This is a genomic window from Tropicibacter oceani (assembly GCF_029958925.1).
Classification (GTDB): Bacteria; Pseudomonadota; Alphaproteobacteria; order Rhodobacterales; family Rhodobacteraceae; genus Pacificoceanicola; species Pacificoceanicola oceani.
Genome location: NZ_CP124616.1, coordinates 3322978 through 3432072, shown reverse-complemented (window position 1 = coordinate 3432072; position 109095 = coordinate 3322978). Strand labels below are relative to the sequence as shown.

The window sequence follows — 109095 nt, the reverse complement described above, 5'->3', positions numbered from 1 at the left end:
CTTTTCGGACGGCGGGCGGACCCGGTCGGTGGGCAGGGCCAGGGCCTCGCCCTTGGTCGGCGTCACAAGGTGCGGCGTGACGATGATGACCAGTTCGGATTGTTCGCGCGTGTATTCCGCGCTGCGGAAGAGGGCTCCGAGAACCGGAATGTCACCCAGCCACGGCACCTGACCGTTCAGATCCTTGAAGTCGTCTTCGAGAAGGCCGGCGATGGCAAAGCTTTCGCCGTCGCGCATTTCCACGGTTGTTTGTGCCTCGCGCCGGCGGAAGGCCGGGGCGCTGATGGTTTCGAATTCAAAGGCGTTGTCGAAATCCAGTGCCGAAACCGCGGTTTCCAGTTCCAGGTTGATCAGATCGCCATCCACCACGCGGGGGATGAAGTTCAGCTCGACGCCGAAGGGTTTGTATTCGATCGAAATCATGCCGCCCTGCTGGGCGACCGGGATCGGGAATTCGCCGCCGGCGAGGAATTTGGCCTCTTGCCCGGAAATGGCCACCAGGTTGGGTTCGGCCAGCGTGCGGACAACGCCTTTTTGTTCAAGGGCTTCCAGCAGGATGCCCACCTCGAGCCCGCCCGCGTTGAAGCCGAACAAAACCGCGCCTTCCGAGGCGTTGGAGCCCGACTGCGGGTTCAGCTTGCCGACGATGGTGTCCACATCCGCCAGCGGCGCCGCGTTCCCGGTGCCGATCTCAAGCCCCAGGTCGCCGCCCAGAACCGACCCGCCGGTGCCGATCGAGGCGCGCAGGGTCTTGGCGACCGAGCGGCTCATTTCGGCAAAGCGGACTTTCAGCATGACCTGTTGGATGCCGCCCACGCTCATCAGGTTGGACACGCGTTCGGGGGCATAGCGTTCGGCCAGGTCCAGCGCGCGCTGCATTTTCAGGGTCGAGGACACCGTGCCGGACAGGACGATCCCGTCATTGGCGGTGCGCACCTCGATTTCCTCGTCGGGAAGGATCTGGCGCAGACGTTCCTTGAATTCCGTCACATCGGCCGCCACGCGCACATCAACGTTGGTGATCAGCTTGCCGGCGGCATCCAGGATCGTCAGCGTCGTGGTGCCGGGCGCCTTGCCCAGCACATAGATCGTGCGATCCGAAAGCGATGAGATATCCGCGATTGCCGGGTTGGCAATCGAAAGTTCCGCGAAGGGCGCGTCACTTTCCACCACAACCGCCCGGTTCATCGGGACGTTCAGAACCGACTCCGTTCCCGTGCGGACCACGCGAAGCTGTTCGGCCTGAAGGCTGGTCGCCATGGGGGCAACAGCCAGGGTCAGCCCCATCAGGGCCGCCTTGAGAAACCTGTCATATTTCATGTGACCTGCCTTTCGATCACGCCTCAAAATGCAGGTCTGTTTGCCTGCTTGTTTGGGGCAGGATGCGTCAGATTGCGTTTATTTGCAAGAATCAATGACTTCGGCCCTCCAATTTATGTGGACAAAGGGCAACATGGGGATTTTTGTACCCAGCGCCCGAACAGACCAAAAGGGCGCCCGATGCGGGGCGCCCTGCAAGTTTTCGTTTCAGGACCGTCAGTTGCAGGGGATCGGAATTTCGATCCGCTCGGTGCCCTTGTTGGTCCGGATGGTGCAGACCTCAAGCGACTTTTCCGCACGCTGCTCCTGTTTCTGGATGCCCAGCAGGGACCGCTGGTCGACTTCGATGGCCTCGGCGACGGTTTCGTCGTTCTGCGACATCAGCGACAGCGACAGGCGTCCAGTGGACTGGGCCTGGGCCAGGGCGGCAACCTGCTGCGGGCTGGCGGACACGGTCACGGTGCGGGCGATGGCGGCATCGGTGCTGTCGGAATGGGCCGACTGGTCGATGGCGATCAGGCTGATGCCGGTCTGGATCAGCTTGGTCACGTCGCCGACCGGCAGGTTGGGATCGTTGCCCGGAATGCGGCCAGTCCAATAGATGTCGACACGGTCGCCAGGGCGCAGAAAGCCGGACACGCCCGAAGCCACGTCAACCTTGATCGCAAAGGCGCGCTGGCCTTTTTCAAGCCGCGAGGTCAGGCCGGCATCGCCGCCGGGTTCCGAAACCTTGACGGCCACCAGGGCCTCGTGTTTTTCCATGGCGCGCACGGCGACGCGCAGCTCGCCGGTTTCGTCAAAGAACGGGTTGGCCTCGTCAAAGTGGCCCTCGGGCAGGATCTGCTTGGGCCAGGGGGCCAGGGCCACGTCCTCTTTGGTGATCTGCTCACCATAGGCCAGGGCGCGTGTCGCAACATAGATTTCCTGGGTCGGAACCGCTGCCACGACTTTGGCGCGTTCCTCCTCGAGGGCATTTTCATATGCGCCGATATAGTTCTGCGCCATGTAGACGGCAAAGCCGGCCATGCCGAGCCCCGCAATCAACACCAATCCGAATACAAGTCGCATCTGTTACCTCATGGGTTCGTGTGACCCCCGGTCCAACGGGGTTGTTCACGCACCGATATTACTGGGGAATGTGGCCAAAACAGGCCCGCCAGGGGGCCCTTGTGTGAAACATGCACAAGGCCGGCTGACAAAAGAAAAAAGGCTGCACCAGGATGGCTCAGCCTTTCTCGCGTAGGGAGACTGTGGTGCGATCAGAAGTCGTTCTCGGCAGCGATCGCGCCGCCTGCGGACGACATCAGCGCATTCGAGTTGTCCTCGATCACGAAGAAGGAGATTGCGGACATCCCCACCACGGCAGCGGTGATGACAACCCAATCAACGGTCACGGCCCCGGACGTATCGTCGCGAAAAGCCTTCAGGAAGTTCAGCATCTCAAACCCTTTCTGTTCAATTTTGGGTGATGCCCCGAGCCGGAAATCACCGGCTCGGGCGTCCTTGTCTCAGGCGAGAAAGACTTAGAAGTCGTTTTCGGCCGCCACTGCACCACCGGCTGCGGTGATCAGGGTCGAAGCGTTGGTCTCGATGGTCGAGTAGGCTGCGATGGCCAGGCCAACGACGGCTGCGGTCAGAACGACCCAGTCAACGGTCACGGCGCCAGCTTCGTCTTTGCGGAAGGTGTTGAGGAATTTCATCATTGGTTTTCTCCAGGTTGCCCGCTTGGGGCTCAGAATTTCGTTGGGTGCCGACGCGCGGCTCAGGCCTGCGCGCCGGTCTTCAAGCGGTCCTCAGACCGCGAACGACTTAGAAGTCGTTTTCTGCCGCGACTGCGCCACCGGCTGCGGTGATCAGGGTCGAAGCGTTGGTCTCGATGGTCGAGTAGGCTGCGATGGCCAGGCCAACGACGGCTGCGGTCAGAACGACCCAGTCAACGGTCACGGCGCCAGCTTCGTCTTTGCGGAAGGTGTTGAGGAATTTCATCATGGTCTCTCTCCGTAGGTATCTTGTTGCTCACTAGGACCGCTTCGGTGCGTTGTGGGCCTCTCTCACTTGCCCCGTCCCGCTGCGGTATGTGCATAATTAGCCTTCGGTTTGGGGCGAGAGTGTGACCGGATTGGAGTGTTTTTGTAGCCGCGCAAAAAAGATCGGTGATTTTGGTTAGTGACCTGTAATCAAACGAAAAAATTTTCATTAGAATGGGAAAAGCCCTGACTTCCTATCCTTTGGTGTAGGTAAAAGGCACCAGTCGGTTCACGCTTGCGCAACGGTAATGGCCATAAAGCTGCCTTTGTGCGATAAATGGAAAAAACAAAGCCATAAAAAGTAAACGAGCAGAGACCATGGGCCCCAGACTCCTTATCGCATTTTTGTGCGCCTTGCCGCTGGCTGTGCCGGTTCATGCCGAATCCAGCTTTCCCAGTTTCAGCGCGAAACGGGTCAAACCGCCCGCGCCGGGCGCGACCAAGCGGATCACCGTGCAGATCGCGCCGCGGGCCGAACCCGCGGTGCCGGTGCGGCCGACGAAACCTGCGCCGGCGCCGGAACCGGCCAGCGTGGCCGCCGCCGCGCCGCGCGCGCCTTCGGGCAGTGGCGGCAGCTATGCCTGGTTCTGGAACGCGGTTTCGCCCGACCTGTCGGCCAGCGGGCCGGGGCGGCTTGACCCGGCGCTGGCCAGCCTGTCCAAGGGGCCGCAGGGCCAATCGGTGCGTGCGCCGCGTCTTCAGGCCCTGCAGGAAATCGCCGCCAGCCATGGCACCGACATTCTGCGCGCCACCATCGGCACCCGGGTTTCGCCGGCGCTGGCGCTGGCGGTGATCTCGGTGGAATCGGCCGGGCGTGCGGATGCGCAAAGCCATGCGGGCGCCCAGGGGCTGATGCAACTGATGCCGGCCACCGCCGAACGCTTTGGCGTCAGCGACAGTTTCGATGCGGCGCAGAATATCAAGGGCGGCGTGGCCTTTCTGGATTTCCTGATGGAAAAGTTCGACGGCGACCCGATCCTGGTGCTGGCGGGCTATAACGCCGGGGAAAACTCGATCGCCAGCAACAACGGTGTGCCGCCCTACAGCGAAACCCGCGACTATGTGCCCAAGGTGCTGGCCGCCTTCCAGACCGCGCGCGGGCTGTGCATCACGCCGCCGCAGCTGGTGTCGGATGGCTGCGTCTTTCAGATCATGACAGCCAGCAACTAGGCCCGCAGCACGGCGCCGGGGTTCATGATGCCCCTTGGGTCCAGCGCGGATTTGATCGCGCGCATGGCCGCCAGCTTGGCCGGATCGCCGTATTTTTCCAGGTCCGCCACCTTGTGACGGCCGATGCCGTGTTCGGCACTGACCGAACCGTCCATGGCATGGGTCAGGTCATGCACCAGCGCCGTGACCTCGGCGCTGCGCGCCTTCAGGCTGTCCTTGCTGACGCCTTCGGGCGCAAAGACGTTGAAGTGCAGGTTGCCGTCGCCGAGGTGGCCAAAGCAGTTGATCCGCCAGTCACCGATCCCGGCCAGCGCCTGCGTGGCCTTTGTGATGAAGGCCGGGATGGCACCCAGGGGCAGGGAAATGTCGTGGCTGGCGATAGATCCGATGCGTTTGTTCGCCTCGGGGATGTGTTCGCGCAGGGTCCAGAAGTCCCGGGCCTGCTGCAAGGAATGGGCGACCAGACCATCATGTACCAAACCGGCCTCGTGCGCTTCGGCGAACAGGCGTTCCAGCGCGTCCTGCGGGTTTTGGCCCTGGGACAGGCCCAGTTCGATCAGGACACACCATTCGGGCGCGATTGGCCAGGGTTGGCGGATTTCGGGCAGGGTGGCGCGCAGAAAGTCGAAGCCCGTGCGGTGCAGCAGTTCAAAGGCGCTGATGCCGTCGCCGATCTGACCCTTGGCCAGGGTCAGAAGCGACAAGGCGGCCTGCGGGTCGGTCACGGTCAAAAGCGCGGTGCCGGTGGCGGCGGGGCGGGGAAAGAGTTTGAGGCTGGCGGCGGTGATCACCCCCAGCGTGCCCTCGGCGCCGATCAGAAGGTGGCGCAGGTCGTACCCGGTGTTGTCCTTGCGCAGCCGTTTCAGCCCGTTCCAGACCTGCCCGTCCGGCAGCACCGCCTCGAGCCCCAGCACCAGGTCTCGGGCATTGCCATAGCGCAGGGTGTTCACGCCGCCGGCATTGGTGGACAGCAATCCGCCGATCCGGGCCGATCCTTCGGAGGCCAGGGACAGCGGGAACAGCCGGTTCACCTGTTCCGCGGCGCTTTGGACATCGGCAAGGATGCAGCCGGCCTCGGCCACCAGGGCGTATTCTTCGGGAAAGGCGGCGCGCATGGCATTCATCCGCTCGAGCGAGAGCAGCAGGGGCGCGGGGCCTTCGCGCGGGATCTGGCCGCCGACAAGGCCGGTGCCCCCGCCGATCGGCGTCAGGCCGACACGGGCATCGTTGCAGGCCCGGACGATGGCGGCCACCTCTTGCACCGAGCGGGGCAGGGCGACGTGGGTCGCGCTGCTGGACCAGCGGCCGCGCGGGTCCTCGAGATGGCGCGCTTCGGCCGGGCGCAGGGTGTCCGGGGGCAGGGCGGCGCCAAGGGTCTGGGCAAAGCTGTCGTCAGCGGGGCAAAGCGGCATGGCGGGTCTCCTTGCCCGAAGGGATAGAGGAATTGCGGCGCAGGCCCAAGACCCTGTCTTTGACCGTCGAGGTCAGCGGCTTTGGCACCCGCAGGCCGGGGCTCTGCCCCGGACCCCGGGATATTTGGAGCAATTGGAAGGGCTCAGCGCGGGTCGCGCAGCCAGTTCGGGCGCAGCACCGTGATGGTGGGACGGTTGGGCAGGCTACGTAGCGAGACTTCGAGATACGGAGTGTCGACGTAGTCGATGGCAAAGCTGCCGCTCATCCCGTCGAGGAAGGCGCCAAGCGCGCCATCCGAGAACCAGTGCATCGGAATCACGACCGAGGATTTCAGACGTTCGACTACGCGCATCACCGTGGGCAGCGGCAGGGTATAGCCGCCATCGACCGGCACCATCAGCACGTCTATGCGCCCGAGGGCAGCGTATTGTTCCGGTGTCGGTTCGTGGTGCAGATGGCCAAGGTGGCCGATGCACAGGCCTTCGACCTCGAAGATGAAGATCGAGTTGCCCTTGTCCTCGCGCCCGCCGAATTGCGAGCGGATGTCCGTAGACACGTTGCGCACCAGCATTTCGCCAAGGTCGAGGTGATGGGTGATGCCCGTGCCGTGGGTTTCGCCCCAGCCTTGCAGCACATGCGGAATGGCCGGGTCGGGGGCGGGGGTCCAATGGGTGTCGTGGGCGTGGTTCATGGTGACGACGTCGGGGATCATTCGGGTGTTGCCGATGAACCCGGTGAAATCGGTCACCACGTTCAACCCGCCCGGGGTCTGGATCAGGAACGAGGCATGGGCCAGGTATTGCAGGCGCACGGTGTATTGCGGCACCGGATCGGTCCAGGCGGCCTTGTGCAGGTAGGTCAGGCCGGGGGCGGCGTCGGCGATGGCGATGCAGTGGCTGGGGCGGCGCTGGTCCTGGGCCTGCGCCGGAAGGGTGAAGGCAAGGCCAAGCAGGCCGGACATCAGCAAAGCAATCAAACGACGCATGGACTACTCCCCCTGTGAATACAAGTCAGGATAGCGCGTTGGCGGATTTCGCCAAGTGCTGGGGGATCAATTCCCGGTCGCCTGGGGTTGGGCGCCGCGCAGGTGCTGTCGGTTGCGCCCGCCATGGCGCCCGATTGGGCAGGCTGTGGGCGTTACAGCCCGACCGTGGTCTTGCCGCGCCGATCGCCGCGCAGGGCGGCATAAAGCACATGGGTGCGCCAGCGGCCGTTGATCTGAAGATAGCTTTGCGCGACGCCTTCGTATTTGAAACCCGACCGTTCCAGCAGCCCGCGCGACGGCTGGTTTTCCGGCAGGCAGGCGGCCTCGATCCGGCTCAGGTCCATCTTTTCAAAGGCATGGTGCACCACGGCCAGGATCGCCTCGGACATGTAGCCGCGGCGGGCATAGCGTTCGCCCACCCAATATCCCAAGGTGCCCGATTGCGCCGGCCCGCGCCGGATGTTGTCCAGCGTGATGGCGCCCAGCAAGGCTTCGTCATCGCGGCGGACCAGGAACAGCGGCAGGGCGCTGGCGCCGTTGATCGACCGCGAGGCCCAATAGACGCGGTTGGTGAAAGCGCGGCGCGACAGGTGGTCGTCGGCCCAGGTCGGCTCCCACGGGGTCAGGAAATCGCGGCTTTCGCGGCGCAGGTTGGCCCAGGGGGTGAAATCGGAATGCACAGGGGGGCGGAGCGTCAGACGCTCGGTTTCAAGTTTCAACTTGCGCCTGGCCCTTAGCATCATGCGGTGCGTCTCGCTTGCAGGTCCTCCAGCGAGGGCGCGCCCGCCACCGGGCCATATAGTGCCATCGCGGCGGGGGCCTGCACGGCCTGCAGTTCGGCAAAGCGGCGCACGTCCTTCAGGGTCACCGCGTCGATCTTGGCGACGGTTTCCTCGATCGGGGGGACCTTGCCCCAGATCTGGATCATCCGGGCCATGCGTTCGGCGCGGCTGGAGGGGCTTTCGAGCCCCATGAGCAGCCCGGCCTTCATCTGCGCGCGGGCGCGGTCGACCTCGACCTGGGTCATGTCGTCGGCGGCGCGCTTGATTTCGTCGATGGTGATGGTGGCCAGTTCGCCGACTTCCTCGCCCGAGGTGCCGGCGTAGATGGTGGTCATGCCGGTGTCGGCATAGGCGCCGCTTTGGGCAAAGATGGTGTAGCACAACCCGCGTTTTTCGCGGATTTCCTGGAACAGGCGGGACGACATGCCGCCGCCCAGGGCCAGGGAATAGATCTGCGCGGTGTAAAAGGCCGGATCGCGATAGCCCGGACCTTCGAAGGCCAGCGCCCAATGCGCCTGTTCCAGATCCTTCTGGTGGCGGCTTTCGCCGCCGGAAAAGGTGCCGGGTTCGGCGGTACCGGCGGTGCGCGGCACCATGTCGCCGAACAGGGTTTCGGCCTGGGCGACCAGCAGGTCGTGATCGACCGCGCCGGCGGCCGAGAGGATCAGCTGATCGGGGCCATAGTGTTCATCGACAAAGCGCGACAGGTCATCGCGCTGAAAGGCGTTCACGCGCTCTTGTTCGCCAAGGATGGTGCGGCCCAGCGCCTGGCCCGGATAGGCCTTTTCCTGCAACCAGTCAAAGATCACGTCGTCGGGCGTGTCGTGGGCCTGGCCGATTTCCTGAAGGATCACGTGACGTTCGGTCTCGATTTCCTTGGGGTCAAAGACCGGGTTGCGCAGGATGTCGGCAATCACGTCCAGCGACAGTTCGGTATCGGCGCCCAGAACGCGGGCGTAATAGGCCGTCACCTCGCGCGAGGTATAGGCGTTGATATAGCCGCCGACATCCTCGATTTCCTCGGCGATCTGCAGGGCGCTGCGCCGCTTGGTGCCCTTGAACGCCATGTGTTCCAGGAAATGCGCGATGCCGTTCTGTTCGGGGCGTTCGTGGCGCCCGCCTGCGGTGACCCAGATGCCAAGGGCGGCGGATTGCAGCCCCGGCATGTTTTCTGTGACGATGCGAAAGCCGTTGGGCAGCGTGGCGGTCTGGACGGTCACTTGGCGATACGCTCCGATATCAGGGTTTCGAGCGCGGTCAGGTCATTGGCGACCCGTGTCACGCGTTCGGGACGCTCATACAGGTCTGCCATGCGGGATGGAAGGGGCGGGCGGATGCCGCTGGCCTTTTCCACCGCGTCGGGAAATTTCGCCGGATGGGCGGTGGCCAGGGTGATCATCGGGGTGGCCGGATCGCGCATCGCCTCGCCGACGCGCACGCCGATGGCGGAATGCGGGCACAGCAATTCGCCCATGGTCTTTTGCGCCAGGGCGATGGTCTGCAGGGTTTCGTCCTCGGACACGCGGCCAGAATCGAAATGCTCGCGCAGCGCCTCTAGCGCGCCCTGGCTGACGTGGAACCCGCCATCCTTGAGTTCAGCCATCAGCTGCGCCACGGCATTGCCGTCGCGGCCATAGGCATCGAACAGCGCGCGTTCAAAGTTCGAGGACACCTGGATATCCATCGACGGGCTGATCGACGGATGCACCTTGGAGGTCTGGTAACCCCCCGTCGCAAGGCAGCGGTGCAGGATGTCGTTCTGGTTGGTCGCCACGATCAACCGGTCGATGGGCAGGCCCATGCGCTTGGCGATGTAGCCTGCGAAGATGTCGCCAAAGTTGCCGGTGGGCACCGTGAAGCTGACCTTGCGATCCGGCGCGCCCAGCGACACGGCGGACGAGAAATAGTAAACCACCTGCGCCAGAACCCGCGCCCAGTTGATGCTGTTGACCCCGGCAAGCCGCACCTTGTCGCGGAATTCAAAGTGGTTGAACATGTCTTTCAGGCGGGCCTGACAGTCGTCGAAATGGCCGTTCATCGCCAGTGCGTGCACGTTGCTTTCGCTGGGCGTGGTCATCTGGCGACGCTGCACTTCGGACACCCGGCCATGCGGGTACAGGATAAAGACATCGACCGCATCAAGGCCCTTGAACGCCTCGATCGCCGCTGACCCGGTATCGCCCGAGGTCGCGCCGACAATGGTCACACGTTCGCCGCGCCGTTCCAAAGCCTCTTGGAACAGCTGACCGATCAGCTGCATGGCGAAATCCTTGAAGGCCAGCGTGGGGCCGTGGAACAGTTCGAGCAGGAAATGACCGGGGGCCAGTTGCACCAGCGGCGCGCGCGCGCCATGACCAAAGCCCGCATAGGCCTTGGCGATCAGGTCAGCGAAGACCTCGTCGGTGAAGCCATCGCCGACAAAGGGGCGCATGACACGAAAGGCGACCTCTTCGTAGGATAGCCCGTGCAGGGCGCGAATATCGGCTTCGCTCATCTGCGGGATGGTTTCGGGCACATAAAGGCCGCCATCGCGGGCAAGGCCGGACAGCATCGCCTCTTCGAAACTCAGGGAGGGGCTTTGGCCACGGGTCGAAATGTAACGCATGCGGTCAGTCTTCCTTGCTGCGGCGCCAGATCAGCGCGCCGGTCATGAGCAGCCATACCACGGCAAGCGAATACCAGGTGATGGCGTATTGCAGGTGATCGTTCGGAATGCCGGCGGAGTCCACCGGCAAAACGGTCAGCCCGGGGTCGGGCGGGGTGATGTCGCGGGCGATGACCAGCAGCGGTTCGGTGTCCAGCACCTCGGCCATGCGGGCGATGTCGCGGGCGAACCAGGTGTTCTTGGCCTCGTCATTGTCCGGGGTCGACGCATTGCGATCATCGGGCCAGTGCAGGTTGCCCAGCACCGTGACGGGATCGGGGCGCGGCGGGGCGGATTTGTCGGCGACCGGGACAAAGCCGCGATCCAGCAGCACGCGGCGCCCATCCGCCGTGGTCATCGCAGAGATCACCCGCCAGCCGGCACCGACCACCTTGGCCGAGACCAGGACGAACAGGGCCTTGTCCTCGATGGTGCCGGTCAGGGTGACGGGCATGTATTTCTGGTCCGAGGGGGAAATCATCCGGGGCAGGGGCGCGGGGGTTCCGGCGATCCTGTCGTCGATTTCGGCCAGGATGCCGCGTTTCCAGTCAAGGCGCTGCATCTGCCAGGTTCCCAGCGCCACGAGGATCGCGGCGCCGATCAGGCCAAAAAGCAATGGGGCGAGTATGCGTTTCACGTCGGCTCCGAAAAGGAAAAGGCGCCCCCGAAGGCGCGCCTTTGCTTTTTTCATTCTGTTGCGCCGGGTTCAACCTCTGAAAGCGGGTGCGGGGTGAAACCCCGCCCTGCGTTCGGTTGCCCGAGGCGGCTCAGCCGCCCCAGATGTAGACTGCGGCGAAGAGGAACAGCCACACGACGTCGACGAAGTGCCAGTACCAGGCCGCTGCTTCAAAGCCGATGTGCTGCTTGGGCGTGAAGTGGCCCGCGTAGACGCGCATCAGGCAGATGAACAGGAAGATGGTCCCGACCACGACGTGGAAACCGTGGAAGCCGGTCGCCATGAAGAAGTTGGCGCCGTAGATGTTGCCCGAGAAGCCAAAGGCCGCGTGGGTGTATTCGTAGACCTGGAACACGGTGAAGATGGCGCCCAGACCGATCGCAAGGATCAGGCCCCATTTCATGTCTTCGCGGTTGTTTTCATGCACCAGGGCGTGGTGCGCCCAGGTTGCCGCGGCGCCCGAGCACAGCAGGATCAGCGTGTTGATCAGCGGCAGGTGGAAGGGATCAAAGGTTTCGATCCCGGCCGGCGGCCAGACACCGTCGATCTTGGGCGACAGGCCATCGGGGTGCATCGGGTACATGGCGTGTTTGAAGAACGACCAGAACCAGGCAAAGAAGAACATCACCTCGGACATGATGAACAGGATGAACCCGTAGCGCAGACCGATCTGCACCACCGGGGTGTGATCACCGGCCTTGTTTTCGGCGACGGTCTCGGACCACCAGCCAAACATGACGTAAAGCACGCCAACGAAGCCAATGAGGAGCATCCACGGACCGTGATCGTGGAAGAACCGCACCGCGCCGAAAAGCATGATGAACCCGGCCACCGACCCGGCCAGAGGCCAGATAGAGGGGTTCAGGATGTGATAGTCGTGGTTTTTTTCATGCGCCATCTTCAGTCCTCGTTAGGCGTTAATTCACAGGCGCTTGCGCGCCCGGATCGGTTGCAAGAGCGGCCTGCACGTTTTCGGGCAGGTCGATCTCGTAGAAGGTGTATGACAGTGTGATATGCTTTGCGAACTTTGCGTCCGGATCATCGACGATTTCGGGATCGACAAAGAAGCTGACCGGCATTTCCACACGCTCACCGGGCATCAGCACCTGCTCGGTAAAGCAGAAGCATTCGATCTTGTAAAAGAAGTTGCCGGCATCGAAGGGGGCCACGTTATAGGTGGCCTGCCCGGCGATGGGGCGATCAGTGGGGTTGTACGCCTCGTAAAAGGCCAGGCCCTCTTCGCCGATGCGCAGTTCCATTTCCTGCTGCATGGGCTTGAATTCCCAGGCCAGCGATTTTTCCTTGGACGCGTCGAAGCGCACCTTGATTGTCCTGTCCAGGATGGTGTCGCTGGCGGCGGTTGCCACGCTGGTCGAGCCGCCATAGCCGGTGACCGCACAGAACCAGCTGTACAGCGGGACAGAGGCCCAGCCCATGGCGCCCATGAAGGTCACCACGCCGACCAGTTGCAGGACAGTCTTGTTTTTTGCGTCAATTGCCATTTTGCACCTCGGATGGTTGCATTTGGTAATCGCCCCTCGTGACCTTGACCATTGTCATGCCGAAAAAGATCGCCACCAGCGCCGCAAGGGCCAGGCCAACCCCAAGATTGCGGCTGTAACGGCGTCCGTGCAGTTCGTGTTCCTTGCGCAGGCTCATGCAAAGATCCCCATGCGGTCAAGCCCGGCCTCGACCAGGATCGCCCCGAAATGGGCGAACAGATACAGCAGGGAAAGTTTGAAGAACTTCTTTTCAGCGCGGAAATTGTCGGCTTCGCTGGCGTCTTCGTCGCGGCGCCAGATGTCATAGGCGCCTTTCAGGAACAGTGCGTTCAGCACCAGCGCCACGGCCAGATAGACCGGACCGCCGACCTGGGTAAAGCCAAGCGCAATGGCAAAGGCGGCCAGAAGCACGGTGTAGACAAGGATATGGGTGCGGGTCGCGCGGCGTCCGTGGGTCACGGTCAGCATCGGCACGGTGGCATTGTCGTAGTCCATGCGCACGAACAGGGCCAGGGCCCAGAAATGCGGCGGGGTCCACAGGAAGGTCAGGCAGAACATCAGGACCGAGGCGGTGCTGATGTCCCCGGTCGCGGCGGCCCAGCCGATCATCGGGGGAAAGGCCCCGGCGGCGCCGCCAATCACGATGTTCTGCGGCGTCAGCCGCTTGAGCCACATGGTGTAGATCACCACGTAGAAAAAGATGGTAAAGGCCAGCAGCCCGCCGGCCAGCCAGTTGGTGGCAAGGCCAAGAAAGACGCAGGCAAAGACCGACAGCGTCAGGCCGATGGCAAAGGCTTCGTCCCGGGTGACCTTGCCGGCGGGGATCGGGCGTTTCTGGGTACGCTTCATCACGGCGTCGATGTCCGAATCGTACCACATGTTCAGCGCGCCCGAGGCCCCGCCGCCAAGCGCGATGAACAGGATCGCAACAAAGCCGATAAAGGGATGCACGGGAACGGGAGCGGCCAGCAGGCCGACGAAAGCCGTGAACACCACAAGCGTCATCACGCGCGGCTTGAGCAGGGCGAAATAATCGCCGAACTGCGCCTCGCTTTCGATGGGGCGGCTGTCAAAGCTTGCGTCGCTCATGGTCATCCCTTGGGTTGGACTGGTGTTTCAGGTGGGGCAGGCGCGCCGTGGCGGCGCGCCCGAAGGTCAGGCAGACGGTGGCGCGTTGCCGCGCCGGGCCGGTCAGTTGGTCAGGACTTCGCGCACGTCGGTGTATTCACCGGCATCCAGCGAACGGGCCAGCCAAGCCTCGTAGGCCTCTTCGCTGACGACCTTGACGGTGATCGGCATATAGGCGTGGTCCTTGCCGCACAGTTCCGAGCACTGGCCAAAGTAGACGCCTTCACGCTCGGGCTTGAACCACAGTTCCGCCAGACGGCCGGGAACCGCGTCCTGCTTGACGCCAAAGGCCGGGATCGTCCACGAGTGGATGACGTCGCCGCCGGTGATCTGCATGACGATGGTCTTGCCGACGGGCACCACGACCGAGGTGTTGGTGGCCAGCAGGAAATCTTCGCTGGAATAGCCCGAACGCTCGAGGCGGGCGTTCATGGCATCGCTGCGCACGAAATCCTTGGCGCCGGCGGCATAGTCTTCGTCGGACATGGTGGCCGGGTGGCCGATCATGAAGCTGTCAAAGGCCAGGTCGGTGCCGACATATTCGTAACCCCAGTACCACTGGTAGCCAGTGACCTTGATGGTGATGTCGCCTTCGGGAATTTCCTGCTGCTTGAACAGCACCGGCAGCGAAAACGCCCCGATGAAGACCAGCGTCACGATCGGACCGATGGTCCAGGCGATTTCCAGCGGCGAGTTGTGGGTGAAGGTGCCGGGGGTCTTGTTGGCGCGTTCGTTGTACTTGATGTACACGATGGCCAGCAGCGCCACGACCAGCAGGCTGATGATCGTGATGATGACCAGCAGCAGGCCGTCAAGCCACTGCAGATCGCGGGCCAGTTCGGTGGCGGCGGGCTGAAAGCCCAGTTTGCCGTCCACGGGACGGCCGACCACTTCGAGATCTTGCGCCAGGGCCGGCGCGGCGAAGAAGGCTGTGGCAAGGCCGGTCAGCATCGATTTGAATTGCATGTGTCACCCTGATCGGTTGTGCGTCTGTTCAGTTCATTCTGGCAGCGAGGAAGGGGTACACCAAGCCGATTGACTCGGAATCCGCTCCTCCCATTGCGTATCTGACGTTTAAAACCATATTCTGGCTCACCATTAAAGACATAGTCTTGCGGCAAAGCGCCGCTTTTCTTGATCTGGATCAAATCGAGGACACCATGGCCGACGCCCCCTTTCGCCCTTTCGACACCCATCTGGACCGCGATCAGGCGGCGTCAATCCTGCGCGACGCGCTTTCGGGCGCGGAGGACGGAGAGCTTTTCCTCGAACGTCGCCGCTCGGAATCGCTGGTTCTGGACGATGGCCGGATCAAGACCGCCAGCTATGACGCCTCCGAGGGATTCGGCCTGCGCGCGGTCAAGGGCGAGGTCGCAGGCTATGCCCATGCCACCGAGATCAGCGAAAGCGCGTTGAAGCGCGCCAGCGAAACCGCGCGGCTTGCCATTGGCGATGGCGGCGGCGTCATGGCCCCGCCGCCCGCGGGCACCAACCGTACCTTGTATACGGACGCCGACCCGATCGCGGGGGCCGATTTCCCGGTCAAGGTCGAAACCCTGCGCGAGATCGACGCCTTTGCCCGCGATCTTGATTCCCGCGTGGTGCAGGTGACGGCCACCATCGCCGCCTCGCTTCAGGAAATCGCCATTCTGCGCCCCGAGGGCGGGTTGGTCACCGATATCCGCCCGATGACCCGCGTCAACGTCAGCGTGATCGTTGAACAGAACGGCCGCCGCGAATCCGGCACCGCCGGGGGCGGTGGCCGCGTGTCGCTGGACGGGCTGCTTGCGCCGCAGGACTGGCAGTCAAAGGCGCGCGAGGCGCTGCGCATCGCGCTGGTCAACCTTGATGCCGAACCGGCGCCCGCGGGCGTCATGGACATCGTGCTTGGCCCTGGCTGGCCCGGCATCCTGCTGCACGAGGCCATCGGCCACGGGCTTGAGGGCGATTTCAACCGCAAGGGATCAAGCGCCTTTGCCGGGCTGATGGGTCAGCAGATCGCCGCCAAGGGCGTGACCGTGCTGGATGATGGCACCATCCCCGACCGTCGCGGCAGCATCACCATCGACGACGAAGGCACGCCTTCGGGCAAGAATGTGCTGATCGAGGATGGCAAGCTGGTCGGCTTCATGCAGGATCGTCAGAACGCACGGCTGATGGGCGTGGCCCCCACCGGCAACGGGCGGCGCGAAAGCTATGCCCACATCCCGATGCCGCGCATGACCAACACATATATGTTGGGCGGCGAGGCCGATCCGGCGGATATCGTCGGCGATCTCAAGGATGGCATCTGGGCGGTCGGCTTTGGCGGCGGGCAGGTCGACATCACCAACGGCAAGTTCGTCTTTTCCTGCACCGAGGCGTACCGCGTCAAGAACGGCAAGGTCGGCGCCCCGGTCAAGGGCGCGACCCTGATTGGCGATGGCGCCGATGCGCTGAAACGGATCAAGGCGCTTGGCAACGACATGGCGCTTGACCCGGGCATGGGCAATTGCGGCAAGCAGGGGCAGTGGGTGCCGGTCGGTGTTGGCCAGCCGACGGTGATGATCGGCGGGCTGACGGTTGGCGGCTCGGGCGGCTGAGGCCTGACCTTTCCTTGCCGGATCGAACGACAGCGCCCCGGGGGTGACCCGGGGCCACATCCCTTGGGCCGGGCGATTCCGGGCGGCAACGCCGGTATTCCCGCGACGCAACCCTGCCGCAAAGATAAATTCGACGTTTCTTCAACCGCTTGACTGCTTTTATGCAAATTGTCCCGCTGCGGTTTACCTCTGGTTAACCCTCCTCGCGCTAAGCATGTAATCAGCAAGAAGACGGAGCCGGGATGTTCGAAGACAGCTACTCTTCCACTCACCCCCCACTCCCACCCACCACGGAAGATGATCGGGTGTCGTGGCTCCGTCTCTTGCGCTCACGCCGGGTTGGCGTGGCCACCTTCTGGAGATTGATGGGCGAACACGGAACGGCGCAGGCCGCGTTGCAAGCCTTGCCCGAGGTCGCCCGTGCCGCTGGTGTCGCGAAATACGACATCTGTCCCGAAGGCGTCGTGCTGGCCGAAATGAAGGCCGCCCGCCTGAAGGGCGCGCGCATGATCTGCCTTGGTGATCCCAACTATCCCCCTGACCTGGCCCAGCTGTCGGATGCTCCGCCGATCCTTTGGGTCATCGGCAATCCGCAGGTTCTGACGCGGCCCATGGTGGCCCTCGTCGGCGCGCGCAATGCCTCGTCTTTGGGGCTGCGCATGGCGCGCACCCTGGCCGAAGGACTGGCCGAGGCAGGCTATGTCGTGTCGTCCGGGCTGGCGCGCGGGATCGACACGGCCTCGCATCTGGCAGCGCTCAAGGGGGGCACCGTCGCCACCATGGCGGGCGGGGTCGATGTGCTTTACCCGTCGGAAAACACCCGCCTTGGCGAACAGATCGTCGAAGAGGGCGGCGCGCGGATTTCCGAACAACCCATGGGTCTGCAACCCGTCGCGCGGCATTTCCCGACCCGCAACCGCATCGTTTCAGGCCTGTCGCGCGCCGTCGTTGTGGTCGAGGCGGCGGCAAAATCCGGATCGCTGATCACCGCGCGCAATGCGCTGGACCAGGGGCGCGACGTCCTGGCGGTGCCCGGTCATCCGCTGGACGCGCGGGCAGGGGGCTGCAACATCCTGATCCGCGATGGCGCGCGCCTTGTGCGCCATGTCGAGGACGTGATCGAAGCCTTGCCGGCCATCGACGCCCCGCAGCAGCGCCAACTGGACCTGCCGATGCCGCACCGTGTGGCGGGGCCCGCCCCGCGCAAGGCGCCGCCCGAGATCCCCGCGCCGCCGGCCGAACGCCGCACCTTGCAGGACAATGCGCAATTGCACAGCCAGATCCTGGCGCGGCTGGGACCCAGCCCGCTGGCCGAAGACCAGCTGATCCGCGACCTCGGCGCGCCCTCCGGCGCCGTGTCTCCGGCGTTGACCGACCTGGAAATCGAGGGCCGGATCCAACGCCAGCCGGGGGGGCTTTTGGCGCTGATCCTGCCACGGTGATCGCGCCGGACATGGCCCCCGTGGTGGGCGCCGAAACCCGCCCGAACCGGGCCTTCGCGCGCAGTGCGGCAAGGGCCTGATTGACATTTCCCCCTTGCGCCCCACATCCCTGATCGCCATACGCGAGACGAAAATCGCCCCGAATTTCTCGTAAGAGGTTTGTCAAAAAATGCCCGTCGTTGTCGTCGAATCCCCTGCTAAAGCCAAGACAATCAACAAGTATCTTGGCCCCGACTACACGGTTCTGGCCTCGTATGGGCATGTGCGGGACCTGCCGCCAAAGGACGGATCGGTCGACACCGAGCACGACTTCGAGATGAAATGGGAGGTCGGAAACGACTCGCGCAAACATGTCGCGGCCATCGCCGAGGCGCTCAAGAATGACGACACCCTGATCCTGGCAACCGACCCCGATCGCGAAGGCGAAGCGATCTCCTGGCACCTCAAGGAGGCGCTGACGAAACGCCGCTCGATCAAGAAGACGACCCATGTCAGCCGCGTCACCTTCAACGCCATCACCAAGAAGGCGGTGACCGAGGCGATGCAGAACCCGCGCGACATCGACGTGCCGCTGGTCGATGCCTATCTGGCCCGCCGCGCGCTGGATTATCTGGTCGGCTTCAACCTGTCGCCGGTGCTGTGGCGCAAGCTGCCCGGCGCGCGCAGCGCGGGGCGGGTGCAATCGGTCTGCTTGCGCCTGATCGTCGAGCGCGAGATGGAGATCGAAGCCTTCAAGCCGCGCGAATACTGGCAGGTCAAGGCGCAGTTCACCACGCCGCGCGGCCCGACCTATGAGGCCCGTTTGACAACCCTTGCCGGCAAAAAGCTGGACAAGTTCGATCTGGCCAATGCGACCGACGCGGAAATGGCCGTCAGCGCCGTCGAAAAGCGCCCCCTCACGGTCACCAGCGTCGAAGCCAAGCCCGCCAGCCGCAACCCCAGCGCGCCGTTCATGACCTCGACCCTGCAACAGGAAGCCAGCCGCAAATTCGGCATGGGCGCGCGGCAGTGCATGAACGCGGCGCAGCGCCTGTATGAGGCCGGGCACATCACCTATATGCGGACCGACGGCATCGACATGGCGCCCGAGGCGGTTCAGGCCGCGCGCGATGCGATCAAGGACCGCTATGGCGCGGACTATGTCCCCTCCAGCCCGCGCATCTACAAGAACAAGGCCAAGAACGCGCAAGAAGCGCACGAATGTATCCGCCCGACGGATATGACCAAAGACGCCAGCATGCTGAAGCTGAGCGAGGACGACCAGCGCAAGCTGTACGACCTGATCTGGAAACGCACCCTGGCCGCCCAGATGGAAGGCGCCCGGCTGGAACGCACCACCGTCGAGATCGGCAGCGAGGACGGCCAGGTTGGCCTGCGCGCCACCGGTCAGGTCGTGACCTTTGACGGCTTTCTCAAGGTCTACGAAGAGGGCCGCGATGAGCCGGTCGAGGATGGCGACGAAAATCGCCTGCCGCAGATCATGCAGGGCGAGCCGGCGAAATTCTCTGCGGGCGCGATGCAGCAAGCCTATGACAAGGCTGGCGAAAAGGCGGATTCGGTGGTTGACACCGATGCCCCCGGCAAGATGCAGAAAACCAGCGCCGCGGTGCTGGCGGCCAATGGCGCGGTGCTGGCGCTGCAAAGCCACACCCAGCCGCCGCCGCGCTATACCGAGGCGACGCTGGTCAAGAAGATGGAAGAACTGGGCATCGGTCGGCCATCGACCTATGCCAGCGTGATCACCACGATCCAGGACCGCGAATATGTCCGCAAGGAACAGAACCGCCTGTTCCCCGAGGACAAGGGCCGCATCGTCACGATCTTCCTGCTGAACTTCTTCAAACGCTACGTCGAATATGATTTCACCGCCGCGCTCGAGGATGAGCTGGACCAGGTGTCGGCCGGGGCCGAGGATTACAAGGAACTGCTGGCCAAGTTCTGGCGCGATTTCAGCGCGGCGATTGCCGAAACCTCGGACCTGCGGATCGCGCAGGTTCTGGATGTGCTGGACGACGCGCTGGCGCCCCAGCTGTACCCCCCGCGCGAGGATGGCACCGACCCGCGCGTCTGCCCCAAGTGCGGGCTGGGCCAATTGCACCTGAAAACCTCGCGCGATGGCGGCTTTGTCGGCTGTGGCAACTATCCCGAATGCACCTATACCCGCCCGATCACCGGCGAGGGCGCAGATGGCGAAGAACGCCTGCTGGGCACCGATGACGGCGACGAGATCTGGCTCAAGACCGGGCGTTATGGTCCCTATCTGCAACGCGGAGAGACCGAGCCGGGATCGAAGAAAAAGCCCAAGCGCGCCAACCTTCCCAAGGACCGCTACAAGAAACCCCTGCCGGGCTGGGCACCCGACGACATGACGCTGGAAAAGGCGGTCACGCTGCTGACCTTGCCGCGCACCGTGGGCACCCATCCCGACGGCGGCGACATCAAGGCGGCGCTTGGCCCCTTCGGTCCCTACATCATGCACCAGCGCCCGGACGAGGAAAAACCCGTCTATGTGAACCTCAAGGAACTGATCGAGGTTTTCGAGATCGGAATGAACCACTCGGTCGAGCTTTTGGCCGAAAAGCGCGCCAACCCCGGTCGCGGCCGCGGCGCGGCGGCCAAGGCACTGCGCGACCTTGGCGAACACCCGCAAGACGGCGGTCCGATCCAGATCATGGAGGGCAAATACGGCCCCTACGTGAAATGGCAAAAGGTCAACGCGACCCTTCCCAAAGGGGTCGAACCGGCGGATGTCACCATCGACGCCGCGGTCAAGCTGATCGAGGAAAAGGCCGGCAAGAGCGGGAAAAAGAAGGCGGCGCCCAAGAAATCCGCTGCCAAGAAACCTGCCGCCAAAAAGCCCGCCGCCAAGCCCAAGGCCAAGAAGTGAGCCAGGCAAAGGGGGCGTCTCGGCGCCCTTTTGCCGAAGGTCACATCCTGTAAACTGGATGTGACTTCTCATTTCCACTGAATCGTGATCCTGTCGCCCGCGAAACGGCGACAGGAGACAGATCCATGACCCATACAGTTCTATCGCGGCGCGGCCTTCTTGTGGGCGTCGGCGCCACCTTGATGACCCCGGCCATCGCCCGCGCAAGCGAAGATTTCAGCCGCCGCAACGTGTCCAGCTTTCTGGCGCAGGACTGGCGTGACCACTTCGAGACGCTGGGCGTCGGGGCGATCGTCTGCGACACCGGATCGCGCGCCTTGCACTATTGGTCCGCCGATGGCAGCGATTACCGCGTCTACCCGACCTCTGTGCCCAAAACCGATGAGCTGACCCGCCGCGGATATACCCAGATCGTGCGCAAGCAGGTCGGCCCGACCTGGACCCCCACCGCCAGCCAGATGGAGCGGTTCCCCGACTGGCACCCGGTCGAAGGCGGCGCGCCCGACAACCCGCTGGGCACGCACGCCATGTACCTGGACTGGCCCGCCTACCTGATCCACGGCACCCATGACACGCGCAAGATCGGGCGGCCGTCGTCCGATGGCTGCATCGGCCTGTACAACGAAAAGATCGCGGAACTGTACGGCATCGCCGAAATTGGCACCCAGGTGCGCATGATCTGATGTTAGCGCGCGCAGGGCAGGGGCGTCATTGACTCTTTGCTGCCCTGCGGCGACAACTCCCCCGAGCACAGAATTCAGGGGAGTTCATCCATGAAAAAGGTATACGGCTCGGCGGCAGAGGCCCTTGATGGTCTTCTGCACGACGGGATGTTGATCGCCAGCGGGGGCTTTGGCCTTTGCGGGATTCCGGAACTGCTGATCGACGCGCTGGTCGCCAGCGGCGTCAAGGATCTGACCGTCGCGTCCAACAATGCGGGCGTTGACGGCTTTGGTCTGGGCAAGCTGCTGGAAACCAAGCAGATCAAGAAGATGATGTCCTCTTACGTCGGTGAAAACGCGGAATTCATGCGTCAGTACCTGAGCGGTGAACTGGAGCTGGAATTCAACCCCCAGGGCACCCTGGCCGAGCGTATGCGCGCCGGCGGCGCGGGCATTCCGGGCTTTTACACCAAGACCGGCGTCGGCACCGTGATCGCCGAGGGCAAGGAAGTGAAATCCTGGAACGGCCAGGATTACATCCTCGAAGAAGGCATCTTTGCCGACCTCGCCATCGTCAAGGCCTGGAAGGCCGACACGACCGGCAACGCGATCTTCCGCAAGACCGCGCGCAACTTCAACCCGCCCGCCGCCATGTGCGGCAAGGTCTGCGTGATGGAGGTCGAAGAGATCGTCGAACCCGGCACGCTGGACCCCGATCACATCCACCTGCCGGGCATCTACGTGCACCGCATCGTGCAGGGACAGCACGAAAAACGCATCGAACAGCGCACCGTGCGCAAGCGTGAGGAGGCCTGAGCCATGGCGTGGGACAGAAACCAGATGGCGGCACGCGCCGCCCAGGAACTCGAAGACGGCATGTACGTCAACCTCGGCATCGGCATCCCGACGCTGGTGGCCAACTATGTCGGCGACAAGGACATCACCCTGCAGTCCGAAAACGGCATGCTGGGCATGGGCCCGTTCCCCTTTGAGGGCGACGAAGACCCCGACCTGATCAACGCCGGCAAGCAGACCATCACGGAACTGCGCCGCACCTCGTACTTCGACAGCGCGACCAGCTTTGGCATGATCCGCGGCGGCAAGATCGCAGCGGCGATCCTGGGCGCCATGGAAGTGGCGGAAAACGGTGACCTGGCAAACTGGATGATTCCCGGCAAGCTGGTCAAAGGCATGGGCGGCGCGATGGACCTGGTCGCGGGCGTCGGCCGCGTGGTCGTGGTCATGGACCACACCAACAAGCACGGCGACAGCAAGGTGCTCAAGGAATGCACCCTGCCGCTGACCGGCAAGGGCGTGGTCGACCGCATCATCACCAACCTGGGTGTGCTCGACGTGGTCGAAGGCGGGCTGAAAATCGTCGAATGCGCCGATGGCGTCACCGAAGAGGAACTGCGCGCCGCCACCGAGGCGACCATCGTCTAAGCGCAGACCAACACGACAACAAAGGCTGCGTCGGTTCCGCTGGCGCAGCCTTTTTCTTTGCCGCGCCGCTGTTTCCTCTTGCTCCAAATATCCCCGCCGGAGGCATCCGCCCAAGCCGCCCCCACATCGGCACAAGGGCCGCACCAACCGTTCGGCCAGCGCCCGCCCGAGCCCAAGCGCTGAGCGCGCAGGGCGAGACAAAAAGCGTGCGCAGCACCCATTCAGGTAACGGCCGGCAGGTAACGGCCGGAATGCGGATCAGGCAATAAAAAAGGCGGGTTCCGAAGAACCCGCCCGAGGATATTGCGCCCAAAATGGGAGGAGAAGGCGCAAATTCCTGTCTGTCCCCGAAGGGCCAGTATTACTTGGCAGCTGCGGTCGCTTTCTTGGCGGTCGCGGTCAGCTCGTCGGTGGCTTTCTTGACGGCTGCGGTCGCGTCCTCGGACAGGTCCTTGCCTGCGGCCATCATCAGCTCGACGGTGTCCATCTGGACCTTTTTCGCGATCTCGGCGAAGGCAGCCATGTTCTCGGCAGCAACTTCGGCCTGGGCCGATGCGAAATCGGTCATTGCCTTGGCGTAGTCAGCCGGCTCGGCTTTGGCTTTGGACATGTCTGCCAGCTTGGACAGGGTGTCTTTGGTCCACTTGGCGGAAATCTCGGTCGACTTCTCGGCCGCTTCCAGAGCAACGGTCGACAGCTTTTCGTTCATGGTGGCGGTGGTCTTGAACGCGCCTTCCATGGCTTTGGTGTCGACGGGGAATGCGCCCATCATGTCTTTCATCATGCCGGTGAAATCTTGTGCTTTAGCCATTTTCTCAATCCTTGTTCTACTGCGTGGGCCCACCCCACTTACTAGCAGTTGAGAAGAATATGCATGCTGCGGCGCAGAAATTCAAGAGTTTTTGCTGCGCCGCAGCATAATTGTGCTAAGTCACTGATTTTGCTTGCTGGCCTTGATCGCCACATAGGTGCCCGGGGCGGGGCAAAGGCTCTTATAAGGCGAATCACCGGGTTGACGCGCGGGCACTTTCTTGCCCGAACGCTTCTTCAGCCAAGCCTCCCACAGGGGCCACCAGGACCCTTCGTGCTTGTCAGCCGAGGCTTTCCAGTCGTCGAAGGCCAAGCTCAGGTCATCGTTGGTGTAATGGCCGTATTTGACCTTGGTCGGCGGGTTGACGATGCCGGCGATATGGCCGCTTTCACCCAGCACGAACTGCTTGGATTTCGAACCCATCATCTGCACCCCGCGATAGACGTCGCGGGCGGCGGCGATGTGATCGGTTTCGGTGGCGATGGACATCAGCGGCACATCGACATCCTTGACCGACAGGGTTTCACCGAATAGTTCGAACCGGCCTTCGGCGAATTCGTTGCGCTGGCACAATCCGCGCAGGTACTGCTTGAACATCTTGCCGGGCAGGTTGGCGCCGTCACCGTTCCAATACAGCAGATCAAAGGCCGGGGGCGTTTCGCCCATCATGTAATGGCGGATCGCCGGACCATAGATCAGATCGTTCGAGCGCAGAAAGGAAAAGGTCCGCGCCATGATGAAGGACGGCAGGATACCCTCCTGGTCGATCTCCTGTTCGATGCCTTCGGCGAAATCGTCCTGCAGGAAGGGGGTGAATTCGCCCTGGTCGGAAAAATCCATCAGCGCGGTAAAGAAGGTCGCCGATTTGACCGACTTGTCGCCGCGTTTCTTCAGCAAGGACAGCGTCAGGCTGAGCGTCGTGCCGGCGATGCAGTAGCCAACGGCGTTGATCTTGTCGACGCCGCAGATTTCCTTGACGATGTTCATCGCCGTCAGATAGCCCTCATCGATATATTCCTCGAGACCGATGTCGCGATAGGTGGGATCGGGGTTGATCCAGCTGACCACGAACAGGGTATAGCCCTGATCGACGACCCAGCGGATCAGGCTGTTTTGCGGTTTCAGGTCCAGGATGTAGAACTTGTTGATCCAGGGCGGGAACAGGACAACCGGGGTTTCATGCACCTGCTCGGTGGTCGGGCTGTACTGGATCAGCTCCATCATGCGGTTGCGATAGACGACTTCGCCCTTGGCGGTGGCGATGTTCTCGCCCACGGAAAAGGCGCTTTCGTCGGCCAGACGCACGATCAACTCGCCGTTGTTTGCCTCAAGATCGCTGACCAGGTTTTCCAGGCCCCGCACCAGGCTTTCGCCCTCGGTCTCGACCGCCTTGAGAAGGGCGTCGGGATTGGTCGCCAGAAAGTTCGTGGGTGCGAACATGTCGGTGATCTGCTGGGCGAAATAGCGCAGACGCGCCTTTTCCTTGCCGTCCAGTTCTTCCAGCTTGTCGATGCCGTCGCGGATGGCGCTGGCATTGATCAGGTATTGTTGCTTGACGAAGTTGAAATAGGGGTGCGTGTCCCAAAGCGGGTTGGCAAAGCGGCGGTCCTTGGGGCCGGGGTCGTCGGGGGCCTTCAACTCGCCGCTGGCCAGCGCCTTTTGCGCGTCGACGAAATGGGTCAGCGTCTTGCCCCAGTATTGCACCTGCTGTTCCAGAACCTTGGCGGGATTGGACAACCATTCCTGCCAATAGGCCTGGGCGGCCTTGGAATACAGCTCCGACTCCGGACCGTTCAGGGCCTGCGGTGTCGATTTCTTGTGGGTGATTGCGTTGACAAGGCGCTGCTGAAGCTCCTCGACACGGGCCAGATTGGCCTCCAGCCGCTCACGATTTTCGGATGCGGCATCTGTGTTCGTTGCCATGTTAACGATTCCCCCCTATGTTCGCATACGCAGAATAGCGTCGCCTTTGACGGGAGGCAAAGCGACGAAATGGCTCGACCCAACTTGGGGTTGCAGTCGACCTTTGATTTGGAGCAGCAGCAATGCGCTATATGGCCACTTACGACATGATGGAAACCTTCCGGAACACCCAGCAATGGTTGGGTGCGACGGCAAGAACGATGGCCTCATACCCGGCTTTTTCGGTTGTGCCGAACCCGGCGCTGGAATGGATGGCCGCCTGGGGCGAGGTGACCGAGCGCACCTTTGAACGCATGGTCGTCAAGCCCGACTGGGGGATTCGCACCTTTACCTGCGAAGACGGCAAGGACCATCTGGTCAATATCGAAACCGTGGTGGAAAAGCCCTTTGGCGATCTGATCCACTTCAATGTGTCCGGCCGCGAAGAGCAGCCGCGCAAGATCCTGTTGGTTGCACCGATGTCGGGGCATTATGCCACGCTGCTGCGCTCGACAGTGAAATCATTGATCGTGAACTGTGAAGTTTACGTGACGGATTGGCACAATGCGCGTGACATTCCGGTTTCGGCCGGCAAGTTCGATATCGAGGACTACACGCTGTACCTGATGGATTTCATGCGCCACATGGGGCCGGAAACCAACGTGGTCGCCGTGTGTCAGCCCGCGCCGCTGACCCTGGCCGCGACCGCCTACCTGGCCGAGCTGGACCCCGATGCGCAGCCGCGCACCCTGACGCTGATCGGCGGGCCGATCGACCCGGATGCGGTGCCGACCGATGTCACCGACTTTGGCGCGCGCGTCACCATGGGCCAGCTCGAAGAGACGATGATCCAGCGTGTGGGTTTCAAATACCCGGGCGTGGGGCGGATGGTCTATCCGGGCCTGTTGCAGCTGACCTCGTTCATCAGCATGAACTCGGATCGCCACTCCAAGGCGTTCAACGACCAGATCATGCGGGTCTGCCGCGGCGAGGCGTCGGATCACGACGCGCACAACCGGTTCTACGACGAATATCTTGCGGTCATGGACATGCCGGCGGAATTCTACCTGTCTACGGTCGAGCGGATCTTCAAGAACTGCGAAATCGCCAAGAACGAATTCGTGGTTGGTGGTCACAAGGTGGACATGGGCAAGATCACCCGTGTTGCCGTCAAGACCGTCGAAGGCGACAAGGACGATATCACGGCACCGGGCCAGTGCATTGCCGCGCTGAACCTGTGCACCGGTCTGCCGGATGACAAGAAAGCTTCGCACGTGGAGCCGGGTGCCGGTCACTACGGGATTTTTGCGGGCAAGAGCTGGCGCAACAATATCCGGCCGCTGGTTCTGGAATTCATTGACGCCAACGCGTCGGAACCCAAGGACAAGCCCAAGAAAAAGGCGGCCAACGTCAACGCCGCCTGATCTTTTTCAAAATGTGCGCCTAGCGGCGCGCAGACCTGTCAACGCCCGCCTTATGGCGGGCGTTTCCGTTGGTGCCATGCGGTGAAGGCGCGTTTGAGATTGAGAGGCTGTGTGGGGGGAGAGGGCCGATTTGGGGGCCAGCCCCCAAACCCCCGGGATATTTCAGGCAATTGGAAGAGGGGGGAGGCTGGTGGTTCAGAGGCCTTGGTAGGTGCACAGGGTGTGGACCTCCATCCCCATGTCTTTCAGCCGTTTGTGGCCGCCCAGGTCGGGCAGGTCGACGATGAAGGCGCAGCCGATGATTTCGCCGCCCAGCCGTTCGACCAGCTTGATCCCGGCCTCGGCGGTGCCGCCGGTGGCCAGAAGATCATCGACCAGCAGGATCTTTTCGCCCGGCTGGATGGCGTCGTCGTGAATTTCGACGACCGCCTCGCCGTATTCGAGTTTGTATTCCTCGGAGATCACCGCACCGGGCAGTTTGCCTTTCTTGCGGATCGGCACGAAGCCGGCAGAGAGCTGGTGCGCGATGGCGCCGCCAAGGATGAAGCCGCGCGCCTCGAGGCCCACGACCTTGTCGAAGCGGACCCCGGCGTAGGGGTGCAGCAACTGGTCGATGGCCATGCGAAAGCCGCGCGGGTCGGCGAACAGCGTGGTGACATCGCGGAACAGGATGCCTTCGTGCGGGAAATCGACGATGGTGCGGATATAGTCCTGGACCTGTTTCATGAGGTTTTCCTTAGGGTTGCGGTGAGCAGGCCCATGGTGATCAGCGTCGCGCCGCCGGCGCGGGTGATCCACGGGATGACGCCCGGCCTGGTGATGGTGCGCCGCAGGCGGTCGGCGGCAAGCGCATAGGCCAGCGCGTTCAGCGCGGCAAGGGTGACGAAGGTGCCGACGAGGATGGCGAACTGCGGCAGCAGCGGGGCGGCTGGCGTGATGAACTGCGGCACGAAGGCAATGAAGAAGGCGATGCTTTTTGGGTTCAGCGCGGTCACGGCGGCGTTGTGCCAGAACACGCCGCGCGCCGAGATGTCGGTTGCGGGCAAGGTCAGGCCATCGGCGGGGGCCGAGCGGATCAGTTTGACCCCCAGGTAGATCAGGTAGCCCGCGCCAAGCCATTTCAGCACGGTGAACAGCGTCGCCGAGGCGGCGACCAGCGCGCCGAGGCCCGCAAGCGACAGCGACATGGCGACGAAATCCCCGGTGGCGACCCCGGCGGCCGAGGCGACGGCCACGCCGCGCCCCTTGGACAGAGCATAGGACAGCACCAGCAGCACTGTCGGCCCGGGGATCAGCAGCAGCGCGGTCGAGGCGGCGACGAAGGTCAGCCAAAGCTCAAGGGCCATGGGGTTACTCCTTTGGCGGGTAGTGGCGGCGCAGGGCGATGATGTCCTGCGGGCCCAGGGTCTTGGCGTCGTTGCTGTCCTGCGAGAACACCGAAAGACCTTCGTAATGCGGGTTGCGGATGTCGGTCAACAGGCCCAGCGACTGGGTCAGTTCCTCGATCAGGGCGGATTCGTACTGGCGGATGCTGAGCCTTGTGCCAAAGACGATGCGCGAGCGCTTGATCGCGCCGGTTCGGGAATTGGCCCAGACCAGAACGCGGGCGCCCTGGACGGTGGCGCCGTCGATGCCGTCGATCCCGGTGCCGCTGATCGGGGCGCTGCCGTCGGTGTCGATGAAATAGATCTCGATATCGGCGGGGTCTTCGGGCGGCACGATGCGGAACTGCACCCCGGCGCCCGATTGGTTGAGGTATTGCACCGCGCGCACAAGCGCGGCCCTGGCGCGGGCCTGTTTGCCGCCCAGAAAGGCGCGGTCGCTGCGGGTGATGGAAACGCGCAGCGGGCGGTCGATCACCCAGCGCCGCATGGGTTTGGCGCAATCCGCGCCCGGCGGCGCGGCGCAGGCGACAAGGCGATAGAAATCCCTGTCGCTCAGCGGGCCCGTCGTTTCAACGAAATCCACCTCCTGCGCCGCAAGGGACGCAGGGACCAGCAGCAGCCCTGTCACCGATTTCCATCGCATCGCAGCACCCCCGCAGGGCGGGGTTTTTACCCCGCGGCCCCCAGAACGCGGCCCGCCACGGCATCGAGTTTCGCGACCAGGGCGGCGTCGCGTTTTTCGGGCGCTGTCATGATGGCGTAGTCCAGCGCGCGGTCGCAGCCATGCGGGCAGGGCGCGCGATCCGGCCCAAGCAGCGCAGGCAGGCGGCGGATCATCTGGCGGCCCTTTTCGGCGTTGCCCATCAGCACCTTGATGATCTCGTTCACGTCGACTTCACCGTGGTGGGGGTGCCAGCTGTCGTAGTCGGTGACCATGGCGATCGAGGCGTAGCAAAGCTCGGCCTCGCGGGCGAGCTTGGCCTCGGGCATGTTGGTCATGCCGATCACGTCCGCGCCCCAGTGTTCGCGGTACATCTTCGATTCCGCCAGGGTCGAGAATTGCGGCCCCTCCATCGCCAGGTAGGTGCCGCCCTTGTGGATCGTCACGCCCGCGTCCTTGGCCGCTGAAAAACACGCCTGCCCAAGGCGGGGGCAGGTGGGATGCGCGACCGAAACATGCGCCACGCAGCCCGATCCAAAGAACGATTTCTCGCGCGCAAAGGTGCGGTCAATGAACTGATCCACAACGACAAAATCACCGGGGGCCATTTCCTCGCGGAAAGAGCCGCAGGCCGAAACGCTGATCACGTCAGTCACGCCCAGGCGTTTGAGCGCGTCGATGTTGGCGCGGTAAGGGACATCGGTCGGCGAATGCACGTGGCCGCGCCCGTGCCGGGGCAGAAAGGCCATCTTCACCCCCTCGAGCGCGCCGGTCAGGATCTGGTCGGACGGCGCCCCCCAGGGCGAGGCGACATCGACCCATTGCGCGCCCTCCAGCCCGTCGATTTCGTAGATGCCTGATCCGCCAATCACACCGATCATGGTTTGGGTCATTTTGGGGCGCTCCATTGCTGTTTGGTGCATCTTGCATGGCGGGCCGGTCAAAGAAAAGTCGCGCCCGGTTCCGGCGGGCAAGGGAATGGTAAGATTTCCGTGCATCCGGCATGAAACCCGCTATAAACCGGGCAAAAGGCCAGTGATGGCCGCGCGTCTCTGGCCTTCTACGCTGCATTGCAGTATGGGCGCTAACGCGAATGAAAAGGACCGCCCCAATGAAAAAAGCCATTCTGGCGAGTTTCGCCAATCGTCTTGCTTTGTCTGACCTGTCACTGATGCCCGATGAAAAGCTGACGCCGGCACGTCTGCGGATCGAGCTGCTGGCCGGGTTGACCGTGGCCTTGGCGCTGGTGCCCGAAGCGGTGGCCTTTGCCTTTGTCGCCGGGGTGCATCCGCTTGTGGGGCTTTACGCGGCCTTCATGGTGGGCCTGATCACGGCGCTGTTTGGCGGGCGTCCGGGGATGATCTCCGGCGCAACCGGGGCGCTGGCGGTGGTCATGGTGGCCCTGGTGGCGCAGCACGGGGTTGAATACCTGTTCGCCACGGTGGTCCTGATGGGAATTCTTCAGGTTTTTGCAGGGGTTATGCAGTGGGGCAAGTTCATCCGTCTGGTGCCGCATCCGGTGATGCTGGGCTTTGTGAACGGGTTGGCCATCGTGATTTTCCTGGCGCAGATGTCGCAATTCAAAGTGCCGGGGTCGATCGTGAACACCGGCCATGGCATGGGCGGGGGCGAATGGCTGACCGGCCTGCCGCTGTACATGATGCTGGGGCTGACCGCGCTGACCATGGCGATCATCTGGGGCATGCCCAAGGTCAGCCGTCTGGTGCCCGCGCCCTTGGCCGGGATCGGGATCGTGGCGGCCATCGTGATCGGCTTTGGCCTGGATGTGCCGCGGGTGGGCGACATGGCGTCGATCAAGGGGGGGCTGCCGCCGTTCCATATTCCGGCCGTGCCGCTGACCTGGGAAACCCTTGAAATCATTCTGCCTTATGCGGTCATCCTGGCCGCGATCGGGTTGATCGAAAGCCTGCTGACCCTGAACCTTGTGGGCGAGATGACCGGCAAGCGTGGCGGCGCGTCGCAGGAATGCATCGCGCAGGGCGCGTCGAACGTCGTGACCGGGTTCTTTGGCGGCATGGGCGGTTGCGCGATGATCGGCCAGTCGATGATCAACGTGAAGTCGGGCGCGCGCACGCGGATCTCGGGGATTGCGGCGGCGCTGTTCCTGCTGATCTTCATCCTCTTTGCCTCGCCCTTGATCGAGCTGATCCCGCTGGCGGCGCTGGTGGGGGTGATGTTCATGGTGGTGATCGGGACCTTTGCCTGGAACTCGTTGAAAATTCTGGCAAAAGTCCCCGTTATGGATGCCTTTGTGATCATCCTCGTGACCGTGGTCACGGTGATGGAGGATTTGGCCGTCGCCGTGGTTGTGGGCGTCATCGTCAGCGCGCTGGCCTATGCCTGGAACAACGCGCGCCGCATCCATGCCAAGACCTATACAACCCCCGAGGGGGCCAAGGTCTATCAGGTGCAGGGGCCATTGTTCTTTGGCTCGTCCGACGGATTTATCGAGCTGTTTCAGGTGGATACCGACCCGGCGCTGGTGATCGTCGATTTCGACGACAGCCGGGTGGTCGACCAGTCCGCGCTGCAGGCGATCGAGGCGGTCGCGGGCAAATACGAAGCGGCGGGCAAGTCGATCCAGCTGCGCCACCTGTCGCGCGATTGCCATAAACTGCTGACCAAGGCGGGCCACCTGATGGTCGACAGCGACGACGACCCCGATTACCAGATCGCGGTGGATTACGGGGTGCGCACGGGCATCCTTGGCGGTCACTGAATGGGCTACGGGGCGCTTCGGTAAACGAAGCGCCCTTTTTCTTTACCGCCGCCGGACGGAGCGCGTGGCGCCGCAGTCAGTACGATTCGGAGCCTGTTTGGTACAGATTGCAAAAGACAGGGGCCTGAGTACCGGCCCCCGTCTATGACCAAACGTCAAAAGCGGTTAGTCCGGCGGGTTTTTCCCGAAATCGGCGTCGAATTGCGCCAGCGCGGCGATGTCCTCGGCCACCAACAGAGGCTGCGCTGCCGCGATTTTTTCCCGACTCCAATCCCACCAAGCGATCCGGTTCAGCGTCTCGATCTGGTCGGCTGAATAGCGCATCCGGATGATCTGCGCCGGATTGCCCAGGATCACCGCGTAGTCGGGCACAGACCCGCGCACCACCGCGCCCGCGCCGACGATGACCCCGTTGCCGATCCGGGCACCCGGCAGGACCAGCGCGCCATAGCCCAGCCAGACATCATGGCCGATTTGCGTGTCACGGGTGTCAGGCTGGTAGCCCGGCAGGCTGTCTGGGTCAAAGACGGCAAAGGGAAAGGTGCTGGCCCCGCGCGTGTCGTGATTGGCCGAGGACGTCAGGAACCGCACGCCATGGGCGATCTGGCAAAACCGGCCGATGGTCAGGGTTTCCTGGCTGAAGGGAAAGAGATAGGGCGCGAGACGGCCGGCCCAGTCGTCGGGCGGATCGAAATCGCTGGCATAGGTGTAATCGCCGACCTGAAAGCGCGGGTGGTCGATCACGGTGTTCAGAAAGACGGTGCCGGAATGGGCGGAGCCATCGGGCAGGGTGATAGGATGCGTGCGATGCGCAGGGGGAAAGGTGACGGGCATGGGGACCTCGTTTTGAAAACCGGTTGAAAGTCAGGGTTTCAAAGGGGCTGGTCCATCACGTCCTCCATCGGTTGTGGGGGCAGGATAGCACGAAACGCGACAGGGGCACAGGGGTGGCGGGCCGCTCTGTTTCGGCTGTGCCGAAAGGCGCCCGCCCGCCGCCCCGTTTCCCGGTGCCAGGACGGGCAAGGGGTTGGACAGGGCGGGTTTGGGGGGGCGCCTGGAATGACGCCGTGTGGGCCGGAACGCGCGCAGCCTTATTCGCCCGGGCGTTTGAGCTCGAACACCTCGCGGACCACGCTGTAATCGCGATAGCCCATGCGCGCGAGCGGGTTGAATTTCAGCACGTCAAACTGGCCATCGGTCATGCAATCGTCGCGCATGTGGATGCCTGTGACCTCGCCAAAGACGGCAAAGTTCGCCTCTCCGGGCAATTGCACGATCTGGGTCAGCTTGCATTCGAGGTTGGCGGGGGCGGCGGCGACGCGGGCGCAGGGGATGGTTTCACACTCGGCCTTGTCCAGCCCGGCCAGCTCGAATTCGTCCACGTCGCGCGCCCAGGGTCCCGAGGTGGCGTTCATCGCATCGCGCAGGGCGTATTCGACGACGTTCACGCAGAACACACCGGTTTCGCGGATATTGCCGACGCTGTCCTTGGTGCCGTCGCGGTCAGGTTTGGCGCTGGTCGAGGAAAACATCACCTGCGGCGGGAAATAGGCGACCGCGTTGAAAAAGGAATAGGGCGCAAGGTTGTCGCGCCCATCCGCCCCGCGCGACGAGATCCAGCCGATGGGCCGGGGGGTCACGATGGCGTTGAAAGGGTTGTGGGGCAGGCCGTGACCTTGCTCGGGGCGATAGAACATTCTGCATTCTCCTGTTTGCGCTGGATTTTCCCACGTGATAGGCCGGAATGCACCGAAATGCACGAGGGCCGTTGTGTTCACCCTTGCACAGGAACTGCCGCAGGATTGGTGGGAGGTCGAGGCCCTCTACGATAGCTGCTTTGCCCCGGGGCGGACTTTGCTGAGTTCGTACCGGCTTCGTGATGATGTGCCGCCGGTGCCCGAGCTTTGCGTGCTGGCGCGCGACGAAAGCGGCATGATTGGCGGCGCGATCCGCTATTGGCCGGTCATGGTGGGCGATTGGCCTGCGCTGCTGCTGGGGCCTGTGGCGGTTCACCCGACGGCACAGGGCGAAGGGCTGGGCGGCGCGCTTGTGCGCGAAACCCTGGCGCGGGCGGGCGAACTGGGCCATGACCGCGTGCTTTTGGTGGGCGATGCGCCCTATTACAAGCGGTTCGGGTTCGAACACCTGGAAGGGGTCGAGATGCCCCCGCCGACCAATCCGGACCGGGTTCTGGGCTATGCCTTGACCCCCGGCGCCTGGAATGGGGTGCAGGGCGAGGTCACGCGGATGCCGCAAAAGGGTTGAAAAATCGCCAAGTCTACCCAGTTTCTAGGAGTGGGGCGTGACGAGGGAACAACCATGAGTGATTTTGAACTGGTGGAAGCGGCCATTGATCTGGACCGCGAAATCGACAATCTGGCCACGCGCTATCGCGCTGCCGGCAATTTCGGTGTGCAGGTTCTGAACGTGTTGAACTGGCCCGCCGAAGGCCTGTTGGAGAGGCTTCCCGAAAACGCCCGCAGCAAGCTGGAGACCGCCACGGTACGCGGGCTGGAGGCGGCGATGAGCGCGGCGTCAGGGTCGCGCAGCCTGGTCAAGGATCAAAAGCCCTGGGTCAACACCGCGACCACGACCGCCGTCGGGATCGTCGGTGGCATGGGCGGGCTGGCCACGGCGCTGGCCGAATTGCCGGTGACGGTGACCATGCTGATGCGGTCGGTTCAGGCGGTGGCCGCCGAGCACGGGTTCAACCCCGATGACGAGCAGACCCGCAAGGACGCGCTGCTGGTCTTTGCCGCGGCAGGGCCTTTGAAAGACGCGGGCGGCAAGCCGGATCTGAACTTTCTGTCGTCGCGGGTGACGCTGACGGGCGTGAACGTCTATATCGGGATCGGGTTGATCGCGCCGCGCCTGGCCATGGTGCTGGGCCGCAAGCTGGCGGCGCAGACGATTCCGGTGATCGGGGCGGCCACGGCGGCGGTGACGAATTATTCGTACTCGGGCTATTATCACGAGATGGGGCAGGTGGTCTTTGGCCTGCGCGCGCTTGAGGAAAAGACCGGCACCCCGTTTGCAGAGCTGGTCGAGCTGCTGTCGGCGCGGCTTGACGGTTGAATCGAGTTCTTCCCGAATTTTTCGAAAACTGTACACCCTTTGTTAGGGATGCGGCGCTAGGGTCATGGATGAAGGGGCAAGTGATCGCCCCCTGATCGGCCCCGCGCTGAAACCTGCCCGTGATGCGCGCCTTGTCAAACTTGGCGCATCTGACGTGGAATGCAAACGAGGGTCGAAAAACCGCGCAGAAAGCGCGGGATAGGTGCCGCGGGCCAGAATGGCCAGAGCACAAACAGACGTCGCAGTCTTTGCGCCCGGTCGCCGGAAAAACTCCGCGGTCGGGCGTTTTTCATGCGGCGGTCTGATCGGCGGGGCGGGTGCAGGCCGCGAATGTGGGTTCAGGACACGGCACGCGCAGCGGGTGCAGGTTTCAAGGGCTGGACCGAACGCGGGATGCGGCGCCGACGGCAGGACCCGGCGGACTGGGCGCGCGCCGAAGCGCGCAGCGCGGCCCTGTCACGGCAGGGTTTCTGCCTCAGGACAGGGCCCAGCCTTCCTGGCTCAGGTGGTCCTTGACCGCTTGGCGCACGCTTTGATCGCCGCGCGCGCGGGCCGCGTCGATCACCGCGCGCACCGCCGACAGATCGGTGCGCATCAACAGGCTTTTGACCGGACCGATCGAGGCAGGGCGCATCGACAGCGTCGTGATCCCGATGGCCGCAAGGCACAGCGCCTCGATCGGGCGGCCTGCGTCCTCTCCGCAAAAGCTGAGCTTGGTCGTGGTCTTTTCGCAGCGCTGCACGATGTCCTGAAGGAAGGTCAGGAAGGACACGTTCAGGGTATCGTAGCGGCGGCGCACGCGCTCGTTCTCGCGGTCGGCGGCAAAGAAGAACTGCTTGAGATCATTGCCGCCGATCGACAGGAATTCGACCTCTTCGAAAAACGTCTGAGAGGCGTAGGCAAGGCTGGGGGTTTCCAGCATCGCCCCGATTTCGACGCTTTGCGGGGTGGCATGACCCAGCTTGAGTTCGCGGGCCAGCGCCTTGTCCATTTCGGCGCGCGCATCGCGGAATTCACTGTATTGCGCGATAAAGGGGAACATCACGGTCAGGGGGCGGCCCTTGGCGGCGCGGATCAGCGCCTGCAACTGCATCCGCAGCACGCCCGGTTTGTCCAGCCCGACACGAATCGCCCGCCAGCCAAGCGCCGGGTTGGGTTCATCCTGCGGCTTCATGTAGGGCAGCACCTTGTCCGAGCCGATGTCCAGCGTGCGAAACACCACGCGTTTGCCCTGGGCGGCGTCGATGACCCGCGAATAGATCGAGACCAGTTCGTTGCGGCGCGGCATCTGGTTGCGGATCAGGAACTGCAATTCGGTGCGGAACAGCCCGACGCCCTCGGCGCCAGAACTGTCAAGCGAGGGCAGGTCAGCCATCAGACCGGCGTTCATCTGCAAGGAAATCCGCACCCCATCGGCGGACACGCAATCAACGTCGCGGATCGAGGCATAGCGTTCCTGCGCCTTGGCCTGCATGGCGATCTTGTCGACAAAGGCGGCCACGACGGTGTCGTCGGGGCGCAGATGCGCGATGCCCTGGTCGCCATCGACCATGATGTGATCGCCGTTCAGCGCCTCGTTGGTGATGCGCGCGGCGTGAATCACCAGCGGAATCGCCAGCGCCCGCGCGACAATCGCCGCATGGCTGCCGACCGAACCCTCTTCGAGCACGACGCCCTTGAGCTTGCGGCCATATTCCAGCAATTCGCCGGGGCCGATGTTGCGCGCGATCAGGATTGGGTCTTCGGGCATGGCGCTGCCGGTTTCGCGGCCCTGTCCGGTCAGGATGCGCAGCAGGCGGTTGGACAGGTCGTCCAGATCGTGCAGGCGTTCGCGCAGGTAGGCATCGGACACCTGGTTCATCCGGGCGCGGGCCTGCGATTGTTCCTTTTCCACCGCCGCTTCGGCCGACAGGCCGCGGGCGATGTCGGTTTCCATCCGGCGCAGCCAGCCCTTGGAGTTGGCGAACATCCGATAGGCTTCGAGAACCTGCATCTGGTCCTTGTCGCCATCGCCATCCGCCCCTTCGAGCATCTGGTCGACGCTGACGCGCAATTCGTCCACGGCGGCGTTCAGGCGCACCAGTTCCTTTTCGGGGTCGTCGGCCACAAGGTTGGTGACCACCACGCGCGGCTCGTGCAGCCAGACGTGGCCCATGGCGGTGCCTTCCTGGCCGACCGCGCCGCGGAACATCGCCGGCTGGGTGTGGCGCGCCGACAGCGCCGCGCCTTCGCCGACAAAGGCGCCCAGTTCGGTCATTTCCGCCAGCACCATGGCGACCACTTCAAGCGCATAGACTTCGTCGGCGGTGAATTCGCGTTTCTGTTTCGATTGCACCACAAGCACGCCCAGCTTTTCGCCAAGCCGCTGGATCGGGACGCCAAGGAAGCTGGAGTAAATCTCTTCTCCGGTTTCGGGCATGTAGCGGAACCCGGGGGCCGAGGGCGCATCGGCGGTGTTCACGATCTTGCCGGTACGCGCCGTACGGCCGACCAGGCCTTCGCCCAGTTTCATCCGGGTCTGGTGCACGGCCTCGGGCTTGAGACCCTGCGAGGCGCAGAGTTCCAGCGTTTCGGGGTCGCGGAACAGGTAGATCGAGCACACTTCGGTGCCCATCGAGTCGGCGGTCAGATGGGTGATCTTGTCCAGACGGGCCTGGCCCGCGGCCTCTTCGGCCATGGTATCCCTGAGCCGTCCAAGAAGTTTGCGGCTTTCGCTTTCAAGACCGTCGGGCATCTGAAATCCTGTGTCGTCCTTGCTGGCTGGTATAGGCGAGCGGGCCACGGAAAGGGAGGGGTATTCCACAACTCTTCCGCGATTTGATGTCTCACCGTGCGCTTTGCCTGATTTGTCGGCGGTGGCGCGGCGGGCGGCGCATGGGCGCCTGGCCTGACCTGGCCCGAAACGGAAACGAGCGGCCATAGGGCCGCTCGCTTTGGGTATCGGTGCCGGGCGGCTTTGTGTCAGGCCGCCTTGTCGAGGTCAAAGGCGTCGTGCAGGGCCTGCACTGCCAGTTCCATGTACTTGCGGTCGATCAGCACGGAAATCTTGATTTCCGAGGTGGTGATGACCTTGATGTTGATGCCTTCCTTGGCCAGCACCTGGAACATCTTGGCGGCGACGCCGGTATGGCTGCGCATGCCGATGCCGACGACGGAAATCTTGCACACGCCTTCGTCGGCGATGATTTCCTGAAAGTCGATGCTGCCGTTCTTCTGGGCGTCTTTCATGGCCTTTTCAGCGCGCGCCACCTGGTTGGTGGGGCAGGAAAAGGTCATGTCGGTGTGACCTTCTTCGCTGATGTTCTGAACGATCATGTCCACGTTCACGCCGGCCTCGGCCAGGGGCGTGAAAATCGCCGAGGCGATACCGGGACGGTCGGCGACGGACACGAGGGTCATCTTTGCCTCGTCGCGGGAATGGGCCACACCGGCCACCACGTTGCTTTCCATGATTTCCTCCTCGTCGCAGACCAATGTGCCTGCTTCGTCCGATTGTTCTTCAAAGCTGCTGAGAACCCGCAGCCGGACCTTGTAGCGCATGGCCAGCTCGACCGAGCGGGTCTGCAGGACCTTGGCGCCGAGGCTGGCCAGTTCCAGCATTTCCTCAAAGGCGATCTTGTCCAGCTTGCGGGCCTTGTCGCAGATGCGCGGGTCGGTGGTATAGACGCCATCGACGTCCGTGTAGATGTCGCATCGCTCGGCGCCAAAGGCGGCGGCAAAGGCCACGGCGGTGGTGTCGCTGCCCCCCCGGCCCAGCGTGGTGATGCGGCCCTCGGGGGAAATGCCCTGGAAACCGGCGACCACGGCGACCTTCATGCCTTCGCCGAACTTGGCGCTGATGTTGTCGGTCGGGATTTCCTCGATCCGGGCGTTGGCATGCGCGTTGGTCGTCTTGACCGGCACCTGCCAGCCCTGCCAGCTGCGCGCCGGAACGTCCATTTCCTGCAAGGTCAGCGCCATCAGGCCGGCGGTGACGTTCTCGCCCGAGCTGACGACGGCGTCGTATTCGCGCGCATCGAACAGCGGCGAGGTTTCCTCGACAAAGCCGACCAGCTTGTTGGTTTCGCCCGACATGGCCGAGACGATGACGATCACGTCATAGCCTTTGGCGACCTCGACGCCGACGCGCTTGGCGGCGCGGCGGATGCGATCCAGCGTGGCGACAGAGGTGCCGCCGAATTTCATCACAAGAACGGGCATGACAGTTCCCCGGTTTAAGTTTCGCGCGGTTTAGGCGGCAGAAACGAAAAGGGCAAGATGTCAATGCTGACGCAGGGCCGCGGGGGGCGAATGCGTTGGGGTCAGTTGCTTTTTCGCGTCGGTGTGAAGGGCAGCGGGGCGACCGGGATGCCGTCGTCGATCAGGGCCTTGGCCTCGTCGCTGCGCGCTTCGCCCCAGATCGGGCGTTCCGGGGCCTCGCCCAGGTGCATGGCGCGCGCTTCCTTGGCGAAACTGCCGCCGACATAGCTGGCGTTGGCTTCGACATGCGCCCTGAGCTGCGCCAGCGCCTGTTCCGCGACGCTTTGGGGCTGCGACAGGCTGGGCCTGGGGGCCGGTGTTTCGCTGTCGGAATGATTGACGCGCGGCGCCATCAACGCCTTGACCACCTGGGATGATCCGCAGATGGCGCAGGCCACATGGCCCGCGGCCTGCAATTTGTCAAAGGCGCCGGCAGATTGGAACCAGCTGTCGAACTGGTGCCCGTCATCGCATCGAAGACTGTACTGGATCATGTCCGTATCCGATCTGAATACTCTGAAGATAGCCTTAACCGCGCCGGGTTCAAGGTTGCGCAGACGCGGGCAACCGGTCCAGCAGCCGCGCGCACAGCCCGTCAAGGTCGATGTCCTGCGCCAGCGCCGCCTGCGCGGCCTTGCCGGCTCTTTGCTGGTCTTCGGGACTGGTCAGGGCGATCAGCGCATCGGCCAGCGACGCCGCATCATTGATCTGCACGGATGCCTGCGCCTGCGCCAGCCGCTCGAACCCCGCCTTGTGGTTGACCACATCCGGCCCGTGCAGCAGCGCGGCGCCAAAGGCGGCGGGCTCATAAGGAGTATGCCCGCCCCGGTCGCTGAGCGTGCCGGCGACCAGAACGCGCCCCGCCAGCGCATACCACAGTGCCATTTCGCCCATGGTATCGACCAGGTAGACCTGTGCGGTGCCCGGCGCCTGACCCTTGCTGCGCCGCGCGCAGGTCAGTCCGCGTGCGGCGATCAGCGATTCGAGCGCGTCGCCCCGGCGCGGATGGCGCGGGGCCAGGATCAGCCGCAGGTCCGGGGCATGGCGCAGCGCCAGAGCATGGGCGTCCAGCGCGATCTCGTCCTCGCCCGCGTGGGTCGAGGCGGCCAGCCAGGTGCGGGCGCGGGGAAAGGCGGCCAGCAAGGCGGCATCGGGCGTCTGGCCCTGCGGCGCAAGATACAGCGCCTTGAGATCGACAACCGGCCCGCGCGCCTCCTGTGGCAGGCCCAGCTGCGTCAGACGGTCAAGGCTGCCCTGATCCTGGGCAATGGCCAGGGTCACATGCTCCAGCATGGCGCGCGACAGCCCGGGCAGGCGGCCCAGGCCACGGGCGGTGCCCTGGCTCATCCTTGCGCCCAGCAGAATCACCGGACCTGGGCACAGGCGAAAACGATGCGGCCACAGCTCAGATTCGAGCGAGACATGCGCCACCACCTGCCAGTCGCGCAGCACCCGGGCCGTCACCCGCGCCAGGTCCAGCGGGGCAAGCCGGGCGCTGACCCCGGGCAGGGCCCAGTCCGTGACCATCTGCACCGCCGTCGGGGTGTTTGCCGTGATCAGCCATTTCAGATCGGGGCGCGCGGCGACAAGATGGTCGAGCACCGTGCGAACCGAGGCCAGCTCGCCGTTTGATGCGCCATGCAGCCAGACGTGCTGGCCGGGCGCGGGGGCCATGCCATGCCCCAGACGGGCGCGGCGCAACGCCTTGCCGGGCTGGCGCAGAAGCACGGCCAGAGAGAAAAGGCTTAGCAATATCCGGTAGATCAACACTGCCAAGGGCTCCTTGGAGGACTTCACCAGCGGCATAGGCCCTGCGCGGGGGGCTTGGCAAGCCGCCAGGGGGCGCATTGGGCGAGGCATTGATCAGGTTGGGAAGCTGGAATCTTGGGGATCGAATATCACTATAGCGATAATATTACATTAGGATTGGCAATTTATGGGGCCTCGCTTTCACTAAAACAACAATTTTCCGATTTTCAGGCTGGTGCACTGCAGGCGCCGCCCTTTCCTGACCTGCCAAGCATCAGCCCAACTGAGATGACCGGGATCGCCCCGCCAGGTTTGCAAGTGATGTCGCAGGGTTGCAGCGCAAACTTGATGTAACGCTTCAAAAGCGCCGCCGCAGCGTCAAACCGCGCTGTCACCTGAAATTTTCCGGGATTGGGAAATGGTGCTGCTGGAGAGAATTGAACTCTCGACCTCTCCCTTACCAAGGGAGTGCTCTACCTCTGAGCTACAGCAGCGCCGTCCGTCGAAACGTGCCGGGTGATTAGCCGCAAAACTTTTCGGGTGCAAGCGTAAACTGGACCCTTTTTTGCACGTAGGTTACAGAGACCTCATGCAACGCAAAGCAACACCCCCGAAAACGCCCGAAAAGACACGGGACGCGCGCCTGAAAGCGGCGCTGAAGGCGAATCTTGGACGGCGCAAGGCGCAGGCCAAGGCGCGTCAGGGGCAGGATGCGCGCGACACAGAACAAAACAGCGGTAACAAGGACTGACAGGCATGGATTCGATTTTGGTGACGGGTGGTGGCCCGCTGAACGGGGAAATCCCCATCGCGGGCGCAAAGAACGCCTGTCTGACCTTGATGCCGGCGACCCTGCTGTCGGACGAGCCGCTGACGCTGACCAATGCGCCGCGCTTGTCGGACATCAAGACGATGACGGCCCTGCTGCAATCGCTGGGGGCCGAGGTGCAGGGGTTGCAGGGCGGGCAGGTGCTGGCCATGAGCAGCCACGACCTGAACAACCTGCACGCCGATTATGACATCGTGCGCAAGATGCGCGCCTCGATCCTTGTGCTGGGGCCGATGCTGGCGCGGGCGGGGCAGGCGGTTGTATCGCTGCCCGGCGGCTGTGCCATCGGCGCGCGGCCGGTCGACCTGCACCTCAAGGCGTTCGAGGCGATGGGCGCGGATCTGGAGCTGCGCGATGGCTATGTGCATGCCAAGGCCCCGTCTGGCGGGCTCAAGGGCGCGGTCGTGGAATTCCCGTTCGTCTCGGTCGGGGCGACGGAAAACGCGCTGATGGCCGCGACCCTGGCCAAGGGCACCACGGTTCTGAAAAACGCCGCGCGCGAGCCCGAGATCGTCGATCTGGCGCATTGCCTGCAGGCAATGGGCGCGCAGATCGAGGGCGAGGGCACCAGCACCATCACCATTCAGGGCGTCGATCGTCTGGGCGGCGCGACGCACCGCGTGGTGACTGACCGGATCGAACTGGGCACCTATATGCTGGCCCCGGCGATCTGCGGCGGCGAGGTGACCTGCCTTGGCGGCAAGATGAACCTGGTCGAATCCTTCTGCGAACGGCTGGATGCGGCCGGTGTGTCGGTCGAGGAAACCGAAAAGGGGCTGAAAGTGTCGCGCAAGGGCGACCGCGTGCGGGCCGTCGATGTGACGACCGAGCCTTATCCCGGCTTTCCGACCGATCTGCAGGCGCAGATGATGGCGCTGCTGTGCACCGCCGAGGGCACCAGCCAGCTGGAAGAGAAGATTTTCGAGAATCGGTTCATGCATGCGCCGGAACTGATCCGCATGGGGGCCAAGATCGACGTGCATGGCGGTACGGCCAAGGTCACGGGTGTCGATCAGCTCAAGGGCGCGCCGGTCATGGCGACGGACCTGCGGGCCTCGGTTTCGCTGATCCTTGCGGGGCTGGCGGCGCGCGGGGAAACGGTGGTCAGCCGGGTCTATCACCTTGATCGCGGCTATGAGCATGTGGTGCGCAAGCTGTCCGCCGTGGGCGGCAAGATCGAGCGGGTCAAAGTCGAATGAGCGAGGATGCACGATTTGAGGACGGGGGCGAACGCCCCCTGAACCTTGGGGCCTTTGACGCTCAGGATCTGGCCGTGCTGTCGGCGCTGGTGCAGGACGCGGTGTTTCCGGCGACGGAAATCAAGTGGCAACCGGGCCTGCGCCGGTTGGGGCTGTTGCTGAACCGGCTGCGCTGGGAAGACGTCGAGGCGGCGCAAAAGCGCGGCCGCCCGGTTGAACGGGTGCAGTCGCTGTTGGTGATCGACAACGTCCTGGGGGTTGCCAGCCAGGGCATCGCGCGCGGCGACGCGGATGTGGTCCTGTCGGTGCTGTCCGTGACGTTCGAGGTGGGTGAGGCGCCCGGGGGCCACGTGGTTCTGACCCTTGCGGGGGACGGCGCGCTGCGGGCCGAGGTCGAGGCGCTGGAAGTGTCGTTGCGCGATGTGACCCGGCCCTATGTTGCGCCCTCTGGCAAACTGCCGGAGCACGGGGAGTAAAAATCCAGTTCGGGATTTTGGCCCCCGGTTTGGGGGTCAAAGGTCGATTTCGATCACGCCGCCGGGCTGTGCCGCGCGGCTTTGGCACAGGATCACGCGGCTTTGTCTTTGCGCCTTGGACATGACAAAGTCGCGGTGCTCGACCTCGCCCGAGATCAGCCCGCATTGGCAGACGCCGCAAATCCCGTCGCTGCATTTCACATCCACGTGCACGCCCGCGCGGGCAAGGGCGTCTGTCCCGGTTTCTTCTTTTGAAACAGGGATTTCGCGCCCGTCCTTCAGGCGAAGGGTGAACGGATGGTTAACGTATTCCGGCAGCTCTGGCACCGAGAAGAATTCGAAATGCCGGGCCTCGTCGGGGAAACCCGCAGCCTCGGCCGCATCGAGAACCGCGTTCATGTAAACCTCGGGGCCGCAGGTATAGACATGCGCGCCGGGGCGATAGCGCAGGGTTTGCGCCAGATCGCAGCGCGTGCCTTCGTCCGAGATATGCAGGCTCACCTTGTCGGCCCATGGAAAGCTGAACAATTCGTTGAGGAAACCGGCAGAGGCTTTTGATTTCACGGAATAATGCAGGCTGAAGGGCTGCCCGAGTGCGTGCAGGCGATGGGCCATGGCGATCATTGGCGTCACACCGATCCCGCCCGCCATCAGATAGCTGTGCACCGCGTCCTCGACCAAGGGGAAATGGTTGATCGGCTTCGAGATGAAGACCTTGCGCCCCTCGCTGAAAATCCGGTGCAGCAGTTTCGATCCGCCGCGCCCCGCGTCTTCGCGCAGGACGGCGATCTGGTAGGTGGTGCGGTTGGCCGGGTCGCCGGACATGGAATACTGGCGCAGGTACTCCGGGGCCACGACGATGTCGATATGGGCGCCTGCGGTCCATTCCGGCAGCGGGCTGCCGTCAAGGCTGCTGAATTCGTATTTGGTCAGGCCGGGGGCCATGTCCTCGGCCATGGTGATCTGCACCCGCAGGACCGGGCTTTGCTCGGCGGCGTTGTAGCGGTGCAGGACCGAAGCGTCGCCCGCATCGCGGCGGCGCTGGTATTCCTGCGCGGTGACCATGGCCTGATAGGCCTCGATCCCGGCCTCGCGGTCCATGGCAAAGGGATAGGGCCAGGGGTGCGGGGCAAGGGGCGCGGGGTAGACGGCAAGGGTCTGGTCCTCGTATTTGAGGTCCAGGTCCTTTTGCAGGCCGCGTTCGTTCAACGGTTTGTCGGTGGGGCGGTAGGCCCCGTCCGGTTGCAGCTCCAGATCCCACCACCATTTCTTGACCGGGTTCAGGCTGCCCCGGTTGGCGGCATCGTCCAGTTTCGCCAGCAGGGGGGCCGCGCCGGGCATGTTCATGGCGGCCCAGCGAAAGGGCGCCTCGGCGAACAGCCCTTCGAGGTTCCACGGGCAGGTTTTCATGCAGCGCCCGCACATGGCACCGCCGGTCGTGGTGATGCGGTAGGTGGCGCATTTCTGGCTGTCGGATTTCCAGATTTCATAGCCGTTGAACATCAGTTTCGGCCCGGCGGTGATCGCCCCCGAGGGGCATTCGCGGGCGCATTTGTTGCAGCTTTCACAGAATTTCTGCAGGCCAAAGTCGATCGGCCTGTCGTGGGCCAGCGGCATGTCGGTGGTGACAACGCCGGATTTCAGGCGCGGCCCGAGGAAGGGGTTGAGGATCACTTCGCCGATGCGGCTGACTTCGCCAAGGCCGGACAGCAGCAACAGCGGCGGTTGCAGCACCTCGCCGTCCATCACCGAGTGCGCCTTGGCGCTATAGCCTAGGCGGCGGATCTGCGCGGCGATCACCCCGCCCAGCAGGGAAAACCGCAGGTAGGCGCGCATGGATTGCGCGACGCTGATCCAGTCGTCGCCGCTTGCACCCTCCATCGTCTCGAACCCCTGGTCGACGATCATGCTGATGGCGTTGGTGTGGGTCGGGTGGATCGGCTCGCCCGCCGCATCGTGGCTGTACCATGCCCAGTCGGGGCAGCGCGATATCCCCACGGCGTCGATGCCCAGAAAGTAGCTGGCGGCCTTGATCGCCTCGGCATCTGAGTGCGGGTCCGTTGGCCGGGGCTGCGCTGCGGGCGCGCCGTCCTGAAGCAGCACAAAGGCCCCCAGCAGGCGGCGCTGCGCGCCCGAGGGCGCGGCCTTGCGAACGTAATACCCGCCTGTCGCCGCCTGTTGCAGGGGCTTGCCCATGTCGCCGAACTGGGCGCGGGCGAACATGTCGGCGCGTTTGGGCACGCGGGCGACGTTGGGCTCATCTATATAGGTGGTGGGGCTGTCCACGCGTTTCAGGGTTTCGAACGGGTGGGGACTGGCGGCAAAGTCGCGTTTGGCAAAGGGGTCCTGGGTGCGCGCGGATTTGGCCGAGCGGGTGCCAAGCTGCCAGTGCAGGCCGGACAGTTCGCTGGCGGGTTGCTGGTCTTGCGGGGCAAGCGGGGTGTCGGGCGCGATCTCCAGCGTGGTCGATACCGCCGCCAGCCCATAGCGCCGCCCCAGCCAGGGCGCAGAGCCGTCGGGAAAGGCGATCCCCGAGGCGACGGCCAGCCGCGTCAGGTCAAGGTCCGAGGTGGTGCCGGTGTGCGCCTTGGCGTCCCGGCCCAGAAGGCGGATGTAATTGGCGATGACGGTGGCGGTTTCCGAGGCGCGCAGGCAGGCGCGTTCGGCCTGTGCGCCCTTGATCCAGTCAAACCCCGGTTCACCTTCGCGCGGATCGCGCGGGTATTCATAGGCAAAGACCAGCACATGGGTATGGCCGTCGATCGAGGCGGGCGGGGCCTGCATCGATTCCTTGAGGTCGGCCATGATCATGTCGATCCCGGCGGCCAGCGTCTTGGTCTGGCGGGTCTTCAGCGCCTCGGCCAGCGCCGCTATGCCGGGGTTGATCACTGGTGATTGCAGGCGGGCCGGGGCGGGCAGTCGGGCGCAGCCGACCATCGAGGCGTCGGAGAAATAGCCGAAGGCCTTGAGGTGGTTGGCGCGCTCTTGCGGATCATCGGGAATGGCGGATTGCGCCCGGTTCACCAGCCCGTCGCGGATCGCGTCCATCATGGCCTGATGATCGGCCATGGCGTTGACCAGGCTTTCAGGCGCGGCGCGCTGGAAATCCAGCGGTTGCCATGCGGGCAGGGCGGCAAGGTCGGGCATCGGGCCAGGCTGCAACCGCTCCAACGGGTAGGGGCCAAGGTGAACGGGCCGTTTCCGGTCCGAAAAGATACGCAATGCCATGGGGGTCCTCCTGCGCGGCAGACTACCGCGCTGGCGGCGGGGGGCAAGCGGCGTTTGCCCTTGGGGCGGCAAAGGGTTATGGGCAGTCGCGCAAGACAAGGGACCGCCATGACCGACACCCCCCATTTGATTCTGGGCTCTGGCAGCCCCCGCCGCCGCGAGCTGCTGGCGCAGCTGGGGCTGGCGCCGCATGACATCCGCCATCCGGACATCGACGAAGACCCCAAGGCAGGAGAGTTGCCGCGCCCCTATTGCGTGCGGCTGGCGCGCGAAAAGGCGCAGGCGATCCCCGCAACGGCGGATGAAATCGTGCTGTCCGCCGACACCACCGTGGCGCTGGGGCGCCGCATTCTGGGCAAGCCGCGCGATGCGGGCGAGGCGGCGGAATTCCTGACCAAGCTGTCGGGGCGGCGGCACCGGGTGATTACCGCCGTGGCCGTGCGCCGGGGTGACAGGCTGTGGGAACGCGACGTGGTCACGCAGGTCAAGATGAAGAATATCTCGAACGAGGAACTGAACGCCTATCTTGCCAGCGGGGATTGGCAGGGCAAGGCGGGCGGTTATGGTATTCAGGGCATGGCGGGGGCGTTCATCCCGTGGATCAACGGCTCGTTCACCGCTGTTGTGGGCCTGCCGCTGGCCGAAACCGCCAATCTGCTGATCGCCGCGGGCTATCCGGTGTATAAGGAAAAGACATGAAGGGTTTGACTGTAGCGCTGGATCATCTTGGCCCCCGCGAGGCGGCGGCGCTGATCCGCGATGGCAAGCTGGACGATCTGCTGATCGACAGCGATGCACCGCGCCCCGGCACGATCTATCGCGCCATCGCCGAACGCCCGGTCAAGGGGCAGGGCGGGATGTTCCTGCGCACCCCCGATGGCACGGCCTTTCTGCGTCAGGTCAAGGGGCTGAAACCGGGGCAGGCCATGCTGGTGCAGGTCACCAGCTTTGCCGAGGAAGGCAAGGCGATCCCGGTCACCTCCAGCCTGCTGTTCAAGTCGCGCTATGCCATCGTGACCGCCGGCAAGCCGGGCATCAATGTGTCGCGCCAGATCAAGGACGACGATCTGCGCGACGCCGCGCTTGAGGCCGCGCACGAGGCGCTGGCCGATGCGCCGCTGCCCGAAGAGGCGGGGCTGATCCTGCGGTCGTCCTGCGCGGCGGCCGGGCAGGGCGAGATCGCCGAGGACGTGGCCACCATGGCGCGTCTGGCCGCGCATGTGCTGGGCGACGAAGGCTTTGACGCCGAAGTGCTGGTCGAAGGCGACGGCCCGCACGCGCTGGCCTGGCGCGAATGGAGCGAAGAGGCGCAGATCGACGCCGAGGCGGGCAGTTTCGAACGGCAAGGCGTGGACGAGATGATCGACGACTTGCGCCGCCCGCGCGTCGCCCTGCCGGGCGGCTATACGATGATCATCGAGCCGACCAGCGCGCTGGTGGCGGTCGATGTGAACACCGGCGGCGATACTTCGCCTGCCGCGGGGCTCAAGGCCAATCTGGCGGCGATGCGCGATCTGCCGCGCCAGTTGCGCCTGCGCGGGCTTGGCGGCCAGATCATCGTCGATCCGGCGCCATGCCCCAAGAAGGACCGCAAACAGCTGGAGGGGATGCTGCGCGCCGGGCTGAAACGCGAGGCGACCGAGTCGGTTCTGGCTGGTTGGACCACGCTGGGCCTGATGGAAATTCAGCGCAAACGTGACCGCCAGCCGCTGAAGGAGCTGCTGAAATGAGCTGTCCGATCTGCTCAAAGGACACCGATCCGAAATACCGCCCCTTTTGTTCGAAACGCTGCGCCGATGTGGATCTGGCGAAATGGCTGGGGGGCACCTATGCGATCCCCTCGAACGACCCCGAGGATATGGAAAAGGCCGCCGAAGAGACCCTTCGCGCATTGGACGATCAACAACGAAAGCCGCACTGATGTTTTCTGACGACCTGTTGGCGCAGATCCGCGCCCGTTTTGCCCATGTCGAAACCTGCCCGTTCACCGGGCCGCGCATCTTTTTCGAGAACGCGGGCGGGGCTTTGACGTTGAATTCGGTGGTGGACACCACGACACGCTTTGCCGGTATTCCTGACAACCAGGGGCGCGACAACCCGGCCTCGCAGGCGCTGGTCAAGGTGATCAACCAGGCGCGCGAGGATGTGAAGGTTTTGTTCAACGCGCCCGGCGGCGCGGTGCTGTGGGGCGAAAGCGGCACGGAACTGCTGTTCCGGCTGGTGCAGGATGCCTGCCTTGGCGCTGAAAAGGGCGGGGTTGTGGTCAGCTCGACGGTCGAGCATCCGGCCTCGCGCAGTGCCTGCGCGCGCTGGGCGGCGATGACGAAACGCCCGCATGTTCTGGTGCCGCATGATGACGAGGCCGGGACAGTAAGCCCGCAGGCCTATGCCGAGGTGGTCACGCCTGACACGCGGGTGGCGACGATCCTGCACACCTCGCCTGTCACCGGCATGGGCAATGACGTGGCGGGAATCGCGCGGGCGATCCGCGCGGTGTCGCCCGACTGTTACATCATCGTCGACGGCATCCAGCACGCCTGCCACGGGCGCATTGATCTGAGCGACGCGGTGATCGACGGCTATGTCGTCTCGCCCTACAAGGTGTTTTCGCGCCATGGCTATGGTGTGGCCTGGGCCTCGGACCGGTTGACCATGCTGGCGCATGACGCGCTGGTCGGCGGGCCGGACGGCAATTGGGAACTTGGCACGCGCGACACCGGGGCCTATGCCACCATGTCCGACGTGGTGGGCTATTTCGACTGGCTGGGCGCGCAGGTGTCGGACGCCACCGACCGCCGCGCACGGATCGAGGCGGCAGGCGCGGCGATCCATGCTCACGAGGCGGCCCTGACCAAGGCCATGCTGACCGGGATCGGCAACCTGACCGGGCTGGCGGAACTGCCGGGGGTTCGCATCGTCGCCGGGGCGGACAATTCGGCGCGCGAAGGGCTGGTCAGTTTCTGGATCGACGGGCGCCCGTCGGGCGAGGTGGTCGCGGCGCTGAACGCGGCGGGCATCCGCACGCATATGCGCAAGGCCGATCACTATTCGGGCAATATCCTTGCTCCGCTTGGGCAGCCCGATTGCATCCGCGTGTCGCTGGCGCATTACAACTCGCTGGACGAGGTGCGCGCGTTTCTGGCGGCGGCCAAGGAGATCGCGGCGCAGGCGGGGTAGGCCCTGTCTGGCATCGGCGCGCGGGGCCTCTGGACAGTGCCCGCGCGCCGTGGCTTCATGCCCGAATGAGCGACACCCCAATGCAAACCCCTGATTTCCCCCGCATCGACCCTGTCGGGCTGGACGGGCTTTTGGTGCGTTTTGGCGAGGTTCTGGACGAGCCTGCCAATCGCGCGGCACTGGCCTTCAAGGCGGCGCTGGAGGGGGACAGCCCCGAAGGGGTCGAGGAATGCGCGACCTCGCTGGTGTCGTGTTTCTTGCGGTTCGATCCGCTGGCCGTCGCGCCCGAGGCCCTGTCGCAGCGGCTGAGCGCGCTGCTGGCAACGCGCGACTGGTATCAGGCCGCCCTGCCCGAGGGGCGTAGGTTTCTATCGATTCCAACGGTTTACGGCACCGATCTGGCGCCGCAACTGGACGAGGCCGCGCAGCTGGCCGGGATGAGCGTCGAAGCCGCGATTGCGTCTATGTCCCAAGCGCGAGTCAGGGTCACGGCCATTGGCTTTGCCCCCGGCCAGCCTTATCTGGGCACCTTGCCCGAGGCCTGGAACATCCCGCGCCAGACGGCCCTGACGCCGCAGGTGCCGGTTGGGGCGCTGGTGGTGGCGATCCGGCAACTGGTGCTGTTTTCGGTCACCACGCCGACCGGCTGGCGGCATGTGGGGCAGACCGCCGTACGCCTGTTCCAGCCAGACAGCGACACGCCCTTTTTGTTGCGCCCCGGGGACGAGGTGCAGTTTCCCGCCGTCTCGCGCGAGGTGTTCGAGACGCTGCGCGGCGACCCCATGGGCGGGCTGACGCAAAGGCCGCTGCCATGACCCGCGCCGTGATCGTGCAGCAGATCGGGCCGGGGGTGACGGTGCAGGACATGGGCCGCCCCGGATACCTGTCGCAGGGGCTGTCGCGGGGCGGGGCGGCGGACCGGCTGGCGCTAGCCGAAGGCGCGGCGCTGCTGCGCCAACCCATTGGCGCGGCTTTGGAAATGGCCGGAATGGGCGGGCGGTTCACGGTGACGGCCCCGACCCGGATCGCCCTGACCGGTGCCCCGATGAAGGCAACGCTGGACGGTGCGCCGCTGGCCTGGCAGGCCTCGCACCTGGTCCCGCCCGGCGCGGTGCTGGAGATTGGCGGAGCCAAGGCCGGGGTCTATGGCTATCTGAGTTTCGGTGGCGGGCTGGTCCTTCCGCATATCCTGGGCGCGCAAAGCGCCCATCTGGCGGCGGGGCTGGGCGCGCCGGTGACGGTGGGCCAAAGCCTGCCGCTGGGGGACGAGACCGGTGACGCGACCGGCCTGATCCTGACCCCCGAGCCGCGCTGGAGCGGCGGCGAGTTGCGCATCCTGCCCAGCCTGCAAACCGGGCTATACCCTGTCGAGGACCGGGACCGCTTTGCCGCGACGCGGTTCACCCGCGATGCGCGCGGCAACCGGATGGGTGTGCGCCTGGCGCCCGAGGGCGAAGGCTTTGGCCTGCAGGCGGGGCAGACCATACTGTCCGAGGTGATCACCCCCGGCGATATCCAGATCCCCGGCGATGGCGCGCCCTATGTGCTGTTGTCGGAATGTCAGACCACGGGGGGCTATCCGCGCATCGGCACGGTCATTCCCGCCGATCTGCCGCGCATCGCGCAGGCGCCCGCCGGGTCGGACATCCACTTCCGCTTTGTCACCCGCGACGAGGCGCTGACCGCGCAGGCGGCTTTTGTCAAGCATCTCAAGGCCTTGCCGGGGTTGGCGGCACCGATGTACCGCGACCCGGCGCAGATCGCGGACCTGTTGTCCTATACCCTGATCAGCGGGGCCATCACCGGAAAGGAAGAGCCATGAGCACGGTCACATCCGTCGATCTGAACGCCGATATGGGCGAAAGCTTTGGCCCTTGGGTCATGGGGCAGGACGCGGCGCTGCTGGAGGTGGTGAGTTCGGCCAATATCGCCTGCGGCTTTCACGCGGGCGATCCGGACGTGATGGCGCAGACCATGGCCACCGCCCATGCGCGCGGCGTCGGGATCGGGGCGCATCCGGGCTTTGCCGATCTGCAGGGGTTCGGGCGGCGCAGGATGCATCTGCCCGAGGCGTCCTTGCGCAACATGGTGCAATACCAGCTGGGGGCTGCGCTGGCCATGGCGCGGGCGCAGGGCGCACAGGTGCGGCACCTGAAACTGCACGGCGCGCTGGCCAATATGGCGGCCGAAGATGAGGGCATGGCGCGCGCCTGTTACGGCGCCGCATTGGAAATCGCGCCCGAGATCATCGTCATGGTTCTGGCCGCCACCGCGCAGCAGCGCGCGGTCGAAGGGTTGGATTGCCTATGGGCCGGAGAGATATTTGCCGACCGGGCCTATAACGCCGATGCGACGCTGGTTGATCGCAGCCTGCCCGGTGCGGTGATCCATGATGCGGGCTATGCCGCTGAAAGGATTGTGAAAATGGTGCAGGCCGGGGCGATCCTGCCGGAATCCGGCGCGCCGATCCCGGCGGCGGTCGACACCATCTGCCTGCACGGCGACGGGGCCACGGCCCTGCAGATCGCAAGGGCCGTGCGCGGCGGGCTGGAGACGGCAGGCATCGCGGTGCGCGCCTTTGAAGGGCGGCGCGGGGCGCTGGCCTAGGGGGCGCAGCCGCCAAGGCGCGCCGCGATGTCCTGCAACAGCGCCGGGTAAAGCCCGGAGCCCAACGGCAAGGTCGATCCCATCGGGTCCAGTTCGACCATCGGCAGATCGGGCGCGACGGCCTGAACCAGTTTCAGGTTGGCACCCGGTTCGGTCAGGATGCAGGCGGGCCGTTGTTCGGCAAGGTGATCGCGCAGGGCATCCAGCTGGGCCGGACCGGCGGCGGCGGCCTCGCTGTCGGAAATCGCGCCGATGACGGTCAGGCCAAAGGCCTGTTCGTAGTACTGAAAGGCATCGTGAAACACGGCGAAGCGGGCGTTTTCAAGGGCGCGCAGGCTTTGCCGGGCCTCGGCCTCGGCCGCGTCGACGCGGGCCTGGGCGGCTGCGGCGTTTTGCTGGTAGGTCAGGGCATTGTCCGGGTCCTGCGACGCCAACGCCTGGGAAATCGTGGTCAGCCAAAGCCGGGCATTGACCGGCGTCAGCCAAAGGTGCGGGTCGGTGCCGCCGTGCGCGTGGTCATGGCCTTCGTGGGGGTCCGCCTCGGCATGGTCTTCGTGTTCTTCGTGTTTTTCATGGTCATCGTGCGCTTCGTGGTCATCGTGATCCGCGTGGTCGTCATGCCCGTCGGCCTGTTCGGACTGACCGATCTCGTCCAGGTCGCGATAGGGCAGGGTCAGCGTTCCCGGGGCCTCGGCCAGCACCAGTTGCGCGGCCTGTGGGGCCAGGTTGGCCATGCTTTCGCCAAGCGCGGGCGTCAGCGCCGGGCCGATCCAGACCATCAGCTCCGCCTCGGCCAGCGCGCGCGCCTGGCTGGGTTTGAGCGCGAAATGATGCGCCGATGTGCCGGGCGGCAGCAACAGCTCTGGCGCGCCGACACCCTCCATCACCATGGAAACAAGGCTGTGCACGGGCGCGATGTCGGTGACGACGCGGGGCACCTCGGCGTGGGCGGGCAGGGCGAAGAACAGGCAGGCAGCGGCAAGGCGAAGGGTCATGGAGGGCACCGGTGTGTTACAGAGAGGTGTGTTATGATATAACGTTGCGCCCGGCTTTTAGCGCGTTATGATGTAACAGTTCAAGACCCCCCAGAAGGCAAAGGAATCCGTGATGGAGGCAAAAGGCTTTGTTCGGCACGACCACGACAGCTGCATCGCCGCAAGCCTGCAGGCGGTCGAGGCGGATTGCGCGGCGCGCGGGCTGCAACTGACCCCGGTGCGGCGCAAGGCGCTTGAGGTGCTATTGGCGCAGCACCGCGCCCTTGGGGCCTATGACGTGCTGGAACACCTGCGCGATGCGGGCCTTGGATCGCAGCCGCCGGTGGCCTACCGGGCGCTGGAATTCCTGGTCAGCCATGGCTTTGCGCATCGGATCGAACAGTTGAACGCCTTTATCGCCTGTGCCCATCCCGGCCAGCGTCATGCCCCCAGCTTCCTGATTTGCCGGGTCTGCTCGGCCGTCGCCGAAGCGCCGGGCCGGGCGGTGTCGGAGGCGCTGCGCGAGGCGGCGGCGCAGGTTGGCTTTGTCACCGAACGCATGGTCATCGAGGCCGAGGGCCTGTGCCCGCGCTGCGCGGGCAAGGCGCAATGACCGCCCTGATCGAAACCCGCGACCTGACCCTGCACATGGGCGGGCAAGAGGTGCTGCGGGACGTGAATTTCGCCCTGAACCCGCGCGAGATCGTGACGGTCGTCGGGCCGAACGGGTCGGGCAAATCGACCTTTCTGCGCAGCCTGATCGGCGCGGTGCGCCCGCATTCGGGCAAGGTGACGCGCAAGCCTGGGCTGCGTCTGGGCTATGTGCCGCAAAAGCTGGCGCTGGACCCCAGCCTGCCGATGACGGTGGCGCGATTCCTCAGCCTGCCGGACCGCATCCCGGCGCATATGTGCGCCGCCGCCCTGGCCGAAGCCGGGGCCGAAGGCTATGCGGATCGCCAGATTGCCGATCTGTCGGGCGGGCAGTTGCAGCGGGTGCTGCTGGCGCGGGCGCTGTTGAACCTGCCCGAGGTGCTGCTGCTGGACGAGCCGACGCAGGGGCTGGATCAGCCGGGGCAGGCGGCGTTCTATCGCCAGATCGAAGAGGTCCGCGACCGGCTGGGCTGTGCCGTGCTGCTGGTCAGCCACGAATTGCACGTGGTGATGAGCGCAAGCGACAGGGTGATCTGCCTGAATGGTCATGTCTGCTGCGAAGGCCACCCCGAGGTGGTCGCGCAGGCCGAAGAATACCGGGCGCTGTTCGGCACGGGCACGGGGGGCGCGCTGGCGCTGTACCGGCACGAACACACCCACAGCCACGATCACGATCACGCGCACGAGGGCTGCGATCATGCTTGACGATTTCCTGGTGCGCGCGGTTCTGGGCGCGGTGGGTGTGGGGCTGGCGGCGGCGCCCCTGGGCAGTTTCGTGGTCTGGCGGCGGATGGCCTATTTCGGCGATGCCACGGCCCATGCTGGCATTCTGGGCGTCGCGCTTGCGCTGGCCTTTTCGGTGCCGGTCATGGCCGGAACGCTGGTGGTGGCGCTGGCCATGGCGCTGATGGTCGCCCGGCTGACCGGGCGCGGCTATGGCAGCGACATGCTGCTGGGGGTTGCCTCGCATGCGGCGCTGGCCTTTGGGCTGGTGGCGGCCAGCCTTGTGGCGGGCGCGCGACTGGACCTGAGCGCCTTTTTGTTCGGCGACATCCTGAGCATCGGCAAAAGCGACCTGGCGGTGATCTGGGGCGGCGGGGCGTTGGTCTGGGCCTTGCTGGCCTGGCGCTGGCAGAGGCTGTTGACCGCCACCGTGTCACCGGACCTGGCCTGGGCGTCGGGGATCGACCCCGAGCGTGAACAGCGCATCCTGATCCTGGCGCTGGCCGTGGTGGTGGCGGTGGCGATCAAGGTCGTCGGCGCGCTGCTGATCGGCGCGCTGCTGATCATTCCGGCGGCCGCCGCCCGCGCGCTGGCCCGAACCCCGGAACAGATGGCGCTGGGCGCCGGCGCGGTCGGCGTTGCCGCGGCGCTTGGCGGGTTGTGGGGGGCCTGGGAATTCGACACCCCCGCCGGCCCCAGCATCGTCTGCGCCGCGGCCGGGATCTTTGCGCTCAGCCTGCTGGCGCGGCGGCCCCGCTAGCGCGCCCTCAGGTGCGGGCCTTTTCAAAGGCCTCCCAGGCGGCGGCAAAGCTGTCAAAGTCAAAGCCGGGCTTGCGCGCAGCGGACAGGACGATGTCCTCGGTGCGGCGCATGGTGTTGATGGCCGCCTGAAGGTTGTCGACATACTCGGCCGGGATGACCAGCGCGCCGTGGCGGTCGGCATGGACCAGATCACCGTCGCGGATGGTCAGCCCGAAGACCGTGACATCGCTGGCGACCTCGGTGACGTGGACAAAGCCGTGGCTGGGGCCGATCGACCCGGCGATGACGGGAAAGCCATCGGGCAGATCGCCAAGATCGCGCATCACGCCATTGGTCAGCGCGCCCGACAGGCCAAAGCCCTTGTGAACGGTGGTGTTGATTTCCCCCCAATAGGCGCCGATGGCCTTGTCGCCGTCGATATCCTCGACCACGGCGATGGCGGGGCGGGGGCCGCTGGCCATGTGGCGGTAATAGTCCATGCGGCGGGCGCGGATCACCTCGGGGGCTTCGCTGGGCGGGACGATGGCGGAAATCCGGGCAGTGCGCGCATAGCCGACGATGGCGCCTTCGTCCGGGGCGCTGCAAAGCACGGTGCCGCGGGTAAAGCGGTCAAAGCCGCGCTTGCCCTCGATCACCTCGATGGCGTTGCAGACGGTGGGGGTATCGACGCTGCGCAACAGGGTCAGCAGGGCGTCATTCATGGTCGGTCTCCTTGAGCCAGGCGCGCAGCGCGGCGGTTGTTTGTGCGGGTTGTTCCAGCGTCGGCAGGTGGCCCGCGCCATCGATCACCGTCAGGGTGGATTGCGGCATCAGCGCGTGCATCAGGGCATGCCGCGCGACCGGGCAGAGCGCATCCTCGCGCCCGCAGAGCACCAGCGCGGGGCCGGTGAAGGCGCGCAGGGTGGCGGTCTGGTCGGGGCGGTCGCGCAGGGCGATGGACTGGTTCTCGAACACCTTGGGCCCCAGGCAAACAGCCATATCCATGCACAGATCCAGGATCGCCTGACGGTTGGGACCCTGGGCGAGGTAGTTGGGCTTCATCTCGTCGCGCATCACCTCGGCAAGCTTGCCGGCGCGCACCTTTTCGATCTGCGGGCCGCGCCGGGCCTTGATCTCATCACGCTCGGCCAGCGGGTTGGTGTCCAGCAGGGCAAGGCCCGCAACCCGCCCAGGTGCCTGGCGCAGCATCTCCATCGCCACGATGCCGCCCATCGACAGCCCCGCCAGCGCGAACCGTTCCGGCGCAAATGCCAGAAGATGTTCGGCCATGGCCTGAACCGAGGTCTCATCAAAGCCAAAGCTGTACACCGTGCCGGGCAAGGCGGCGACCTGCGGCCCGAAAAGCCGCGCGTCGCACATCATGCCGGGCAGATAGATCAGCGGTGTCACGCCAGTTTCGCCCCCGTCGCCAGCGCGCCCAGCTTGGCATAGGCGATTTCGGGATCGACCGCGCCAAAGCCTGCAAAGGTGCCAAAGCCGCAATCGCTGCCCGCGATCACCCGGTCACTGCCGACGATGTCGACAAAGCGGGCGATGCGCTGGGCCACCAGATCAGGGTGTTCGACAAAGTTGGTGGTGGTGTCGACGACGCCGGGCACCAGCACCTTGTGATCGGGGATGTCGGATTTGCGGTCGCGGAACACGGTCCATTCATGGCCATGGCGCGGGTTCGAGGTTTCGAACAGGACATAGCGCGCCTTGGCGGACATCAGCGTGTCGAACATCTTGGCCATCGGGATGTCGCAGACATGCGGGCCCTCGTAGTTGCCCCAGCAGATGTGGATGCGCACCTTGTCTTCGGGAATGTCGCGCAGGGCGTGGTTCAGGGCCTCGACATGGGCGCCGGCGACCTTGACGAATTCGGCGTCGGACAGGTCGTTGAACAGCATGTGCCGCGACAGCGCCAGATCGGGGCAGTCCAGTTGCAGATCCAGCCCCGAGGCGACGATGGTTTCGTATTCCTGCTTCATCGCGTCGGCCAGCGCCGCCAGGTAGGCATCGCGCGTCTTGTAGAAATCATTCTGCAGGAACAACGAGATGACCCCGGGCGATGCGGCGTTCATGAAGCCGCGCGCGACCCCGTGTTCGGCCATGGCGGCGCGCAGGTTGTCGATGTCTTTCTGCAGCTCACCCTGGCCCTTGGAGCGCACTTCGCCGACGCACATGGGGCGGGCGTATTGCGGGGTGCCGCCTTCGTCGGCCAGCCGTTTGAGGAAGGTCGGAAAGCGTTGCAGATCGGCGGGCGCATTGCGCGGGCTGTCGCCGTCAAAGCCGGTGTAGCGGTCCTTGACGTAGGTGGCATAGCTGATCTTGGAGGTTTCGCCATCGCTGACGATGTCGATGCCGGCGTCCTTCTGGCGGCGCACGGTTTCGCTGACCGCATCGGTCATGCAGGCGTCAAAGGCCTGCGCGTCATAGGGCGTGCCGCGTTCGCGGGCAAAGATGAAATCGACCACAGCCTGCGTGCGCGGCAGCGATCCGACATGGGTTGTCTTTACGGTCATGGTTCGGTCTCCCGTCCCGGTCTTGCGCCGGGACCTCTGCGAATGAGGCCCCGGCACGGGGCCGGGGCGCGGGGTGTCAGCCTTTCCAGGTCAGTCCGGCGGGGTCACCGGTGGCGACCACGTGATACAGCGCCGCCTCGCCGGTCATCGAGGGCACGGCGCTGTGGGCCAGGTTTTCCGGAACGCTCATGGTGTCACCGGGGGCCAGCACCGCCGCGCCGCCATCCCAGGTGACGCGCCAGTGCCCCTTGACCGGCATCAGCACCGAGGGAACGGTGTGGCTGTGCCGGCTGTCGCTGGCCGAGGCGCGGGTGATGAAATCGACCTCAAAGCCCGGTTTGTCGCGCAGCAGCCCGGTTTCGCCGATGACCTTGCAGGGCTTGCGGTCGGCCAGTGCGACCATGTCCCAGTAGCGGGCCACGTGGTTCGGCAGCACCTGCGCCGTGGTCGGTTCGGGGCGCTTGGCCAGTTCTTCGGCGCTCATCAGCGGCATCGGCTTGACGCCTTCGGGCAGGCGCTGCTGTTTCTTGCTGTCGTACAGCTTGCCGTCCTCGCCCAGCACCAGGCCGTGGTCGGCGGCATCTTCGATCACCTGTGGCGCCCACATGACGCCGCCGCCGGCGTCATCGCCGCCCAGGATCGCCATGATCATCCCGTAATCGGTGCCGATGTTTTCAAAGCCGCGAAAGATGCCGGTGGGGATGTTGAAGATGTCGCCCTGTTCCAGCACCACTTCGCCCGCATTCCCCCAGCGCCCCCAGAAAAAGCGCCAGCGCCCGGACAGGACGAAAAACGCCTCGGCGGTGCGGTGGTCGTGCAGCGAGTTGCGGCATTTCGGCGGTTGCCCCGCCGCCCCGATGTTGAAGCCATGCGGGATCGAGATGTGCACGTGCTGGTCTGGGCTTTCCGACACGCCGCCGCCGATGATGGTAAAGTTTTCCTTCTGGTCGCTGCCCGGCGTGTGGGCGTCGATGAAGGCGGTCTTGCAAGGCTGCAAATCGCCGTACCGGACGATGCGGCTTTCCATTTCCTGGGGGGTCATAGCGTACCTGTGTGCAAAAGGATCTGTTTCCAGATCGTGGTTTCGTCAAAAAGCGTCCATTCGCGGCGCAGGCGGGTGGGGGCGGCGCCAAGGCTTCCGAATTCGGCATGGGTGATGCCCATGACGTGCACCTGCGCGCCGGTGGGCGGGCCAAAGGCGCCCCAGCCGTCGTGTTTGCCGGTCAGGCTCCAGCGCAGGGCGGCGCGCGGCGGCATGGCGGGATCGTCGCGGCCGATCTGGTGGTGGATTTCAAAGCGGGCCGAGGGGAAGGCCGCGCGCAGCCCCATCCAGAGCCGGTCGGCGGGCGCCCAGCCATGGGCGGTGACATGGCCGGGATATTCCAGCTGCGCCGCGCGGTCATAGCTTTGCGGTATGGCGGCCATATCGGCCCCCATGATCCGGGTCAGGATATCGGCCAGCTCGGCGCCCCAGGGGTTGTCATTGCCGCGGCCCTTGTAGGGACCCTCGGGATCGTTGCCCGGGGCGCAGGGTTTGACGCAGGCCTCGGGGCCGCCTTCGCGGGCGATCAGATCGCGGGCATAGGCATCGGGCAGCCAGCCCATCTGCCGCACGATGGCGCCCTGATCGCGGATCAGCCATTCGTCGTCGATCTGGTTGTTCCTGGCGTGGCAGTCGGCGAGAATGCGGTATTGCAGGCGTTTGCCGGTCGCCTTGCCATAGACCCCGTCGCCGGCATGGGTCGCGGTCGAGATGATCCGGTGCGAGGACAGCATGCCGTCTTCGGGCGTGCCCGACCAGATCACGTCTTCGCCCAGCAGCTCTCGGTCGGGGAATTCGGCCAGGGTGGCCATGGTCGCTGCAATCACCCCCTGGTTGCCGATCACCACCGACGCGGGCGAGCGCACGACGATATCGGGCGCGTAATAGCGGTGCAGCGTGGCGATGCCGCGGTCTTCCCAGATCTCTTTGGTTATGCCGATGATATAGTCGGGAAAATCGGCGAATTTGGCGTCAAAGCCTTTCATCAGGTCCATCCTTCGGGAATGCGGGCCGAGCCGCGCAAGATCAGCTCTCCCTCGATTTCGATACGGGCGGGGCGGGATTCCCCGGTTTCGATCTGGTCCAGCAGGATCGACACCGTGGCATCGACCATGCGGTTGACCGGCTGGCGCAGGGTCGTCAGGTCGTAGGCGCCCCAGCAGGCCATGGGCACATCGTCATAGCCCACGACCGAGATGTCCTGCCCGGGCTCCAGCCGCATGGCGCGCAGGGTGTCGATCACCGCAAAGGCCATGTGGTCGTTGCCGACAAAGATCGCGTCGGGCCGGGCGCTGCCGCTGCACAGCAGGCGGGTGGATTGCGCGGCGACCTTGCGGTTGTACATGCCATCCACCAGGGCAAAGGGGCGCTGGCCGGCCTCGTCCATGGCGGACAGGAACCCCGCCTGCCGGTCGCGCCCGGTCGAGCTGCCTTGCCAGCCGGCGACATGGGCGATGCGCCGATGACCGCCCGCCAGAAGGAACTGCGCGACCCGCCGCCCCCCCGCATGATTGGCCGAGGTCACATTGGACAGCCCCGGGCCATCCTGGCCGCGGTTGAACAGCACCACCGGGATACCGGCCTGCCGCGCCCTGCGGGCCAGGTCCGAGCTCATCGAGACCGAGGCGGCGATGATCCCGTCGACCTGGTAATCCATCAGGTCCTGCATCACGCCGTCGATGCCATCGGTCGAATTGGGCGCGGTAAAGATCAGGATGTGATAGCCGCGCGCCTGCAGTGCGTTCGACAGCAGTTCCAGCGCGACGGGATAGAACTGGTTTTCCAGGTAGGCCACCACCAGCCCGATGATCCGGCTTTTGCCCGACACCATGGCCCGGGCCAGGACATTGGGCCGATAGCCCAGCTTGTCCGCCGCCTCGCGCACCTTCTGCACGGTCTTCTTCGAGGCCGAGGCCCCGGGGGTGAACACCCGGCTGACCGCCGATTGCGATACCCCCGCAAGGCGGGCCACTTCGGCTGATGTGACCTTGACCTGTGCCATCAGTCCGCCGTCCAGCCTCCGTCGACCATTAGCGCCGTGCCGGTCACCAGATCCGAGGCCGGCGAGGCCAGGTAAAGCGCCGCGCCCATGATGTCGGTCACCTGGCCGGCGCGGCCCAGCTTGATCTTTTCCTCGATCCAGGCGCGTTTGGCCGGATCGTCAAAGGTGGCCTGGGTCAGGTCGGTCAGGATGAAGGTCGGGCAGATGGTGTTGACGCGGATCTTCCGCGGGCCCCATTCCAGCGCCATCGCCTTGGTCATGCCTTCGATCGCGTGCTTTGAGGCGCAATAGACCGCGCGATCGGGCCCGCCCACGTGCCCCATCTGCGACGAGATGTTGATCAGGCTGCCGGTTTTGCCGGCCTGCAGCAGACCGGCGGCGACGGCGCGGGTCAGGAAATAGGCGGCGCGCAGGTTGATGTTCATCACCGCGTCGAAATCGTCGGGCACAGTGTCGATGGCCGGGGCATGGCGCGCCAGTCCGGCCGCGTTCAGCAGGATGTCAAAGGGACCATGGGCGGCAACGGCGGCCTGGGTTGCGGCAATGTCGGTGATGTCCAGCGGCAGCGCATGGGCGGTCCAGCCGCGCGCGGCCATCTGCGCTGTGATCTCCTGCAGCCGGTCGGCGCGGCGGGCGATCAGGGTCACGTCGGCCCCGGCCTCGGCCAGCGCGGTGGCGCAGCCAAGGCCGATCCCGGAGGAGGCGCCCGCGATCACGGCGCGCTGGCCATCCAGTCGGAAGGAAGGGGTTTGGGGCAAGGTCATTCGGCGTCTCCTGCGGAAAAGGGAACATGGCCCGGCACGCGGGCCTTGTTGAACTCTCGCATCCGGGCCAGCACATCAACGCCAAGTTGTTGATAAAGGTCCAGCAGATCGACCAGAACCCAGTTTTCCCGGATTTTCCCGGCCTCGATGCGCCAGAAATCCAGGCTGCGCAGGGTGATCTGCTGGCCGGTGGGCGGCAGGCCCAGCCAGCCGCCGCCGCTGAGCGTCTGGCGCATGTTCGGCCAGCCGGTCACGGCGGCATAGGCGTTGTCGCCAAAGAAGTGAAAGCGCAGGCCCTCGGGGTGCTGGCCACGGTCCGGCATGGCCGACAGAAAGGGGATCTGGTGCCAGTTGCGAAAGCCCGCGATGCCGCGCGCGGTGCCGATCCCGGCCGGGCCGTACCAGGTCATCGTGTCATGCCAGAACCGGGGCAGTTCCATCACCTCGGGGCCGCCCTGTGCGGGGTGGCGGATCATGTGGTCAAGCATGTCGATGACCAGCTGGCAGCTTTGCGCGCTGAGCTGCGGGTCGCGCGGCGCGCGGTGCAGCCCATCGCCCGAGGCCGGGCCAGGCACGCAGAGCTCGCGCCCCAGGGCGGGGGCCATGGGCCAGGCCCCGGCCTGCATCATCAGTTCGGGCAGGTCCCAGATCGCCTGCATCTCGACGATCTTGCCGTCTTGAAAGCGGTAGAATTCGTGAAAGCGCATATGCGCCAGGTGCCCGGTGGGCGGAATGTCCAGGAAGGGCGCGACAAAGGTGCCGACGTAGTGCCCGGCGCAGCCGACCCAGTGCTGGCCTTCGGCATCGCTGCCTTCGATCACGATCCAGTCGCGGCGCTCGGCGTCGGGCAGGGCGGTGCGCAGCGGGGTCAGGGCGCGCGTCAGCAGCGCCTCGGGGCCGGTCAGATCGCCGATGGGGTGGCACAGGTGCAGCGCGGCGTCCGGCGCCATGACGCCGTGCAGCGCAGCCGCCAGCGCGGGCGTGTCCCAGTCATATTGGGCGGCCCGCAACAGCCCGAGCGCCGCCTTGTTGTGCGCGCCGGTGTCGGTCATTCGGCGGCCTTGCCGTAGGGGACGTTCTTGCCGCCAAAGCGGCGCACGCGGATGTTGCATTGCTCGGCATGGCCGACAAAACCTTCGAGCATGCACAGGCGCGATCCGTATTCCCCGACCCTGGCGGCGGCCTCGTCGGTGGTGATCCTTTGATAGCTGTGGGTTTTCAGGAACTTGCCCACCCAGAGCCCGCCGGTATAGCGGCCCGCCTTGCGGGTCGGCAGGGTGTGGTTGGTGCCGATGACCTTGTCGCCGTTGGCGACATTGGTGCGCGGCCCAAGGAACAGCGCGCCATAGCTGTGCATGTTTTCCAGATACCAGTCGTCGCGGTCGGTCATCACCTGCACGTGTTCATAGGCCATGTCATTGGCCACCTGCAGCATTTCGTCGTGACTGTCGCACAGCACCACGTCGCCATAGTCGCGCCAGGACACGCTGGCGGTTTCCGCCGTGGGCAGGATCGTCAGCAGGCGGTCGATCTCGGCCAGGGTTGCCTCGGCCAGCTTGCGGCTGGTGGTGATCAGGCAGGCGGGCGAGTTGTAGCCGTGTTCGGCCTGGCCCAGAAGGTCGGTGGCGCAAAGCTCGGCGTCGACCGTGTCATCGGCGATCACCATGGTTTCGGTGGGGCCTGCAAACAGATCAATCCCGACGCGGCCATAAAGCTGTCGCTTGGCCTCGGCGACAAAGGCATTGCCGGGGCCGACCAGCATGTGGACCGGGTCCAGGGTCTGGGTGCCGATGGCCATGGCGCCCACGGCCTGGATGCCGCCAAGGCACAGGATTTCATGTGCGCCGCCCAGATGCATGGCGGCGACGATGGCCGGGTGCGGCGCGCCGTTGACCGGCGGCGCACTGGCGACAATGCGTGGCACCCCGGCGACGGCGGCAGTCAGCACCGACATATGGGCGCTGGCGACCATCGGGAATTTGCCGCCCGGAACATAACAGCCGACCGACTGCACCGGGATATTGCGGTGGCCCAGGATCACGCCGGGCAGGGTTTCCACTTCGATATCGGTCATCGAGGCGCGCTGGGCCTGGGCAAAGTTGCGGATCTGGTCCTGGGCAAAGCGGATATCCTGCATGTCGCGGGCGCTGACCTTTTGCATCGCCGCCTCGATTTCCGACGCGGTCAGGCGAAAGGCCTGCGGCGTGTAGCCGTCGAATTTTTCGGACAGATCGCGCAACGCCGCGTCGCCGCGCGCCTCGATATCGGCCAGCGTGGTTTCCACCACGGCGCGGACCTTGGCATCATCCTCGGCGCGTTCGGTTTCGGGTTTGCCCTGTTTGAGGTGCTGGATCGCCATTCTCGTCTCTCCCGCCCCGGGGGTGACCCGGGGCCTCTGCCGTTGAGGTCCCGGGTCAGGCCCGGGACGCGTTGTCCTGTGGTTCGGGGCGGGGCGGCACGCGGTCGCCCCGGTCGTAGGCCTCCCAGCCTTCGCCGTTGAACACGTCGACGCCCAGCTGGGCCAGCACATGCGGGAAATCGACCATCACCCAGTTGTCGGTGATCTTGCCGTCCTCGACCTTCCAGAAATCCATATAGCGGATCTGGATGCGCTTGCCGGTGGCGGGCACCCCCATGAAGGTGCCGGAATGCGTGGCCTCTTGCCGGCCAAAGGCGGCGGCCCATTCGCCCATGAACAGGCGCGCTTCGTCGACGCAGACCTTGTCGGAAAAGGCCGCCTGAAAGGGGCGTTGCCAGTTGTCCTGGAATTCCTTGAGCCCGGTCTTGGTGCCGCACCCGGTGTTGCCCATCCAGCGAAAGCCATCGGCAAAGAAGGCGCCGATATCGTCGATGCGGTGGTCGTTCAGCCCATCGACCATGCCTTCGATTACGGCACGGGTGTCTTCGGTTTTGGACATGTCCGTATCGCGGCTGAGCGCGGCCTGCTGTGGTCGTGATCCCTTCATCCCTTGACGGCTCCGGCGGTGAGGCCAGAGACGATCTGGCGTTGGAAGAACATGACAAGGATGAACAGCGGCGCGGTGGCCGAAACCACGGCGGCGACGGCGAACATCACGTTGCCTTCGGTATAGGTGGTGCCCAGAAAGGCGGCGATTTCCGGTACCATGGTGCGGTTGCTTTCGCTCAGCAGCATCGAGGTGACGGCAAAGTCGTTGTAGGCCAGCAGAAAGCTGAACAGCCCGGTGGTGATCACGCCCGGCCACATGACCGGCACGATCACGGTGCGAAAGGCCTGGAACTGGGTGCAGCCGTCGACCTTGGCGCTTTCGTCCAGTTCCTTGGGGATGTTCTGGAAAAAGCTGTGCAGCATCCACAGGGTAAAGGGCTGGTTGATCGCCACCAGGACGATGATCGTGGTCGGCAGGATGCCCCAGAGGTTCCATTCGAAGAAGGGCAGCAGGTAGCCCGCGACCAGCGTGATCGGCGGCATGGCGCGAAAGATCAGCGCCGTGATCAGCAGCCAGAAGGTATAGCGGTAGGACGAGCGCGACAGCGCATAGCCCCCCAGCGTTCCGATGGTCAGCGAGGTGCAGACCACGAAGAAACACACGATGAAGGTGTTGATCGCCGGGCGCCAGAAATCCTCCTGCACCCAGGCGCCGTGATACCCGGCGCCGGTCAGCGGGCTGCCGGTGGCCGCCTTGGTGTTCTTGCCGGTCAGGGCATTGGTCCAGTCGGCGATGGAAAAGAAATCAAGCTCAACCTTGAACGATCCCCACAGGGTCCACAGGAACGGAAAGGCGGCCAGGATCAGCCATAGGATGACAAACCCGTAGGTGGCCAGCTTCAGGCCAAGCGGCATGCGTTGTGCTTTCGAGGCCATCAGTGCTTGCTCCGGAAATCGCGCCATGTGCGCACAAGGACGGGCGACAGCAGGATCGCCACGCCGACGATGGTGATGACCGAGGTCGCCGCCGCCGCCGACAGCTGGCGGGTTTCGCCGCCCATGTCGTTGAAGATGATCCACGACAGCGATGTCGCATGCGCCGAGGCGTTGAAGCCGACGATCGGTTCGAAGACGCGGAAATTGTCCATCAGCTGGATCAGCGCGACAAAGGTCACCAGCGGCATCAGGTGCGGGATCACCACAAAGCGGACCTGGTGCCAGCGCGTCGCGCCGTCGATCTGCGCCGCTTCGATCTGGTCGCGGGGCAGGGTCTGAAGCCCGGCGTAAAAGACGACAAAGGCAAAGGGCGCCGAGTGCCATACGCCATAGACGATCAGCATCGCCCAGGTCAGCCCGGTCGAGGCCTTGAGCGACAGCCCGGGGTCACTGGCCAGCCACTGGATGGCCGAGCCCAGAACGCCGCGGCTGTCGATCATCCAGAACAGGATCAGCGACCCCACCAGCGGCGTCACGATCATCGGCAGCAGCGAAAAGAAGATCACCAGCCCCTTGATCCGGGCCTGCAGCGTGTTGACCGCCAGTGCGATCATCAGCCCCAGCACGATCAGCAGCGGGGTGACGGTAAAGGTATAAGTCAGGGTAAAGGCCATCGCCCGGTAAAACGGCAGGTTGCTCAGGCCGGACAGGAAATCGCCGAACCCCTCGGCGGATTGCCAGGCGGCGCGCACTTCGTTCACCGCCAGGTGGCCGCGATCCAGGTAGATATCCAGCCCGACGAACCGCCCCAGCGGCGCGGCATCGCGCAGCGCCTGGGTGGCCTGCTGGTCGATGGCGGTTTCCTGGGTGCAGCCGAAGGGGCCGCAGTTTTCCACCACGCTCAGCACCGCCTCGTGCGGGGCGAACATCGACTGCATCACCACCGACACGATGGGGGCCGCGATGAACAGCAGCATGGCCAGTCCCGTGGGCAGGAAGAACCAGAAGAAGGTGCGGTGTTTCATGGCACTCGCCGATCGGATCAGTCAGGGGCACAGGATGCGGAGGGGCGCGAACCCCTCCGCGCGTGGTTTACTGCAAGAAGCCGTTTTCCTTGGCAGCGGCGGTATAGGCCGCCTCGACATCGGCCAGCGCCTGTTCGGCGCTTTCCTTGCCCTGCATGAAGTCCGACAGTTCGTTGCCCAGGGCCGTGTGCATCAGGCCCATGTAGGGCAGCATCGGATAGGGCACGGTGCCGGAATTGGCGGCGGCAAAGACGCCGACGGCGGCTTCGGTCGGCTCGTAGCCGGGGATCAGCCAGACCGCCTGCTTGGCGACCTCGGCGTCGGACAGGATCTCGGGGCGGATGCCGTTCATCATGGCGACAAAGGTGGCCTCGGCCTCTTCGTCGCTGATGTTCTTGGCCACGGTCCAGCCATCCCACCACAGGGTCGAGGCCGGGACAGAGCCGCCGCCGACGGTCATCGGACCCGCGATGGCAAAGCCGTCGATGACCTCTTGCGGGACGCCTTCGGCCTCGGTCATGGTGGCGGCGCGGCTGCCCCACATGTTCATCAAGGCCACGTTGCCGGCGCGGAACTCGGCGTTGGTGGCGTTGCTGTCATGGGTCAGGAAGTCGGGGTTCATGTATTCCGACAGCGCCTTCATCGTTTCCAGCGCCTTGATGCCGGCTTCGGAATTGACGCTGGGCTGGGCGGTGCCGGCAACAAAGAAGTCGCCGTCATAGCCGATGAACATGTTCACGAATTCCTCGGCCAGGTTCCAACCCGAGGCAAAGGCGCCACCAACCGGGTTTTCCATGATGCCCTTTTCGCGGATCATCTGGGCAGCGGCCAACAGCTCTTCGTAGGTCTTGGGCGGCTCGACGCCAATCTGTTCCAGTACGTCCGAGCGGTAGACCAGGTGCTGCGCGTTGGCCATGAAGGCCACGGCCATCACCTTGCCGTCGATGGTGATCAGCTGGGTCTTGGCCAGGTCCTGGCCGTGCTTGGCCACCAGGTCATCGAGCGGGCGAATGACGTCTTCGTTGATCAGCGCCACGATGGACGAGTTGGCAATGATCGCCGAGGTGTATTCGGCCGGGTTGCCCTGCATGCCGGGCAGGTTGATCTTTTGGTGATCGGCGGTGAGGTTCGTCGTGACCTCGGCGCCGGTGCAGGCCTGCGCGCCCGCGCCCACGGTCTGGATCGCGGGGAATTCATTGCCGACGATGCTGACGCGGGCGCTGATTTCACAGGCCATAGCGGTCGAGGTGGTCAGGATGGCCATTGCGCCGGCCGTGGCGAGACTTTTGAGAAACATGTTATCCTCCCTGTTTCCTGTGTCGGGATGCGCCTTGCAATCGCGCATCCGGGTGTCATGGCCGGCGTTTTTGCCGGTCCGTGTTGGGGCGGGTCATCCGCCCAGTCGCGCCCCGGTTCCGGCGTCGAACAGATGGCAGTGTTCACGCGGAACGCGGATGGAAATCGGATCACCGATTTCGGCACGAAAGCTTTTGTCGGTCTTGGCGCTGACCAGCACACCGCCGATGCGCAGGCTGACCATGGTGGCATCGCCCAGCAGCTCCAGCGTGTAGATCGGCGCGGCGATTTCACCGCCCTCGGGGGTGACCTCGGCATCCTCGGCGCGAAAGCCCAGGGTGATCGGGCCGTCGGGCGCGTCCAGCCCGGTGATCCGGGTCGCCGGCGCGGTAAAGGTGCCGCCCGCCATGGTGCCCTGGATCAGGTTCATCGCCGGGCTGCCGACGAAGCTGGCGACAAAGGTATTGGCGGGGCGGTCGTAGATTTCCGTCGGGCTGCCGACCTGCTGGACGATGCCCTTTTCCATGACGACGACACGGTCGGCCAGGGTCATCGCCTCGATCTGGTCATGGGTGACATAGATCGTGGTGATCGCCAGTTCATGGCTCAGGTTCTTGATCTGCGCCCGGGTCGACACGCGCAGCTTGGCGTCCAGGTTCGACAGCGGTTCATCCATCAAGAAGACGTTGGGCTGGCGCACGATGGCGCGGGCCAGGGCAACGCGCTGGCGCTGGCCGCCGGACAGTTCGGCCGGCTTGCGGTGCAGGAAATCGTCCAGCTCTACCATTGCGCTGGCGCGGCGGACCTTTTCGTCATGTTCGGCCTGCGGCGTGCCGCGCACCCGCAGCGGAAAGCGGATGTTTTCGTAGACGTTCATGTTGGGGTAGAGGGCATAGCTCTGGAACACCATGGCGACATCGCGGTCCTTGGGTTCCAGGTCGTTGACCACCTTGCCGTCGACCAGGATTTCGCCGCCGGTCGGATCCTCGAGCCCGGCGATCATCCGCATGGTCGTGGTCTTGCCGCAGCCCGACGGCCCCAGAAGCACAAGGAACTCGCGGTCCGCGATCGTCAGGTTGAAGTCCTTGACCCCAACGAATGAGCCCCAGCGCTTGGACAGATTGCGCAGCTGAATTTCGGCCAAGGTCCCCTCCTCAGATTCGTATTTTGCATACGCTTGCATAACGCTAGACGCGGCCTGCATCTTTTGGCAAGCTAATTTTGCAAACGTATGCAAGGTGGCGCGACAGAGGGATTCTCGTGACGGATTTTCAGCAGGAAAAACAGGTGGTCAGGGATTTCCACCGGGATCTTGACGGGGCAGGGGGCGCGGCGCTTTGGATGCCGCACCTGACCGAAGGGCACCGCTGGCGCGGCTACCACCCCTTTGGCGAGATTGCCGGCGCGCGGGCGCTGGCGACGCGATTCTGGGGGCCGCTGAAATCCGCGCTGACCCGGATGCAGCGGCGCGAGGATGTGTTTTTTGCCGGGCGCAACCAGATGGACGGTTTTGCCAGCGTCTGGGTGGTGTCGATGGGGCATCTGATGGGCCTGTTCGACGCGCCCTGGCTGGGCATTCGGCCAACCGGCAAGATGACCTTTCTGCGCTATTGCAGCTTTTACCGGGTCGAGGCGGGCAAGATCGCCGAAACCGCGTTGTTCTTTGACATTCCGCACCTGATGGCGCAGGCCGGGCAGGCGCCCTTTGGTCCGCAGACCGCGGCGCATCTGGTGCAGCCGGGACCGCGGACCCATGACGGCCTGCTGCAGGGCGCCCAGCCCGCCGCGCAGGGCGAGGCGACGCTGGCGCTGATCAACAAGATGATTTCCGACCTGGGGCAATGGCAATCGGGCCTGCCGCTTGAGGAAGAGCTGGCCCTGACCTGGCATGACGACATGATCTGGTGGGGCCCCGAAGGCATCGGCGCGACCTATACGATCGCACGCTATGCCCGTCAGCACGCCGGCCCGTTCCGCGCCGGTTTTACCGACCGCACCGGCACCGGCCACGTGGCGCGGCTGGCCGAGGGCGACTATGGCGGCTTTTTCGGCTGGCCCAATTTTACCGCCCGGCCGACGGGCGGCTTCATGGGGATGCCGGCCACGGGCAAGCCGGGGGAATTCCGGGTGATCGACATCTACCGCCGGGATGGGGACAAGCTGGCGGAAAACTGGGTCTTCATCGACCTTTTGCATTTCTGGAAATCCCAAGGTGTGGATATCCTTGGCCGGGCAACCGGGATCGAAGGGGCCGCACAATGAAGATCGCCCGCATCACCAGCCACGTGTTGCAATATGACATGCCCGAGGAACTGGGCTATTCGCAGCAATGCTAGGGTAAATGCGCCGCCCGTCTGGCCGGGATCGAAGCCGACGAGGGCGTGACCGGCTGGGGTGGATGTTTTTGGCGCTGCCCATATCGCAGCGGCGAGCAAAGGCGTCGTCGAGTGGGCCATCAAGACGATGGTCCTGGGGGTGGACCCACTTGACCGCGATGCGATCTGGCACAAGGTCTACGACCTGATGTGCGAGCGACCGGGGCCGTCAGCGTGCGACGCCGCGACCGGCAATCATGCCCATGTCGGCGCACAGGCGCAGCACCATATGATAGTTGCGACGGACCTGAAGCTCGTCCGGCTCAACGCTGTTGGCCCAAGGCAGAACGACGGTGCGGTCGATGGGACCAAGCGGTGTGAGGTCGGACAGATCGCCTAACATGCCGTCGAGTGTTTCGAGCTGGATCATCACCAGAGAACCACGCATCCAGGGAAGTGTCGGGATCGAGAGCAGCCGGTCGAACACGGTCTTCGCTGCGTCGCAGGTGCCCGCGATGACGACCTGCGGTCCGGCCGAAGCGCCGTTCAGGCGCAGCCCAAAGGGCGTATCGGAGCCGGGAAGGACCAGGGTTTCGACAAACGCATTGTCTGACTGCTGCGGGTTTTGCGATTGCGACATTGTTCTGGGCTCTCCTGTGTGCGGGGCGTGGATGGATACGATTGGCCAACAGGGATTAGGAAGAGTTCTTTGGTAAGTAAAATTCGAAATAATCAGGCGTGTGATGAGTTTTTGGAATGGATTGCGCATAGGGACATGCGCATAGCGAAAACGGCGCGCGTTGGGCCGCGCCAGGTCTGAAAAGGGCGCAGCAAGGCCAATGCGCTGCGCGCAACCAGCTTTTGTGTTCGCTAATTTAAGAATGAAATGGTGGGCGACCCTGGAATCGAACCAGGCGTGAGTCGCCTCGAGGGAGTTACAGTCCCCTGCCACACCTTGCGGCCTGTCGCCCACCGGGCACCGGGCGAACCCGGTGTGAGGGGGGATTACCGATCCCCAAAAGCGGCGTCAACAGGAAATTCCCTTGCCCTGACAGGATGACCCGTGCAGACAGGCCCGAAAGGGCAAAAGGCGCGTGATATGGTAAAGAAACCAAAGTGGGTCGTGGCAAAGGAACAGGCGAAAAAGGCCAGCGCGGCGGAAACCGTCTGGTTGTTCGGCCTGCATGCGGTGCGTGATGCCCTGCTCAACCCCCGGCGGGAAAAGCTGCGCCTGATTCTGACGCCCAACGCCGCGGCCAAGCTGGAAGACGCGGTGGCCGAAGCGGGAATCGAGCCGGAAATCCAGGACCCGCGCCGCTTTGATGCGCCTCTCGATCCGCAATCCGTGCATCAGGGGGCCGCGCTGGAGGTCAAGCCGCTGGATTGGGGCAGCCTCGAGGATGTGGCGCTGGGCGAAGGGCCCGCACGGATGATTCTGCTGGACCGGGTCAGTGATCCGCACAATGTGGGCGCGATCCTGCGCTCGGCCGAAGTGCTGGGGGCGCGGGCGGTGGTCGGCATGCGCCATCACGCCGCACCGGAAACCGGGGCACTGGCCAAGACCGCCAGCGGCGCGCTGGAACGCCAGCCCTATGTGCGCGTGCGCAACCTGGCCGACGCGATCGTCGAATTGCAGGCCATGGGCTATATCGTCCTGGGTCTGGACGGCGAGGCCGAGGAAACCATCGAAGAGGCCGTGGACGGGCTGCGCGACCGCGCCATCGCGCTGGTTCTGGGCGCCGAAGGCCCGGGGCTGCGCGCCAAGACAAAGGAAACGGTCGACAAGCTGGTGCGCATCGATGCCGAGGGGGCCTTTGGCTCGCTCAACGTGTCGAACGCGGCGGCGGTGGCGCTGTACGCGGTGCGCGGCTGACGATCGCCGGCGGCATCGCCTTGAAAAACCGGCGCTTTGGGCCCATCTAGGGCGCATGCCCCAGACAAAGATCGCCACCTGCTGTTACTGCGGAACCCGCGCCGCGCTTGTCCTCAAAGGCCGCGACCGGCATGAACTGGCCTGTTCAAGCTGCGGCGCCCCCTTGCACAACATGAAGATGCTGCGGACCGAGGCAGTGGACGCGCAGGCGCACCGCGCCCCGCAACCGGGCCGCAAAGGCAAGACGCGGCATATCGGGGCAACGGCCACTGGCCCGCGCGACCAAAGGCAGGCGCCCGCCGCAAAGCGAAAGAAGAAACCGCGCAAGAGCCTGGCGCGCAGCTTTTTCGAAGAAGCCTTTGACCTGATCGAGGATATTTTCGACTGACCGCCTGCCAGCGGCTTTTGCGCCGAAAAATCCACTCACCGTCGATCCGTGATCGCGCGGCACGGCCGATCCGGCCGGGCGCATCGGCTCTGGTCTTTGTGGCCCCTCTGGCGTATCTGACAAGGCAACGGATACGGAGGCCCCATGGTCGATTACGAGACCCCCGGCGCGGTGGAACGGAACCTGCGCGACGCGATTTCCCCGGTAGAGGAAATCATCGAGGATGCCCGCAACGGACGCATGTTCATCCTGGTCGATCACGAAGACCGCGAAAACGAAGGTGATCTGGTGATCCCGGCGCAATGGGCCACGCCCGATGCGATCAACTTCATGGCGCTGTATGGGCGCGGGTTGATCTGCCTTGCGATGACCAGCCAGCGCATCGACGCCCTGGGCCTGCAACTGATGTCGACGAACAATTCGTCACGTCACGAGACCGCGTTTACCACCTCGATCGAGGCCCGCGAAGGCGTGAGCACCGGCATCTCGGCCGCTGATCGCGCCCTGACGATTTCCGTCGCGGTCGATTCCTCGAAAGGGGCGCAGGACATCGCGACCCCGGGCCATGTCTTTCCGCTGCGCGCGCGCGATGGCGGCGTGCTGGTGCGTGCGGGCCATACCGAGGCGGCCGTGGACGTCTCGCGCCTGGCCGGGCTGAACCCCGCCGGCGTGATCTGCGAGATCATGAACGATGACGGGTCGATGGCGCGTCTGCCGGAACTGATCGCCTTTGCCCAAAAGCACGGGCTGAAGATCGGCACGATCAGCGACCTGATTTCCTACCGGCGCCGACACGACAACCTGGTCCGCGTCTGCAAGGAAGAGGAAATCACCAGCGAATTCGGCGGCTCCTGGACCATGCGGGTCTATACCGACACCACCCACGGCGACGAACATATCGTGCTGACCAAGGGCGATATCACCACGCCTGAACCGGTTCTGGTGCGGATGCATGCGATGGACCCGATGCTGGACATCATCGGCACCGGGCCCAAGGGGCGCGCCGATGAATTCGCCCATGCCATGCAGGCCGTCGCCGCCGAAGGGCGCGGCGTTGTCGTGCTGCTGCGCGACACCTCGAACAAGATCGACGCCTCGGACGACGTATCGCCCAAGACGCTGCGGCAATACGGGCTGGGGGCGCAGATCCTGTCGTCTCTGGGCTTGTCCAAGCTGGAGCTTCTGACCAATTCCCCGACCCCCAAGGTCGTGGGGCTGGATGCCTATGGCCTTGAAATCGTTGGAACTCGTAAAATCTCGGAGCTGGGTTGATGGCATCGAACGAAACGCATTACACGCTGGCGCGGCCCACGTTCGACAAGCCGGTCAAGATCCTGATCGTCGTCGCGCCCTACTACAAGGACATTGCCGACCAGCTGGTCGCCGGCGCGATTGCCGAGATCGAAGCGGCGGGCGGTTTCCACGAAACCGTCGAGGTGCCGGGCGCGCTGGAGGTGCCGACGGCGATTGGAATCGCTGAACGGATGAGCAACTTTGACGGCTATGTTGCGCTGGGTTGTGTGATCCGGGGCGAGACGACGCATTACGACACGGTCTGCAATGATTCGTCGCGTGGTTTGACGCTGCTGGGCCTGCAGGGGCTGTGCATCGGCAACGGCATCTTGACCGTTGAAAACATTGAACAAGCCGCGGCGCGCGCCGAGGCGAAAGGCCAAAACAAAGGCGGCGGGGCGGCGGCGGCGGCCTTGCATCTGATCGCGCTTGCCCGTAGGTGGGGCGCTTCGCGCAAGGGGGTCGGATTCGTCCCTGCGCGCGACGAATTCCAGATCGCAGGCGACGCCAAGGGACCCAACCGCGCATGACCGCACTTTCCGGCAATCAAAAACGCAAGATGAAAAGCGCCAGCAGGCTCTATGCCGTGCAGGCGTTGTTCCAGATGGAGCAGTCCAGCCAGCCGCTGGACAAGGTCCGTCAAGAGTTCCTGGAGTTCCGTTTCGGCGAAGAGCAGATCGAGGGAGAAGAGCTGATCGACGGCGATATCCCCTTGTTTTCCAAGCTGTTGGAGCAAGCGGTCAGCTATCAGGCCAAGATCGACCAGATGACCGACCGCGCGCTGGTGGCGAAATGGCCGATCGCCCGGATCGACCCGACCCTGCGCGCGCTGTTCCGCGCGGCGGGGGCCGAACTGGTCGCGATGGAGACGCCGCCCAAGGTGGTGATCGTGGAATATCTGGACGTTGCGGCGGCGTTTTTTCCGGACGGGAAAGAGGCGAAATTCGTCAACGCGGTGCTGGACCACATGGCCCGCGAGGCCAAGCCCGAAGCCTTTTGATTTAAGGCCCCGCACGGTGGGGTTAATGCGCCGCGCAAACCCCGTTGCGCCAGAAGTTTGGTACAAAACCAGCCGGGTTTGGTAGGGATTGCACCGGTCCGCCCGGGGCGGTTTGGCGCCCGGGATCAAGGCTTTGGTACGGTTTTCCCCAAGTTTGGTACAGATTGCAAACCCGCAGCGGGGTTTTCGTACGACACGTGGATGACCTTGCGGCAGATTTCGTTAATGGCGGCCCGGAGCGGGGCCGGAACAGGGCCGGGCTGAAGCCCGGCCTACGGCGTCAGTCGGTGTCGGCCTGATCCCTGCGCATCGCGTCGAGACTGCGGCGGATTTCTTCGGTTTTTGGATGGCCCTCGGGCAACCTGGCCTCGCAGATCCGCAATGCCCTTTCCGCCAGTGGGATGGCCTGATCGAAACGGGACGTTTCGGCATAAAACACTGCGAAGTTGTTCAGGCGGTTTGCATAGGTCGGATGATCCTCGCCGAGGGCGGCCTTGTCGATCTCGATGGCGCGGCGGTACAGTGGTTCGGCCTCGTCAGTGCGACCCAGGGCTTGAAGCAGACCCGCGAGGTTGTTCAGGCGGGTCGCATAGTCTGGATGATCCTCGCCCAAAGTGGCCTTGTCGATCTCGATGGCGCGGCGATACAGGAGTTCGGCCTCGTCGAAGCGGCCCAGCGAAGCGGATAGGTTCGCGAGGTTGTTCAGGCCGCTCGCATAGGTCGGATTATCCTCGCCCAAGGTGGCTTTGGTGATCTCGATGGCGCGGCGGTACAGCGGTTCGGCTTCGTCGAAGCGGCCCATGGTGCTGAGAAGTTCCGCGAGGTTGTTCAAACGTATGGCATAACTTGGGTGATCCTCGCCGTGGGTTGCTTTGCCGATCTCGATGGCTTGGCGATATAGTGCTGCCGCCTCTTCGTAGAGGGCCAGTTTTCCAAGAATTGCTGCCAAGTTCGCCAAACCATTTACGTATGCTGGCGAACTATTGTCCAAATAGTTGGCACTCTTTTCTAGCGCAACTCTGTAGATGCCCGCAGCTTGCTCAAGATTCCCTTCCTTTTCCGCGAGGCCCGCTAGTGTATTTAGGGCGAAAATCGATTCTGGGCTGTTACGCTCCTCAAAAGACTGCAGCAATGACAGTACCAATTCGATCTCGCGCCTTGCTGCCTTCAAATCGCCAACATCGATCAATTCCTGCGCCCCAGCAGCAATGGCCATTGCCCTTTGACGGAGTTCGCTATCCATTCTCTTTCCCACCGTTCTGAGGCTCTTTTAACAAGGTGGAACGGAAATCCGTTTGACGGCCGCCCCCAAGGTACAAAATTTGAAGTCTAAGAAAGTCGACTTCTATTGCGTATGCCCGAATCACACCTTCATGTTTTGCTTCCAAGTCTTGGCGCAGTTGTTCTTTGTCCCTTTCATGTTGTTCGATTAAAGCTCTCACTAACTCGGTATGTTGTTCGGCTGGGACACCCTGAATATGGATATCGCCCCCCGCCTGCTGGACGTTCGAGGACCCGTCGGCGGTGTTGCCAGTCTTGTTGAAAGGCATCAGCCGGATTGCTCCACATCTTCGCTGTTTTCGGCGTGGTTGTAGGTCTGGCCCTTGCCGCCGGATTGGCGGACCCGTTTGCTGCCGGTGGCGATGTTGGTGGTGTCGGATTTGCGGCTGCGCAGGGCCTTCCATCCGAAATAGGCGCTGAGGATGGCAACGGGCAGGCCAAGGATCGTGACCCAGAGTGCGGTGTCTTCCAACATGCTGTTTCATCCTTTGCCTGTCTGACGCCAGTTAACAGCAGCTTTGCGCCTGCGGCAAGGTGAGGGGTTGAAAGTGGGCGTGGGGGATATATCCTGTTCATGGAATGCAAGGAGTCGCATCATGCCCAAGCTTATCCGTCTTTATATCCTTCAGGTGATCGCGGGGTTCGGCCTGTCGGCGGTCTTTGTGGGGCTGCTGCTGAAATTCAACGTCGCCAACCTGTGGCATCTGGTGACCCATAGCGATGGCGGCTTGGTGGCCGTGATCATGCTTTGGGTGTTCAACGGGATCGTGTTCGCCGGCGTTCAGTTCGGGATTTCCATCATGCGGATGGCCGAGGATGACAGCACCGGCGGCGGCAAGCGTCAGCCGTTGATCACCGGCGAAAAGGCCAGGGTGACAGTTGCGGCCGAGGCGCCGAAAGACGTGCTGGGGGTTCGCAGCCAGCTGTGATCGCAGAGTGAAACGGTCTTGCGGGGCGCTCCGTTTGGGGCGCCTTTTTTGTTGCGGTGGGGCTGGTGCTGCGTTTGCCGCTTGGAGGCGTTCGGATTTGCCGGGGAGTGGCCGTCACGGTCGCTTTGCGACCATGACCTTGCCACCGTCATAGTTTGCCTTTGAAAACATGGGATGGACCGCAAATCTTTGGGGAGTGGCTGTCACGGTCGCGTTGCGACCATGACCTTGCCACCGTCATAGTTTGCCTTCGCAAACTATGACGGGAACCGCCGCAGACGTGTGGATAGTGCATTCCCGAGGACCTGTATATACAGGTGGGCGCCAGGTAACGAAGCCACGGCTACGACAGAGCCAGCTCCCTCGGATTTGCTTAAGGCCACCGGAATGTATCCGTTCACGGAAAGGGCAGAACCCGCCAAGCCCTGAGGTAAGGCGGCGGGGGCGGTCTGACAAGGGGTCAGCTGTCGTCTTTTGTGACAAAGCCGTAGCGTTCGAGTTCCTCGGGGATCAGGACATAGATTTCATCGGCGGGCGTGGCCAATGCGTGGCGCATGACGCGTGTGTCGATGCCCATCTCGTCGAGGTATTCCATGACCTCGGCCTGACCGCGCTGGATGTCCGACACGGCCATGAAGGCGGGCAGCAGGGTGTTTTCGCCAAAGCTGTGCTGGTGCACGCCGATGCTGGCGGCGGGGGCGATGGTGCGGGTCGGGCCTCCGGCCAGCAGGTAGGGGCAGGCGGAATAGCAGTATTCGCCGGGCAGGACCTGGGTGGCGATGTCCGAGGCGCGCAGGTGGCGACCGATTTCGAGCGCGTCGCGGACCGAGCCGCCGGGGCTTTGCAGGATCAGGGTTTCGATCGCCGGGTCGGCGTTGGACAGTTGCGTGATGATGCGCGGGGCGTCGTCGGGGGCGATGGCCCCTTCGAGCCGCCATGCTCCGCCCTCTTGCGTCAGGGTCAGGCGGTCGGGCAGTTGGCCGGGGTCGCGGGCGGGGCGCACGGCGGGGCGGTCGCGGTCGGGCGCAAAGCGGCGGGTCTGATCACCCGGGCGGATCGGTTCGGACAGGCGCGGGGCATCGGGCGACAGGCGCGGCAGGGAAAAGGCCCCGGCCTGCATGTCCGACAGCACGAGGAACGCGCCGATCCCGAGTTGAAAGATCAGCACGGCTGACAGGGTGCGGGCGACGGTGCTGGCCTTCATGCGCTTTTGCCTTTCAGCTCGGCCACGGTGGTGTCGGGATTGGGGGTGGTTTCGGGTCTTGCGGGGGCTTCGGGTTTCGGGTCGGTCAGCTGCAGGGTGGATTCCACGTCGCGGATGGCGCTGACCGCGGCGCGCAATTCGGCCAGGGTCAGGGTGTCCTCGATCGAGGCACCATCGCGGCCCTGCCGGATCGCGCCGTGGGTGATGGCAAGGATAAAGACCAGAACGCCGGGCAGCAGGTCGATGGCAATGGCCCCGGCCCAGGATGGCACGAAGTTGCGGGCATAAAGAATCACGGCATCGGCCGAGGAAATCGGCGTATAGGTCACGTCGCCGGGGGGCTGCAGCGCGCCCACGGCCTGCGCGGCCTTTTCCAGCGTGGCGGCGCGGGCGGCCAGCACGTCAAGGACCGAGGTGATGGTGGCGGATTGGTCGGCCCGGGTTTCTTCGGTCCGCCCGTCCAGTTCGGGCAGCACGACCGAGGCCGACAGATCCTGCGCCGCGCGTTCCACCAGTTGCGCGACCGATAGTTGCCGCAGCTGGGTGATCAGGCCCTGAAGGCGCACGGCGGCCTCGGAAAACTCGACCGAGCGGGCCTCGACGGGCCCCGGTTCGACCGTCAGGGCGCGCATCCGCGACAGGATGGTATTGCCCTCGGAAAAGGCGTTTTCGACCAGCGGAGTCTGGGCGGTGATCTGGGTTTCCAGCGCGGCCAGTTCGGCGCTTTTCTGGCGCAACACGCGGAACACCGCGCCGCGCCCGGCAAGCCCCGAAAGCGAGCCTGCGGCCTCTTGTTCGGACAGGTCCTCAAAGCTTTGGCGGGTGCGGGCCACGTCGCGTTGCAGGGCCTGCCCCGACAGGGCGATTTCATGCGCGCGTTCCAGTGCTGACTGGTAGTCCTGCACGGTTTCGGCAAGGTGCTGTTCGACGGCGGCCGATCCGGCCAGCGCGGCGGCGTTCAGCCAGGACGACATGGCGACTATTGCCAAGGAACCCAGACCCATGGCCCCCAGCAGCCCGACCCGGGCGCGGGCGGTGCGCACCGCCGGGAACAGCCGCATCATGTAGGACCAGAAGACGAAGATCCCCACCGACACGGCGACGGAATAGGCGATGGCGGCAAAGACCGACATGGCGCCGTTTTCATCCAGCAGAGAGGACACCCCGAGATAGGTATAGATGCCCGAGGCCACGGCCAGCACCCCCAGCGCGGTGCCGGAAAAGGTTTCCAGCCAGGTCAGGTGGGTTTCAAGTTCACGCGCATGGCGCACCCCGCGCGCCTCGGCGCGGGTCAGGTTGTGGTCGTCCGCCATGGGGCCCCTCGTGTTGATACCCCGTGCAAGGTAGCCACAAATCAGCGGTTTAGAAGGCCGGGAATGCCGGGGCTTGCATCTGTTCACGGAATGTTCATAAATTTGGGCATGGTTTCGCCCGTTCTGACCCCCACGCCCGATCTCATGCCCGGCCAGCTTTTGGCGCGGGGCGTCTGCCGTCACATGGCCAGCCTTGGCTTTGCGGTGATCGAGGAATTCGTGCCCGACCGCGGGCTGCGGGTGGACGTTATGGCGCTGGGCCCAAAGGGCGAATTATGGGTGATCGAGTGCAAGAGCAGCCGCGCCGATTACATGAGCGACGCCAAATGGCAGGGCTACCTGGGCTATTGCGACCGGTTTTTTTGGGCGGTGGATCAGGCGTTTGACGTGGACCTGTTGCCCGAAGGAACCGGGCTGATCATCGCCGACGGTTATGACGCCGAGGTGCTGCGCATGGGACCAGAGGACAAGCTGGCCGGCGCACGGCGCACCAAGCTGACCCGCAAGTTCGCCATGCACGCCGCACGGCGCCTGCACGGGTTGCGCGACCCGGATGCGGGCGGCTGGGGATAGGGCCTTTGAGAGACTGTGTGCGGTTCTTGATGGACCGCTTTCGCGCGGCGCTGGCGGCCGAAGCATAGCCAAGCCGTCCCAGGTTAGTTTTCTTCTTGTTTCGCTTCGAATTTCTCCCAAATATGCATGCGACCCTTCTGGCGCGCATCAGCTAGAAATAGCTTTTTTCGGGCATCGAGTGTTTCCATGCTTTTGTATTTTCCCCCCGAGAACTTGGGCCAATCTATTGCCAAACCCTGCTTTACCATTTCAGCAGAAAGATCCCGACCGTCCGGCAGGTAGCAGTGTGCTACTGTTCGACCATATTCATCTTCGTCGGTTATTTCTGCGTGGATGACATGACCTTTGCACAATTTTTGCAAAGCCCACTTGGATTTCTTGCCGTAGGGGTGGTTCAACTCGGGGGCATCAATTCCGAACAAGCGAATCTGAGTTTTCTTGATCGTTATTGTGTCGCCATCGGTAACATAGGCGGCGCCAGTCAAGACGCGCTTTTGTTCGAGATGTTCAGAGGTCTTTTCGTCAAAATGAGGAGGGCGGATTTTTCCCGTTTTTATTGGTGTTTTCCGGTTCGGGTATAGCTCCGGCGGAGGAGTGTCCCGAAAAGTTTCGTCTCCTTTGTCAGAATGTCCGTATTTATAGGTGAACACGGCTCTGTTGCACAAATCGCGTGTGGGATTCATCTCGTGAATCCAGCGTGGTAGCTGGGATGCATGAGCAGACCCATACCCCCGACCTACAAGACCAGAAACTGGCCAGCCTACAATGAAGCGCTCAAGCGCCGGGGCTCGCTGACGATCTGGTTCGACCCTGAGATGATCTGGGATGCCGTGCCGACAGGCAGGCGTGGCCGCCAGCAGAGCTATAGCGACGCCGCCATACAGACGTGCCTCTCGATGAAAGTGCTGTTCGGCATGGCGCTCCGGCAGACGACCGGGTTCGTCGAGAGCCTGCTGCAGCTGGTCGGTCTGAACTGGACGGTGCCCGACTTCAGCACGCTATCTCGCCGCCAGAAGACCTTGGCCGTCAACATCCCATACCGCGGCTCCAAGGGGCCGTTGCACCTGTTGATAGACAGCACCGGGATCAAGGTCGAGGGCGAAGGCGAGTGGCACGCCCGCAAGCATGGCGGCCCTAAACGCCGCGTCTGGCGCAAGATCCACTTGGGGATTGATGAGGAAACGCTGGAGGTTCGGGCCGTCGAAATCACCGGGAGCCACATCGGTGATGCGCCGATCCTACCCGACCTTCTCGACCAAATCCCGCAGGACCAGGAAATCGGTAGCGTCACGGCTGATGGCGCCTACGACACGCGCAAATGCCACGATGCGATTGCAGATCGCGGCGCCCATGCCGTCATCCCGCCCCGCAAAAACGCGAAGCCCTGGAAGACGATCACCGCCGGAGCCGTGGCGCGAAACGAGGCCTTGCGCGCGGCGAAATACCTGGGCCGCGCACTCTGGCGACGATGGAGCGGATACCACCGCCGAAGCCGCGTCGAGACAAAAATGCATTGTATGAAGTTGCTGGGCCAGCGGCTCATGGCGCGGGACTTCGACCGCCAGGTCGCGGAACTCCAGGTCCGCATTGCCGTCCTGAACGGCTACACCGCGCTCGGCATGCCCGTCACGGAAGTCGTAGGATAAGTCCGCCCGGGGAAAGGGGAAACTCGGCGTTCAGCCGATTTGTGCAACAGAGCCCGTTCACGGCAGAAGTTCATGATCCAGCCGTTCCGCGCTTGTCCACCCGGTTGCTTTTGGCGGCCTTTTTTCGCGCTCGGTTCGCGGAGCCAACTTGACCAGAACCCGCCACCGTCAAAGATGTAAATGGAATACATGCTTCTTGCGCAAGCTGCCCCAAGATGCCAGTTTTGGAGGGAAAGCGAGGTGCGCCAAGGGTGCAGCAGACAGCTGAGAATTTCGTCGACCGGTTTGCGCCGACATCCTTGATGGATGCGCTGCACGATGAGGTTGTGATCACCGATGCCCGTGGCACCATTGTTGCGACCAATCGGGCCTGGCGGGCGTTTTGTGCCGACAATGGCGGAAACCAGCAGGATTTCTATGTCGGCACCAATTACTTTGAGATCTGCCGCGCGGCCTCGGGGACTTCCAGCGCCGGGGCCGGTACCATTGCGGATGCATTCGAACGGGTCCTGGAGACCGGGCAGACGTTCCGGCATGAATACCCCTGTGACAGCCCCGAGGTAAAGCGCTGGTTCGAGATGACCGCCAGCCGTCTGAGCGAGGCCGGCAGCGCCTATCTGCTTGTCCAGCACCGCGACATCACCGCGCGATACGTGCAGGCCGACGATGTCGAGCAGGCCTTCATCAACTCGAGCGCGCTGGCGGCCCTGGTGGCCAGCACCTCGGACGCGATCCTGAGCTATGATCTGGAGGGGCGGATCACCACCTGGAACCGCGCGGCGCAGCGGCTGTATGGCTATAGCGCCGAGGAGGTCGTCGGCCAGTCGCTGGAAATGCTGTATCCGCCGAATTGGCCGCACCCCATCGCCTATTACCGAGATGAGATCATCGCGGGCCGCCTGTCGAATTTCGAAGCGACGCGGGTGGCCAAGGACGGCACAGAGCACGAGGTCTGGATCAGCTGCGCGCCCATTCGCGGCGCCAGCGGCGAGATCGTGGCGATTTCCAACATCCACCGCGACGTGACCGAGATCCGCAAGGCCGAAAAGGCGCGCGAGCTGATCGCGCGCGAGGTGATCCACCGGGCCAAGAACATGCTGACCATCGTCAGCGCGATCCAGCGTCAGACGGCGCGCTCGGAACGCGATTTCGACGGGTTCAACCGCAAGTTCGAAGAGCGCATCCATTCGCTGGCGCGCTCGACCGATCTGCTTGTGGCGGGGGAATGGACGACGGTGCCGCTGGGCGAATTGGTGCTGCGTCACCTAGAACCCTTTGCCGAACGCAACGACAGCCGGATCGAGGTCACGGGGCCGCCAATCGACCTGCAACCGCAGTCGGTGCAGACCATCGGCATGGCGATCCATGAACTGGGCACGAATTCCGCCAAATACGGCGCGTTGACCCTGCCCGAGGGCAAGATCCGCGTCAGTTGGGCGCTGGAAGAGGGGCAGGATGGCCGGGCCCTGCAGGTGCGCTGGCACGAGCAGACCGAGATCAAACCAGACCCGCAACCCGAGCGGCGCCGGGGCTTTGGCAGCAGCGTGCTGACCATGCTGGCGCCTTCGATGCTGGACACGGCGTCAGACTATGACATCGGCCCTGGGCAAGTGCGTTGGTCGATCACGGTGCCGGGGCAGCATTTTGTCCCGCGCCGCGATCCGGGCTGAGCGCGCGCTGCCCCGTCAGTCCAGCCAGGCAAAGGCACGGTCGAGATAGGCCTTGGCGTCCTGGGTCACGGGTTTCCCGTGGGCCATGACAACGGCGCTGACCGGCCAGGACCGCACGATGTCGCGGGCGGCGCGGGCGGCCTTGCGGTTGGTAAAGCCAAGCCGGAACTTGCGCGGCACGGTGGGTTCGTCCTGTGTCATCAGGTCAAGCCTCGCGATCACCCGGCGCCAGCCGGTGAACCAGTCGCGCGGCATCTGTTGCAGCAGATCGGTAAACAGGGCGGTGCCGCTGGGCCGGTGAAACAGCACGGCCTCGGTCGTGATGGCATTGCCGCGATAAAGGGCCAGCGCGATCTGGTCGCCCCAGTCGGGCGGCGGTGTTTCGGTCAGCTGGCCGGCAATATCCAGATCGGGGCGTTTGCGGTCCAGCCCCGGGGCGGCCCAGATACGGGCATCGGGGCAGGCCTTTTTCCAGTCGCCGATATGGACGTGGTGCAGCGCGTTCGGCGCGACGAGATGGGTAATTTCCCCCAGGGTTTCAACCTCTTGCCGAAGCGCGTCGCTGTAGGCGATGGGCGACCAGAGCAACAGCTGGTTGCCTGCAAGGCGGATCACCGCCATGCGGGTGGGGTAGTGAAAACCAAGCGTCGCGACCAGCGCCGGGCCGTCTGCCAGCCAGATGTCCTGTCCAAACGGGTGCAGCATCGCAGCGCCTTTCCTGTGTCCATCGGCACAAGCCTAGGCAGAGCTACAGCCGCTGGCAATGGCCCCAAACGCAAAGCGCCGGGCAAAGGGCCCGGCGCAAGCGTTTTGTCAGTGGAACGCGCTTACTTGAAGCGATAGTTGATCCGACCCTTGGTCAGATCGTAGGGGGTCATTTCCACCTGAACCTTGTCGCCAGCCAGAACACGGATGCGGTTCTTGCGCATCTTGCCTGCCGTATGTGCGATGATCTCATGGCCGTTTTCAAGCTCGACCCGGAACGTCGCATTGGGCAGGAGTTCCTTCACGACACCGGGAAATTCGAGCGTATCTTCCTTGGCCATGGTCTCTCCTTAGTTGTTCGCCGCCATCATAGGTGGGGCGAGCGTGTATATGGGCCTATTGCGCCTTTATTTCAAGCCCACATTTCACCGCAGGCGGGTCGGCTGGGCGGGGGCGTCGCGGCCTGTCTGATCGTCCCAGTGGCGGCGGTTCAGAACGACGCCATCGGCGCGCACATGGGCGATCTGGGCCGGGTCCAGGGTGGCGTATGTCCAGCCCGGGGTGTTGAGCGTGCCGCTGGCAATCACCCCGGTGGCCGGAAAGCCGGTGTCGGGCGGGCAATAGACGCCGCCGGTGCCGGTCGAGGCGTCGATGACCTGCGACCAGGGGGCCGGGCCGACCAGCGAGGACATGATGGTAACGCATTGATTTTCCAGCGCACGGGCCTGCGCGCCGATGCGCACGCGGCTGTGGCCGGCCAGCGCCTCGGTCACCGAAGGGATCAGGATCAGGTCGGCGTCGCTCAGGGCGCGGCCAAGCAGGGGGAATTCGCTGTCATAGCAGATCAGCACGCCGATCTTGCCCAGTGCCGTGTCGAACAGGCGCAGCGGGCCGCCGGGGGCAATGTGCCAGTCCTCGCGCTCGAACCGGGTCATGATCTGTTTGTCCTGCACGCCCATGGCCCCGGTCGGGGTGAACAGGCGCGCGCGGTTGACCGGGCGCACCGCCACGGTTTCGTCGACCACCGGGGCCGAGGCGGCAAGGATGTGCACCTTGAAGCGCGCGGCAAGGTCGGAATGCAGGGCGTCGGCGTCGGGGATGCGGGCGTTGGTGGCCTGAATGCAGAGTTCAAGGTCGTGCGCGGCGACGTCGCCGTCCAGCGTGGCCAGCTCCAGCGCGCCATATTCGGGGAAGACCAGCAATTCGGCGCCGTTTTGGGCGGCGGTCTGCACCCAGGCGGTCAGCTTGTCGGCATAGGCCTGCCAGCTGCCCAGAAAGCTGGCGGGATAGGCGGCGGTGGCGATCTTCATGGGCGGTTCCTTTGTGGGGCAACGATGGGCAGCGCCATCATAGCGCTCTGATCCAGAATTGCAGGCTGTGATCGGTTTGATGCTTTTGCCCGATGTCTTTCCAGCGGAAATGCGCCTGCACGCCGGGCAGGGGGGCATAGCCGCGCTTGCGCCAGAACGGGTCCAGCGGAGCGTGGTCTGCGGGCCGCAGCGGGTGATCTGTGGGGCGGATCACGGCGCAAAAGGCGCTGTGCGTACGGCCAAGGGCGCGGGCGTGTTCCTCGCGCGCGTCAAAGAAGCGGTGGCCGATGCCCTGACCGCGATACGCGGGCAACAGGACGGATTCGGCGCAGTAAAAGATCTGCGTCAGCGGCAGGCCGGTGTCCGCGAAGGGGGCGGCGAAATCGCTGGCGTGGTCCTCCATCGGGGTGCCGGTGGCGGCGCCGACAAGGCGCGCGCCGTCAAAGGCCCCGACAAGAATGGCATCGACGCTGTCGCGGTAGGTTTGAAGATAGCGGCGTTCGTAGTCGAGCGCGCCATCATAGAGGTAGGGAAAATCGCGAAACACCGTGATCCGCAGGCGGGCAACATCGTCAAGCGCGGCATCCAGCGCCGCGCCGGTCAGCACCCGGACCTGCATCACGACACCTGCCGGATCCAGTCGGACAGGTTGTAATAGGTGACGATGCGGCTGATCTTGCCGCCCGTCAGCGAAAAGAACGACCCGGCGGATGCTGTTGAAAAAGTCCGTGTTGCGCTGCGGCAAGTCTTTCGATTCACTCAATTATGAGGGGATGGGAGGATTTCGGGATGATGGGTAGGCAACATGCTCCGGCACAGCTGTTCTACGACTTTGATCTGGAGCGGCACGTCCCAGCCAATCACATGCTGCGAGAGATCGATCTGTTCCTCGATGGTGACAGCCTTCGGGACACGCTGCGCCCGTTCTACAGCCATCTCGGCCGCCCTTCCATCGACCCGGAATTGATCATTCGGATGCTGGTGATTGGCTACGTCATGGGTATCCGGTCCGAGCGCCGCCTGTGCGACGAGGTCCATCTGAACTTGGCCTATCGCTGGTTCTGCCGACTGGGGCTGGAAGGGAAAGTGCCCGACCACTCGACCTTCTCACGGTATCGCCATGGCAAGTTCCGGGAAAGCGACCTGCTGCGGCAGGTGTTCGAGGCCACGGTCGAGCGCTGCCTGAAGGAGGACCTGGTGTCCGGCGAGGGCTTCGCCGTGGATGCCAGCCTGATCTCAGCTGACGCCAACAAGGTCCGGTCAATCGCGGCGGAAGATTGGAGCCCGGAGGTGGCGCGTGAGACCGGCAACCGTGCAGCGCGGGAATACCTTGAGACGCTGGATGATGCCGCTTTCGGGGCCGCTTCTCCGAGCCAGCCGAAGTTCGTGGCCAAGTCCGATCCGGCTGCGCAATGGACCAGGGCCGAGGAAAGCCGCCCCTATTTTGCCTATGCCACCAACTACCTGATCGACACGAAGAGCTCGGTGATCATGGACGTCGAGGCGACGCGCGCCATCCAACAGGCCGAGGTCGGGGCGTCGCGCACCATGCTGGACAGGACGGAAAAGCGGTTCGGGATCAGGCCCGACTGGCTGGCTGCCGACACCGCCTATGGCAATGCCGAGAACCTCGGCTGGCTGGTCGAGAAGCGCAGCATCATTCCCTTCATCCCGGTGATCGACAAGTCCGAGCGGACGGACGGGACGTTCTCCCGTTCCGACTTCGAGTGGGATGAGGCGAACGATCAGTACATCTGCCCGGAGGGTCACGCGCTCAAACAGTTCCGCCGGAATTATTCCGACCCGAACCGAGGGCAGGATACCGGCGGGCGCAAGAAATACCGCTGCCTGAAAGCGACCTGCCAGGCTTGCCCATCGAAGGAGATATGCTGTCCGAAAGCCGATGCGCGATACGTCACGCGCGAGCCTCATGAAGAGGCGCGCGAGTTCGCCAGAGAGTGCCGCAAGACCAAGGCCTACAAGGTGTCGCGCGACAAACGGAAGAAGGTCGAGATGCTCTTCGCCCACCTGAAACGCATCCTCGGCCTGACTCGGCTGCGGCTGCGCGGGCCAAACGGCGCCAAGGACGAATTCCTCCTCGCCGCCATCGCCCAGAACCTCCGAAAACTCGCGAAGCTACGCCCTCAATGCGCGTTACAGGGGGCCGGAGCATGAGCTGAACGGCCAAATAGCCGCCTGATGGTGGCCGGATGGGCGGTAGCCCGGACGACCCGGTGTTGCCGGAGAGACCCGTGCCGTGAAATCGGCGATTTCGACCGACTTCTTCAACACTATCGGCGGGCAGGTGATAGTGCTGGCCGCGCGCCTCGGGCAGGCCGGCGTCGGTGTTCAGATAGGTGCCGTTGACCATGTATTCGGCGGCGGCGCGGGTGCCGTCCTGATTGGCAAAGATCACCATGTTGGTCAGGCTTTCGCGGTAACAATGGCTCATGTGGGCGCAGAATTCGCCGAACTGGATCTTGCCGACGCGGATCTTGCCTTCGTTGACGTGGTGGGCGACGTCGGGTGTCAGGCAGTCCAGCATGGCTTCGGTATCGCCTGCGTTGAAGGCGTCGAAATAGCGTTGGATCACGTCACGGGCCATGGATTATCCCCATTTTTCCTGCAGTTTGTCGCGGATCTGGTCGCGGGTCTGGCGATAGGCATTGAGTTTTTGTTCGCGCGTCTCGCCGATGCCGGTCGGGTCCATGATCGGCCAGTATTCCACCGTCAGATGGTAAAACCGCGTCAGGTCCAGCGCGCGGCGTTGCGAGGCGGGGGACAGGGTCACGATCACGTCAAAACCTGACAGCGCCTCGCCGTTTTCTTCGAGTTCCTCGAAACTGCGCGAGCGGTGGCGTTCCAGCTCGACCTCGATTTCCTTGCAGGCGGCGATGGCGAATCCGTCGATCTCAAGATCGTTCACGACGCCGACGGACTGGACATAAGTCTCGGTTCCGAAGAGCTTTTTCATGATCGCTTCGGCCATGGGCGAGCGCACGGCATTGTGGTCGCAGCAAAACAGCACAGACTGGGGGAGGCTGCCCAAACTCAGCCCCCGAAGTGCAGAACGCAGATCAGGGTGAACAGGCGGCGTGCGGTGGCATCGTCCAGTTCGGCCTTGCCCTCAAGCCGTTCCTGCAGGATGCGCGCGCCTTCGTTGTGGATGCCGCGCCGCGCCATGTCGATGGTTTCGATCTGGCTGGGGGGCAGGGTGCGCACGGCGTCGAAATAGCTTTTGCAGATCTGGAAGTAGTCCTTGACCACCTGCCGGAAGGGCGACAAGGACAGATGGAATTCCGCAGCCTTTTCATGGGCTTGTGTGGTTACGTCAAAGACCAGCCGCTTTTCGCGGATCGACAGGCCCAGGTTGTAGGGGCCTTTCGGCGTCGGGCGGTCGTCCCGCACGGGCAGGGAAAAGGAGTTTTCCTCCATCAGGTCGAACATCGCCACGCGGCGTTCCTGTTCGATTTCCGGTGTCGGGGGCGGCAGCCCCGCGTCGTCCAGTTCGATATGCGCGATATGAGTCATGGGCGGTCTTTCGCAGGTGCAGCATTTTGATAGCAGCCTGCGCCGCCCTTTGGCAATATGGTGCTTTGGTGCCGTTCCGTCACGGCGCACAAGGTCCCGGGGCAGGGGGCCTAGCGGTTCAGACGGTCCAGCCGTGCGGTGACGGACAGCCCGTGCGCCTGAAGGCTTTCCGAGCGGGCCAGGGTTTCGGCGGCGGGGCCGATGGCGCGCAGCGCCTCGGGCGACATTTTCGCCAGCGTCGTGCGTTTGATGAAATCCATCACCGACAGGCCGGAACTGAACCGCGCCGAGCGGGCGGTGGGCAGCACGTGGTTCGGCCCGCCGACATAGTCGCCGATCGCCTCGGGCGTCCATTGACCAAGGAAGATCGCGCCCGCGTGGGTGCATTTGTCGGCCAGCGCCTCGGGGTTTGCGACGCATAGTTCAAGGTGTTCGGGCGCGATGCGGTTGGACAGCGCGGCAGCCTGATCGAGATCGGGGACGGTGATCACTGCGCCATAGTCGCGCCAGCTGGCCCCGGCGATGGCGCGGCGGTCCAGCGTTTGCAGGCGTTTGTCGACGGCCTCGGCCACGGCGCGGCCAAAGCCCGCGTCGGTGGTGATCAGTAGCGACTGCGCGCTTTCGTCGTGTTCGGCCTGGGACATGAGGTCAAGCGCGATCCAGTCGGGATCGTTGTCACCGTCGGCGATGACCAGGATTTCCGAGGGGCCTGCGATCATGTCGATGCCGACCTTGCCAAAGACGCGGCGCTTGGCGGCGGCGACAAAGGCATTGCCTGGCCCGGTGATTTTATCAACGGGGGCAATGGTTTGTGTTCCATAGGCCAGCGCGGCAATCGCCTGCGCGCCGCCGATGCGGTAAATTTCGTCGACGCCGGCGATGCGGGCGGCCAGCAGCACGGCGGGGTTGGCGATGCCGTCCGGGGTCGGCACGGTGATGGCAAGGCGCTGCACGCCCGCGACCTTGGCCGGGATGGCGTTCATCAGCACAGACGAGGGGTAAGAGGCCAGACCGCCCGGCACATACAGCCCGGCGGCGGACACCGGCGTCCAGCGCCAGCCCAGGGTCGCGCCGTCGGGGTCGGTCCACTGTGCATCTTCGGGCATCTGCCGGATGTGATAGGCGCGGATGCGTTCGGCGGCCTGTTCCAGCGCGCGGCGCTCATCCTCGGGGACATGTGCGCAAAAGGCTTCGATCTCGGCCTCGGAAAAGCGCAGGGTCTTGGCGGTCAGGTCCAGCCGGTCGAATTTGGCGGTCAGTTCCAGCACGGCGGCATCGCCGCGCGCGCGCACATCGGCGATGATCCCGGCGACGATATCGTCGACATCGGGGCTGTCTTCGCGCTTGGCGTTCAGAAGGGCGGTGAAAGCGGTTTCGAAATCAGCCTGCTGGCTGTCCAGAAAGACGGGCATATCGACAATCCTTGTGACGCGAAAATCGGGCTTAGCGCCGGGGTTTGACCTTGCGGGCGCCCTGTGCGGCGGCGCGGATTTCCTCGGCGATTTCTTCGGCCTCTTCGGGGGTAAAGTCCATCGGGATTTCCATCCCGTCGCCATAGATGAACAGGCGCACCATGCCCTGATCGGTGGGGCCGATCTGTAGGTTGGCCTCGATGTCGCGTTCGTCGTTGATGCCCATGATGCTGTCCGCCTTGTTTCGTGTCCCGGTAGGTAGCGGCGCGGGGGTTGCTTTGCAAGGCGCGCCGGGGTCTGATCCGGCCATGTCCGTTGAGTTGAAACATCTGGGTCCCGGCGACAGCGACTGGCTGGTGCATCAGCACCGGCATATCTATGCCCGCGACGAAGGCTTTGACGACAGTTTCGGTGACCTGGTGGCGCAGATCCTGCGCGACTTTGAGGCCAGCCATGACCCGGCGTACGAGCGCGGCTTTCTCGCCTGGGAGGGTGGCCAGCGGCTGGGCAGCGTGTTCTGTGTCCGGGTGGATGCGCAGACCGCCAAGCTGCGCCTGTTCCTTTTGGTTCCGCAGGCGCGCGGCAAGGGGCTGGGGCGGCGGATGCTGGCCGAATCTATGGAATTTGCCCGCAGCAAAGGGTATGAAAGAATGGTTCTGTGGACCCACGAAAGCCACCGCGCCGCCTGCGCGCTATATGCTGCGGCGGGTTGGCGGCTGACCCGGTCCGAACCGGTGCACAGCTTTGGCGTCGATCTGGTCGAGCAAAGCTGGGAAGTGGATTTATAGGGGAAATTCGGTCTTGCAATCATTCTGAGCAGATTGTATTTCGCCGCCAGTGCCGCCTTAGCTCAGTTGGTTAGAGCGCCTGATTGTGGATCAGGAGGTCCCCCGTTCGAGCCGGGGAGGTGGTACCACCCTTACCCCCCATCGCAGTCCCTTGTGCCGGCCCTTGTGGCAGCTGTGCCCTTGGTGTTCGGACACTCGCCTGTGGGCGGGGATGCTGCTAGGCTGTGCGCGATCTTGCAATCGACAGGCATCCCATGTGGCAACAAAGCGACTGCTATCCTGACCCCAGGGTCGAAATCCTTGATGACCGGTTCCGCCCGCTGGTGGTGACCCATGCGGCGGTCGAACGGCTGCACACCGGAATGCGCTGGGCCGAGGGGCCGGTCTGGTTCGGCGATCTGCGCTGCCTGCTGGTCAGCGACATCCCCAACAGCCAGGTGCTGAAGGTCGAAGAGGAAACCGGCGCGGTTTCGGTGTTTCGCAGAGGGCCATTTACCAATGGCAACACGCGCGACCGGCAGGGGCGACTTGTGTCCTGCGAACACGGGCCGCGCCGGGTGACGCGGACCGAGCTGGACGGCAGCATCACGGTGCTGGCCGACAGCTATCAGGGGCGGCGGCTGAACGCGCCCAACGATGTGGTGGTCAAATCTGACGGGTCGATCTGGTTCACCGATCCGACCTTTGGTATCCGCGACTACTACGAAGGCTACAAGGCCGAGCCGGAGCTGCCGACCAATGTCTATCGCATTGATCCCGACGGCGGGATCACGGCGGTGATCGAAGGCATCGACCATCCCAACGGGCTGGCGTTTTCGCCCGATGAAAGCCTGCTGTACGTGGTGCAATCAGGCGCGCCGCGCTGTATCCATGCCTTTGATATGGCGGCCGACGGGCGCAGCGTGGCGCAAGGCCGGCGGCTGATCGAAGCGGGCGAGGACGGCACGCCGGACGGCTTTCGGCTGGATACGCTTGGCAACCTGTGGTGCGGCTGGGGCGTCGGGCCTGGGCTGAACGGGGTGCGAATCTTTGCCCGCGATGGCGGGGCGATCGGCCATATCCACCTGCCCGAACGCTGTGCCAACCTGTGTTTCGGCGGGCCGCACCGCACGCGGCTGTTCATGGCGGCCAGCCAGTCGCTGTACGCGCTGCACGTGCGGGCGCAGGGCGTGCCGTATTTCTAGCAGGATCCGCCAGCATTCAGCAAAAGCCGGGCGGTGATGTCATCGCTCACCCTGTGCGGGCCAGCTGTGGCCATGATCTTTTCCAGAACGCGCCGCACGTCGTTCTGCGCTGTGTCCCGCGCCAAATCATCGCCCCGTTTCCTGCCGGGCCTGCTGTGCGAGGCGGTCCGCTTGTGCGCGGATATGGCTTGCAGGTCTAGGGTGCCAAATGCGATTGAAATGCATGTCGCGGGGGAGCGCTGGCGGGCAGGGTGTGATGCCCCGTGTCGCCGCACCGGGCGGCGGCGTCACAACGAAAGGCCACAGCCATGAAGTCCCTTGTCCTGGAAACCAAAGAGGTCCTGTCGCTGCGTGATTTCCCGGAAATCTCGCGGGTCGAGGAAAGCCTTGGTCCGCGTGACGTGCGGATCAAGCTGCACACCGTGGGGATCTGTGGCTCGGACGTGCATTATTATACGCACGGTCGCATCGGACCTTTTGTGGTGAAAGACCCGATGATCCTGGGGCACGAGGCCTCGGGGACGGTGATCGAAGTGGGCACGCAGGTGACGCAGCTGAAGATCGGCGATCGCGTCTGCATGGAGCCGGGCATTCCCGACCCCAATTCCCGGGCGGCGCGGCTGGGGATGTACAACATCGACCCTGCGGTGCGGTTCTGGGCCACCCCGCCGGTGCACGGCATCCTGCGCCCGACCTGCGTGCACCCGGCGGATTATACCTATCGGTTGCCGGACAACGTCAGCTTTGCCGAGGCGGCGATGGTCGAGCCATTGGCGGTGGGCGTTCATGCGGCGACCAAGGCGCGGGTCAAGCCGGGCGATGTGGCGGTGGTGCTGGGGGCGGGGCCGATCGGGCTGGTCACGGCGCTGTCGGCCCTGGCGGCGGGCTGCGCGCGGGTCTATGTCAGCGATCTTGCGCCCGGCAAGCTGGAAATCGCGGCGGCGCTGCACCCGGGGATCGTGCCGGTCGATGCCCGGGCGCATTCGCTGACCGGGGTGGTCAAGGCCGAAACCGACGGTTGGGGCGCCGACATCGTCTTTGAGGCGACGGGCAGCCCGCAGGCGGCCAGAACGGTGTTCGAGCCGCTGGCGCCCGGCGGCTGCGTGGTGATGATCGGCGGCCAGCCCGACCCGATCCAGTATGACGCGGGCGCGGCGATGATCCGCGAAGCGCGGGTCGAGAACATCTTTCGCTATGCGCATGTGTTCCCGCGCTGTGTCGGGATGATTTCCAGCGGGGCGATCGACGTGAAGCCGCTGATCACGCGCAGTTTCGATTTCGACGAGAGCGTTCGGGCCTTTGAAATCGCCGCCTCGGCGCCGCCGCAGGATGTGAAGATGCAGATCGTGCTGCCGCAATAGGCGGGTGTGCCGCGTTCCTGGCGGGGCGTCGGGGGTGGTTTCGCCGCGCTTTGCGCGGCGACCGGCCGAGGGGGCTTTGCCCCCGGACCCCCAGGATATTTGAAGCAAGAGGAAGCAGGGGCCCTGCGCGTCAGTCGGCGGTTTCGATCTGCAGGGTCTGGCGCAGCTTGCCCGTGGCGCGGTCGAAAATCAGGATCTGGTTGTCGGCGGTGACCACCGCGTACCAGTCGGATCCTTGGGTATAGGCGCTGGCCTGGGCGCCCGATGGCAGGGTGATCACCTCTGGCAGCGGGGCGCGGGCGTTGCTATAGCGGTGCCAGATCAGGCCGAGGATCAGCACGATCCCGGCAATCATCACGGCCGTCAGGACCGTCACCAGCAGCCGCAGAAAGCGCAGTTGGGGGGGCTCGGGCAGATTTTCCTCGGGCTCGACAGGAGAGGCCATGACAAAGCTTTCCGTGACAATCGCGGCCGATCCGCCGCCGCGCCTTGATAAGGCGCTTGCGCGCGATGTGCCAGAGCAAGCGTCGCTGTCGCGCACCCGGCTGGCGCGGTTGATCGCCGAAGGGGCGGTGACGCAGAGTGGCGCGGTGTTGGACAACCCCAAGGCGCGGGTCGAGGAGGGCGATGTCATCGAGATCACCTTGCCCGAGGCGCAGGATTATGACGTTGTGGCGCAGGCCATTCCGCTGGACATCGTTTACGAGGACGAGGCGCTGATCGTGGTCAACAAGCCTGCGGGCATGGTGGTGCATCCGGCGCCCGGCTCGCCGGATGGCACGCTGGTGAACGCGCTGTTGCACCACTTTGACGGCAAGCTGTCGGGGGTGGGCGGGGAAAAGCGGCCCGGCATCGTGCACCGCATCGACAAGGACACCAGCGGGCTGTTGGTGGTGGCCAAGTCGGACAAGGCGCATCACGGGCTGGCCAAGCAGTTTGAAAAACACACCGCCCGGCGGGCCTATTGCGCGGTGGTGCATGGGGTGCTGGACCGGGGCGATCCGCGTTTGATGGGCGCCCGCGGTGTATCGGCGGGCGAGGCCGGAGAGATCGTGATCACCAGCGGGCTGGCCCGTCACAGGACCGACCGGCAACGGCAGGCCGTGTTCTTTGAGGGGCAGGGGCGCCATGCGGTGACGCGGGCGCGGGTGCTGGAGAGCTTTGGCAAGCCGCCCGTGGTCTCGATGGTGGAATGCCGCCTGGAGACCGGGCGCACGCATCAGATCCGGGTGCACATGGCGCATGCGGGGCATGGGTTGATCGGGGATCAGACCTATGGCGGGCGGCGCAAGCTGTCGGAAAAGGCGCTGGGGCCGGTGGCCTATGCGGCGGCGACGGGCTTTGGTCGGCAGGCGCTGCATGCGGCCGAGCTGGGCTTTGTGCACCCCGAAACCGATGAGGACATGCTGTTCGAGGCGCCCTTGCCGCAGGATATGGCCGATCTTCTGGCGGCGCTCAGAACCGCGCCTTGATCGACGGGTTTGGGGCTGATTAAGACCGTCGGGGGTGTCTGCCCTGGGGGTCTGCGGTGCGTTTTTCTTGACTTTACGTCATGCAATCGTGTATGAATGGTGTCAAATCTGAACTTCAATCCATGCCTGATCGCATGACTTTGCGGTGACTGACATGAAGTGCACGAGCACGTGAGGCCGCTGACATAATGGTTTCACCGACGGAAACTTGTCTTAACTTCGTATCAACGATTGTCGGCCAAGAGGGTTGAAACCCCGCATCGGCCTTCTTATTTCGATGTTAAGCGCCGTAACATCAGGCGTCCCAAGAGGGAGAGTGACATGAGCAACTATGCAAATCTGCCGGCGCCGTCGCCGGAGGCGGGCCTGAGCCGTTACTTGCAGGAAATCCGCAAGTTCCCGCTGCTGGAACCCGAAGAGGAATACATGCTGGCCAAGGCCTGGGTGGAAAAGGAAGACACCGAGGCCGCGCACAAGATGGTCACCAGCCACCTGCGTCTGGCCGCCAAGATCGCCATGGGCTATCGCGGCTATGGTCTGCCGCAGGCCGAGGTGATTTCCGAGGCGAACGTGGGCCTGATGCAGGCCGTCAAACGCTTTGACCCCGAAAAGGGCTTTCGCCTGGCGACCTATGCCATGTGGTGGATCCGCGCCAGCATCCAGGAATACATCCTGCGGTCCTGGTCTTTGGTGAAACTGGGCACGACCAGCGGTCAGAAGAAGCTGTTCTTCAACCTGCGCAAGGCCAAGGCCCGCATCGGCGCGCTGGAAGAGGGTGATTTGCGCCCCGAGCACGTCCAGCGCATCGCCACTGATCTGGGTGTGACCGAGGATGAGGTGATCAGCATGAACCGCCGCATGTCGGGCGGGGATGCGTCGCTGAACGCCACGGTGGGCAGCGCCGACGAAGGCAGCATGCAGTGGCAGGACTGGCTGGAAGACGAAGACGCCGACCAGGCCACCGATTACGCTGAACGCGACGAGCTGGAGGCGCGCCGCGCCCTGCTGGTCGAGGCGATGGATGTGCTGAACGATCGCGAAAAGGACATTCTGACCCAGCGCCGCCTGGCCGATCAGCCGGTCACGCTGGAGGATCTGTCCAGCGTCTATGACGTATCGCGCGAGCGTATTCGCCAGATCGAGGTGCGCGCCTTTGAAAAGCTGCAGACCCGGATGCGGGAGCTTGCGAAAAAGCAGGGCATGCTGACCAGCGCGTGATCGCCGCTGCCAAAGACTTTCCCTCAAGAACCCCTCGTGCCGCAATGGCGCGGGGGTTTTTTTTGCGGGTAGCAGGCGGGACCTTAGGCGTTTGTGCCTTGTGGCGGCGACACAGGGCGGTAACCTGATTGCGGTATCATCACCGGAGGAACAGATGACCGATCATGTACGCTGGGGCATTCTGGGGGCTGCGAAATTCGCGCGCGAACACATGGGGCCGGCGATCCACAAGGCGCGGCGGGGGCGGCTGGCGGGGCTGGCGACCTCGAGCCTGTCCAAGGCGTTGCCCTTTACCGAAATGGCGCCGGGCGTGTTGATCTTTGACAGCTATGAGGCGCTGCTGGACAGCCCCGAGATCGACGCGGTCTATCTGCCCTTGCCGAACCATCTGCATGTCGAATGGACGCTGAAGGCGCTGGAGGCGGGCAAGCATGTGCTGGTGGAAAAGCCGCTGGCGATGCAGGCCGAGGGCTTTGACCCGGTGATCTCGGCGCGCGATGCCAGTGGGCTGCTGGCGGCCGAGGCCTATATGATCGTGCATCACCCGCAGTGGCAAAAGGCGCGCGAGCTGGTGCAGGGCGGGGCGATTGGCAAGCTTGTGCGCGTCTCGGGCGCGTTTTCCTATGACAATCGCGCGGACGCGGCAAACATCCGCAACAAGCCCGAGACCGGCGGCGGCGCCATCCCGGACATCGGTGTCTATATCTATGGCGCGACCCGTTTTGTGACGGGGGAGGAGCCGCAGGAGATTCTGTCGACCGAAATCGTTCGGGAAAACGGCGTCGATGTCTGGAGCCATATCACCGCGCGGTTCCCGACGTTCCACTATACCGGCGTGGTCTCGATGCGCATGGCGCCGTGGCAGGACATGACCTTTCACGGTGAGGGCGGGCTGCTGCGGCTGACTGCGCCCTTCAACCCGCAGGTTTACGGCGAGGCGCGGATCGAGCTGCACCGCCCGGGCGGCGAAATGGTCGAATACCGGTTCCCGGCGGCGAACCACTATGTGGCGCAGGTCGAGGCGTTCAACGCCAGCGTGCTGGATGGGGTGGAGTATCCCTGTCCGCTGGAATTCTCGCGCGGGACGCAGGCGATGATCGACATGGTCTGGGCCAAGGACCGGGGCTAGGGACGGGTGCGGCGCTGGTTCCTGTCGGAACCTCGCCCCGCCCACCGTCCCATCGGGGCGTCAGTCGCCGATGGCGATGACCACCTTGCCGGTGGATTTGCGGCTGCGCAGCAGCTCCATCCCGTCCAGCGCCTGGTCCAGCGGCAGGACGTGGCTGACATGGGGATGCAGGCGGCCCTCGGCGTGCCAAGCCATCAGCTGTTCCAGCGATCCGGTCAGCACCTTGGGTTTGAAGGCCAGGTAACCACCCCAATAGAGCCCCAGCACCGAGAGGTTCTTGACCAGCAGGTGGTTCGCCTTGATCTGCGGGACCTCGCCGCTGGCGAAGCCGATGGTCAGGATGCGGCCCTCGGGGTTGCAGGACCGGAAGGCGGCGGTGAACTGGTCACCGCCCACCGGATCATAGATCACGTCTGCGCCGCCAAGGGTTTTCATCTCGGCGCGGATGTCCTGGGTGCTGGCGTCGATCAGGTGATCGGCCCCGGCGGCGCGCGCCGCCTCAAGCTTGTCCGCGCCGCGCGCGCAGGCCACGACCCGCGCGCCCATCAGTTTGCCGATTTCGACGGCGGTCAGCCCGACGCCGCCCGCGGCGCCAAGCACCAGCAGGGTTTCGCCCGGTTGCAGCCGCGCCCGGTGGTCCAGCGCCACATGGCTGGTGCCATAGGCGATCTGAAAGGCCGCGGCGTCGGTAAAGGACATCCCGTCCGGCAGTTTCACCGCGCGGCCCGCATCAAAGCAGCCGACCTCGGCCAGCCCGCCCTGACCGCCGTAGACCGCAACCCGGTCGCCAATGGCAAAGCCCGACACCCCCGGCCCGATGGCCTGCACGGTGCCGGCCACCTCCATCCCCATCACGAAGGGCAGGGCAGGGGTGTCCTGGTAGGTGCCTTTGAGCATCAGAAGATCCGCAAAGTTCAACCCACAGGCGGAAATCCTGAGTTGCAGTTCGCCCTGAGCGGGTTCCGGAACGGGTAGGTCAACCAGCTGCGGGGGGGATTCGAATGATGTCAGGTGCAGCGCGCGCATGGGGTCTCCGATCTTTTCGGGCGAAGGTTCCCCAAAGTCATGGTTTATTCAAGGGGCTAGCTCTGTTTTCCTTACGTATACATTAACGATGCCTGCGCAACTTTATGGCGAATTGAGAATAACTTTACCATCATCACAGGTTCTTACTTCTTGATTTTTGATATATGTATGCGGTACTCATCTGCGGATAATTCCGTGCTAGATGGGATCGGGCCGCAAACCTTGGGGGCTGCAACCGCCTTGGTCGGGATGGTCGGGCGAAATAGAATAGGATTTTAATGATGGCGCATCCGGTAGACGTTCATGTGGGTAAGCGTATCCGCCACCGTCGGTGGCTGGTCGGCATGACTCAGCAGCAACTTGCCGAGCACGTCGGGATCAAGTTTCAGCAGATTCAGAAATATGAAACCGGCGCCAACCGCGTCAGTGCCTCGCGGCTTTGGGACATCGCGGATGCGCTGGACGTTCCGGTCAGCTTCTTCTTCGAAGGGATCGAGGCCGAAGAAGGCGATGTTGCCGCCAAGTCCGAAAATGTCCCGGCCGACATCCTGGGCGACAAGGAAGCGCTGGATCTGGTGCGGTCGTACTACGCGATCCCCGAAAACCAGCGTCGCCGGCTGTTCGAACTGGCGCGCGTTCTGTCTGACGTGGCTTGAGCCGCGTCTTTCCCTGCGGTAGCTCTGACGAACCTGAGCACCGGAGGGAAGATGGCTGCCTTATCTGAAGAACTGGCGCACGAACTGATCGAGATCGCCCATGCCTTGGCGGATGCCGCGGGCAAGGTGATCCTGCCCTATTTCCGTGCGCCGGATCTGACCTCGGACAACAAGTTGGCCGGTGGTTTCGACCCTGTCACCGCAGCGGACCGAGAGGCCGAACAGGCGATGCGCGCGGTTCTTGCGGCCCGTCGGCCGCAGGATGGCATCCTTGGCGAAGAATTCGGAGCCCTGGCCGGCAGCAGCGGGCTGACCTGGGTTCTTGATCCCATCGACGGCACGCGCGGGTTCATTTCCGGCACGCCGACCTGGGGCGTGCTGATCGCGGTGTCGGACGATACTGGCCCGATCCTGGGCGTGATCGACCAGCCCTATATGGCCGAACGCTTTATCGGCGGGTTGGGGCAGGCCAGGTGTATCGCGCCGCGCGGCACCAGCCCGCTTGCGGCGCGGCAGACCCGGACGCTGGATCAGGCGATCCTGTTCACCACCTTCCCCGAGGTCGGCACCGCCGAAGAGGCAGCGGCCTTTCGGCGCGTTGCAGGCCAGGCCAGGCTGACCCGCTATGGCATGGACTGCTACGCCTATGCGCTGCTGGCGGCCGGGCAGGTCGATCTGGTGATCGAGGCCGGGCTGAACCCCTATGACATCCAGGCGCCCATCGCCGTGATCGAGGCCGCAGGCGGTATCGTCACCGACTGGCAGGGCGGCAAGGCGCATGACGGCGGGCAGGTTCTGGCCGCCGCGACCCCGGCGCTGCACGCCCAGGCGATGGATTTCCTGAACGCCGCGGGCTAAACCGACAGCGCGGCGCGTCCTTCCCCTTTTCTGGCGCTGCGCTTTTTTGTGTTCCGAAAAGGGGTTCTCGACGAGGCCCCTCACATGTCCGAAATCCTGATCCGCAACGCCCAGACCGTCCTGACCATGGACGACACAGAGCAAGAGCTGTCCGGCGTCGATATCCGCCTGCGCGGCGGGATCATCGCCGAGATCGGCCCGGGCCTGCACAGCACCGGCGAGGTGATCGATGCGGGCCAGTGCATCGTCACGCCGGGCCTGGTGAACACGCACCACCACCTGTACCAGACCCTGACCCGCGCGGTGCCCGGCGGGCAGGACGCGCTGCTGTTCGGCTGGCTGAAAACGCTCTATCCGATCTGGTCGCGGTTCGGCCCGGACGAGATGTTCATTTCCGCCCAGATCGGCCTGGCGGAACTGGCGCTGTCGGGCTGCACCATGTCCTCGGACCATCTGTACCTGTATCCGAATGGCGCGCGGCTCGACGATACGATTCACGCCGCGGCCGAGGTCGGCCTGCGCTTTCATCCCACCCGCGGCGCCATGAGCATCGGCGAAAGCGCCGGCGGTTTGCCGCCTGACGCCCTGGTCGAGGACGAGGCCGCGATCCTCGAAGACTGCATCCGGGTGATCGACGCTTTCCATGACTCCAGCGACGGCGCGATGGTGCGGGTCGGCGTGGCGCCCTGTTCGCCGTTTTCGGTGTCGCGCGAATTGATGCGCGATGCCGCCCTGCTGGCGCGGGACAAGGGCGTGATGCTGCACACCCACCTGGCCGAAAACGACGAGGACATCGCCTATTCCCAGGCGCAATTCGGCTGCCGCCCCGGGCAGTACGCCGAAGATCTTGGCTGGACAGGCGATGACGTCTGGCACGCCCATTGCGTCAAACTGGACGGGCAAGAGATTGATCTGTTTGCCAAAAGCCGAACCGGGGTCGCGCATTGCCCCTGTTCCAACTGCCGCCTTGGCAGCGGCATCGCCCCGGTCCGGGCGATGCGCGATGCGGGCGTCAAGGTGGGGCTTGGCGTCGACGGGTCGGCCTCGAACGATGCGGGCAACCTGATCGCCGAGGCGCGCCAGTCCATGCTGCTGCAACGGGTCGCGCGCGGCGCCGACGCCATGAGCGCGCGCGAGGCCCTGCGCATCGCCACACGCGGCGGCGCCGAGGTGCTGGGGCGCCATGACTGCGGCCAGATCGCGGTCGGCAAACGCGCCGATCTGGCGCTCTGGGATGTCAGCGGCATCGAAAGCGCCGGAAGCTGGGACAAGGCGGCCTTGTTGCTTGCAGGTCCGACGCGGGTGCGACATCTTTTGGTCGAGGGCCGAAGCGTTGTACGCGACGGTGCCATCGTCACATTCGACCTGTCTCAGGCGATTGTTAAACAGAATCGCCTAGCCTTGGCTTTGGCGGAACAGATCTAGAGGGTTGTCATGCGCTACGTGCTGGGGCTTTTGCTTTGTCTTTCCTTGATGCCGGTGACGGCCAGCGCGCAGCAGGTGCGCCAGATGCTGAACGGGCTGCGCGCCGAGGCCGGGCTTGGCCCGGTGACGCCTTCGCCGCGGCTGGAACAGGTGGCGATGGATCACGCCATGGACATGGCGCGCAACGGGTTCTTCGGGCATGTGGGCAGCGACGGGTCAAAGATCATGCAGCGGGCCAAGCGCAGCGGCTATGACGCCTGCCTTGTGGCGGAAAACATCGCCAAGGGTCAGAAAAGCCTGACCGAGGTCATGGGCGGCTGGGCCAAATCGCCCGGGCACCGCAAGAACATGTTGCTGGCGCAGGTTACGGATTACGGTCTGGTGCGCGGCCCTGGTGACATCTGGGTGATGGTCCTGGGCCGCCCCGGCTGCTAACCTTTCAGGCGCTGCCCGGCCACGTAGGTCGCTGAAATCGCGCGGTCATCGCCCATCATGATGGTCGGGAAAAGCGCCTCGAACAGGTCGTCGGCGCGCGCCGCCCGCTGGGCGATCGCGGGGGTCGAGGCAAGGTCGAGCACGGTGAAATCCGCCTCCAGCCCTTTGGCCAGGTTGCCGAACCGGTCGTCGACCTTCAGCGCCCTGGCCGAGCCTTGCGTCGCAAGCCAGATCAGCTGCGCCGGATGCAGCGCATGGCCGCGCAACTGCGAGATTTCATAGGCCGCCGCCATCGTCCGCAGCATCGAAAACGACGATCCGCCACCGGTGTCGGTGGCCAGCCCCACCCGCTGCCCTTCGGCGATCAGGCCGGCCATGTCGAACAGGCCGGACCCGATGAAGGTGTTCGAGGTCGGGCAATGGATCAACGCCGCGCCGACCTCGCGCAGGCGATCCCGCTCGCGCGGTTCAAGGTGGATGGCATGGCCGTACAGGCCGTTTTCGCCCAGCAGGCCATGGGCCTCGTAGGTGTCCAGATAATCGCGGGCCTTGGGGAACAGCTCCTTGACCCAGGCGATTTCGTCCAGCTGCTCGCTCAGGTGGGTCTGCATCAGGCAGTCGGGGTGTTCGGCCCAAAGCGCGCCGAGGGCCTGCAACTGCTGCGGCGACGAAGTGGGCGAAAACCGCGGTGTGATCACATAGGATGCCCGTCCGCGCCCATGCCATTGGCGCAGCAGCGCCAGGCTGTCGTCATAGGCGCTTTGGGCGGTGTCGCGCAGCCCGTCGGGGGCATTGCGGTCCATGCAGGTCTTGCCGGCAAAAATCCGCATGCCGCGCGCCTCGGCGGCCTCGAACAGGGCCTGTACCGATGCGGGGTGGATGGTGCAGTAGCTGCACACCGTGGTGGTGCCGTTGGCCAGCAACAGGTCCAGGTATTGCCCCGCGATTTCAGCCGCATAGCCGGCATCGCCAAAGCGCATTTCCTCCGGGAAAGTATAGCTGTTCAGCCAGTCGATCAGCCGCTTGCCCCAGCTGGCGATGATGCCGGTTTGGGGGTAATGGGCGTGGGCATCGACAAAGCCCGGCAGGATCAGCCCGTCGCCATGATCGGTGATCCGGGCGCCCGGGTGACGCGCCCGCAGCGCATCGGCCGGCCCCAGGTCCGCGATGCGCCCCTCCTGCACCAAAAGCGCGCCGCGCCGTTCATGGCGCACCGCAGCCGGCCCCTGATCAAAGGGATCGGCGGCAAAACTCAGGGTCTGGCCCAGATGCAGGCGGGCTTGGCTCATGGATCGGCTCCGGTTGGAAACGCGGTCAGAGTAGGCCCGCAAAAGACAAAGGTAAATTGCAGCTTTGCTCTGTTTCTTGCCCGCGCGATGGCATAGCCTGATTGCCGATCAGCCGGAGCAGCAGCGCCGGAAAAACCCGCATAAAAGGGGACGTGAGCATGGTGGAAGACGCCCGGGACAAGGCCCCCGAAACCGATCAGGACGAAGACGCCTATGCGCTGGACCGCAAGGCCGTCGCGCAGATCCTCTATGCCGTCGACATCGAGGACCGCGACAGGCTGATTGCCCTGATGGACCCGCTGCACGCGGCCGACATCGCCGACCTTCTGGAACAGATCAACGCCTTTGACCGGATGCGGCTGATCCGGCTTTACGGCAAGGAATTCGACGGCGACATCCTGTCCGAACTCGACGAATCGATCCGCGAAGAGGTGATCGGCATCCTGAACCCCGAGGTTCTGGCCGACGCCGTGCGCGAACTGGATTCCGACGATGTGGTCGACCTGCTCGAAGATCTGGACGAACCGCAAAAGGCGGCGATCCTGGAGGTTCTCGAAGACAGCGACAGGGTCGCGGTCCAGAAATCGCTGACCTACCCCGAATTCTCGGCCGGCCGCCTGATGCAGCGCGAGGTGGTCATGGCGCCCGAACATTGGAATGTCGGGGAAACCATTGATTACCTGCGCAATTCCGACGACCTGCCGGACCAGTTCTACCATGTCATCATGGTCGATCCGAAACTGCGCCCGGTGGGCAACGTGACCCTGGGCAAGCTGATGGGATCGCGCCGCGAGGTGCTGCTGCGCTCGTTGATCGAGGACACCTTTCACGTCATCCCCGTCACCCGCGACGAAGGCGAGGTCGCCTATGCCTTCAACCAATACCACCTGATCTCGGCCCCGGTGGTCGATGAAAACGAACGGCTGGTCGGGGTGATCACCATCGACGATGCCATGGCGGTGCTGGACGACGAACACGAAGAGGACATCCTGCGCCTTGCCGGTGTCGACGAGGAAAGCAGCCTGTCCGACCGGGTGATCGAAACCACCAAGCGGCGCTTTCCCTGGCTCGCGGTCAACCTCGTGACGGCGGTGCTGGCCAGCCTCGTGATCTCACGCTTCGAAGAGGCGATCACCCAGGTGGTGGCGCTGGCGGTGCTGATGCCGATCGTCGCCTCGATGGGCGGCAATGCCGGGACGCAGTCGCTGACGGTGGCGGTGCGCGCGCTGGCCACCAAGGACCTGACCACTTCGAACCTGTGGCGGGTGATCCGCCGCGAGGTGCTGGTCGGGGTGATCAACGGGCTGGCCTTCGCGCTGGTCATGGGGGTCATCGGGGTGCTCTGGTTCGGATCTCCGGCGCTTGGCGGGGTGATCGCTGCCGCAATGGTGATCAATCTGGTCGTGGCCGGGCTGGCAGGGATCGTGATCCCTGTCATGCTGGAAAAGGTCGGGGTGGACCCGGCCCTGGCCTCGGGCGCCTTCGTGACCACGGTCACCGATGTGGTTGGCTTCTTTGCCTTCCTCGGGCTGGCGGTCATTGTCCTGCTGTAACCTTGGGGGCGCCATGTCCTTGGACGAACAAAAGAAAATCGCCCGCGCTGCGGCCTTTGCCCGCCGCAAACAGGCCTTTGAGCTGCACCGCCCCGGCGCGGCCGGCAAACTGAGCGAGCTTCTCGCAGGCTATCGCGGCGCGGCGCTGTCCGGTTACATGCCGATCCGCACCGAGATCGATCCGCTGCCCGCGATGGAGGAAGCCTCTGCCCACGGCCCGGTTGCCGTTCCCGTCATCCAGGGCGCGGGCCTGCCGCTGAAGTTCGCCCGGTGGGAGCCGGACTGCCCCCTGATCGACGGCCCTTTCGGGGCGCGCATCCCGCAAACCCTCGACTACCTTGAACCGGAATTGCTGATCGTGCCGCTGGTCGCCTTCACCCGGCAGGGCGGGCGCCTGGGCTATGGCGGCGGCTTTTACGACCGTACACTGGAAGCGCTGCGCGCAAAACGCCCGACCCTGGCCATCGGCTTTGCCTTCGCCGCCCAGGAAGACCCGGACCTCCCGCTCGAGCCGACGGACCAGCCGCTCGACCTGATTGTGACCGAGTCCGAGATCATCCAGCCCGGCTGATCTTCCAATTGCCAAAAATATCCCGGGGGTTTGGGGGCAGAGCCCCCATTCCCTTTCATCCGATCACAAGGCACGCCAGCCGATGTCGCGGCGGCAGAACCCTTCGGGCCAATCCACCGCATCCACCAGCGCATAGGCCCGCGCGCGCGCCTCGGCCAGGGTTGCGCCGCGCGCCGTGGCGTTCAGAACCCGCCCGCCCGAGGCCGTCACCTGGCCGTCCTTCAGGGTGGTGCCGGCGTGGAACATCATGTGCGCGCTGTCCTCGGGGATATCGTCCAGCCCTCTGATCACGCTGCCTTTATCATAGTCCCCGGGATAGCCATTGGCGGCCAGGACAACGGTCATGGCGTGATCGTCGGCCCAGTTGACCCGGGCCTCGGCCAGCTTGCCCTCGGCGCAGGCCTGCATCAGGTCCAGCGCCTGGGCGCCCAGTCGCATCATCAGCACCTGGCATTCCGGATCGCCAAAGCGGGCGTTGTATTCGACCAGGCGCGGCTGGCCGTTTTCGATCATCAACCCGACGTACAGAACCCCCTGGTAGGGCGTGCCCCGGCGCGCCATTTCGGCCATGGTCGGGCGCACGATCTGGTCCAGCGCCTTTTGGGTGACGGCCGCGTCCATGATCGGGGCAGGGGAATAGGCCCCCATGCCGCCGGTGTTCGGGCCGGTGTCGCCTTCGCCGACGCGCTTGTGGTCCTGAGCGGTGCCGATGGGCAGGCAGGTTTCGCCGTCGACCAGCACAAAGAACGACGCCTCTTCGCCGGTCATGAATTCCTCGATCACCACTTCGGCGCCGGCACCGCCAAAGGCGCCGCCGAACATGTCGTCGATCGCCGCCTCGGCCTCGGCCAGGGTTTCGGCGATGATCACGCCCTTGCCCGCGGCCAGCCCGTCGGCCTTGACCACGGTGGGCGCGCCGGTGGCGCGGACATGGGCCTTGGCTGTTTCGGCGTCGGTGAAATGACCATAGGCGGCGGTCGGGGCCTTGGCCGCGTCGCAGATTTCCTTGGTAAAGCTTTTCGAGGCTTCCAGCCGGGCGGCTTCGGCCGAGGGGCCAAAGACCAGAAAGCCGGCCTCGCGCAGGCGGTCGGCGACACCGGCGGCCAGCGGCGCCTCGGGGCCGATGATCACCAGGTCGATGGCGTTCTCGCTGGCAAATTCCGACACGGCGCCGCCATCGTTGATGTCCAGCGCCGCGCATTCGGCGATCTGGGCGATGCCGGCGTTGCCGGGGGCGACGATCAGCTTGTCGCATTTGGGGTTCTGGAGGGTCGCCCAGGCCAGGGCATGTTCACGGCCACCGCTGCCGAGGATGAGGATGTTCATGGGGCACTCTCCGATTGTCCGCTTTGGGGTGCTTTTAGACAGGCTGAGCGGCAAGGGGAAGGCGGGTTTGGGGCTCTGCCCCCGCGCCTGCGGCGCTCCCCCGGAGTATTTGTGCCAAGAAGAAGCGCAGGGCGGGTTTTTTGTGGCTTTTGCTTGGGCTAAAAGAGGGGCGAACCATGGGGGCGGGGATGTCTGATCTGATCGACGACGGCGAGGCGGGCAATACGCCGGAATTTTCGGTGTCCGAGCTTTCGGGCGCGGTCAAGCGCATGATCGAGGGCGAATTCGGGTTTGTCCGGGTGCGCGGCGAGGTCGGGCGCGTGTCGAGGCCGCGGTCGGGGCATATCTACCTGGATCTCAAGGATGATCGGTCGGTGATTTCCGGGATCGTCTGGAAAGGCGTGGCGGCGCGTCTGGACACCCAGCCAGAAGAAGGCATGGAGGTGGTGGCCACCGGCCGCATGACGACCTTCCCCGGCCAGTCCAAGTACCAGATCGTCATCGAGGACATGCGCCCGGCGGGCATGGGCGCGCTGATGGCGATGCTGGAAAAGCGCAAGGCGCAGATGCAGGCCGAAGGGCTGTTCGATCCGGCGCGCAAGCGGGCCTTGCCCTATCTGCCCGATGTGATCGGGGTGGTCACGTCGCCCAGTGGGGCGGTGATCCGTGATATTCTGCACCGCTTGCGCGACCGGTTTCCGCGTAAGGTGCTGATCTGGCCGGTGGCGGTTCAGGGCAAGGCCTGCGCCCCCGAGGTGGCGCGGGCGATCGAAGGGTTCAACCGTTTGTCGCCGGGCGGCGCCTTGCCCCGGCCCGATCTGCTGATCGTGGCGCGCGGGGGCGGATCGGTCGAGGATCTGTGGGGATTCAATGAGGATATCGTCGTTCGGGCGGCCGCTGCCAGCCAGATCCCGCTGATTTCCGCCGTGGGCCACGAGACCGATACCACTCTGATCGACTACGCGTCGGACCGGCGGGCGCCGACCCCGACGGCGGCGGCCGAGATGGCGGTGCCGGTGCGGCTTGAACTGTTGTCCTGGGTCGGGGAGGCCGGTGCGCGGATGACCCGCGCCATGGGCCAGCGCATCGACATGCGCGGCCAGCGGCTGCGCGATCTGTCGCGCGCCTTGCCCCGCCCCGAGGACCTTCTGGAAGGGCCGCGCCAGCGGCTGGACGTGATGGGTGACCGGCTGCCGGCCGCCCTGACGCGGCTGGTGGACCGGCGGCGCCTGCAGCTGTCCGAACAGGCGGGCAGTCTGCGGCCTGTGGTGTTGCTGCGTGCGATTGCCGCCGAGCGCGCCCGCAGCGCCGATCGCGGCGCGCGGCTGGCCCCGGGATTGCAGCGCCTGGTGCAGGTGCGGCGCGAGGCGCTGGCGCGGCGCATGGACCGGCTGAGCCTGCGTCCGATCCAGCGCGAGATCGCGGCGCAGGGTGACCGCCTGGCGGCCTTGTCGCGGCGCATGGAGCAGGCCCACAACGGCCGATTGGCCGAGGCCCGCCGCAGGCTGGAAGCCGTGGACCGGCTGCGCGAGACCCTGGGCTACCGCGAAACCCTGCGCCGTGGCTATGCGGTGGTGCATGGCGACGGGCATGTTCTGACCACGAAAGCCGCGGCGGCGGCGGCCTCGGGGCTGGAAATCGAATTCGCCGATGGCAGGCTGAAGATCGGCGGCGGCGCCGCGCCCAAGCCGGCGGCCAAGGCAAAACCCAAGCCACCTGAGCAGGGCAGCCTGTTCTAGGCCACAAGGGCGGCAAGCGACTTCATGTCTCGAATGGACAGGCTTCCCTTTTCTGCTGCGCTCGCATAAGCTTTTTCTGCAATGCTGCATGAAGGGGGGAGCCCATGGCCGAAACGGACAAGCCGCTGCTGATCAAACGGTACGCAAGCAGGCGCCTCTACAATACGGAGACCTCGGATTACGTGACGCTCGAGGATATCTCGGGGTTCATCCGGGATGGGCGCGAAGTGCAGATCGTCGATCTGAAATCCGGCGATGACCTGACGCGGCAGTACCTGCTGCAGATCGTCGCCGAGAACGAAAGCAAGGGCCAAAGCGTCCTGCCGATCAACGTGCTGACCGATCTGGTGCGCAGTTACACGACCCAGGCCGGCACCATGGTGCCGCAATTCCTGGCCGCCTCGTTCGAGGCTTTCCAGAACAGCCAGTCGAAATGGGTCGAGAACATCAACCAGATCAACCCGATGGCCAAGATGCCGGGTTTCGAAGCCATGCAGGCCCAGCAAGAGGCGTTCCTGAAGGCGATGACCGGCGGGATCGGCGGCAAATGGCCCGCGCCGGGCGATGAACCCGCGCCCAAGGAAGAAGAAGACCTGGACGCGATCAAGAAGCAGCTGGGCGAGCTTCAGGAAAAACTGTCGAAGATGGGCAAATAGCCGATCCGGTGACAGGGTGAAAACAAGACATAAAGGCGGGGTTGTCCCCGCCTTTTTTGTTGCTCTGCCGCCGGTGCAGGGCCTCAGGTGCCATAGGCGCGCAGCGGGCCCATGACCTGTTCGGCGGCGCGGGTCAGCACACTGGCCACCCAGTCGCAGTCCTGCAGGGTCAGGCGGGCGGGCAGGCGGGTATCACAGGCCCGCATGAGCATGG

114 protein-coding genes, 3 tRNA genes and 2 pseudogenes (2 of these 119 cut by a window edge) are annotated in these 109095 nt (G+C 64.5%); 51 read left to right on the top strand and 68 right to left on the bottom strand.

Going from position 1 to position 109095, the window contains the following annotated elements:
* The 5 genes from QF118_RS16510 to QF118_RS16490 form a co-directional block, all read right to left on the bottom strand.
* Positions 1-1320, bottom strand: the 5' portion of a protein-coding gene (locus QF118_RS16510; protein WP_282300140.1) for a type II and III secretion system protein family protein. It extends 117 nt beyond the left edge of the window; 1320 of the gene's 1437 nt are visible here — the first part of the coding sequence; the start codon lies at positions 1318-1320; the stop codon falls past the left edge of the window.
* A 216-nt stretch (positions 1321-1536) separates the two neighbouring features.
* Complete coding sequence (gene cpaB / locus QF118_RS16505; protein ID WP_282300139.1) at positions 1537-2388, bottom strand: Flp pilus assembly protein CpaB; 852 nt, start codon at positions 2386-2388, stop codon at positions 1537-1539.
* A gap of 191 nt (positions 2389-2579) precedes the next feature.
* Positions 2580-2759 (bottom strand): hypothetical protein, encoded by a 180-nt coding sequence (locus QF118_RS16500; RefSeq protein ID WP_282300138.1) that lies wholly within the window; start codon positions 2757-2759, stop codon positions 2580-2582.
* An 84-nt stretch (positions 2760-2843) separates the two neighbouring features.
* Positions 2844-3023, bottom strand: coding sequence for a Flp family type IVb pilin (locus QF118_RS16495; protein ID WP_282300137.1), 180 nt, complete (start codon positions 3021-3023; stop codon positions 2844-2846).
* Positions 3024-3129: 106 nt separating this feature from the next.
* The gene (locus QF118_RS16490) at positions 3130-3309 is read right to left on the bottom strand and encodes a Flp family type IVb pilin (RefSeq protein ID WP_282300137.1); all 180 of its coding nucleotides are present in this window, start codon (positions 3307-3309) and stop codon (positions 3130-3132) included.
* A 356-nt stretch (positions 3310-3665) separates the two neighbouring features.
* On the opposite strand from QF118_RS16490, the gene QF118_RS16485 reads away from it, so the two are divergent.
* On the top strand, positions 3666-4517 hold the full coding sequence (locus QF118_RS16485) for a lytic transglycosylase domain-containing protein (protein WP_282300136.1): 852 nt from the start codon (positions 3666-3668) through the stop codon (positions 4515-4517).
* Here the strand turns inward: QF118_RS16485 and QF118_RS16480 are convergent.
* From QF118_RS16480 to coxB, 11 genes are all read right to left on the bottom strand, one after another.
* Complete coding sequence (locus QF118_RS16480; RefSeq protein WP_282300135.1) at positions 4514-5929, bottom strand: FAD-binding oxidoreductase; 1416 nt, start codon at positions 5927-5929, stop codon at positions 4514-4516. The genes QF118_RS16485 and QF118_RS16480 overlap by 4 nt on opposite strands.
* 143 nt (positions 5930-6072) lie before the next feature.
* Positions 6073-6915: an MBL fold metallo-hydrolase gene (locus tag QF118_RS16475; protein ID WP_282300134.1), complete on the bottom strand. Its 843-nt coding sequence runs from the start codon at positions 6913-6915 to the stop codon at positions 6073-6075.
* A gap of 152 nt (positions 6916-7067) precedes the next feature.
* Positions 7068-7655: a GNAT family N-acetyltransferase gene (locus QF118_RS16470; protein WP_282302503.1), complete on the bottom strand. Its 588-nt coding sequence runs from the start codon at positions 7653-7655 to the stop codon at positions 7068-7070.
* A complete protein-coding gene (locus tag QF118_RS16465) occupies positions 7655-8917 on the bottom strand; it encodes a M16 family metallopeptidase (RefSeq protein WP_282300133.1) in 1263 nt (420 codons plus the stop codon). Before QF118_RS16465 ends, QF118_RS16470 begins: the two co-directional genes overlap by 1 nt.
* Positions 8914-10302 carry a threonine synthase gene (thrC, locus tag QF118_RS16460; RefSeq protein WP_282300132.1) on the bottom strand — a complete coding sequence of 463 codons (1389 nt, stop codon included), beginning with the start codon at positions 10300-10302 and terminating at the stop codon, positions 8914-8916. The genes QF118_RS16465 and thrC overlap by 4 nt, the downstream gene beginning before the upstream one ends.
* A gap of 4 nt (positions 10303-10306) precedes the next feature.
* Positions 10307-10978, bottom strand: a complete 672-nt coding sequence (locus QF118_RS16455; protein WP_282300131.1) for an SURF1 family protein — start codon at positions 10976-10978, stop codon at positions 10307-10309.
* Between the two features lie 130 nt (positions 10979-11108).
* The gene (locus QF118_RS16450) at positions 11109-11915 is read right to left on the bottom strand and encodes a cytochrome c oxidase subunit 3 (protein WP_282300130.1); all 807 of its coding nucleotides are present in this window, start codon (positions 11913-11915) and stop codon (positions 11109-11111) included.
* Positions 11916-11934: 19 nt separating this feature from the next.
* Entirely contained in the window at positions 11935-12519 is a 585-nt protein-coding gene (locus QF118_RS16445) for a cytochrome c oxidase assembly protein (RefSeq protein WP_282300129.1), read from the bottom strand.
* The gene (locus tag QF118_RS16440; protein WP_282300128.1) at positions 12509-12676 is read right to left on the bottom strand and encodes a cytochrome c oxidase system small membrane protein; all 168 of its coding nucleotides are present in this window, start codon (positions 12674-12676) and stop codon (positions 12509-12511) included. Before QF118_RS16440 ends, QF118_RS16445 begins: the two co-directional genes overlap by 11 nt.
* The gene (cyoE, locus tag QF118_RS16435; protein WP_282300127.1) at positions 12673-13608 is read right to left on the bottom strand and encodes a heme o synthase; all 936 of its coding nucleotides are present in this window, start codon (positions 13606-13608) and stop codon (positions 12673-12675) included. Before cyoE ends, QF118_RS16440 begins: the two co-directional genes overlap by 4 nt.
* Before the next feature lie 102 nt (positions 13609-13710).
* Positions 13711-14613 carry a cytochrome c oxidase subunit II gene (gene coxB, locus QF118_RS16430; protein WP_282300126.1) on the bottom strand — a complete coding sequence of 301 codons (903 nt, stop codon included), beginning with the start codon at positions 14611-14613 and terminating at the stop codon, positions 13711-13713.
* 194 nt (positions 14614-14807) lie between these two features.
* Between coxB and tldD the strand changes: the two genes are divergently transcribed.
* From tldD to QF118_RS16400, 6 genes are all read left to right on the top strand, one after another.
* The gene (tldD, locus tag QF118_RS16425) at positions 14808-16229 is read left to right on the top strand and encodes a metalloprotease TldD (RefSeq protein WP_282300125.1); all 1422 of its coding nucleotides are present in this window, start codon (positions 14808-14810) and stop codon (positions 16227-16229) included.
* Between the two features lie 242 nt (positions 16230-16471).
* The gene (gene dprA, locus QF118_RS16420; protein WP_282300124.1) at positions 16472-17671 is read left to right on the top strand and encodes a DNA-processing protein DprA; all 1200 of its coding nucleotides are present in this window, start codon (positions 16472-16474) and stop codon (positions 17669-17671) included.
* 169 nt (positions 17672-17840) lie between these two features.
* Positions 17841-20558, top strand: coding sequence for a type I DNA topoisomerase (gene topA, locus QF118_RS16415; protein WP_282300123.1), 2718 nt, complete (start codon positions 17841-17843; stop codon positions 20556-20558).
* A gap of 125 nt (positions 20559-20683) precedes the next feature.
* Positions 20684-21241, top strand: coding sequence for a L,D-transpeptidase (locus QF118_RS16410; RefSeq protein WP_282300122.1), 558 nt, complete (start codon positions 20684-20686; stop codon positions 21239-21241).
* 90 nt (positions 21242-21331) lie between these two features.
* Entirely contained in the window at positions 21332-22036 is a 705-nt protein-coding gene (locus QF118_RS16405) for a CoA transferase subunit A (protein ID WP_282300121.1), read from the top strand.
* Between the two features lie 3 nt (positions 22037-22039).
* On the top strand, positions 22040-22663 hold the full coding sequence (locus tag QF118_RS16400) for a 3-oxoacid CoA-transferase subunit B (RefSeq protein ID WP_282300120.1): 624 nt from the start codon (positions 22040-22042) through the stop codon (positions 22661-22663).
* Positions 22664-23024: 361 nt separating this feature from the next.
* On the opposite strand, the gene QF118_RS16395 is transcribed toward QF118_RS16400, so the two are convergent.
* Both QF118_RS16395 and QF118_RS16390 read right to left on the bottom strand, forming a co-directional pair.
* Complete coding sequence (locus tag QF118_RS16395; protein ID WP_282300119.1) at positions 23025-23474, bottom strand: phasin, PhaP; 450 nt, start codon at positions 23472-23474, stop codon at positions 23025-23027.
* A gap of 120 nt (positions 23475-23594) precedes the next feature.
* Positions 23595-25397 (bottom strand): PHA/PHB synthase family protein, encoded by a 1803-nt coding sequence (locus QF118_RS16390; protein ID WP_282300118.1) that lies wholly within the window; start codon positions 25395-25397, stop codon positions 23595-23597.
* Between the two features lie 122 nt (positions 25398-25519).
* Between QF118_RS16390 and phaZ the strand changes: the two genes are divergently transcribed.
* Positions 25520-26800, top strand: coding sequence for a polyhydroxyalkanoate depolymerase (phaZ, locus tag QF118_RS16385; RefSeq protein WP_282300117.1), 1281 nt, complete (start codon positions 25520-25522; stop codon positions 26798-26800).
* Between the two features lie 195 nt (positions 26801-26995).
* Here the strand turns inward: phaZ and QF118_RS16380 are convergent, their stop codons facing one another.
* From QF118_RS16380 to QF118_RS16365, 4 genes are read right to left on the bottom strand one after another with little or no spacing between them, the layout of a single operon-like run.
* Entirely contained in the window at positions 26996-27526 is a 531-nt protein-coding gene (locus QF118_RS16380; RefSeq protein WP_282300116.1) for an adenine phosphoribosyltransferase, read from the bottom strand.
* On the bottom strand, positions 27523-28146 hold the full coding sequence (locus tag QF118_RS16375; protein ID WP_282300115.1) for a LysE family translocator: 624 nt from the start codon (positions 28144-28146) through the stop codon (positions 27523-27525). Before QF118_RS16375 ends, QF118_RS16380 begins: the two co-directional genes overlap by 4 nt.
* A gap of 4 nt (positions 28147-28150) precedes the next feature.
* Positions 28151-28828, bottom strand: coding sequence for a DUF2927 domain-containing protein (locus tag QF118_RS16370; RefSeq protein WP_282300114.1), 678 nt, complete (start codon positions 28826-28828; stop codon positions 28151-28153).
* A 26-nt stretch (positions 28829-28854) separates the two neighbouring features.
* A complete protein-coding gene (locus QF118_RS16365) occupies positions 28855-29739 on the bottom strand; it encodes an S-methyl-5'-thioadenosine phosphorylase (RefSeq protein WP_282300113.1) in 885 nt (294 codons plus the stop codon).
* A 218-nt stretch (positions 29740-29957) separates the two neighbouring features.
* On the opposite strand from QF118_RS16365, the gene QF118_RS16360 reads away from it, so the two are divergent.
* Entirely contained in the window at positions 29958-31586 is a 1629-nt protein-coding gene (locus QF118_RS16360) for a SulP family inorganic anion transporter (RefSeq protein WP_282300112.1), read from the top strand.
* A gap of 165 nt (positions 31587-31751) precedes the next feature.
* Here QF118_RS16360 and QF118_RS16355 read toward each other — a convergent pair whose 3' ends face one another.
* The gene (locus QF118_RS16355; protein ID WP_282300111.1) at positions 31752-32420 is read right to left on the bottom strand and encodes a CatB-related O-acetyltransferase; all 669 of its coding nucleotides are present in this window, start codon (positions 32418-32420) and stop codon (positions 31752-31754) included.
* Positions 32421-32677: 257 nt separating this feature from the next.
* Positions 32678-33283, bottom strand: coding sequence for a flavin reductase family protein (locus tag QF118_RS16350; protein ID WP_282300110.1), 606 nt, complete (start codon positions 33281-33283; stop codon positions 32678-32680).
* 73 nt (positions 33284-33356) lie between these two features.
* On the opposite strand from QF118_RS16350, the gene QF118_RS16345 reads away from it, so the two are divergent.
* The gene (locus tag QF118_RS16345; RefSeq protein WP_282300109.1) at positions 33357-33851 is read left to right on the top strand and encodes a GNAT family N-acetyltransferase; all 495 of its coding nucleotides are present in this window, start codon (positions 33357-33359) and stop codon (positions 33849-33851) included.
* Between the two features lie 54 nt (positions 33852-33905).
* Entirely contained in the window at positions 33906-34661 is a 756-nt protein-coding gene (locus QF118_RS16340; RefSeq protein WP_282300108.1) for an EcsC family protein, read from the top strand.
* Positions 34662-35136: 475 nt separating this feature from the next.
* On the opposite strand, the gene ptsP is transcribed toward QF118_RS16340, so the two are convergent.
* The 4 genes from ptsP to QF118_RS16320 all read right to left on the bottom strand — a co-directional run bounded on the left by ptsP (position 35137) and on the right by QF118_RS16320 (position 40697).
* On the bottom strand, positions 35137-37395 hold the full coding sequence (gene ptsP / locus QF118_RS16335) for a phosphoenolpyruvate--protein phosphotransferase (protein ID WP_282300107.1): 2259 nt from the start codon (positions 37393-37395) through the stop codon (positions 35137-35139).
* Positions 37396-37622: 227 nt separating this feature from the next.
* Complete coding sequence (locus QF118_RS16330) at positions 37623-38861, bottom strand: aspartate kinase (RefSeq protein ID WP_282300106.1); 1239 nt, start codon at positions 38859-38861, stop codon at positions 37623-37625.
* Positions 38862-38962: 101 nt separating this feature from the next.
* The gene (locus QF118_RS16325) at positions 38963-39394 is read right to left on the bottom strand and encodes a DUF1178 family protein (RefSeq protein WP_282300105.1); all 432 of its coding nucleotides are present in this window, start codon (positions 39392-39394) and stop codon (positions 38963-38965) included.
* A 49-nt stretch (positions 39395-39443) separates the two neighbouring features.
* A complete protein-coding gene (locus QF118_RS16320; RefSeq protein WP_282300104.1) occupies positions 39444-40697 on the bottom strand; it encodes a 3-deoxy-D-manno-octulosonic acid transferase in 1254 nt (417 codons plus the stop codon).
* An 87-nt stretch (positions 40698-40784) separates the two neighbouring features.
* Here QF118_RS16320 and QF118_RS16315 point away from each other — a divergent pair, with 87 nt between their 5' ends.
* Complete coding sequence (locus QF118_RS16315; RefSeq protein WP_282300103.1) at positions 40785-41003, top strand: hypothetical protein; 219 nt, start codon at positions 40785-40787, stop codon at positions 41001-41003.
* Positions 41004-41068: 65 nt separating this feature from the next.
* On the opposite strand, the gene QF118_RS16310 is transcribed toward QF118_RS16315, so the two are convergent.
* Positions 41069-41143 (bottom strand) — tRNA-Thr (locus QF118_RS16310).
* Between the two features lie 95 nt (positions 41144-41238).
* Here QF118_RS16310 and QF118_RS16305 point away from each other — a divergent pair.
* The 3 genes from QF118_RS16305 to QF118_RS16295 are packed head-to-tail and all read left to right on the top strand — an operon-like array spanning position 41239 to position 43153.
* A complete protein-coding gene (locus QF118_RS16305; RefSeq protein ID WP_282300102.1) occupies positions 41239-41400 on the top strand; it encodes a hypothetical protein in 162 nt (53 codons plus the stop codon).
* A 5-nt stretch (positions 41401-41405) separates the two neighbouring features.
* Positions 41406-42677, top strand: a complete 1272-nt coding sequence (gene murA / locus QF118_RS16300; protein ID WP_282300101.1) for a UDP-N-acetylglucosamine 1-carboxyvinyltransferase — start codon at positions 41406-41408, stop codon at positions 42675-42677.
* Complete coding sequence (locus QF118_RS16295; RefSeq protein WP_282300100.1) at positions 42674-43153, top strand: DUF2948 family protein; 480 nt, start codon at positions 42674-42676, stop codon at positions 43151-43153. The genes murA and QF118_RS16295 overlap by 4 nt, the downstream gene beginning before the upstream one ends.
* 36 nt (positions 43154-43189) lie before the next feature.
* Here QF118_RS16295 and QF118_RS16290 read toward each other — a convergent pair whose 3' ends face one another.
* Positions 43190-46381 (bottom strand): 2Fe-2S iron-sulfur cluster-binding protein, encoded by a 3192-nt coding sequence (locus tag QF118_RS16290; protein ID WP_282300099.1) that lies wholly within the window; start codon positions 46379-46381, stop codon positions 43190-43192.
* 108 nt (positions 46382-46489) lie between these two features.
* Between QF118_RS16290 and QF118_RS16285 the strand changes: the two genes are divergently transcribed.
* From QF118_RS16285 to QF118_RS16255, 7 genes are all read left to right on the top strand, one after another.
* Positions 46490-47080 carry a Maf family protein gene (locus tag QF118_RS16285; RefSeq protein ID WP_282300098.1) on the top strand — a complete coding sequence of 197 codons (591 nt, stop codon included), beginning with the start codon at positions 46490-46492 and terminating at the stop codon, positions 47078-47080.
* Positions 47077-48111: a ribonuclease E/G gene (locus QF118_RS16280; protein ID WP_282300097.1), complete on the top strand. Its 1035-nt coding sequence runs from the start codon at positions 47077-47079 to the stop codon at positions 48109-48111. Before QF118_RS16285 ends, QF118_RS16280 begins: the two co-directional genes overlap by 4 nt.
* Complete coding sequence (locus QF118_RS16275; protein WP_282300096.1) at positions 48108-48302, top strand: DNA gyrase inhibitor YacG; 195 nt, start codon at positions 48108-48110, stop codon at positions 48300-48302. Before QF118_RS16280 ends, QF118_RS16275 begins: the two co-directional genes overlap by 4 nt.
* Entirely contained in the window at positions 48302-49558 is a 1257-nt protein-coding gene (locus QF118_RS16270; protein ID WP_282300095.1) for an aminotransferase class V-fold PLP-dependent enzyme, read from the top strand. The genes QF118_RS16275 and QF118_RS16270 overlap by 1 nt, the downstream gene beginning before the upstream one ends.
* 65 nt (positions 49559-49623) lie before the next feature.
* Complete coding sequence (locus QF118_RS16265; protein ID WP_282300094.1) at positions 49624-50373, top strand: 5-oxoprolinase subunit B family protein; 750 nt, start codon at positions 49624-49626, stop codon at positions 50371-50373.
* On the top strand, positions 50370-51380 hold the full coding sequence (locus tag QF118_RS16260; RefSeq protein ID WP_282300093.1) for a 5-oxoprolinase subunit C family protein: 1011 nt from the start codon (positions 50370-50372) through the stop codon (positions 51378-51380). The genes QF118_RS16265 and QF118_RS16260 overlap by 4 nt, the downstream gene beginning before the upstream one ends.
* Positions 51377-52165: a LamB/YcsF family protein gene (locus QF118_RS16255; protein WP_282300092.1), complete on the top strand. Its 789-nt coding sequence runs from the start codon at positions 51377-51379 to the stop codon at positions 52163-52165. Before QF118_RS16260 ends, QF118_RS16255 begins: the two co-directional genes overlap by 4 nt.
* Here the strand turns inward: QF118_RS16255 and QF118_RS16250 are convergent.
* Positions 52162-53160, bottom strand: a complete 999-nt coding sequence (locus QF118_RS16250) for a zinc ABC transporter substrate-binding protein (protein WP_282300091.1) — start codon at positions 53158-53160, stop codon at positions 52162-52164. The two genes, QF118_RS16255 and QF118_RS16250, sit on opposite strands and share 4 nt — an antisense overlap.
* A 112-nt stretch (positions 53161-53272) precedes the next feature.
* On the opposite strand from QF118_RS16250, the gene QF118_RS16245 reads away from it, so the two are divergent.
* The 3 genes from QF118_RS16245 to QF118_RS16235 are packed head-to-tail and all read left to right on the top strand — an operon-like array spanning position 53273 to position 55273.
* Positions 53273-53752: a helix-turn-helix domain-containing protein gene (locus QF118_RS16245; RefSeq protein WP_282300090.1), complete on the top strand. Its 480-nt coding sequence runs from the start codon at positions 53273-53275 to the stop codon at positions 53750-53752.
* A complete protein-coding gene (locus tag QF118_RS16240) occupies positions 53749-54495 on the top strand; it encodes an ATP-binding cassette domain-containing protein (RefSeq protein WP_282300089.1) in 747 nt (248 codons plus the stop codon). The genes QF118_RS16245 and QF118_RS16240 overlap by 4 nt, the downstream gene beginning before the upstream one ends.
* On the top strand, positions 54488-55273 hold the full coding sequence (locus QF118_RS16235) for a metal ABC transporter permease (protein WP_282300088.1): 786 nt from the start codon (positions 54488-54490) through the stop codon (positions 55271-55273). The genes QF118_RS16240 and QF118_RS16235 overlap by 8 nt, the downstream gene beginning before the upstream one ends.
* Before the next feature lie 7 nt (positions 55274-55280).
* Here QF118_RS16235 and QF118_RS16230 read toward each other — a convergent pair whose 3' ends face one another.
* The 14 genes from QF118_RS16230 to QF118_RS16165 all read right to left on the bottom strand — a co-directional run bounded on the left by QF118_RS16230 (position 55281) and on the right by QF118_RS16165 (position 68896).
* Complete coding sequence (locus tag QF118_RS16230; protein WP_282300087.1) at positions 55281-55976, bottom strand: RraA family protein; 696 nt, start codon at positions 55974-55976, stop codon at positions 55281-55283.
* Positions 55969-56664 (bottom strand): alpha/beta fold hydrolase, encoded by a 696-nt coding sequence (locus tag QF118_RS16225; protein WP_282300086.1) that lies wholly within the window; start codon positions 56662-56664, stop codon positions 55969-55971. The genes QF118_RS16230 and QF118_RS16225 overlap by 8 nt, the downstream gene beginning before the upstream one ends.
* Positions 56661-57779 carry a cobalamin-independent methionine synthase II family protein gene (locus tag QF118_RS16220; RefSeq protein WP_282300085.1) on the bottom strand — a complete coding sequence of 373 codons (1119 nt, stop codon included), beginning with the start codon at positions 57777-57779 and terminating at the stop codon, positions 56661-56663. Before QF118_RS16220 ends, QF118_RS16225 begins: the two co-directional genes overlap by 4 nt.
* 76 nt (positions 57780-57855) lie before the next feature.
* Positions 57856-58821: a cupin domain-containing protein gene (locus QF118_RS16215; protein ID WP_282300084.1), complete on the bottom strand. Its 966-nt coding sequence runs from the start codon at positions 58819-58821 to the stop codon at positions 57856-57858.
* Positions 58818-59807 carry a nuclear transport factor 2 family protein gene (locus QF118_RS16210; RefSeq protein WP_282302502.1) on the bottom strand — a complete coding sequence of 330 codons (990 nt, stop codon included), beginning with the start codon at positions 59805-59807 and terminating at the stop codon, positions 58818-58820. Before QF118_RS16210 ends, QF118_RS16215 begins: the two co-directional genes overlap by 4 nt.
* On the bottom strand, positions 59807-60823 hold the full coding sequence (locus tag QF118_RS16205) for a LacI family DNA-binding transcriptional regulator (protein WP_282300083.1): 1017 nt from the start codon (positions 60821-60823) through the stop codon (positions 59807-59809). Before QF118_RS16205 ends, QF118_RS16210 begins: the two co-directional genes overlap by 1 nt.
* Positions 60823-61587 (bottom strand): SDR family NAD(P)-dependent oxidoreductase, encoded by a 765-nt coding sequence (locus tag QF118_RS16200; RefSeq protein WP_282300082.1) that lies wholly within the window; start codon positions 61585-61587, stop codon positions 60823-60825. Before QF118_RS16200 ends, QF118_RS16205 begins: the two co-directional genes overlap by 1 nt.
* Positions 61584-62639, bottom strand: coding sequence for an ester cyclase (locus QF118_RS16195; RefSeq protein WP_282300081.1), 1056 nt, complete (start codon positions 62637-62639; stop codon positions 61584-61586). Before QF118_RS16195 ends, QF118_RS16200 begins: the two co-directional genes overlap by 4 nt.
* On the bottom strand, positions 62636-63946 hold the full coding sequence (hisD, locus tag QF118_RS16190; RefSeq protein ID WP_282300080.1) for a histidinol dehydrogenase: 1311 nt from the start codon (positions 63944-63946) through the stop codon (positions 62636-62638). Before hisD (QF118_RS16190) ends, QF118_RS16195 begins: the two co-directional genes overlap by 4 nt.
* Before the next feature lie 55 nt (positions 63947-64001).
* Positions 64002-64553, bottom strand: a complete 552-nt coding sequence (locus QF118_RS16185; protein WP_282300079.1) for an ester cyclase — start codon at positions 64551-64553, stop codon at positions 64002-64004.
* The gene (locus tag QF118_RS16180) at positions 64550-65431 is read right to left on the bottom strand and encodes a carbohydrate ABC transporter permease (RefSeq protein WP_282300078.1); all 882 of its coding nucleotides are present in this window, start codon (positions 65429-65431) and stop codon (positions 64550-64552) included. Before QF118_RS16180 ends, QF118_RS16185 begins: the two co-directional genes overlap by 4 nt.
* Complete coding sequence (locus tag QF118_RS16175; protein ID WP_282300077.1) at positions 65431-66456, bottom strand: carbohydrate ABC transporter permease; 1026 nt, start codon at positions 66454-66456, stop codon at positions 65431-65433. Before QF118_RS16175 ends, QF118_RS16180 begins: the two co-directional genes overlap by 1 nt.
* A 67-nt stretch (positions 66457-66523) precedes the next feature.
* A complete protein-coding gene (locus tag QF118_RS16170) occupies positions 66524-67753 on the bottom strand; it encodes an extracellular solute-binding protein (protein ID WP_282300076.1) in 1230 nt (409 codons plus the stop codon).
* Between the two features lie 93 nt (positions 67754-67846).
* Positions 67847-68896 carry an ABC transporter ATP-binding protein gene (locus tag QF118_RS16165; RefSeq protein ID WP_282300075.1) on the bottom strand — a complete coding sequence of 350 codons (1050 nt, stop codon included), beginning with the start codon at positions 68894-68896 and terminating at the stop codon, positions 67847-67849.
* 116 nt (positions 68897-69012) lie between these two features.
* Between QF118_RS16165 and QF118_RS16160 the strand changes: the two genes are divergently transcribed.
* Entirely contained in the window at positions 69013-70014 is a 1002-nt protein-coding gene (locus QF118_RS16160) for a nuclear transport factor 2 family protein (RefSeq protein ID WP_282300074.1), read from the top strand.
* Between the two features lie 282 nt (positions 70015-70296).
* On the opposite strand, the gene QF118_RS16155 is transcribed toward QF118_RS16160, so the two are convergent.
* Complete coding sequence (locus tag QF118_RS16155; RefSeq protein WP_282300073.1) at positions 70297-70707, bottom strand: hypothetical protein; 411 nt, start codon at positions 70705-70707, stop codon at positions 70297-70299.
* Between the two features lie 247 nt (positions 70708-70954).
* Positions 70955-71038: transfer RNA gene (locus tag QF118_RS16150), tRNA-Tyr, on the bottom strand.
* Positions 71039-71166: 128 nt separating this feature from the next.
* On the opposite strand from QF118_RS16150, the gene rlmB reads away from it, so the two are divergent.
* From rlmB to nusB, 5 genes are all read left to right on the top strand, one after another.
* Positions 71167-71940, top strand: coding sequence for a 23S rRNA (guanosine(2251)-2'-O)-methyltransferase RlmB (rlmB, locus tag QF118_RS16145; RefSeq protein ID WP_282300072.1), 774 nt, complete (start codon positions 71167-71169; stop codon positions 71938-71940).
* Positions 71941-71995: 55 nt separating this feature from the next.
* Positions 71996-72328: a hypothetical protein gene (locus QF118_RS16140; protein ID WP_282300071.1), complete on the top strand. Its 333-nt coding sequence runs from the start codon at positions 71996-71998 to the stop codon at positions 72326-72328.
* A gap of 144 nt (positions 72329-72472) precedes the next feature.
* Entirely contained in the window at positions 72473-73600 is a 1128-nt protein-coding gene (gene ribB, locus QF118_RS16135) for a 3,4-dihydroxy-2-butanone-4-phosphate synthase (RefSeq protein ID WP_282300070.1), read from the top strand.
* The gene (locus QF118_RS16130) at positions 73600-74151 is read left to right on the top strand and encodes a 6,7-dimethyl-8-ribityllumazine synthase (RefSeq protein ID WP_282300069.1); all 552 of its coding nucleotides are present in this window, start codon (positions 73600-73602) and stop codon (positions 74149-74151) included. The genes ribB and QF118_RS16130 overlap by 1 nt, the downstream gene beginning before the upstream one ends.
* Positions 74148-74621: a transcription antitermination factor NusB gene (gene nusB / locus QF118_RS16125; RefSeq protein WP_282300068.1), complete on the top strand. Its 474-nt coding sequence runs from the start codon at positions 74148-74150 to the stop codon at positions 74619-74621. The genes QF118_RS16130 and nusB overlap by 4 nt, the downstream gene beginning before the upstream one ends.
* Before the next feature lie 280 nt (positions 74622-74901).
* Here the strand turns inward: nusB and QF118_RS16120 are convergent, their stop codons facing one another.
* The 3 genes from QF118_RS16120 to QF118_RS16110 are packed head-to-tail and all read right to left on the bottom strand — an operon-like array spanning position 74902 to position 76377.
* Complete coding sequence (locus QF118_RS16120; protein ID WP_282300067.1) at positions 74902-75864, bottom strand: tetratricopeptide repeat protein; 963 nt, start codon at positions 75862-75864, stop codon at positions 74902-74904.
* A complete protein-coding gene (locus QF118_RS16115; RefSeq protein ID WP_282300066.1) occupies positions 75857-76171 on the bottom strand; it encodes a hypothetical protein in 315 nt (104 codons plus the stop codon). The genes QF118_RS16120 and QF118_RS16115 overlap by 8 nt, the downstream gene beginning before the upstream one ends.
* The gene (locus QF118_RS16110; RefSeq protein WP_282300065.1) at positions 76171-76377 is read right to left on the bottom strand and encodes a hypothetical protein; all 207 of its coding nucleotides are present in this window, start codon (positions 76375-76377) and stop codon (positions 76171-76173) included. The genes QF118_RS16115 and QF118_RS16110 overlap by 1 nt, the downstream gene beginning before the upstream one ends.
* Before the next feature lie 121 nt (positions 76378-76498).
* Between QF118_RS16110 and QF118_RS16105 the strand changes: the two genes are divergently transcribed.
* Positions 76499-76831, top strand: a complete 333-nt coding sequence (locus QF118_RS16105) for a hypothetical protein (protein WP_282300064.1) — start codon at positions 76499-76501, stop codon at positions 76829-76831.
* 460 nt (positions 76832-77291) lie between these two features.
* On the opposite strand, the gene QF118_RS16100 is transcribed toward QF118_RS16105, so the two are convergent.
* Together QF118_RS16100 and QF118_RS16095 are read right to left on the bottom strand one after the other, a co-directional pair.
* The gene (locus tag QF118_RS16100) at positions 77292-78035 is read right to left on the bottom strand and encodes a COG3904 family protein (RefSeq protein ID WP_282300063.1); all 744 of its coding nucleotides are present in this window, start codon (positions 78033-78035) and stop codon (positions 77292-77294) included.
* A complete protein-coding gene (locus QF118_RS16095; RefSeq protein WP_282300062.1) occupies positions 78032-79348 on the bottom strand; it encodes a hypothetical protein in 1317 nt (438 codons plus the stop codon). The genes QF118_RS16100 and QF118_RS16095 overlap by 4 nt, the downstream gene beginning before the upstream one ends.
* Before the next feature lie 108 nt (positions 79349-79456).
* Here QF118_RS16095 and QF118_RS16090 point away from each other — a divergent pair, with 108 nt between their 5' ends.
* Positions 79457-79921, top strand: coding sequence for an MmcB family DNA repair protein (locus QF118_RS16090; RefSeq protein WP_282300061.1), 465 nt, complete (start codon positions 79457-79459; stop codon positions 79919-79921).
* 83 nt (positions 79922-80004) lie between these two features.
* On the opposite strand, the gene QF118_RS16085 is transcribed toward QF118_RS16090, so the two are convergent.
* On the bottom strand, positions 80005-80571 hold the full coding sequence (locus tag QF118_RS16085; protein WP_282300060.1) for a thermonuclease family protein: 567 nt from the start codon (positions 80569-80571) through the stop codon (positions 80005-80007).
* 63 nt (positions 80572-80634) lie between these two features.
* Between QF118_RS16085 and QF118_RS16080 the strand changes: the two genes are divergently transcribed.
* Both QF118_RS16080 and QF118_RS16075 read left to right on the top strand, forming a co-directional pair.
* The gene (locus QF118_RS16080; protein ID WP_282299042.1) at positions 80635-81567 is read left to right on the top strand and encodes an IS5 family transposase; all 933 of its coding nucleotides are present in this window, start codon (positions 80635-80637) and stop codon (positions 81565-81567) included.
* Between the two features lie 251 nt (positions 81568-81818).
* Positions 81819-83237 (top strand): PAS domain-containing HWE histidine kinase family protein, encoded by a 1419-nt coding sequence (locus QF118_RS16075; RefSeq protein ID WP_282300059.1) that lies wholly within the window; start codon positions 81819-81821, stop codon positions 83235-83237.
* Between the two features lie 15 nt (positions 83238-83252).
* Here the strand turns inward: QF118_RS16075 and QF118_RS16070 are convergent, their stop codons facing one another.
* From QF118_RS16070 to QF118_RS16050, 5 genes and pseudogenes are all read right to left on the bottom strand, one after another.
* Entirely contained in the window at positions 83253-83942 is a 690-nt protein-coding gene (locus QF118_RS16070) for a DUF4336 domain-containing protein (RefSeq protein WP_282300058.1), read from the bottom strand.
* A 122-nt stretch (positions 83943-84064) separates the two neighbouring features.
* Positions 84065-84283 carry a translation initiation factor IF-1 gene (gene infA, locus QF118_RS16065; RefSeq protein ID WP_005978431.1) on the bottom strand — a complete coding sequence of 73 codons (219 nt, stop codon included), beginning with the start codon at positions 84281-84283 and terminating at the stop codon, positions 84065-84067.
* Positions 84284-84367: 84 nt separating this feature from the next.
* Positions 84368-85252, bottom strand: a complete 885-nt coding sequence (locus tag QF118_RS16060; protein ID WP_282300057.1) for a carbon-nitrogen hydrolase family protein — start codon at positions 85250-85252, stop codon at positions 84368-84370.
* A gap of 37 nt (positions 85253-85289) precedes the next feature.
* On the bottom strand, positions 85290-85871 hold the full coding sequence (locus QF118_RS16055; RefSeq protein WP_282302501.1) for a GNAT family N-acetyltransferase: 582 nt from the start codon (positions 85869-85871) through the stop codon (positions 85290-85292).
* Positions 85871-85960: pseudogene (locus tag QF118_RS16050) on the bottom strand (isopropylmalate/homocitrate/citramalate synthase); the annotation flags it as partial. The pseudogene QF118_RS16050 and the gene QF118_RS16055, both read right to left, overlap by 1 nt.
* An 81-nt stretch (positions 85961-86041) precedes the next feature.
* Between QF118_RS16050 and QF118_RS16045 the strand changes: the two are divergent.
* Positions 86042-87427 (top strand): IS1182 family transposase, encoded by a 1386-nt coding sequence (locus tag QF118_RS16045; RefSeq protein WP_282302500.1) that lies wholly within the window; start codon positions 86042-86044, stop codon positions 87425-87427.
* A gap of 115 nt (positions 87428-87542) precedes the next feature.
* Here the strand turns inward: QF118_RS16045 and QF118_RS16040 are convergent.
* The 5 genes and pseudogenes from QF118_RS16040 to QF118_RS16020 all read right to left on the bottom strand — a co-directional run.
* Positions 87543-87857: pseudogene (locus tag QF118_RS16040) on the bottom strand (nuclear transport factor 2 family protein); the annotation flags it as partial.
* A 3-nt stretch (positions 87858-87860) separates the two neighbouring features.
* The gene (locus QF118_RS16035) at positions 87861-88301 is read right to left on the bottom strand and encodes an arsenate-mycothiol transferase ArsC (RefSeq protein WP_282300056.1); all 441 of its coding nucleotides are present in this window, start codon (positions 88299-88301) and stop codon (positions 87861-87863) included.
* A gap of 2 nt (positions 88302-88303) precedes the next feature.
* Positions 88304-88783, bottom strand: coding sequence for a UPF0262 family protein (locus tag QF118_RS16030; protein WP_282300055.1), 480 nt, complete (start codon positions 88781-88783; stop codon positions 88304-88306).
* 110 nt (positions 88784-88893) lie between these two features.
* Positions 88894-90195, bottom strand: coding sequence for a histidinol dehydrogenase (gene hisD / locus QF118_RS16025; RefSeq protein WP_282300054.1), 1302 nt, complete (start codon positions 90193-90195; stop codon positions 88894-88896).
* Between the two features lie 31 nt (positions 90196-90226).
* On the bottom strand, positions 90227-90421 hold the full coding sequence (locus QF118_RS16020) for a DUF6324 family protein (RefSeq protein ID WP_282300053.1): 195 nt from the start codon (positions 90419-90421) through the stop codon (positions 90227-90229).
* Positions 90422-90503: 82 nt separating this feature from the next.
* Here QF118_RS16020 and QF118_RS16015 point away from each other — a divergent pair, with 82 nt between their 5' ends.
* From QF118_RS16015 to QF118_RS16000, 4 genes are all read left to right on the top strand, one after another.
* Complete coding sequence (locus tag QF118_RS16015) at positions 90504-90983, top strand: GNAT family N-acetyltransferase (protein WP_282300052.1); 480 nt, start codon at positions 90504-90506, stop codon at positions 90981-90983.
* 51 nt (positions 90984-91034) lie between these two features.
* A tRNA-His gene (locus tag QF118_RS16010) sits at positions 91035-91111 on the top strand.
* Positions 91112-91237: 126 nt separating this feature from the next.
* Positions 91238-92167 carry an SMP-30/gluconolactonase/LRE family protein gene (locus tag QF118_RS16005; protein ID WP_282300051.1) on the top strand — a complete coding sequence of 310 codons (930 nt, stop codon included), beginning with the start codon at positions 91238-91240 and terminating at the stop codon, positions 92165-92167.
* A 308-nt stretch (positions 92168-92475) separates the two neighbouring features.
* Positions 92476-93528 (top strand): NAD(P)-dependent alcohol dehydrogenase, encoded by a 1053-nt coding sequence (locus QF118_RS16000; protein WP_282300050.1) that lies wholly within the window; start codon positions 92476-92478, stop codon positions 93526-93528.
* Between the two features lie 130 nt (positions 93529-93658).
* On the opposite strand, the gene QF118_RS15995 is transcribed toward QF118_RS16000, so the two are convergent.
* Positions 93659-93973, bottom strand: a complete 315-nt coding sequence (locus QF118_RS15995; protein ID WP_282300049.1) for a DUF6476 family protein — start codon at positions 93971-93973, stop codon at positions 93659-93661.
* Between QF118_RS15995 and QF118_RS15990 the strand changes: the two genes are divergently transcribed.
* From QF118_RS15990 to QF118_RS15980, 3 genes are all read left to right on the top strand, one after another.
* Positions 93972-95000 (top strand): RluA family pseudouridine synthase, encoded by a 1029-nt coding sequence (locus QF118_RS15990; protein ID WP_282300048.1) that lies wholly within the window; start codon positions 93972-93974, stop codon positions 94998-95000. The two genes, QF118_RS15995 and QF118_RS15990, sit on opposite strands and share 2 nt — an antisense overlap.
* Before the next feature lie 321 nt (positions 95001-95321).
* Positions 95322-96218 carry an RNA polymerase sigma factor RpoH gene (gene rpoH, locus QF118_RS15985; protein WP_282300047.1) on the top strand — a complete coding sequence of 299 codons (897 nt, stop codon included), beginning with the start codon at positions 95322-95324 and terminating at the stop codon, positions 96216-96218.
* Between the two features lie 154 nt (positions 96219-96372).
* Positions 96373-97347: a Gfo/Idh/MocA family protein gene (locus QF118_RS15980; protein WP_282300046.1), complete on the top strand. Its 975-nt coding sequence runs from the start codon at positions 96373-96375 to the stop codon at positions 97345-97347.
* Between the two features lie 60 nt (positions 97348-97407).
* On the opposite strand, the gene QF118_RS15975 is transcribed toward QF118_RS15980, so the two are convergent.
* Positions 97408-98373 (bottom strand): NADPH:quinone oxidoreductase family protein, encoded by a 966-nt coding sequence (locus QF118_RS15975; RefSeq protein ID WP_282300045.1) that lies wholly within the window; start codon positions 98371-98373, stop codon positions 97408-97410.
* A gap of 281 nt (positions 98374-98654) precedes the next feature.
* Between QF118_RS15975 and QF118_RS15970 the strand changes: the two genes are divergently transcribed.
* The 4 genes from QF118_RS15970 (at position 98655) to QF118_RS15955 (ending at position 101747) form a co-directional block, all read left to right on the top strand.
* A complete protein-coding gene (locus QF118_RS15970) occupies positions 98655-99029 on the top strand; it encodes a helix-turn-helix domain-containing protein (RefSeq protein WP_282300044.1) in 375 nt (124 codons plus the stop codon).
* 51 nt (positions 99030-99080) lie between these two features.
* Positions 99081-99887 carry a histidinol-phosphatase gene (hisN, locus tag QF118_RS15965; protein ID WP_282300043.1) on the top strand — a complete coding sequence of 269 codons (807 nt, stop codon included), beginning with the start codon at positions 99081-99083 and terminating at the stop codon, positions 99885-99887.
* A gap of 84 nt (positions 99888-99971) precedes the next feature.
* Complete coding sequence (locus tag QF118_RS15960) at positions 99972-101312, top strand: 8-oxoguanine deaminase (RefSeq protein WP_282300042.1); 1341 nt, start codon at positions 99972-99974, stop codon at positions 101310-101312.
* A 9-nt stretch (positions 101313-101321) separates the two neighbouring features.
* On the top strand, positions 101322-101747 hold the full coding sequence (locus QF118_RS15955; RefSeq protein WP_282300041.1) for a CAP domain-containing protein: 426 nt from the start codon (positions 101322-101324) through the stop codon (positions 101745-101747).
* Here QF118_RS15955 and guaD read toward each other — a convergent pair.
* Positions 101744-103036 (bottom strand): guanine deaminase, encoded by a 1293-nt coding sequence (gene guaD, locus QF118_RS15950; RefSeq protein WP_282300040.1) that lies wholly within the window; start codon positions 103034-103036, stop codon positions 101744-101746. The two genes, QF118_RS15955 and guaD, sit on opposite strands and share 4 nt — an antisense overlap.
* Before the next feature lie 158 nt (positions 103037-103194).
* Between guaD and mgtE the strand changes: the two genes are divergently transcribed.
* Both mgtE and QF118_RS15940 read left to right on the top strand, forming a co-directional pair.
* On the top strand, positions 103195-104589 hold the full coding sequence (mgtE, locus tag QF118_RS15945) for a magnesium transporter (protein ID WP_282300039.1): 1395 nt from the start codon (positions 103195-103197) through the stop codon (positions 104587-104589).
* 13 nt (positions 104590-104602) lie between these two features.
* A complete protein-coding gene (locus tag QF118_RS15940) occupies positions 104603-105160 on the top strand; it encodes a 5-formyltetrahydrofolate cyclo-ligase (protein WP_282300038.1) in 558 nt (185 codons plus the stop codon).
* Positions 105161-105223: 63 nt separating this feature from the next.
* Here QF118_RS15940 and purD read toward each other — a convergent pair whose 3' ends face one another.
* Positions 105224-106486, bottom strand: a complete 1263-nt coding sequence (purD, locus tag QF118_RS15935) for a phosphoribosylamine--glycine ligase (RefSeq protein ID WP_282300037.1) — start codon at positions 106484-106486, stop codon at positions 105224-105226.
* A gap of 188 nt (positions 106487-106674) precedes the next feature.
* Here purD and xseA point away from each other — a divergent pair, with 188 nt between their 5' ends.
* Both xseA and phaR read left to right on the top strand, forming a co-directional pair.
* A complete protein-coding gene (gene xseA / locus QF118_RS15930) occupies positions 106675-108225 on the top strand; it encodes an exodeoxyribonuclease VII large subunit (RefSeq protein ID WP_282300036.1) in 1551 nt (516 codons plus the stop codon).
* 104 nt (positions 108226-108329) lie between these two features.
* Positions 108330-108881 carry a polyhydroxyalkanoate synthesis repressor PhaR gene (gene phaR / locus QF118_RS15925; protein WP_282300035.1) on the top strand — a complete coding sequence of 184 codons (552 nt, stop codon included), beginning with the start codon at positions 108330-108332 and terminating at the stop codon, positions 108879-108881.
* Positions 108882-108964: 83 nt separating this feature from the next.
* Here the strand turns inward: phaR and QF118_RS15920 are convergent, their stop codons facing one another.
* Positions 108965-109095: the 3' portion of a DegT/DnrJ/EryC1/StrS family aminotransferase gene (locus tag QF118_RS15920; RefSeq protein WP_282300034.1), read on the bottom strand. It continues 1063 nt past the right edge of the window; only the last 131 of its 1194 coding nucleotides appear in the window; its start codon lies off the right edge, out of view; it ends in the stop codon at positions 108965-108967.

What these genes read in the sequence shown, in the direction of transcription:
- QF118_RS16055 (WP_282302501.1), bottom strand. Translation starts at nt 85,871, where the DNA reads ATGCAGGTCCGGGTGCTGACCGGCGCGGCGCTGGATGCCGCGCTTGAC.
- ribB (WP_282300070.1), top strand. Translation starts at nt 72,473, where the DNA reads ATGGTCGATTACGAGACCCCCGGCGCGGTGGAACGGAACCTGCGCGAC.
- dprA (WP_282300124.1), top strand. Translation starts at nt 16,472, where the DNA reads ATGTTCGAAGACAGCTACTCTTCCACTCACCCCCCACTCCCACCCACC.
- QF118_RS16260 (WP_282300093.1), top strand. Translation starts at nt 50,370, where the DNA reads ATGACCCGCGCCGTGATCGTGCAGCAGATCGGGCCGGGGGTGACGGTG.
- QF118_RS16005 (WP_282300051.1), top strand. Translation starts at nt 91,238, where the DNA reads ATGTGGCAACAAAGCGACTGCTATCCTGACCCCAGGGTCGAAATCCTT.
- QF118_RS16280 (WP_282300097.1), top strand. Translation starts at nt 47,077, where the DNA reads ATGAAGGGTTTGACTGTAGCGCTGGATCATCTTGGCCCCCGCGAGGCG.
- QF118_RS16370 (WP_282300114.1), bottom strand. Translation starts at nt 28,828, where the DNA reads ATGCGATGGAAATCGGTGACAGGGCTGCTGCTGGTCCCTGCGTCCCTT.
- rlmB (WP_282300072.1), top strand. Translation starts at nt 71,167, where the DNA reads ATGGTAAAGAAACCAAAGTGGGTCGTGGCAAAGGAACAGGCGAAAAAG.
- xseA (WP_282300036.1), top strand. Translation starts at nt 106,675, where the DNA reads ATGTCTGATCTGATCGACGACGGCGAGGCGGGCAATACGCCGGAATTT.
- QF118_RS16185 (WP_282300079.1), bottom strand. Translation starts at nt 64,553, where the DNA reads ATGAAGGGATCACGACCACAGCAGGCCGCGCTCAGCCGCGATACGGAC.
- QF118_RS16015 (WP_282300052.1), top strand. Translation starts at nt 90,504, where the DNA reads ATGTCCGTTGAGTTGAAACATCTGGGTCCCGGCGACAGCGACTGGCTG.
- QF118_RS16030 (WP_282300055.1), bottom strand. Translation starts at nt 88,783, where the DNA reads ATGACTCATATCGCGCATATCGAACTGGACGACGCGGGGCTGCCGCCC.
- QF118_RS16350 (WP_282300110.1), bottom strand. Translation starts at nt 33,283, where the DNA reads ATGTTCTATCGCCCCGAGCAAGGTCACGGCCTGCCCCACAACCCTTTC.
- QF118_RS16215 (WP_282300084.1), bottom strand. Translation starts at nt 58,821, where the DNA reads ATGACCCCCCAGGAAATGGAAAGCCGCATCGTCCGGTACGGCGATTTG.
- QF118_RS15990 (WP_282300048.1), top strand. Translation starts at nt 93,972, where the DNA reads ATGACAAAGCTTTCCGTGACAATCGCGGCCGATCCGCCGCCGCGCCTT.
- QF118_RS16450 (WP_282300130.1), bottom strand. Translation starts at nt 11,915, where the DNA reads ATGGCGCATGAAAAAAACCACGACTATCACATCCTGAACCCCTCTATC.
- QF118_RS16205 (WP_282300083.1), bottom strand. Translation starts at nt 60,823, where the DNA reads ATGGCACAGGTCAAGGTCACATCAGCCGAAGTGGCCCGCCTTGCGGGG.
- tldD (WP_282300125.1), top strand. Translation starts at nt 14,808, where the DNA reads ATGGCCGACGCCCCCTTTCGCCCTTTCGACACCCATCTGGACCGCGAT.
- QF118_RS16395 (WP_282300119.1), bottom strand. Translation starts at nt 23,474, where the DNA reads ATGGCTAAAGCACAAGATTTCACCGGCATGATGAAAGACATGATGGGC.
- QF118_RS15980 (WP_282300046.1), top strand. Translation starts at nt 96,373, where the DNA reads ATGACCGATCATGTACGCTGGGGCATTCTGGGGGCTGCGAAATTCGCG.
- QF118_RS16390 (WP_282300118.1), bottom strand. Translation starts at nt 25,397, where the DNA reads ATGGCAACGAACACAGATGCCGCATCCGAAAATCGTGAGCGGCTGGAG.
- QF118_RS15975 (WP_282300045.1), bottom strand. Translation starts at nt 98,373, where the DNA reads ATGCGCGCGCTGCACCTGACATCATTCGAATCCCCCCCGCAGCTGGTT.
- QF118_RS16285 (WP_282300098.1), top strand. Translation starts at nt 46,490, where the DNA reads ATGACCGACACCCCCCATTTGATTCTGGGCTCTGGCAGCCCCCGCCGC.
- mgtE (WP_282300039.1), top strand. Translation starts at nt 103,195, where the DNA reads ATGGTGGAAGACGCCCGGGACAAGGCCCCCGAAACCGATCAGGACGAA.
- topA (WP_282300123.1), top strand. Translation starts at nt 17,841, where the DNA reads ATGCCCGTCGTTGTCGTCGAATCCCCTGCTAAAGCCAAGACAATCAAC.
- QF118_RS16210 (WP_282302502.1), bottom strand. Translation starts at nt 59,807, where the DNA reads ATGAAAGGCTTTGACGCCAAATTCGCCGATTTTCCCGACTATATCATC.
- QF118_RS16045 (WP_282302500.1), top strand. Translation starts at nt 86,042, where the DNA reads ATGATGGGTAGGCAACATGCTCCGGCACAGCTGTTCTACGACTTTGAT.
- guaD (WP_282300040.1), bottom strand. Translation starts at nt 103,036, where the DNA reads ATGAGCCAAGCCCGCCTGCATCTGGGCCAGACCCTGAGTTTTGCCGCC.
- QF118_RS16275 (WP_282300096.1), top strand. Translation starts at nt 48,108, where the DNA reads ATGAGCTGTCCGATCTGCTCAAAGGACACCGATCCGAAATACCGCCCC.
- cpaB (WP_282300139.1), bottom strand. Translation starts at nt 2,388, where the DNA reads ATGCGACTTGTATTCGGATTGGTGTTGATTGCGGGGCTCGGCATGGCC.
- QF118_RS16020 (WP_282300053.1), bottom strand. Translation starts at nt 90,421, where the DNA reads ATGGGCATCAACGACGAACGCGACATCGAGGCCAACCTACAGATCGGC.
- QF118_RS16495 (WP_282300137.1), bottom strand. Translation starts at nt 3,023, where the DNA reads ATGATGAAATTCCTCAACACCTTCCGCAAAGACGAAGCTGGCGCCGTG.
- infA (WP_005978431.1), bottom strand. Translation starts at nt 84,283, where the DNA reads ATGGCCAAGGAAGATACGCTCGAATTTCCCGGTGTCGTGAAGGAACTC.
- nusB (WP_282300068.1), top strand. Translation starts at nt 74,148, where the DNA reads ATGACCGCACTTTCCGGCAATCAAAAACGCAAGATGAAAAGCGCCAGC.
- QF118_RS15940 (WP_282300038.1), top strand. Translation starts at nt 104,603, where the DNA reads ATGTCCTTGGACGAACAAAAGAAAATCGCCCGCGCTGCGGCCTTTGCC.
- phaR (WP_282300035.1), top strand. Translation starts at nt 108,330, where the DNA reads ATGGCCGAAACGGACAAGCCGCTGCTGATCAAACGGTACGCAAGCAGG.
- QF118_RS16000 (WP_282300050.1), top strand. Translation starts at nt 92,476, where the DNA reads ATGAAGTCCCTTGTCCTGGAAACCAAAGAGGTCCTGTCGCTGCGTGAT.
- coxB (WP_282300126.1), bottom strand. Translation starts at nt 14,613, where the DNA reads ATGCAATTCAAATCGATGCTGACCGGCCTTGCCACAGCCTTCTTCGCC.
- QF118_RS16295 (WP_282300100.1), top strand. Translation starts at nt 42,674, where the DNA reads ATGAGCGAGGATGCACGATTTGAGGACGGGGGCGAACGCCCCCTGAAC.
- hisN (WP_282300043.1), top strand. Translation starts at nt 99,081, where the DNA reads ATGGCTGCCTTATCTGAAGAACTGGCGCACGAACTGATCGAGATCGCC.
- QF118_RS16235 (WP_282300088.1), top strand. Translation starts at nt 54,488, where the DNA reads ATGCTTGACGATTTCCTGGTGCGCGCGGTTCTGGGCGCGGTGGGTGTG.
- QF118_RS16325 (WP_282300105.1), bottom strand. Translation starts at nt 39,394, where the DNA reads ATGATCCAGTACAGTCTTCGATGCGATGACGGGCACCAGTTCGACAGC.
- QF118_RS16130 (WP_282300069.1), top strand. Translation starts at nt 73,600, where the DNA reads ATGGCATCGAACGAAACGCATTACACGCTGGCGCGGCCCACGTTCGAC.
- QF118_RS16480 (WP_282300135.1), bottom strand. Translation starts at nt 5,929, where the DNA reads ATGCCGCTTTGCCCCGCTGACGACAGCTTTGCCCAGACCCTTGGCGCC.
- QF118_RS15995 (WP_282300049.1), bottom strand. Translation starts at nt 93,973, where the DNA reads ATGGCCTCTCCTGTCGAGCCCGAGGAAAATCTGCCCGAGCCCCCCCAA.
- QF118_RS16255 (WP_282300092.1), top strand. Translation starts at nt 51,377, where the DNA reads ATGAGCACGGTCACATCCGTCGATCTGAACGCCGATATGGGCGAAAGC.
- rpoH (WP_282300047.1), top strand. Translation starts at nt 95,322, where the DNA reads ATGAGCAACTATGCAAATCTGCCGGCGCCGTCGCCGGAGGCGGGCCTG.
- QF118_RS16305 (WP_282300102.1), top strand. Translation starts at nt 41,239, where the DNA reads ATGCAACGCAAAGCAACACCCCCGAAAACGCCCGAAAAGACACGGGAC.
- QF118_RS16265 (WP_282300094.1), top strand. Translation starts at nt 49,624, where the DNA reads ATGAGCGACACCCCAATGCAAACCCCTGATTTCCCCCGCATCGACCCT.
- QF118_RS16140 (WP_282300071.1), top strand. Translation starts at nt 71,996, where the DNA reads ATGCCCCAGACAAAGATCGCCACCTGCTGTTACTGCGGAACCCGCGCC.
- QF118_RS16365 (WP_282300113.1), bottom strand. Translation starts at nt 29,739, where the DNA reads ATGACCCAAACCATGATCGGTGTGATTGGCGGATCAGGCATCTACGAA.
- QF118_RS16440 (WP_282300128.1), bottom strand. Translation starts at nt 12,676, where the DNA reads ATGAGCCTGCGCAAGGAACACGAACTGCACGGACGCCGTTACAGCCGC.
- purD (WP_282300037.1), bottom strand. Translation starts at nt 106,486, where the DNA reads ATGAACATCCTCATCCTCGGCAGCGGTGGCCGTGAACATGCCCTGGCC.
- QF118_RS16230 (WP_282300087.1), bottom strand. Translation starts at nt 55,976, where the DNA reads ATGAATGACGCCCTGCTGACCCTGTTGCGCAGCGTCGATACCCCCACC.
- QF118_RS16330 (WP_282300106.1), bottom strand. Translation starts at nt 38,861, where the DNA reads ATGCCCGTTCTTGTGATGAAATTCGGCGGCACCTCTGTCGCCACGCTG.
- QF118_RS16220 (WP_282300085.1), bottom strand. Translation starts at nt 57,779, where the DNA reads ATGACCGTAAAGACAACCCATGTCGGATCGCTGCCGCGCACGCAGGCT.
- QF118_RS16175 (WP_282300077.1), bottom strand. Translation starts at nt 66,456, where the DNA reads ATGAAACACCGCACCTTCTTCTGGTTCTTCCTGCCCACGGGACTGGCC.
- QF118_RS16095 (WP_282300062.1), bottom strand. Translation starts at nt 79,348, where the DNA reads ATGGCGGACGACCACAACCTGACCCGCGCCGAGGCGCGCGGGGTGCGC.
- murA (WP_282300101.1), top strand. Translation starts at nt 41,406, where the DNA reads ATGGATTCGATTTTGGTGACGGGTGGTGGCCCGCTGAACGGGGAAATC.
- hisD (WP_282300080.1), bottom strand. Translation starts at nt 63,946, where the DNA reads ATGGCGATCCAGCACCTCAAACAGGGCAAACCCGAAACCGAACGCGCC.
- QF118_RS16475 (WP_282300134.1), bottom strand. Translation starts at nt 6,915, where the DNA reads ATGCGTCGTTTGATTGCTTTGCTGATGTCCGGCCTGCTTGGCCTTGCC.
- QF118_RS16240 (WP_282300089.1), top strand. Translation starts at nt 53,749, where the DNA reads ATGACCGCCCTGATCGAAACCCGCGACCTGACCCTGCACATGGGCGGG.
- QF118_RS16250 (WP_282300091.1), bottom strand. Translation starts at nt 53,160, where the DNA reads ATGACCCTTCGCCTTGCCGCTGCCTGCCTGTTCTTCGCCCTGCCCGCC.
- QF118_RS16060 (WP_282300057.1), bottom strand. Translation starts at nt 85,252, where the DNA reads ATGAAGATCGCCACCGCCGCCTATCCCGCCAGCTTTCTGGGCAGCTGG.
- QF118_RS16080 (WP_282299042.1), top strand. Translation starts at nt 80,635, where the DNA reads ATGAGCAGACCCATACCCCCGACCTACAAGACCAGAAACTGGCCAGCC.
- QF118_RS16340 (WP_282300108.1), top strand. Translation starts at nt 33,906, where the DNA reads ATGAGTGATTTTGAACTGGTGGAAGCGGCCATTGATCTGGACCGCGAA.
- QF118_RS16105 (WP_282300064.1), top strand. Translation starts at nt 76,499, where the DNA reads ATGCCCAAGCTTATCCGTCTTTATATCCTTCAGGTGATCGCGGGGTTC.
- QF118_RS16485 (WP_282300136.1), top strand. Translation starts at nt 3,666, where the DNA reads ATGGGCCCCAGACTCCTTATCGCATTTTTGTGCGCCTTGCCGCTGGCT.
- QF118_RS16500 (WP_282300138.1), bottom strand. Translation starts at nt 2,759, where the DNA reads ATGCTGAACTTCCTGAAGGCTTTTCGCGACGATACGTCCGGGGCCGTG.
- QF118_RS16100 (WP_282300063.1), bottom strand. Translation starts at nt 78,035, where the DNA reads ATGAAGGCCAGCACCGTCGCCCGCACCCTGTCAGCCGTGCTGATCTTT.
- QF118_RS16290 (WP_282300099.1), bottom strand. Translation starts at nt 46,381, where the DNA reads ATGGCATTGCGTATCTTTTCGGACCGGAAACGGCCCGTTCACCTTGGC.
- phaZ (WP_282300117.1), top strand. Translation starts at nt 25,520, where the DNA reads ATGCGCTATATGGCCACTTACGACATGATGGAAACCTTCCGGAACACC.
- QF118_RS15955 (WP_282300041.1), top strand. Translation starts at nt 101,322, where the DNA reads ATGCGCTACGTGCTGGGGCTTTTGCTTTGTCTTTCCTTGATGCCGGTG.
- QF118_RS16120 (WP_282300067.1), bottom strand. Translation starts at nt 75,864, where the DNA reads ATGGATAGCGAACTCCGTCAAAGGGCAATGGCCATTGCTGCTGGGGCG.
- QF118_RS16375 (WP_282300115.1), bottom strand. Translation starts at nt 28,146, where the DNA reads ATGGCCCTTGAGCTTTGGCTGACCTTCGTCGCCGCCTCGACCGCGCTG.
- QF118_RS15960 (WP_282300042.1), top strand. Translation starts at nt 99,972, where the DNA reads ATGTCCGAAATCCTGATCCGCAACGCCCAGACCGTCCTGACCATGGAC.
- QF118_RS16195 (WP_282300081.1), bottom strand. Translation starts at nt 62,639, where the DNA reads ATGACCGACACCGGCGCGCACAACAAGGCGGCGCTCGGGCTGTTGCGG.
- QF118_RS15970 (WP_282300044.1), top strand. Translation starts at nt 98,655, where the DNA reads ATGGCGCATCCGGTAGACGTTCATGTGGGTAAGCGTATCCGCCACCGT.
- QF118_RS16110 (WP_282300065.1), bottom strand. Translation starts at nt 76,377, where the DNA reads ATGTTGGAAGACACCGCACTCTGGGTCACGATCCTTGGCCTGCCCGTT.
- QF118_RS16090 (WP_282300061.1), top strand. Translation starts at nt 79,457, where the DNA reads ATGGTTTCGCCCGTTCTGACCCCCACGCCCGATCTCATGCCCGGCCAG.
- hisD (WP_282300054.1), bottom strand. Translation starts at nt 90,195, where the DNA reads ATGCCCGTCTTTCTGGACAGCCAGCAGGCTGATTTCGAAACCGCTTTC.
- QF118_RS16245 (WP_282300090.1), top strand. Translation starts at nt 53,273, where the DNA reads ATGGAGGCAAAAGGCTTTGTTCGGCACGACCACGACAGCTGCATCGCC.
- QF118_RS16400 (WP_282300120.1), top strand. Translation starts at nt 22,040, where the DNA reads ATGGCGTGGGACAGAAACCAGATGGCGGCACGCGCCGCCCAGGAACTC.
- cyoE (WP_282300127.1), bottom strand. Translation starts at nt 13,608, where the DNA reads ATGAGCGACGCAAGCTTTGACAGCCGCCCCATCGAAAGCGAGGCGCAG.
- QF118_RS16115 (WP_282300066.1), bottom strand. Translation starts at nt 76,171, where the DNA reads ATGCCTTTCAACAAGACTGGCAACACCGCCGACGGGTCCTCGAACGTC.
- QF118_RS16470 (WP_282302503.1), bottom strand. Translation starts at nt 7,655, where the DNA reads ATGCTAAGGGCCAGGCGCAAGTTGAAACTTGAAACCGAGCGTCTGACG.
- QF118_RS16155 (WP_282300073.1), bottom strand. Translation starts at nt 70,707, where the DNA reads ATGTCGCAATCGCAAAACCCGCAGCAGTCAGACAATGCGTTTGTCGAA.
- QF118_RS16490 (WP_282300137.1), bottom strand. Translation starts at nt 3,309, where the DNA reads ATGATGAAATTCCTCAACACCTTCCGCAAAGACGAAGCTGGCGCCGTG.
- QF118_RS16380 (WP_282300116.1), bottom strand. Translation starts at nt 27,526, where the DNA reads ATGAAACAGGTCCAGGACTATATCCGCACCATCGTCGATTTCCCGCAC.
- QF118_RS16410 (WP_282300122.1), top strand. Translation starts at nt 20,684, where the DNA reads ATGACCCATACAGTTCTATCGCGGCGCGGCCTTCTTGTGGGCGTCGGC.
- QF118_RS16270 (WP_282300095.1), top strand. Translation starts at nt 48,302, where the DNA reads ATGTTTTCTGACGACCTGTTGGCGCAGATCCGCGCCCGTTTTGCCCAT.
- QF118_RS16445 (WP_282300129.1), bottom strand. Translation starts at nt 12,519, where the DNA reads ATGGCAATTGACGCAAAAAACAAGACTGTCCTGCAACTGGTCGGCGTG.
- QF118_RS16070 (WP_282300058.1), bottom strand. Translation starts at nt 83,942, where the DNA reads ATGCTGCACCCGTTTGGACAGGACATCTGGCTGGCAGACGGCCCGGCG.
- QF118_RS16180 (WP_282300078.1), bottom strand. Translation starts at nt 65,431, where the DNA reads ATGGCCTCGAAAGCACAACGCATGCCGCTTGGCCTGAAGCTGGCCACC.
- QF118_RS16360 (WP_282300112.1), top strand. Translation starts at nt 29,958, where the DNA reads ATGAAAAAAGCCATTCTGGCGAGTTTCGCCAATCGTCTTGCTTTGTCT.
- QF118_RS16355 (WP_282300111.1), bottom strand. Translation starts at nt 32,420, where the DNA reads ATGCCCGTCACCTTTCCCCCTGCGCATCGCACGCATCCTATCACCCTG.
- thrC (WP_282300132.1), bottom strand. Translation starts at nt 10,302, where the DNA reads ATGCGTTACATTTCGACCCGTGGCCAAAGCCCCTCCCTGAGTTTCGAA.
- QF118_RS16170 (WP_282300076.1), bottom strand. Translation starts at nt 67,753, where the DNA reads ATGTTTCTCAAAAGTCTCGCCACGGCCGGCGCAATGGCCATCCTGACC.
- QF118_RS16200 (WP_282300082.1), bottom strand. Translation starts at nt 61,587, where the DNA reads ATGACCTTGCCCCAAACCCCTTCCTTCCGACTGGATGGCCAGCGCGCC.
- QF118_RS16405 (WP_282300121.1), top strand. Translation starts at nt 21,332, where the DNA reads ATGAAAAAGGTATACGGCTCGGCGGCAGAGGCCCTTGATGGTCTTCTG.
- ptsP (WP_282300107.1), bottom strand. Translation starts at nt 37,395, where the DNA reads ATGCCCGACGGTCTTGAAAGCGAAAGCCGCAAACTTCTTGGACGGCTC.